The organism is Cohnella sp. SGD-V74 (assembly GCF_003001675.1).
In the GTDB taxonomy this organism is placed as follows: Bacteria; Bacillota; Bacilli; order Paenibacillales; family Paenibacillaceae; genus Cohnella.
The window spans coordinates 345,728-461,070 of sequence record NZ_PVYW01000003.1; the positions used below are offsets into that span (position 1 = coordinate 345,728).

The 115,343-nt window shown below is 58.4% G+C and carries 113 protein-coding genes, 2 tRNA genes and 1 pseudogene (2 of these 116 running past the window's edge); 4 read left to right on the plus strand and 112 right to left on the minus strand.

What is annotated here, in order from left to right:
• The 21 genes from B0G52_RS06425 to B0G52_RS06525 form a co-directional block, all read right to left on the minus strand.
• A protein-coding gene (locus B0G52_RS06425) for a 3-hydroxyacyl-CoA dehydrogenase family protein (RefSeq protein WP_094042705.1) crosses the window boundary here: on the minus strand, positions 1-482 show its 5' portion. It extends 391 nt beyond the left edge of the window; 482 of the gene's 873 nt are visible here — the first part of the coding sequence; the start codon lies at positions 480-482; its stop codon lies off the left edge, out of view.
• 138 nt (positions 483-620) lie between these two features.
• A complete protein-coding gene (locus B0G52_RS06430) occupies positions 621-1,829 on the minus strand; it encodes a hypothetical protein (RefSeq protein WP_094042706.1) in 1,209 nt (402 codons plus the stop codon).
• The gene (locus tag B0G52_RS06435; RefSeq protein ID WP_369827019.1) at positions 1,822-2,385 is read right to left on the minus strand and encodes an RNA polymerase sigma factor; all 564 of its coding nucleotides are present in this window, start codon (positions 2,383-2,385) and stop codon (positions 1,822-1,824) included. Before B0G52_RS06435 ends, B0G52_RS06430 begins: the two co-directional genes overlap by 8 nt.
• Before the next feature lie 202 nt (positions 2,386-2,587).
• Positions 2,588-4,087, minus strand: coding sequence for an AAA family ATPase (locus tag B0G52_RS06440; protein ID WP_233162422.1), 1,500 nt, complete (start codon positions 4,085-4,087; stop codon positions 2,588-2,590).
• Positions 4,080-4,616 (minus strand): hypothetical protein, encoded by a 537-nt coding sequence (locus tag B0G52_RS06445; protein ID WP_094042707.1) that lies wholly within the window; start codon positions 4,614-4,616, stop codon positions 4,080-4,082. Before B0G52_RS06445 ends, B0G52_RS06440 begins: the two co-directional genes overlap by 8 nt.
• A gap of 202 nt (positions 4,617-4,818) precedes the next feature.
• A complete protein-coding gene (locus B0G52_RS06450) occupies positions 4,819-5,343 on the minus strand; it encodes a cell wall elongation regulator TseB-like domain-containing protein (protein WP_094042708.1) in 525 nt (174 codons plus the stop codon).
• Positions 5,340-6,644, minus strand: a complete 1,305-nt coding sequence (locus B0G52_RS06455; RefSeq protein ID WP_094042709.1) for an amidohydrolase — start codon at positions 6,642-6,644, stop codon at positions 5,340-5,342. The genes B0G52_RS06450 and B0G52_RS06455 overlap by 4 nt, the downstream gene beginning before the upstream one ends.
• Positions 6,641-7,300 carry a redox-sensing transcriptional repressor Rex gene (locus tag B0G52_RS06460; protein WP_094042710.1) on the minus strand — a complete coding sequence of 220 codons (660 nt, stop codon included), beginning with the start codon at positions 7,298-7,300 and terminating at the stop codon, positions 6,641-6,643. The genes B0G52_RS06455 and B0G52_RS06460 overlap by 4 nt, the downstream gene beginning before the upstream one ends.
• A complete protein-coding gene (gene dinG / locus B0G52_RS06465; RefSeq protein ID WP_094042711.1) occupies positions 7,297-10,209 on the minus strand; it encodes an ATP-dependent DNA helicase DinG in 2,913 nt (970 codons plus the stop codon). Before dinG ends, B0G52_RS06460 begins: the two co-directional genes overlap by 4 nt.
• 17 nt (positions 10,210-10,226) lie before the next feature.
• Positions 10,227-10,871, minus strand: coding sequence for a hypothetical protein (locus tag B0G52_RS06470; protein ID WP_094042712.1), 645 nt, complete (start codon positions 10,869-10,871; stop codon positions 10,227-10,229).
• Between the two features lie 72 nt (positions 10,872-10,943).
• Positions 10,944-11,327, minus strand: coding sequence for an aspartate 1-decarboxylase (panD, locus tag B0G52_RS06475; protein WP_094042713.1), 384 nt, complete (start codon positions 11,325-11,327; stop codon positions 10,944-10,946).
• Positions 11,312-12,229: a pantoate--beta-alanine ligase gene (gene panC / locus B0G52_RS06480; RefSeq protein WP_094042714.1), complete on the minus strand. Its 918-nt coding sequence runs from the start codon at positions 12,227-12,229 to the stop codon at positions 11,312-11,314. The genes panD and panC overlap by 16 nt, the downstream gene beginning before the upstream one ends.
• A complete protein-coding gene (panB, locus tag B0G52_RS06485; protein WP_094042715.1) occupies positions 12,226-13,095 on the minus strand; it encodes a 3-methyl-2-oxobutanoate hydroxymethyltransferase in 870 nt (289 codons plus the stop codon). Before panB ends, panC begins: the two co-directional genes overlap by 4 nt.
• A 324-nt stretch (positions 13,096-13,419) precedes the next feature.
• Positions 13,420-14,397: a biotin--[acetyl-CoA-carboxylase] ligase gene (locus tag B0G52_RS06490; protein WP_094042716.1), complete on the minus strand. Its 978-nt coding sequence runs from the start codon at positions 14,395-14,397 to the stop codon at positions 13,420-13,422.
• Positions 14,394-15,722 carry a CCA tRNA nucleotidyltransferase gene (locus tag B0G52_RS06495; RefSeq protein ID WP_094042717.1) on the minus strand — a complete coding sequence of 443 codons (1,329 nt, stop codon included), beginning with the start codon at positions 15,720-15,722 and terminating at the stop codon, positions 14,394-14,396. The genes B0G52_RS06490 and B0G52_RS06495 overlap by 4 nt, the downstream gene beginning before the upstream one ends.
• 17 nt (positions 15,723-15,739) lie before the next feature.
• Positions 15,740-16,903 (minus strand): N-acetyl-alpha-D-glucosaminyl L-malate synthase BshA, encoded by a 1,164-nt coding sequence (gene bshA / locus B0G52_RS06500; RefSeq protein WP_094042873.1) that lies wholly within the window; start codon positions 16,901-16,903, stop codon positions 15,740-15,742.
• A 107-nt stretch (positions 16,904-17,010) separates the two neighbouring features.
• The gene (gene bshB1, locus B0G52_RS06505) at positions 17,011-17,721 is read right to left on the minus strand and encodes a bacillithiol biosynthesis deacetylase BshB1 (protein ID WP_094042718.1); all 711 of its coding nucleotides are present in this window, start codon (positions 17,719-17,721) and stop codon (positions 17,011-17,013) included.
• Between the two features lie 6 nt (positions 17,722-17,727).
• Complete coding sequence (locus B0G52_RS06510) at positions 17,728-18,150, minus strand: methylglyoxal synthase (RefSeq protein WP_094042719.1); 423 nt, start codon at positions 18,148-18,150, stop codon at positions 17,728-17,730.
• A gap of 50 nt (positions 18,151-18,200) precedes the next feature.
• Positions 18,201-19,004, minus strand: coding sequence for a 4-hydroxy-tetrahydrodipicolinate reductase (gene dapB, locus B0G52_RS06515; RefSeq protein ID WP_094042720.1), 804 nt, complete (start codon positions 19,002-19,004; stop codon positions 18,201-18,203).
• 5 nt (positions 19,005-19,009) lie between these two features.
• Complete coding sequence (locus B0G52_RS06520; protein WP_158223610.1) at positions 19,010-19,546, minus strand: tetratricopeptide repeat protein; 537 nt, start codon at positions 19,544-19,546, stop codon at positions 19,010-19,012.
• A 46-nt stretch (positions 19,547-19,592) separates the two neighbouring features.
• Positions 19,593-19,961, minus strand: a complete 369-nt coding sequence (locus B0G52_RS06525) for a nucleotide pyrophosphohydrolase (RefSeq protein WP_094042722.1) — start codon at positions 19,959-19,961, stop codon at positions 19,593-19,595.
• Between the two features lie 85 nt (positions 19,962-20,046).
• Here B0G52_RS06525 and B0G52_RS06530 point away from each other — a divergent pair, with 85 nt between their 5' ends.
• Positions 20,047-20,916: a YitT family protein gene (locus B0G52_RS06530; RefSeq protein WP_094042723.1), complete on the plus strand. Its 870-nt coding sequence runs from the start codon at positions 20,047-20,049 to the stop codon at positions 20,914-20,916.
• Positions 20,917-20,943: 27 nt separating this feature from the next.
• Here the strand turns inward: B0G52_RS06530 and B0G52_RS06535 are convergent, their stop codons facing one another.
• The 66 genes and pseudogenes from B0G52_RS06535 to B0G52_RS06855 form a co-directional block, all read right to left on the minus strand.
• Positions 20,944-21,882 (minus strand): sporulation protein YpjB, encoded by a 939-nt coding sequence (locus B0G52_RS06535; RefSeq protein ID WP_158223611.1) that lies wholly within the window; start codon positions 21,880-21,882, stop codon positions 20,944-20,946.
• Between the two features lie 44 nt (positions 21,883-21,926).
• Entirely contained in the window at positions 21,927-22,589 is a 663-nt protein-coding gene (locus tag B0G52_RS06540; protein WP_094042725.1) for a DUF1405 domain-containing protein, read from the minus strand.
• 73 nt (positions 22,590-22,662) lie between these two features.
• Positions 22,663-23,532: a menaquinol-cytochrome c reductase cytochrome b/c subunit gene (locus tag B0G52_RS06545; protein WP_094042726.1), complete on the minus strand. Its 870-nt coding sequence runs from the start codon at positions 23,530-23,532 to the stop codon at positions 22,663-22,665.
• A gap of 19 nt (positions 23,533-23,551) precedes the next feature.
• On the minus strand, positions 23,552-24,223 hold the full coding sequence (gene qcrB, locus B0G52_RS06550) for a menaquinol-cytochrome c reductase cytochrome b subunit (protein WP_094042727.1): 672 nt from the start codon (positions 24,221-24,223) through the stop codon (positions 23,552-23,554).
• A 19-nt stretch (positions 24,224-24,242) separates the two neighbouring features.
• Complete coding sequence (locus tag B0G52_RS06555; RefSeq protein ID WP_094042728.1) at positions 24,243-24,776, minus strand: Rieske (2Fe-2S) protein; 534 nt, start codon at positions 24,774-24,776, stop codon at positions 24,243-24,245.
• Between the two features lie 249 nt (positions 24,777-25,025).
• Positions 25,026-25,454, minus strand: coding sequence for a DUF2487 family protein (locus B0G52_RS06560; protein ID WP_094042729.1), 429 nt, complete (start codon positions 25,452-25,454; stop codon positions 25,026-25,028).
• A gap of 175 nt (positions 25,455-25,629) precedes the next feature.
• Positions 25,630-25,812, minus strand: a complete 183-nt coding sequence (locus B0G52_RS35880; RefSeq protein ID WP_094042874.1) for an IDEAL domain-containing protein — start codon at positions 25,810-25,812, stop codon at positions 25,630-25,632.
• Positions 25,813-25,835: 23 nt separating this feature from the next.
• Positions 25,836-25,929 (minus strand): annotated as a pseudogene (locus B0G52_RS35885) (gamma carbonic anhydrase family protein); the annotation flags it as partial.
• Positions 25,926-27,161 (minus strand): hypothetical protein, encoded by a 1,236-nt coding sequence (locus B0G52_RS06575; RefSeq protein ID WP_094042730.1) that lies wholly within the window; start codon positions 27,159-27,161, stop codon positions 25,926-25,928. The pseudogene B0G52_RS35885 and the gene B0G52_RS06575, both read right to left, overlap by 4 nt.
• A gap of 1,262 nt (positions 27,162-28,423) precedes the next feature.
• On the minus strand, positions 28,424-29,035 hold the full coding sequence (locus B0G52_RS06585) for a histidine phosphatase family protein (RefSeq protein WP_094042732.1): 612 nt from the start codon (positions 29,033-29,035) through the stop codon (positions 28,424-28,426).
• Entirely contained in the window at positions 29,032-29,631 is a 600-nt protein-coding gene (locus B0G52_RS06590; protein ID WP_094042733.1) for a hypothetical protein, read from the minus strand. The genes B0G52_RS06585 and B0G52_RS06590 overlap by 4 nt, the downstream gene beginning before the upstream one ends.
• A complete protein-coding gene (locus B0G52_RS06595; protein WP_094042875.1) occupies positions 29,628-30,224 on the minus strand; it encodes an RNA polymerase sigma factor in 597 nt (198 codons plus the stop codon). The genes B0G52_RS06590 and B0G52_RS06595 overlap by 4 nt, the downstream gene beginning before the upstream one ends.
• 504 nt (positions 30,225-30,728) lie before the next feature.
• Positions 30,729-31,109 carry a hypothetical protein gene (locus B0G52_RS06600; RefSeq protein WP_143762530.1) on the minus strand — a complete coding sequence of 127 codons (381 nt, stop codon included), beginning with the start codon at positions 31,107-31,109 and terminating at the stop codon, positions 30,729-30,731.
• Between the two features lie 112 nt (positions 31,110-31,221).
• Entirely contained in the window at positions 31,222-32,370 is a 1,149-nt protein-coding gene (locus B0G52_RS06605) for a prephenate dehydrogenase (RefSeq protein ID WP_094042735.1), read from the minus strand.
• Between the two features lie 4 nt (positions 32,371-32,374).
• Positions 32,375-33,472: a histidinol-phosphate transaminase gene (hisC, locus tag B0G52_RS06610; RefSeq protein ID WP_094042736.1), complete on the minus strand. Its 1,098-nt coding sequence runs from the start codon at positions 33,470-33,472 to the stop codon at positions 32,375-32,377.
• Between the two features lie 155 nt (positions 33,473-33,627).
• A complete protein-coding gene (gene trpA, locus B0G52_RS06615; RefSeq protein WP_094042737.1) occupies positions 33,628-34,461 on the minus strand; it encodes a tryptophan synthase subunit alpha in 834 nt (277 codons plus the stop codon).
• Positions 34,458-35,663 carry a tryptophan synthase subunit beta gene (trpB, locus tag B0G52_RS06620; protein WP_094042738.1) on the minus strand — a complete coding sequence of 402 codons (1,206 nt, stop codon included), beginning with the start codon at positions 35,661-35,663 and terminating at the stop codon, positions 34,458-34,460. Before trpB ends, trpA begins: the two co-directional genes overlap by 4 nt.
• Entirely contained in the window at positions 35,660-36,358 is a 699-nt protein-coding gene (locus tag B0G52_RS06625; protein ID WP_233162424.1) for a phosphoribosylanthranilate isomerase, read from the minus strand. Before B0G52_RS06625 ends, trpB begins: the two co-directional genes overlap by 4 nt.
• Positions 36,355-37,161 carry an indole-3-glycerol phosphate synthase TrpC gene (gene trpC, locus B0G52_RS06630; RefSeq protein ID WP_094042739.1) on the minus strand — a complete coding sequence of 269 codons (807 nt, stop codon included), beginning with the start codon at positions 37,159-37,161 and terminating at the stop codon, positions 36,355-36,357. The genes B0G52_RS06625 and trpC overlap by 4 nt, the downstream gene beginning before the upstream one ends.
• Positions 37,151-38,197 carry an anthranilate phosphoribosyltransferase gene (trpD, locus tag B0G52_RS06635; protein ID WP_094042740.1) on the minus strand — a complete coding sequence of 349 codons (1,047 nt, stop codon included), beginning with the start codon at positions 38,195-38,197 and terminating at the stop codon, positions 37,151-37,153. Before trpD ends, trpC begins: the two co-directional genes overlap by 11 nt.
• Before the next feature lie 22 nt (positions 38,198-38,219).
• Complete coding sequence (gene trpE, locus B0G52_RS06640) at positions 38,220-39,800, minus strand: anthranilate synthase component I (protein ID WP_094042877.1); 1,581 nt, start codon at positions 39,798-39,800, stop codon at positions 38,220-38,222.
• 1,454 nt (positions 39,801-41,254) lie between these two features.
• The gene (locus tag B0G52_RS06645; RefSeq protein WP_094042741.1) at positions 41,255-42,019 is read right to left on the minus strand and encodes a hypothetical protein; all 765 of its coding nucleotides are present in this window, start codon (positions 42,017-42,019) and stop codon (positions 41,255-41,257) included.
• A 588-nt stretch (positions 42,020-42,607) separates the two neighbouring features.
• Positions 42,608-42,976 carry a chorismate mutase gene (gene aroH / locus B0G52_RS06650; RefSeq protein WP_094042742.1) on the minus strand — a complete coding sequence of 123 codons (369 nt, stop codon included), beginning with the start codon at positions 42,974-42,976 and terminating at the stop codon, positions 42,608-42,610.
• 6 nt (positions 42,977-42,982) lie between these two features.
• Positions 42,983-44,089 (minus strand): 3-dehydroquinate synthase, encoded by a 1,107-nt coding sequence (gene aroB / locus B0G52_RS06655; RefSeq protein ID WP_094042743.1) that lies wholly within the window; start codon positions 44,087-44,089, stop codon positions 42,983-42,985.
• The gene (gene aroC / locus B0G52_RS06660; RefSeq protein WP_094042744.1) at positions 44,089-45,258 is read right to left on the minus strand and encodes a chorismate synthase; all 1,170 of its coding nucleotides are present in this window, start codon (positions 45,256-45,258) and stop codon (positions 44,089-44,091) included. Before aroC ends, aroB begins: the two co-directional genes overlap by 1 nt.
• A gap of 88 nt (positions 45,259-45,346) precedes the next feature.
• Positions 45,347-45,508 (minus strand): hypothetical protein, encoded by a 162-nt coding sequence (locus B0G52_RS35890; RefSeq protein ID WP_198960605.1) that lies wholly within the window; start codon positions 45,506-45,508, stop codon positions 45,347-45,349.
• A gap of 61 nt (positions 45,509-45,569) precedes the next feature.
• Positions 45,570-46,391, minus strand: coding sequence for a CheR family methyltransferase (locus B0G52_RS06665; protein WP_094042745.1), 822 nt, complete (start codon positions 46,389-46,391; stop codon positions 45,570-45,572).
• Positions 46,392-46,409: 18 nt separating this feature from the next.
• Positions 46,410-46,853 (minus strand): nucleoside-diphosphate kinase, encoded by a 444-nt coding sequence (gene ndk, locus B0G52_RS06670; RefSeq protein ID WP_094042746.1) that lies wholly within the window; start codon positions 46,851-46,853, stop codon positions 46,410-46,412.
• A 74-nt stretch (positions 46,854-46,927) separates the two neighbouring features.
• Positions 46,928-47,902: a heptaprenyl diphosphate synthase component II gene (hepT, locus tag B0G52_RS06675; protein ID WP_094042747.1), complete on the minus strand. Its 975-nt coding sequence runs from the start codon at positions 47,900-47,902 to the stop codon at positions 46,928-46,930.
• A gap of 4 nt (positions 47,903-47,906) precedes the next feature.
• Positions 47,907-48,782 (minus strand): menaquinone biosynthetic enzyme MqnA/MqnD family protein, encoded by an 876-nt coding sequence (locus B0G52_RS06680; protein WP_094042748.1) that lies wholly within the window; start codon positions 48,780-48,782, stop codon positions 47,907-47,909.
• Positions 48,775-49,404 carry a UbiX family flavin prenyltransferase gene (locus tag B0G52_RS06685; RefSeq protein ID WP_094042749.1) on the minus strand — a complete coding sequence of 210 codons (630 nt, stop codon included), beginning with the start codon at positions 49,402-49,404 and terminating at the stop codon, positions 48,775-48,777. Before B0G52_RS06685 ends, B0G52_RS06680 begins: the two co-directional genes overlap by 8 nt.
• Positions 49,398-50,273, minus strand: coding sequence for a UbiA-like polyprenyltransferase (locus B0G52_RS06690; protein WP_094042750.1), 876 nt, complete (start codon positions 50,271-50,273; stop codon positions 49,398-49,400). Before B0G52_RS06690 ends, B0G52_RS06685 begins: the two co-directional genes overlap by 7 nt.
• Positions 50,270-50,989, minus strand: coding sequence for a demethylmenaquinone methyltransferase (locus B0G52_RS06695; protein WP_094042878.1), 720 nt, complete (start codon positions 50,987-50,989; stop codon positions 50,270-50,272). The genes B0G52_RS06690 and B0G52_RS06695 overlap by 4 nt, the downstream gene beginning before the upstream one ends.
• Positions 50,990-50,997: 8 nt before the next feature.
• Positions 50,998-51,876 (minus strand): heptaprenyl diphosphate synthase component 1, encoded by an 879-nt coding sequence (locus tag B0G52_RS06700; protein WP_158223612.1) that lies wholly within the window; start codon positions 51,874-51,876, stop codon positions 50,998-51,000.
• Positions 51,877-51,976: 100 nt separating this feature from the next.
• A complete protein-coding gene (locus B0G52_RS06705) occupies positions 51,977-52,522 on the minus strand; it encodes a hypothetical protein (RefSeq protein ID WP_094042752.1) in 546 nt (181 codons plus the stop codon).
• A 136-nt stretch (positions 52,523-52,658) separates the two neighbouring features.
• Positions 52,659-52,877, minus strand: a complete 219-nt coding sequence (gene mtrB, locus B0G52_RS06710; RefSeq protein WP_094042753.1) for a trp RNA-binding attenuation protein MtrB — start codon at positions 52,875-52,877, stop codon at positions 52,659-52,661.
• Between the two features lie 109 nt (positions 52,878-52,986).
• Positions 52,987-53,063: transfer RNA gene (locus B0G52_RS06715), tRNA-Pro, on the minus strand.
• Positions 53,064-53,103: 40 nt separating this feature from the next.
• Positions 53,104-53,301, minus strand: coding sequence for a hypothetical protein (locus B0G52_RS06720; RefSeq protein ID WP_094042754.1), 198 nt, complete (start codon positions 53,299-53,301; stop codon positions 53,104-53,106).
• A 120-nt stretch (positions 53,302-53,421) separates the two neighbouring features.
• Positions 53,422-53,498 (minus strand) — tRNA-Pro (locus B0G52_RS06725).
• Between the two features lie 172 nt (positions 53,499-53,670).
• Complete coding sequence (locus B0G52_RS06730) at positions 53,671-53,943, minus strand: HU family DNA-binding protein (RefSeq protein ID WP_094042755.1); 273 nt, start codon at positions 53,941-53,943, stop codon at positions 53,671-53,673.
• Between the two features lie 112 nt (positions 53,944-54,055).
• Positions 54,056-55,048 (minus strand): ABC transporter permease, encoded by a 993-nt coding sequence (locus B0G52_RS06735; protein WP_094042756.1) that lies wholly within the window; start codon positions 55,046-55,048, stop codon positions 54,056-54,058.
• On the minus strand, positions 55,045-56,568 hold the full coding sequence (locus B0G52_RS06740; protein WP_233162426.1) for a sugar ABC transporter ATP-binding protein: 1,524 nt from the start codon (positions 56,566-56,568) through the stop codon (positions 55,045-55,047). Before B0G52_RS06740 ends, B0G52_RS06735 begins: the two co-directional genes overlap by 4 nt.
• Positions 56,569-56,673: 105 nt before the next feature.
• Positions 56,674-57,822 carry a sugar ABC transporter substrate-binding protein gene (locus B0G52_RS06745; RefSeq protein WP_094042757.1) on the minus strand — a complete coding sequence of 383 codons (1,149 nt, stop codon included), beginning with the start codon at positions 57,820-57,822 and terminating at the stop codon, positions 56,674-56,676.
• 312 nt (positions 57,823-58,134) lie between these two features.
• On the minus strand, positions 58,135-59,613 hold the full coding sequence (spoIVA, locus tag B0G52_RS06750; RefSeq protein WP_094042758.1) for a stage IV sporulation protein A: 1,479 nt from the start codon (positions 59,611-59,613) through the stop codon (positions 58,135-58,137).
• Positions 59,614-59,855: 242 nt separating this feature from the next.
• Positions 59,856-60,584 (minus strand): hypothetical protein, encoded by a 729-nt coding sequence (locus B0G52_RS06755; RefSeq protein ID WP_094042759.1) that lies wholly within the window; start codon positions 60,582-60,584, stop codon positions 59,856-59,858.
• A 22-nt stretch (positions 60,585-60,606) separates the two neighbouring features.
• Positions 60,607-60,966: a 2Fe-2S iron-sulfur cluster-binding protein gene (locus B0G52_RS06760; protein WP_094042760.1), complete on the minus strand. Its 360-nt coding sequence runs from the start codon at positions 60,964-60,966 to the stop codon at positions 60,607-60,609.
• Positions 60,963-61,562 carry a nucleotidyltransferase family protein gene (locus tag B0G52_RS06765; RefSeq protein WP_094042761.1) on the minus strand — a complete coding sequence of 200 codons (600 nt, stop codon included), beginning with the start codon at positions 61,560-61,562 and terminating at the stop codon, positions 60,963-60,965. The genes B0G52_RS06760 and B0G52_RS06765 overlap by 4 nt, the downstream gene beginning before the upstream one ends.
• A gap of 21 nt (positions 61,563-61,583) precedes the next feature.
• The gene (locus tag B0G52_RS06770) at positions 61,584-61,877 is read right to left on the minus strand and encodes a 2Fe-2S iron-sulfur cluster-binding protein (protein WP_094042762.1); all 294 of its coding nucleotides are present in this window, start codon (positions 61,875-61,877) and stop codon (positions 61,584-61,586) included.
• A gap of 29 nt (positions 61,878-61,906) precedes the next feature.
• Positions 61,907-62,125, minus strand: a complete 219-nt coding sequence (locus B0G52_RS06775) for a DUF2768 family protein (protein WP_233162428.1) — start codon at positions 62,123-62,125, stop codon at positions 61,907-61,909.
• A gap of 137 nt (positions 62,126-62,262) precedes the next feature.
• Positions 62,263-62,535 carry a stage VI sporulation protein F gene (locus B0G52_RS06780; protein ID WP_094042763.1) on the minus strand — a complete coding sequence of 91 codons (273 nt, stop codon included), beginning with the start codon at positions 62,533-62,535 and terminating at the stop codon, positions 62,263-62,265.
• 84 nt (positions 62,536-62,619) lie between these two features.
• The gene (locus B0G52_RS06785; protein WP_094042764.1) at positions 62,620-63,669 is read right to left on the minus strand and encodes an NAD(P)H-dependent glycerol-3-phosphate dehydrogenase; all 1,050 of its coding nucleotides are present in this window, start codon (positions 63,667-63,669) and stop codon (positions 62,620-62,622) included.
• Entirely contained in the window at positions 63,659-64,276 is a 618-nt protein-coding gene (plsY, locus tag B0G52_RS06790) for a glycerol-3-phosphate 1-O-acyltransferase PlsY (protein ID WP_094042765.1), read from the minus strand. The genes B0G52_RS06785 and plsY overlap by 11 nt, the downstream gene beginning before the upstream one ends.
• Positions 64,277-64,288: 12 nt before the next feature.
• A complete protein-coding gene (gene der / locus B0G52_RS06795; protein ID WP_094042766.1) occupies positions 64,289-65,611 on the minus strand; it encodes a ribosome biogenesis GTPase Der in 1,323 nt (440 codons plus the stop codon).
• A 124-nt stretch (positions 65,612-65,735) separates the two neighbouring features.
• Entirely contained in the window at positions 65,736-65,915 is a 180-nt protein-coding gene (locus B0G52_RS06800; protein WP_094042767.1) for a capping complex subunit for YIEGIA, read from the minus strand.
• Positions 65,908-66,828 carry a YIEGIA family protein gene (locus B0G52_RS06805; protein ID WP_094042881.1) on the minus strand — a complete coding sequence of 307 codons (921 nt, stop codon included), beginning with the start codon at positions 66,826-66,828 and terminating at the stop codon, positions 65,908-65,910. Before B0G52_RS06805 ends, B0G52_RS06800 begins: the two co-directional genes overlap by 8 nt.
• Positions 66,828-67,457 (minus strand): hypothetical protein, encoded by a 630-nt coding sequence (locus B0G52_RS06810; protein WP_094042768.1) that lies wholly within the window; start codon positions 67,455-67,457, stop codon positions 66,828-66,830. The genes B0G52_RS06805 and B0G52_RS06810 overlap by 1 nt, the downstream gene beginning before the upstream one ends.
• Positions 67,458-67,602: 145 nt before the next feature.
• The gene (rpsA, locus tag B0G52_RS06815; protein WP_094042769.1) at positions 67,603-68,826 is read right to left on the minus strand and encodes a 30S ribosomal protein S1; all 1,224 of its coding nucleotides are present in this window, start codon (positions 68,824-68,826) and stop codon (positions 67,603-67,605) included.
• 157 nt (positions 68,827-68,983) lie between these two features.
• Entirely contained in the window at positions 68,984-69,571 is a 588-nt protein-coding gene (locus tag B0G52_RS06820; RefSeq protein WP_094042770.1) for a lysophospholipid acyltransferase family protein, read from the minus strand.
• Between the two features lie 3 nt (positions 69,572-69,574).
• Positions 69,575-70,285, minus strand: coding sequence for a (d)CMP kinase (gene cmk / locus B0G52_RS06825; RefSeq protein WP_094042771.1), 711 nt, complete (start codon positions 70,283-70,285; stop codon positions 69,575-69,577).
• Positions 70,286-70,414: 129 nt separating this feature from the next.
• On the minus strand, positions 70,415-70,618 hold the full coding sequence (locus B0G52_RS06830; protein ID WP_094042772.1) for a hypothetical protein: 204 nt from the start codon (positions 70,616-70,618) through the stop codon (positions 70,415-70,417).
• Between the two features lie 46 nt (positions 70,619-70,664).
• Positions 70,665-71,315, minus strand: coding sequence for a flagellar brake protein (locus B0G52_RS06835; RefSeq protein WP_094042773.1), 651 nt, complete (start codon positions 71,313-71,315; stop codon positions 70,665-70,667).
• A gap of 324 nt (positions 71,316-71,639) precedes the next feature.
• Complete coding sequence (gene ypeB / locus B0G52_RS06840; protein WP_094042774.1) at positions 71,640-72,995, minus strand: germination protein YpeB; 1,356 nt, start codon at positions 72,993-72,995, stop codon at positions 71,640-71,642.
• 105 nt (positions 72,996-73,100) lie between these two features.
• Positions 73,101-73,277, minus strand: coding sequence for a hypothetical protein (locus B0G52_RS35535; RefSeq protein WP_158223613.1), 177 nt, complete (start codon positions 73,275-73,277; stop codon positions 73,101-73,103).
• A 35-nt stretch (positions 73,278-73,312) separates the two neighbouring features.
• On the minus strand, positions 73,313-74,008 hold the full coding sequence (gene prsW / locus B0G52_RS06845; RefSeq protein ID WP_094042775.1) for a glutamic-type intramembrane protease PrsW: 696 nt from the start codon (positions 74,006-74,008) through the stop codon (positions 73,313-73,315).
• A gap of 164 nt (positions 74,009-74,172) precedes the next feature.
• Entirely contained in the window at positions 74,173-74,772 is a 600-nt protein-coding gene (locus B0G52_RS06850) for a genetic competence negative regulator (protein WP_094042776.1), read from the minus strand.
• 191 nt (positions 74,773-74,963) lie between these two features.
• Positions 74,964-75,335, minus strand: coding sequence for a hypothetical protein (locus B0G52_RS06855; RefSeq protein WP_094042777.1), 372 nt, complete (start codon positions 75,333-75,335; stop codon positions 74,964-74,966).
• 167 nt (positions 75,336-75,502) lie between these two features.
• Here B0G52_RS06855 and B0G52_RS06860 point away from each other — a divergent pair, with 167 nt between their 5' ends.
• On the plus strand, positions 75,503-76,381 hold the full coding sequence (locus B0G52_RS06860; RefSeq protein WP_094042778.1) for a polysaccharide deacetylase family protein: 879 nt from the start codon (positions 75,503-75,505) through the stop codon (positions 76,379-76,381).
• Positions 76,382-76,386: 5 nt separating this feature from the next.
• Here B0G52_RS06860 and B0G52_RS06865 read toward each other — a convergent pair whose 3' ends face one another.
• Complete coding sequence (locus B0G52_RS06865) at positions 76,387-76,686, minus strand: hypothetical protein (protein WP_094042779.1); 300 nt, start codon at positions 76,684-76,686, stop codon at positions 76,387-76,389.
• Positions 76,683-77,279 carry a CPBP family intramembrane glutamic endopeptidase gene (locus tag B0G52_RS06870; RefSeq protein ID WP_094042780.1) on the minus strand — a complete coding sequence of 199 codons (597 nt, stop codon included), beginning with the start codon at positions 77,277-77,279 and terminating at the stop codon, positions 76,683-76,685. The genes B0G52_RS06865 and B0G52_RS06870 overlap by 4 nt, the downstream gene beginning before the upstream one ends.
• A gap of 100 nt (positions 77,280-77,379) precedes the next feature.
• Between B0G52_RS06870 and B0G52_RS06875 the strand changes: the two genes are divergently transcribed.
• Positions 77,380-78,303 (plus strand): hypothetical protein, encoded by a 924-nt coding sequence (locus tag B0G52_RS06875; RefSeq protein WP_094042781.1) that lies wholly within the window; start codon positions 77,380-77,382, stop codon positions 78,301-78,303.
• 225 nt (positions 78,304-78,528) lie between these two features.
• Positions 78,529-80,121, plus strand: a complete 1,593-nt coding sequence (serA, locus tag B0G52_RS06880; RefSeq protein WP_094042782.1) for a phosphoglycerate dehydrogenase — start codon at positions 78,529-78,531, stop codon at positions 80,119-80,121.
• Positions 80,122-80,246: 125 nt separating this feature from the next.
• Here serA and B0G52_RS06885 read toward each other — a convergent pair whose 3' ends face one another.
• The 23 genes from B0G52_RS06885 to ccsA all read right to left on the minus strand — a co-directional run.
• On the minus strand, positions 80,247-81,860 hold the full coding sequence (locus tag B0G52_RS06885; protein WP_094042783.1) for an extracellular solute-binding protein: 1,614 nt from the start codon (positions 81,858-81,860) through the stop codon (positions 80,247-80,249).
• Between the two features lie 61 nt (positions 81,861-81,921).
• Complete coding sequence (locus B0G52_RS06890) at positions 81,922-82,884, minus strand: carbohydrate ABC transporter permease (protein ID WP_233162430.1); 963 nt, start codon at positions 82,882-82,884, stop codon at positions 81,922-81,924.
• A 29-nt stretch (positions 82,885-82,913) separates the two neighbouring features.
• On the minus strand, positions 82,914-83,810 hold the full coding sequence (locus tag B0G52_RS06895; protein ID WP_094042784.1) for a carbohydrate ABC transporter permease: 897 nt from the start codon (positions 83,808-83,810) through the stop codon (positions 82,914-82,916).
• On the minus strand, positions 83,807-86,383 hold the full coding sequence (locus B0G52_RS06900; RefSeq protein WP_094042785.1) for a DUF5696 domain-containing protein: 2,577 nt from the start codon (positions 86,381-86,383) through the stop codon (positions 83,807-83,809). Before B0G52_RS06900 ends, B0G52_RS06895 begins: the two co-directional genes overlap by 4 nt.
• Positions 86,384-86,394: 11 nt before the next feature.
• Positions 86,395-88,488, minus strand: coding sequence for a YIP1 family protein (locus tag B0G52_RS06905; protein ID WP_233162432.1), 2,094 nt, complete (start codon positions 88,486-88,488; stop codon positions 86,395-86,397).
• 20 nt (positions 88,489-88,508) lie between these two features.
• Entirely contained in the window at positions 88,509-89,396 is an 888-nt protein-coding gene (locus B0G52_RS06910; protein WP_094042786.1) for a carbohydrate ABC transporter permease, read from the minus strand.
• A gap of 3 nt (positions 89,397-89,399) precedes the next feature.
• Complete coding sequence (locus B0G52_RS06915; RefSeq protein WP_094042787.1) at positions 89,400-90,386, minus strand: carbohydrate ABC transporter permease; 987 nt, start codon at positions 90,384-90,386, stop codon at positions 89,400-89,402.
• Between the two features lie 20 nt (positions 90,387-90,406).
• A complete protein-coding gene (locus tag B0G52_RS06920) occupies positions 90,407-93,328 on the minus strand; it encodes an extracellular solute-binding protein (protein WP_233162434.1) in 2,922 nt (973 codons plus the stop codon).
• Between the two features lie 85 nt (positions 93,329-93,413).
• Entirely contained in the window at positions 93,414-94,736 is a 1,323-nt protein-coding gene (locus B0G52_RS06925; protein WP_094042788.1) for an ABC transporter substrate-binding protein, read from the minus strand.
• A gap of 203 nt (positions 94,737-94,939) precedes the next feature.
• On the minus strand, positions 94,940-96,385 hold the full coding sequence (locus tag B0G52_RS06930) for a response regulator (RefSeq protein ID WP_094042789.1): 1,446 nt from the start codon (positions 96,383-96,385) through the stop codon (positions 94,940-94,942).
• On the minus strand, positions 96,375-98,171 hold the full coding sequence (locus tag B0G52_RS06935) for a sensor histidine kinase (RefSeq protein WP_094042790.1): 1,797 nt from the start codon (positions 98,169-98,171) through the stop codon (positions 96,375-96,377). Before B0G52_RS06935 ends, B0G52_RS06930 begins: the two co-directional genes overlap by 11 nt.
• Positions 98,172-98,230: 59 nt before the next feature.
• Positions 98,231-99,841 (minus strand): DUF4091 domain-containing protein, encoded by a 1,611-nt coding sequence (locus B0G52_RS06940; protein ID WP_094042791.1) that lies wholly within the window; start codon positions 99,839-99,841, stop codon positions 98,231-98,233.
• A gap of 265 nt (positions 99,842-100,106) precedes the next feature.
• Entirely contained in the window at positions 100,107-101,072 is a 966-nt protein-coding gene (locus B0G52_RS06945) for a metallophosphoesterase family protein (RefSeq protein ID WP_094042792.1), read from the minus strand.
• Between the two features lie 183 nt (positions 101,073-101,255).
• Entirely contained in the window at positions 101,256-102,806 is a 1,551-nt protein-coding gene (locus B0G52_RS06950) for an extracellular solute-binding protein (protein WP_094042793.1), read from the minus strand.
• Positions 102,807-102,860: 54 nt separating this feature from the next.
• Positions 102,861-103,775, minus strand: a complete 915-nt coding sequence (locus B0G52_RS06955; protein ID WP_094042794.1) for a carbohydrate ABC transporter permease — start codon at positions 103,773-103,775, stop codon at positions 102,861-102,863.
• A gap of 25 nt (positions 103,776-103,800) precedes the next feature.
• Positions 103,801-104,697 (minus strand): ABC transporter permease, encoded by an 897-nt coding sequence (locus tag B0G52_RS06960; protein ID WP_233162436.1) that lies wholly within the window; start codon positions 104,695-104,697, stop codon positions 103,801-103,803.
• A 119-nt stretch (positions 104,698-104,816) separates the two neighbouring features.
• Positions 104,817-106,313, minus strand: a complete 1,497-nt coding sequence (locus B0G52_RS36530; RefSeq protein WP_094042795.1) for a response regulator — start codon at positions 106,311-106,313, stop codon at positions 104,817-104,819.
• Complete coding sequence (locus B0G52_RS06970; protein ID WP_094042796.1) at positions 106,310-108,142, minus strand: cache domain-containing sensor histidine kinase; 1,833 nt, start codon at positions 108,140-108,142, stop codon at positions 106,310-106,312. Before B0G52_RS06970 ends, B0G52_RS36530 begins: the two co-directional genes overlap by 4 nt.
• A gap of 115 nt (positions 108,143-108,257) precedes the next feature.
• Positions 108,258-111,137, minus strand: a complete 2,880-nt coding sequence (locus B0G52_RS06975) for an ABC transporter permease (protein WP_094042797.1) — start codon at positions 111,135-111,137, stop codon at positions 108,258-108,260.
• A gap of 199 nt (positions 111,138-111,336) precedes the next feature.
• The gene (locus B0G52_RS06980) at positions 111,337-112,584 is read right to left on the minus strand and encodes an MFS transporter (protein ID WP_094042798.1); all 1,248 of its coding nucleotides are present in this window, start codon (positions 112,582-112,584) and stop codon (positions 111,337-111,339) included.
• Between the two features lie 14 nt (positions 112,585-112,598).
• Positions 112,599-114,065: a HAMP domain-containing sensor histidine kinase gene (locus tag B0G52_RS06985; RefSeq protein ID WP_094042799.1), complete on the minus strand. Its 1,467-nt coding sequence runs from the start codon at positions 114,063-114,065 to the stop codon at positions 112,599-112,601.
• Between the two features lie 3 nt (positions 114,066-114,068).
• Complete coding sequence (locus tag B0G52_RS06990) at positions 114,069-114,782, minus strand: response regulator transcription factor (protein WP_094042800.1); 714 nt, start codon at positions 114,780-114,782, stop codon at positions 114,069-114,071.
• A gap of 42 nt (positions 114,783-114,824) precedes the next feature.
• Positions 114,825-115,343, minus strand: partial view of a cytochrome c biogenesis protein CcsA gene (ccsA, locus tag B0G52_RS06995; protein WP_094042801.1) — the final stretch only. Its footprint extends 744 nt past the window's final position; 519 of the gene's 1,263 nt are visible here — the last part of the coding sequence; its start codon lies off the right edge, out of view — the gene reads right to left on this strand; its stop codon occupies positions 114,825-114,827.

A 115,343-nucleotide genomic window follows, 5' to 3' on the forward strand; every position in this document is an offset into this window, starting at 1 on the left:
TCGTCGGAAGTTTGCAGCCCCCGAATGATCTCGACGACATCGATCCGGAAAGCCGGATAGACGAAGTGCATGCCGATGACCCGTCCCGGATATTTACTGACCCCCGCAAGCTCGGTCAAGCTCAGCGTCGACGTATTGCTCGCCACGATCGCATCCGAAGCCAGAATGTCGTCGAGCTGTCGGATCACTTCTTTTTTGCTGTCCAGCTCTTCGCTGATCGTCTCGATGACAAGATCGCATTTCGCCAGATCGTGCAGCGAAGCTTCCATATGTATTCGGCTAAGCGTGAGCTTCTTCTCCGCCGCCGTAATGGCCCATCTCTCGAGCTGTCGATCCAGGCTGAGCTCCAGCATTTCCCTTGCCTGCTGAAGCTTCTCCGGCGTTTTCTCCACCAGATGCACGTCCAGCCCTTTTACCGAGAGCATCTCGGCAATGCTCTGCCCCATCGTTCCCGCGCCTACTACGCCAACGACTCTAAACATATGTCTGTTCCCTCCAACCCGATTGCTGCGATGAATTTCGCGCTCTATACAAGAATAAGATGATCGCACCCGTTCCGCATTGAAAAATCTCACATTGCGGAACATTTTATCGGGTACTCTCATCTTATCATATCACCATTATCGTGACGAATCAGCGAACCATTCTCGGAACCACTTTTTCCAGTTCTCCACGTATTGCTCCTGAGTCGCCCACTGCACCATCACGACCGATTCGTTCGCGGCGAGGTCGATCGTGACCGGGTTTCTCTCCGACTCGGGCAGCCTGTACGGCACGAGCTGAATCCGATCGTCCGAGACGATGACCGCGACGTCTTCGTCCTGGGAAGTGAAGGCGTCGACCGCGTCGGGTTCGATGCGCGTCACTTCGGACCAATCGAGCGCCAGAGGTTCGTCCTTGGCCACTTTCGTTTTCTCCAATCGAACGTCGACCGTCGGCCATCGCCGGATCTCCTCGGCGCCGTACACTCCGGAGACTTTAAGCGCTTCTTTCGCCACCCAGGCGTTGTTCTCCCGCACGACGGCCCAGCGATTGACCTGCGCGGCCGGATCTTCGCTGCCCAGCGCTTCGTTCAACGAGACGTTCTCCATGCTCAGCGCGTCGAGATTGGCGGCCCGATTGGCCGGTTTCAGCGTCTGCAGCAAGTTGACGACGACGTCGCTCTGCCCGACGGTGCGTCCTTCGGTGTCCACGTTCGTCGTCTGCAGAACCGAGACGTAACGATCTCCCGCATAGAGCAGTTTCTCCGTTCTTCTCAGCCTGGATGCGTCCTTCTCTCCCTTAACTTCGGCAGTAGTGGACGTCTTGACGCCCTTCAGGTGGGCAACCAGTTGCTGATCGCCTTTGCCCAGCGGATCGTCCACAACTTCGATCTGCCAGAAATCTTGTCCGTAAGGCATCCAGATGCCTTCTCCGCTGCCGATCTGCTGCAGGCGATCGTTCTCGGGAGCGACCACGATCGTCCGGTAGCTGCTCCGCATATCCGTCTCGTCCTTGCGCAATCCAATGACGACCGCCGAGTGCGGAAGCTTGTTCGTCTCGTCTGCCTCGTCGGAGGCGGCGGCGCTGGAAGCTTGCTCCGTCGGAAGCGCCAGCTCCTCGCCCTTCCGCTCGGCGCCGAAGCCGTCCCATCCCCAGAGCGCGACAGTGACGACGGCGATCAAGAGGAACGAGGCGCCGACGACGCTCAGTCTGAGAAACGACGGACGCTTGGCTCCCCGCCGTGGATTGTCCAGATTTTCGTTGATTTTCCTTCGCAGATTCTCGTCGAACCCGTTTCGGGAAAACGGACCGCTTCTTAGCTGCTCGAATAAATCTTTGTCATCCACCGCGGTTCGCCTCCTTCATTTTCGATAGTTTCTGACGGGCGTGGAACATGCGCGACTTCACGGTTCCTTCCGTCACGTCCAAAATTTGCGCGATCTCCTTCAAGGACATCTGATGATGAGCGTATAGAATAATAACCTCCCTGTATTTCTTGGGCAGTTCGAGCACCATCGCCCACATATCGTTCACGGCCGATTTCTCCATCACGTCCTGCTCCACCGAATGCCGCTGCCCGTAATCCTCGACGAAGTCGGACAGCGTCACCTTGCGGAAGAAAGCGGATCTCTGAAAATCGATCGCAGTATTGCGGGTAATGGTCAGCAGCCAAGTTTTGACCGAGGCGTCCCGACGAAACGCGTGCATGTTGCGGAATACTTTAATGAACACTTCCTGCGTGATGTCGTCGGCGAGGTCCCATTTGCGGGTAATGCTGTAGGCGTAATTCCAGACTTCCTTGCCATAGGCCGTCATCAGTTCGTTCAGCAATCCTTGGTTGTCGTCGCTCTCAACCATATATTTAAGGAAATCGAAATTGCGTTGGGACTCCAATCTTGCCACCTCTAATCCGTTAGACGATTCATAAACGCACTCGGTTCAATGCTATCACATTTTTTAACCGATTTCCTTCCCCCCGACGACAAATCAACCTAAAATTCCATTAAAAAACACGGCTCCGACAGTCGGCCTGATTGCAGCGGTCCTGCCGCTATGTAACGCGAAAAGACCGCCCGGCTCAATGCCGCAGCAGTCTTCTCGAACATCAAGCCGCTTGGTGGGACAGAATGTCCCGCAATTGCTTGCCGGACAGCGTCTCCTCGCTGATCAGATGGTTCAGCAGCAGCTTGAAAGACGCCTTGCGCCGGTCGAGCAGCTCTCTCGTCTTGTCCGTCAGTCCGCCAAGGATGGCGGCGTTCTCCGCCGACCACTGCTCTTGCGTCAGCGCCTGCGGGTGGACGATGCCGAGCTCGGACATGCCCGACTCGATCATCGTGCGGACGATCGACGTCGCCTGATCGAAGTCGCCCTTGGAGCCCGTGCTGCGGCCCCCGTAGAAAATCTCTTCCGCGACGGCGCCGCCGAGCGCGATCATGATCTGCTCCTCCAGCACCGTCTGCGTATACAGGTAGCTGTCTTGGCGGGGATGATGGCGCACGTATCCGAGCGCCTGCCCGCGCGGCGTAAGCGACACTTGCGCGACGCTGTTCGGACGCACCGTCTCGGCGACGATCGCATGGCCGAGCTCGTGGATCGCCACGCGCTCGCGCTCCTCGCGCGTCGTCTCGCGGTCCATCCGCTCGCCCATCATGACCTTGTCGATCGCCTGGGACAGATGCGCCATCGTAATCTTCTCCGCTTCTTCGCGCATCGCGTAGATCGCCGCTTCGTTCATGACGCTCTCCAGCTGCGCGCCGGAAAATCCGAACGTCTCCTCCGCCACCTTGACCAGCGAAGCGTCTTCGCCGAGCGGCTTGTTGCGGGCATGCAGCTTCAGAATGTGCTCCCGGCCCGTCTTGTCCGGCATATCGACCTGAATGTGGCGGTCGAACCGGCCCGGACGCAGCAGCGCCGGATCGAGCAGCTCTTTGCGGTTGGTCGCCGCGACCAGCAGCACGCGCACCGATTCGTCGCCTTGCACGCCGTCCATCTCCGTCAGCAATTGGTTCAACGTCTGGTCGTACTCGCGATGCTGGCCTCCGTCCCGTTTGCCCCCGATGCCGTCGATCTCGTCGATGAAAATAATGGCGCTGCTCCGTTTCAGCTTAACCGCCTGCTGCCGCGCCTCCTTGAACAGATCGCGGATTCTGCCGGCGCCGACGCCGACGTACATCTCCACGAATTCGCTGCCCGACGCCGCGATGAACGCGGAATGCGTATACTGCGCCGCCGCTTTCGCCAGCAGCGTCTTGCCGGTTCCCGGAGGTCCGGTCAGCAGGATGCCCTTAAGCGGGCGAATGCCGAGCTTCTGGATCTTGTCCTTGTGGACGAGGAAATCCAGCGCCTCCTTCAGCTCCCGCTTCGGCTGATCCTGTCCCCCGATGTCGTCGAAGGTAAGAAATTCCGGCTTGCGGACGATCGTCTTCTTGCCTCCGGCCGCTCCCATCGCCATCCCGCGCGAGCGGGAGAACAGATAGACCGCGGCGAACATAATGAGCCCCATCGCCAGAATGGCGGGAGGCAATCCGACGTACACTAGAAAAATAAGCGTCACGATAATGGCTCCGATCGCCATTTCTTTGCCGTATTCGCCGATTTTACGCATTCGGCCACACCCCCATCGTTGCAGGCTGGCGAGGAAGCACGACGAACTTCGCCGCGTCTCCGTCCCTCAAGGAGACATAGACGTTGTTCTCGTCGATGTCCGTCGTCGCCGTAACGCCCGGAAATTGCTCGGACAGCTTCTCCATCGCTTCCCGGACGCCCGAATATTTGCGGTTCTCCATCGCCTCGGCGACATCGAACAAGGAATAGCTCCAAGCCTTGTCCAGCAGCTCGCTGCCGCGGGCCGTCACCTTCAGCTCCAATTGCCGGCTGCCGATCTCTCCGGCTCCGTCCTGCTTGATCGTGCGGTACACGTCGCCCAGGTTGGCGCCCGGCGCAAGCTCGACGCTGATTCTTACAAGCGAGCCGGTCATGTCGATGTTCGCGGCTTCCACGCCGGGAACCGAGACCGCCACTTTGTCGAGCGGCTTCTCAATGCCGTAATGGCGGTAGGCGAACCATCCGCCGAACAAAATCGCGGCCGTCAACGCCGCCGTTATCGTAATCGGAATTAATTTAATTTTATTCATTCGCCGATCCCCCTCTATGAAGTAAACTAGGTTGTCTGCAGTGATCGGGACTGGTCAATTAAGGTCAAACGAGAAACTCGGCCCTGTCGAGTACAACTAACAGTATATCAGGAAATGATAGACGAATCGTTAGACGATGTCTGGCAATGCAAGCAAAAACGCCCTCGATTCCTTGGTGGCAGGAACGAGAGCGTTTCTATAATTATTGGGAAGACAGTACATAAGTCCGTATGCGCGAACCGTCCGCGAACGAGTAGAAGTCGAGCGATTGATGCTCCTGGCTGTTCTCGTTCCAGTAACGGATTTCCCACGCGGGCTGTCCGCTGAACCAGGCCGGCATGATGCGGATCGGCTCGCCGGGATGTTCCGCCGCGAACTTGGCCAGCATCTGCTCCTCGGTCATGTTTTCGCTCGTTTTGTGGCGCACGATTTCATTGGGAAGCTGGAACAGCGTCCACCGTTCGCCTTCGGCATCCTCGCCGGTCACGATCCACACCGTCTCCTGCCAGGTGTGGGGAACGGCTTCGTACACTTTGACCAATTCCCCCTGCTGCTTGGCGATCCGGATCGCCTCGTTCTCCGCGCGCCGGTAATCCGCGTCGGCCGAACGCACGTAGAGCACGAACGAGACGGCGACGAACACGACGAATCCGGCGATAATGACAAGCCACCGGCCGAGGGTAAGGGAAGGAAGCGCCCGCTTGCCTTCGCTCCGGCTCATGTTCATGCCCGCAGCCCCCGGTAACAGCGCTCCGCTTCGGCCATGATTTTCTCCTCGTCAAGCGTCGTCAGCTTGCCGTCCCGCAGCAGTTGCTTGCCGTCGACCCATACGTGGACGACGTCCGAGCCTCTGGCCGAATAGACGAGGTGCGACACGTAATCCGTGCGCGGCACGAAATGAGCCTGGGCGATGTTGACGGCGATGATATCCGCTTTAAGACCGGCTTTCAATTGGCCGGTAACGCCCTCGAGCCCCAGCGAGCGGACCCCGTACAGCGTTGCCATTCGCAGCGCCTCCGTTGCCGGAACGACCGTAGGATCGCCGCTGACGCCTTTATGCAGCAGCGCCGCTGTCGTCATCTCCTGGAACAGGTCGAGATTGTTGTTGCTGGCCGCGCCGTCCGTGCCCAGCGACACCGTTACGCCCGCCTTGAGCAGGTCGGGTACGCGGGCGACGCCGCTCGCCAGCTTCAGGTTGCTGATCGGGTTATGCGATACGGCGACCTTCCGTTCGGCCAGCAGAGCGATCTCCTCGTCGTTCAGATGCACCGCGTGAGCGACCAGCGTCGGTCTGCTGAACACGCCGAGACGATCGAGATGTTCGACAGGACGACAGCCGTAATCGCGCACGTTCTGCTCGACCTCCGCAAGCGTCTCGGACATATGCGTATGCATCGGCAAGTCCAGCTCGTGCGCCGCTTCCACGAACTTCACAATATAATCCGGGGGACAGGTGTACGGCGCGTGCGGCGAGATCATCACGTTGATCCGTCCGTTCGCCCGGCCGTGCCAATCGCGCGCGAAGCGGATCGCGTCCTCCAGCTTCGCCTTCTGCACATCCTCCGGACACAGGCCGATGACGCCGCGCGTCAGGCTGGCTCTCAGTCCGGACGTCTCCACCACTTCGGCGACGCGGTGCATCTGGTCGTACATATCAACGAACGTCGTCGTTCCGCTCTTGATCATTTCGGCCGCGGCCAGCGCCGAGCCCCAGTATACGTCGTCTTCCGTAAACTTCGCTTCGGTCGGCCACATATGGTTTTGCAGCCAATCCTGCAGAACGAGGTCGTCGGCCATACCGCGCAGCAGCGACATCGCCGCATGTCCGTGTGTATTGACGAGCCCCGGCATGAACAGCAGTCCCTTGCCGTCCAGCGTCTCGGTCGCCGAATCGATCTGCTCCCGCGGAGCTTCTCCTTCGCCAAGCGCGGCGATTTTGCCGTCCTCTACGGCAAGCCAGCCTTGAAATACCGGCAATTGTTCGTCGATCGTCACGAACGTGCCTTGTTTGATTAACAACCGGGTCATTGTTCCTCGTCCCCTTCCGACTCTTCCTCGTTTTGATCGTCCATGTAATAGGCCAAGCTGAGCAGCTCGGCGGTAAAATCGGCGTTGTGAATACGCACGCCGGGCGCGGCCTTCAGTACGACGGGGGCGAAATTAAGCAAGCCGCGAATGCCCGCCGCGACGAACCGGTCCGCCACATTCTGCGCTTCCCCCGCGGGAACCGTAATGATTCCGACCGCGATATCCAGATTGCGAACCGTCTCGTTCAAATCCTGCATCGGCTGCACCTTGAGGTGGTTGATCGAGGTGCCGGCCTTGCTCTTGTCGGCGTCGAACACGGCCACGATCTTCATATTGTCCTTGATATACATATTATAATTGCACAAAGCGCGCCCCAGGTTCCCCGTTCCGACCAAGGCGACGTTCATCGTTTTGTCCAATTTCAAAATTTGCCGGATCTTCTCGATCAGGTAATCGACGTTGTAGCCGACGCCTTTGCGGCCGAATTCTCCGAAATACGCCAGATCCTTGCGGATTTGCGCCGGATTAAGGTCCAGCTTCTCTCCCAAGTCCTGAGAGGATACGGTCTGTATGTTGCTGAGACTGAGTTCATTCAAATAACGCAAATAAATCGGCAGCCTCCTGACGACGGCTTCGGAAATTTTGATCGGCTTCATCGCATGTCCCCTCTCTCTTGCGTCGCGGCTAATCTGTCTTGTTCGCCCGCGTCCGGCTCCAGCCACTGCCGGATTCTGGACGTCATGCCGGCCAGCGGCAAATGCTCCATCTTCGGACCCGGCAGCGAATACAGAAAGTATTTGCCGTAATTCGTGTCGATCACTCTCGTATCGTACAAAATGACGATGCCCTTGTCGCTCGCCGTGCGGACGAGGCGGCCGAACCCCTGCTTGAACTTGATGACCGCCTGCGGCAGCGACAGCTTCATGAACGGATTCTGGTTCTCGGCCTGCAGCTTCTCCGACTTGGCTTCCGCCACCGGATGGTTCGGCGGCTGGAACGGCAATCTGACGATCGCCAGACACGTCAGCGCGTCGCCTGGCAAGTCGATGCCTTCCCAGAAGCTGCTCGTGCCGAGCAGCACCGAGGCGGGCTGCTTCATGAACTGCTGCGTCAGCCGGCTTCTGCTGCCGTCGTCCACCCCTTGGCCGAGCACCTGAATGCCGGCCTGCTCCAGACTGTCCTTGAGCGGGCCGTAGACGTGCCTCAGCATCCGGTAGGACGTGAACAGCACGAGCATTCTGCCGCCCACCGTCAGCGCCGTTTCGTGCAGCGAACCAATCAGCGCCTTGACGAAAGCCGCCTCTCCGTCCCTGCCCTTGATCGCCGGAAAATCCCGCGGAATCAGCACAAGCGCCTGCTCCCGATAACGGAACGGAGACGGCAGCATCGCCGTTTTGAGCCGGCCTTTCTTCTCCGCGTCGATCAAGCCGAGCTGATCGGTCACGTATTTGAACGACTTGTCGATGGTCAGCGTCGCCGACGTCATGACGACGCTGGCCTTTTTGTCGAACATGCCTTCCTTAAGCAGCTCGCTGACGTCCGCAGGAGCCCCGTAGACGCTGACGGAACGATTGCGGTATTGCGTATGCCCCTCCGCCCAATAGACGAACTCAGGGCGGCCCAGCGTCACGAACGACTGCGTGTCGGCGCGAATGTTGGACAGATCCTTCAGCACGCCCCCGAGGTCGGTAAGCAAGCCTTGCATGCCCAGCTCGTCCGACTCCTCGCGTATGTCGACCGTCAGCTTCTCCAGCGGGCGAATCAAGTCCGACAGCAGCTGGATGACGTTGTTGCCGTCTACGCCAAGCGCCTCCCATTGCGAAGGCAGGTCGGACGGCTTGATCCGCACCGTCAGATTACCGGTTTCGTCTGCCGCCGCATTGGAAGCGAGCATCGCGAACAGCGCTTCCATCCAGCGCTCCCAAGCTTCGCGGATTTCCTGCACTTTGGGCAGCAGCAGCTCCAGCTTTTCCGTCCATGCCCCCGCATAGTCCGAAGCCATCGCGGACACGGAACCCAGAAGCTGCGGCAGCAAGCCCGTGCGGGCATCCTTCCACAGCCGCTGAAGCGGAATGATCAAGGAGGAGTAGGACGTCTTCTGACCCAGATGGCTGCTCGCCACTTCCTCCAGATGGTGCGCCTCGTCTACGATCAGCCGGTCGTAAGCGGGAAGCAGGCGATGCTCGGCTCTCATATCGGTGAACAGCAGCGCGTGGTTCGTAATGATCAAATCCGCCTTGCCCGCTTCGTTCCTCGCCCGGTGATAGAAGCATCGCCTGAACCATGGACAGGCCCGGTTCAGACACGAAGCCGCGTCGCTGGCGACGGCCGCCCATTCCTCGCGGTTCCGGCCCCCGACGTTCAGCTCCTCCGACTCGCCGCTGGTCGTCTCTCCCAGCCAGACGGTCATGCCGGCCCTGGCGACGGCCTCGTCCTTGCCGAGCGCGTGCTCGGGAACTTGCTGGCGGCTCTCGAACTTGCGAAGGCACAAATAGTTGCTTCTGCCTTTGAATACCGACGCCTTGAACGACATCGGAAGCACCTGCTGAAGCAGCGGCAGATCCCTCTCCCGAAGCTGCTCCTGAAGCTGGATCGTATGGGTGCTGACGACGATTTTTTTGTCCTCTTTCCGCCCATAATAGAGAGCGGGAAGCAAATAACCGAGCGACTTGCCGGTGCCGGTTCCCGCTTCGACGAGCAGATGGGAGTCTTCCTGCAGCGCCTCGTTTACTTCGCGAAACATAATCTCCTGGCCTTCCCGCGATTCATAGCCGGGAAAAATCGTTTGCAAGTTGTTGCGAACCGCTTCCAGGTAGCCCTCGAAATCCATGTCCGGCCAACCGGCGGCAGCGGAAGCGTCCTCCTCGCGCGAAGAAGTCTGCTGCTCATCGCTCCAATCCCCGACGTTCATCGCGAACTGGCGAAAATGATGAATTCCGTCTTCCGCCAGCGGCGGCTGAGTTTCCCGCCAGGCGAGCGCGTCGGCGATCAGCCATCCGAGGTCGTGCCGATCGGAATCGAACATCGCCTGCAAGCGCTGAAGCGTAAACATCGGCAGCGTTCTCAGCTTGTCCCGGCACAGCAGGAACAGCTCCGCGGTGGCGACGGCGTCGCTGTCCGCTTGATGCGGACGATCGTGGGCAATGCCGAGCGCGTGCGTCAGCGACGTCAAGGAGAACGAGGATTGCGTCGGAAACGCGATGCGGGCCAGGTCGACCGTGTCGATCATGCGACCCGCGAACGGCAAATAGCCGCTCCGATCAAGGGCGGCTTGCAGGAAGTGGGCGTCGAAGCCCACGTTATGTCCGACGAGTACGACGTCTTGAAGCAAAGGTACGATGTCGCCCAGCATATCCTCCAGCTCGGGCGCGTCCGCCACGTCGGCGTCCGCAATGCCGGTAAGGCGGGTAATCTCCTGGGGGATCGGTTTGGAAGGCCGCACGAAGCTTGCATACGTGGAACAAACGGTACCCGCTTCGTCGATGAACGCGAGTCCCGTTTGGATAATTTCATCTTTATCGGACGACATGCCCGTCGTTTCAAAATCGAGCACGGCAAATTTCATTCCAGACTTCCTTTCCGTCACGCCTGCACGAGCGATTGCAGCTCCGCGCTGCCGAATTGCAATTGAATTTGATTGTTGCCTTGGACGACCGATTGCAGATTAAGCTTCGGATCGGCAAAGCCGGGATCGGCTTCCAGCGCCTTGTGAAAATACGACTGCGCCTTGTCGAGGTGAGCGTATATCGCCTGGATGCATCCGAGCGCGTTGTAGGCGATCGCCTGCAGTCTCTTCTCATCGGTAATCGCCGCGATCAACTGGAAGTGCCGCTGGGCTTCGCTCCAGTTCTTGAGATGCATGAGCGACATGGCCAGAAACAACCGGGCGCACAGAAAATCCGGATAAGAAACGATTGCCTGCTCCAGCTGCTCCGACGCTTGCTTGAACATCTGCAGCTTGAAGTAGCCCTGACCCTTGACGAACGAACCAAGCATTCTCTGCGGCTCCTCGGCGGCGACGAGCTCAGGCTGCTGCTGCTGGAGATCGCGGAAGCAGCCCATTTTATCCTCGAATTGAAGCCATAACTCAATAATATCATCACTTAGCGTTTTGAGCATGTCCCATTGTTGCCGACAAGCGATTTTTTCTTCGGCGGAGGCTTGCGGATAACGTAAGATGAGGTCGTCGAGCACGTCGTTCATCGTCGCGAACCATTGCTGGATCATGTTCGTTCCCCCTTGATCGCAAAGTGATACTGTACTGCTCATTCTGCGTTCCGAGGGGGTGTTTCATACGCGTTACAAAACGGTCGAATGCGGCTCCTCCGCCAACAATTTGACAACCCGGTTGCCTTCGTCCATAATGGCGACCCGCGGATGATGGCGGCGGGCTTCCTCGTCCGAGAACAGCCCGTAGTTGATGATGATGACCTGATCGCCCGGCTGGACGAGTCTGGCCGCCGCTCCGTTCAGGCAGATGACGCCCGAGCCGCGCGGCCCCGGAATGGCGTACGTCTCGAACCGCGCTCCGTTGTTGTTGTTAACGATCTGAACTTTCTCGTCGGGCAATATATCCACGAGCTCCATCAAATCCTGGTCGATGGTTACGCTGCCTACGTAATTCAGGTTGGCTTCCGTTACCGTCGCGCGATGGATTTTCGCTTTCATCATTTGGCGAAACATGCGTGAACACCTACTTCCTTGGGATTTAACAGCCGATTGTCGATCAGGCGGGTCGTTCCGAACCGGACGGCGAGCGCGACGAGCACCGAACCGTCGATGCTCCTTAGCGGCGTTCCCGGCTCCGGCGGCAGCAAGTCGGGATACGTCAGCGCTTCGGCGTATTCGACTTTCGCCAGCGGCGAGCGCCGGATTTCCCGTTTAAGCAGCTCGGACAGCTCCGGAGCGTCCACCCCTTCGCCGATCCATTCCGCCACTCTGGAGAGCGAACGCGACAGCGACAGCGCCTGCTCCCGCTCCTCCGCGTTCAAGTAGACGTTCCTGGAGCTGAGCGCCAATCCGTCTTCCTCCCTCACGGTCGGGCAAGGCACGATTTCGGTCGGAATATTCAAGTCCTGCGCCATTCGGGTGACAACGGCGACCTGCTGGGCGTCCTTCAATCCGAAGTACGCGCGGTCCGGCTGGACGATGTTCAGCAGCTTGGCGACGACCGTCGCCACTCCGTCGAAATGGCCCGGGCGGCTCGCTCCGCACAGTCCGTCCGTCACCTCGGCGACTGTGACGGTCGTCACGCGCCGCTGCGGGTACATCTCCTGCACGGTCGGGAGGAAGACGAGATCGACGCCGCAGGAAGCGGCAAGAGCGACATCCTTCTCCTCGTCGCGGGGATATTTGTCCAAATCCTCGTTCGGACCGAACTGGATCGGATTAACGAATATGCTGAGCACGGTCAAGCCATTGTCCTGAACCGAGCGGCGAAGCAAGCTGGCGTGGCCTTCGTGCAGGTAGCCCATCGTCGGCACGAAGCCGACGGCTGCCGCTTCGATCGGCCGGGAGCGGCGGAAGGAAGCGATCTCCTTCCTAAGCTCGGCAACGGTGCGAACGATCGTCGGCTTGGATGTCATTTGCGCTCTCCTCCGTACAGCTTGCCCGTTCCGCTCTGGGCGGGATCGGCGGACTGCTGCAATGTAAAAGCGTGCTTCTCTTCCGGGAAAGCTTTCGTTTTCACTTCGTCTACGTATTGCGCGATCGCGTCGCGGATCGTATCCCCGACGTTCGCGTAGCTTTTCACCATTTTTTTGTCGCGGATGCCCGAGCCGTAGCGAATCAGGTCATGATAGACGAGCACTTGCCCGTCGCATCCCCGTCCTGCCCCGATGCCGATCGTCGGAATGCCGACCGAATGCGTCACGGCCGCGGCCAATTCCTCCGGCACGAGCTCCAGCACGATGCCGAACGCTCCCGCATGCTCCAGCGCCTTGGCGTCCTGCAGCAGCTTCTCCGCCTCTTCGCTGCTCTTGCCCTGCACCTTGTAGCCCCCGATCTGGTGAACCGATTGCGGAGTCAGGCCGAGATGGCCCAGCACGGGAATGCCGGCCGACGTCAGCAGGCGAACTTCCGCGGCGAGCTCCGCTCCGCCTTCGAGCTTGACCGCCTGCGCGCCGCCCTCCTGCATGATTCTGGCGGCGTTGCGCAGCGTCGCTTCGGGACCGAGCCGGTAAGTGGCGAACGGCATATCGGTCACGATCATCGTCCCCGGCGCGCCCCTGACGACGGAACGGGTATGGTAGATCATATCTTCAAGCGTGACGGGAACGGTTGTCTCGTAGCCCAGCACCACGTTGCCCAGCGAGTCTCCGACAAGAATGAGATCGACTCCGGCTTCCTCCGACAGCATCGCCGACGGATAATCGTAAGCGGTCACCATCGCAATCGGTTTTCCTTGGTTTTTCATCGTCTTCAGGCGCGGTACGGTCAACGCTTGTTTCATGGGAGTTCCTCCTAGGAAGTCGGATGACAAACAGCAAAAAAACCCATTTTGCCCATGAGCAAAAAAGGGTTCCCATTCAACATAGAACGTCCTTCACGTCCTTCTGTCTCGGTCCTTTCGGCTCAGAGCAGAATCCGCCGCGAATCTGTGACGGTATGGAGTTACTGTTGCTGCATTCGATCCGTTTCATACTTCCGTTATTAGCAAGTGCGGTTCGCCGTCAATGCGATACCACCTCGCACAGCGATTATAACAGAATCCGCGCCTTACGTCTATGATCGTTCTCCCACAATTCGCCAATCGCCGGCTTCGGCAAAGCCGGCTTTAGCCGGAGGCGCCGACTTCTGCCGAATAAACCGTGTGCAGAGAGCCGTCCTCCAGTTCGACGCGAAGGCCGCCCATCTCGTCCAGTCCGAGCGGAACGCCGACGACCTTCCCTTGCGGCGTATACAGCTCGGTTCGCTTGCCCAGCGTCACCGAGCGCGCCTCCCACAACGTGCGAATCGGCGCGAAGCCCTGCTCGAGGTACAGCTTGTACAGCTGCTCGAACTGCTCCAGCACGGAGGCGATCAGCGCGCTTCGATTCACCGTCTCCCCGGAAGCCATCTTCAGCGAGACCGCTTTGTCCAGCAATTCTTCCGGATAATCTCCCGCTTCGAGATTCGCGGAGACGCCGAGTCCCACGACGACGTAATTCAACCGCTCGTCTTCCGCCGCCGACTCCAGCAAAATGCCGCTGATCTTCTTGCCGCCGACGAGCAGGTCGTTCGGCCATTTGATGCCGATGTCCAGCTCCGGAAGCTGCTGCGAGATCGCCCGGCTCAGAGCGACGGCCGCCAGCAGCGTCAGCTGCGGCGTCAGCGGCAGCGGAACCGGGGGCCGCAGCAGCAGGCTCATCCAGATGCCTTTGCCGAAAGGGGACACCCAGCTGCGCCCCATGCGACCCCGTCCGCTCGTCTGCTGCTCCGCGATGACCAGCGTGCCTTCCGCGGCTCCCTGCTCGGCCAGCTTCCGCAGCTCGTTCTGCGTCGAGTCGGTCACGTCCAGCAAAGTCAAGCGGCGGCCGAACGAAGTCGTCCGCAGCTTCGGGAGCAGCTCCTGAAGCGTCAGGCGAGACGGCTTGGCGGTCAGCCGGTAGCCGAGCCGGGGCACCGCTTCGATCCGGTAACCGTCCGCCTCCAGCTTGCGCACCTGCTTCCAGACGGCGGTGCGGCTTACGTTCAGCGCGCGGCTGATTTCTTCTCCGGAGACGTACTGGCCTTCCCGCTCCTCCAGCAGACTCAATAGATTTGCCTTGCTCATCCGCGTCCCTCCCGCTCTGGCGCTCTCGTCTGCTTGGCGGCGGACAAGAGCGCGAACTTCTCGTTGGGCAGCCGGCCCGAAGCCGTCTCCGCCAGCAGCTTGCGCAGCGTCTCGGCGATCCAGGGGCCGGGCGTCCGGCCCAAATAGGCCGCCAGCTCGTCCCCTTTCACGTCCAGCTCCGCCACGGTTGCGATCGGCATCGCTTCGAGCCACTCTCGCAGCTCTTCGCACGGCTCGCCGTTCGCTTCCCGGATCGCGAGCGCGTCCTCGGCGGCCGGACGTCCGCAAGCGAGCACCGCCTCGATCCAGACGCTCCTCAGCTCAGCCTCTTCGCAGCCGCCCAGCCGCTCGAACACCCCGGCAGCCGCTGCGATTCTGGCCGCTCTATGCCCGGCGATCCGCAGCGTGCGAAGCAGCGCGGACGCGTCCTCCGCGCCGACGTGCAGGCCGGCCAGCAGCGCCGCCCACCGTCTATCTCTCTCCAGCAGGGCAGGCAGCGCCAGCAGAGAGCCCAGCGTCGCTTCATCGGACGCCGACGCTCCCCAAGGATCCCATTCCCGTGGCGAGCCGTTCAGCCGGTATCGCTCTGCCGCTTGCGCGAACGCTTCGGGCAGCGGCTCCTTCACGCAGGCGAGCAAGCCGCTCTTGAACAGGTAATGCATCGCCTGCTCCGGACCGCTTCCGCCCATCATTTTGTCCCACTCCGCGCCGATGCGCTCGATGGCGACCTGCTTCAGCCGGCTCCGCTGCCCGACGATGCCGTCCCAGACGTCCGGCAAAATGTCGAACCCGAGCTCGGCGGCGAACCGGATCGCCCGCACCATGCGCAGCGCGTCCTCCCCGAAGCGCTCGGCCGCATCCCCGACGCAATCGACGACGCCGGCACGCAGCGCGTCCTGTCCGCCGTAAGGATCGATCAACTCACCTTCCGAAGAGAACGCCATCGCGTTAAACGTAAAGTCGCGCCGCGCGAGATCCTCGTTCAAGTCGTCGACGAACGCCACTTCGTCCGGCCTCCGGCCGTCCGAATAGCCGGACTCCCGGCGGAACGTCGTCACCTCGAACGGACGGCCGCCTTCCATCACCGTCACCGTTCCGTGCTGGAGTCCGGTCGGCAGCGTTCGCCCGAACAGCTCCATCACCGCCTCCGGTTTGGCCGAGGTGGCGATGTCGATATCGTTCAGCGGCCGTCCTAGCCATCTGTCCCTGACGCAGCCGCCGACCAAATACGCGCGATAGCCGGCGCTCTCCAGCGCGCGAACGATGGCGAGGCCGTCCTCCCACAGCTTGCGGTCATTCTCTTGCATATCCATCTCGGAATCCATATCGCTTCTCTTCTTTCTTATACTTTGCAGGCGGGAACCGGAACGTCGATCGGCATTCCTAGCACCCGGTAATAGATCTCCTCGTATTGCGCCGTGATCAGCTCGTTGCAGAACACGTGATGCGCCCGCTGAAGGCAGGCTTCCCGGAAATCCGCGTACAGCTTCTCGTCCGTCAGCAGCTTTAATGCGTTGGCGGACATCTCGTCCGTGTTCCCGATCGGGGACAGGAAGCCGGTGCGCCCGTGCTCCACCAGCTCCGGAATGCCTCCGGCGATCGAGCCGATCGTCGGCACGCCGCAAGCCATCGCCTCCAGCGCGACGAGGCCGAAGCTTTCCTTCTCCGAAGGGAGCAGCATCAGATCGGCGATGGAGATCACCTGCGCGACGTCGTCCTGCTTCCCCAAGAAATGAACGCGATGCGATAATCCCATCGCGTTGATTTTCGTCTGGATGCGCGGCAGATCCGGTCCTTCCCCGACGAGCACGAGCTTAGCCGGCGTAACGGCTTGCACCTTCGCGAAAATGTCGACGACGTCCGCCGTGCGCTTGACCGGCCGGAAGTTGGAGATGTGCATGAGCACCTTCTCGTGCGGCTCCGCGTAATCCCGGCGCAAATCTCTGCATTCGCGCGGATAATAGACTCTCTTGTCCACGAAATTGTAGGTCAGGTCGATCGGCTCGCGGATGTCCAGCAGCTCGCGCGTCTCGCGAATCAGATCGCGGCTGACCGCGGTGACGGCGTCGCTCTTGCGGATGCCGAGCCGGATAATATCCTTGAGCGACTCGTCCTGGGCCAGCACGGTAATGTCCGTCCCGTGCAGCGTCGTGACGACCTTCAGATCGTCTCCGGCCATTTGCTTGGCCAGAATGGCGCAGATCGCGTGCGGCACCGCGTAATGGACGTGGAGCAGGTCGAGCTTCTGCAGCCGGGCGACCTGGTTCATCTTGCTGGCGAGCGACAGGTCATAAGGGGGATACCGAAATACGTAATAATCCGACACTTCTACCTCATGATAGAAAATGTTGCGATGAAACTTGCCGAGACGAAACGGCATGCTGTGCGTAATAAAGTGAATTTCGTGCCCTTTCTCCGCCAGAAGCTTTCCGAGCTCCGTCGCTACGACTCCGGAGCCTCCGAGAGAAGGGTAGCAAGTGATTCCGATTTTGAGCGGTCGATTCATGTCGATCCTCATGCCTCCCAGTCCGAACGCCAATCGGCCGGTAGCGGATTCGGCGAGCCGAGCGCTACCGGTCGTCATTTTTTATACTATTCCCCTAACCTTCGCCGTTAGAAGCGCTCGAGCGCGATCGGTCCTTTGGCGATAAAGCCTTCCGCGTATTGCAGCTTGCGCGGCTGGCCGAGCAGCCTGTCCCGCGCGACGATATTGTCCAAGTAGGCGCCCGTAAGCGGCGTCTCCACCCAATCCGCCTCGCTGCCCTCGGGCGCGAATTGCGAACGGTAGGCGCGCAAGGCGGCCATCTTCGTCTCCTGAACGTCGCTGATGTCGATCAGCAGCTGCGGAACGTGCGCGTCGTTAATGAAGTAGAAATAAAGCTGTTCGACCGTCCACGCCGGCAGTTCCGGCGCAACCTTCCTCAGCTTGGCGTTGAATACCGCTTCCTCCGCCATCCGGCTGCAGGCGATATGATCGGGATGACGATCGATAAAATACGGCGCGAACACGATTCTCGGCCTGTATTTGCGAATGACGTCGACCATCGCGGCGATCTGCTCGGGATGTCCCGCCAGACCGCGGTCCGGCAAGCCCAGGTTTTCTCTCACAGCAAGGCCCAGCGTCTCGCTGGCCTGCTTCGCCTCGCGCTGGCGCGTCTCGACGTTCCCGTTGGACGACATCTCGGCGTACGTCAAGTCGACGATGCCGACGGCCAGCCCCGCCTGCGCGTGCTTGGCGATCGTGCCGCCCATGCCGATCTCCGCGTCGTCGGGATGAGCGGCGAAGACGAGCATGTCCAATGCATCGGGTAGTTCGCGACTCATGATCGGTTACCCTTCCAGTCCGGGTTTGTATTTATGTACGAGCTCGCGCCAAGCGAAATCCCCGCGCTCAAGCGCTTTGATCAACAGCTCGCCCGTCGCGACGTTGGTCGCCACCGGTATGCCCTGCACGTCGCACAGCCGCAGCAAGGCGATAATGTCCGGCTCATGGGGCTGCGCCATCAGCGGATCGCGGAAGAAGAGAATGAGATCCATCTTGTTCTCGGCGACGAGCGCCCCAATCTGCTGATCCCCGCCGAGGGGGCCGGACATGAACCGGTGCACGTTCAAGGACGTGTTCTCCATAATGCGGGTCCCCGTCGTTCCGGTCGCGTACAGTTTGTGAGGCTTAAGCACGTGTTCGTAGGCAATGGCGAAGTTGACCATTTCCTCTTTTTTGCGGTCATGCGCGATTAACGCGATATCGATCATTGACTTCTGTCTCCTCTCCTGAGGGGAATCGCTTTTCCGTATGCCTGTCGTTAATCCAAGAAATGCTCGAAGCCGTACACCATTCCGGTGACGTTCATGATCTTCTTGATCGCCGTGTTCACGCCCGGCATGTAGCCCGCGCGGTCGTAGGAATCGTGGCGGATCTTCAGCGTCTGGCCGAACGCCCCGAAGACGACTTCCTGCTGGGCGAACACGCCCGGAAGTCTTACGCTATGTATGCGGAACCCGTTGTAGTAGCCGCCTCTGGCCCCTTCGATCACTTCTTCCTCGTTCGGATTGCCCTGACGCAGCTCTTGACGCGCCTCGGAGATCCATTCGGCCGTCTTGATCGACGTTCCCGAAGGAGCGTCAAGCTTCTGATCGCCGTGGTACTCGATAATTTCCACATTGGGAAAATATTTGGCGGCCATCGCCGAAAACTTCATCATCAGAATGGCGCCGATCGAGAAGTTCGGAGCGATCAATCCGCCGATGCCTTTATCCTTGCATTGCTTGTCCAATTCGGCGATCTGCTCGGGGGTGAACCCCGTCGTTCCGACGACGGGACGAACTCCGTACGCCAGCGCCGTCTCGGTATTGGGCATCGCGGACTTCGGATTCGTGAAGTCCACGAGCACGTCCGGGCGGCTGGCGGCCAAGGCGTCCGCAAGGACGGCGGACACGACGACGCCGGTATCGGGCTTGCCGACGAGCGTACCGGCGTCAACGGGGCCGGCCGACGTGTCGATCGCGGCGACGAGTGTCAGCTCCGGATCTTCGAGCACCATTTTGACGACTTCGCGGCCCATCCGGCCGCCGGCTCCCGCTACGGCTACGGTAATTTTCTGCGACATAAGAATCACCTGTTCCTTTTCGAGTGATAATGTTTAAGAAGGCGGCGCCTCTCGGCGCGAGTCTCGCGGAGCAATCTTCTGGCCTCTTCGAGGCCAGGGTCGAGCTGCAGGGCGTCCCTCAGCGATTCGAGCGCTTGACGGTACTCTCCTTGAGCCCGATAGGCGATTCCGAGCAGCAGCCGCGCCTGAGCCAATAACGGATCAAGTTGCACGGCCTCCTGCAGAAGAACGACGCTGCGGCCGACGTCAGGCTCGGCTTGCGAGAGCAGCTGCCGCGCCTCCGCGAACCGCTCTCTTGCCTGCAGCATTTTCAGATGCAGCCGATAGGAGCGGTCATCGGGATTCAGCTCCACCGCTTTGTGCGCGTAGGCCATCGCCTGGTTGGCCTTGCCGCTTCTCGCGCAGGTGATCGAAGCCCGGAAATAGTATTCGGCGTTGTCCGGCTCAAGCTCGAGCGCTTGCCCGAACCAGTGGACGGCCGCCTCGAAATCGCCTTGAAAGATGGCGTCGTACGCCAAGCGGATACATGCATCCCCGTTCATGCCGACCATCCTCCTTCCGTTCCGAGGATAGTACAGCATATGAGAATCAGCCGTTATCCGTGTGCTTCTTCGTCCAACGGTCCGCGTCCCGCGTATTGAATTTCTCCATGACCTTGCGGTGCGCCTCCGTCATATCGATGCCGAGCGCGTTCGCGAAGCAGATGACGAGAAATAAAATGTCGCCCAGCTCAAGCTCGATGGAATTGTCGGCTTCGTCCCGTTTTTTCGGCTTTTCCCCGAAGCTGTGATTCACCTCTCGAGCCAGCTCTCCGACCTCCTCGGTCATGCGGGCCAGCATCGCGAGCGGCGAAAAGTAGCCTTCCTTGAATTGCGAAATGTAAGCGTCCACCTCGCGCTGCATATCCGCCAAGGTGCGCTCTTGCAGCGTTACGTCGACTATGCGGGATTCTCCCATCTCCGATTTCCTTTCATGATGGTTTCTATCCTATGTTATCGTAAGACGAATTCGAAAACAAATGCAATTTTGGAGGAATCGTCCGATGAATCGACCCGGTTTCTGGCATACGCTCAATACATGGGGGCTGCTGATCGCCGGAACGGCGCTGTACGCCTTCGGCCTGCAGTTCTTCATTATTCCGAATCTGCTGATGGAAGGCGGCGTAACCGGCGTTGCCGTGCTGCTCAACTATGCGCTTAACTGGCCCGTGTCGATTACGTCACTGGTGATCAATCTGCCTCTGTTCGCCTTGGGATGGCGGCAGCTCGGGAAAGGCGCGATGGTGTATACGTTCGCCGGAACGGTGCTGCTGTCGGTGTTTCTGTGGGTGATGGAGCGGCTCGTCGAACGGGGCTGGCTCGTGCCGTTCCGTTCCGAGCACGATTTCATTCTCGTCGTGCTCTACGCCGGGGTGACGCTGGGCATGGGGCTCGGTCTCGTCTTCCGCGCTGGAGGCACGACCGGTGGCGTCGACATCATCGCCCGCATCCTTCACCGGATGCGCGGCTGGAGCATGGGGCAGATCATTTTGTCGCTGGACGTCATCATTTTGGGCGTCTCGCTGCTGTTCATTCCGAAGGAGAAAGTGCTGTACACGATCGTCAGCGTGTTCATCGCCTCCAGAATTATCGATTATATTCAAGAGGGCGCCTACGCAGCCAAGGCGTTCACCATTTTGAGCAGCGACCCGGAGCAGCTCGCCCGGCGCATTACGCGCGTGCTGGATCGGGGCGTGACGCTGATGCCCGCTGTCGGAGCGTTCTCGGGGGAAAACAAGACGGTCATCTACTGCGTCGTCGGACGGTTCGAAATCGGCAAACTAAAAAGCCTCGTCCGTCAGCATGACCGGAGGGCTTTTATCGTCATAAGCGATGTGCACGACGTGCTCGGCGAAGGTTTCCGCAACGAATGAAGCCGGCGAAGTTCTTACGCGAACGCGCTACTTTTTCTTACGCCAGCTGCGAAGCAGCTTCTCCGCGGCGTCCTGCCGATCCTCTCTGCGGAAGGCGCTTGGATTGCCGCCGATCGCTTCCTCGTATTTGTACCTCTTCCAGCCCGCCCATGTCAGAATCGTTACGATGAACGTCCCCATCATCGCGGACCATCCCCAGGAAGGAGGCACGGCTCCGAGCGGAGGAACGATCGTCTCTGACGCTGCGGCTCCGACCGGGAACAGCTCCCCGAACGCATCCCGAATCGGCTGCAGCGTTCCCTGAACGAGCTCCGGCTTCGGAGAGTCCGCTTCGTAGACGCGGCCGGCGTAACGGAGCACGAAATCGATCCGTTCGATCTTCCACGGTTCCGCGCGCAGGAGCGCCGCCGTCCGAATGAGCCCGTAATGCTCCGTCAGCTGTCCGAAAGCGACGTGAACGGACGCATCGGGTTCGCCTTTCGGGCCGACGCCTTTATTCAACCCCGCAGCAAGCTTGTTGATGTCCTCTTGCAGAACGGTGCGGTAGCGGTGCCAGATCGGCTTGTCCGGATGGGCCAGCGCGTCCGCGGCCAATCTTAAAGAAGCCGCTCCGCTCTTCCACTTGGCCTCGTCCGGCTTAACGGCCGCGACGGTTCGCTTCAGCTCGGCCACGTCGTGAGCCAGCGCGCGAATGCCCTCCGCCGTAGCGATCGTCTGCATCGGCAAGCTTCTCAACTGCAGTTCGATATCGTTCAGCCGCTTGACGGCGGCTTCGAGATTGCCTCTGTTGATGGATTCATACAACCTCTCGGCCGAGGTCAGAAACTTCTCGTAAGCTTGTCCGGAGACAGAGGCGGCCGAAGATTGCGGAGCGTTCTCTTCTGCGGCGGCAGCGGCAGAGCTTCCGGCCGCGAACAGTCCGATGGCGACCGCGGCCGCCAAACAGATCGATCGAAATAAAAACACGGACATCCCCTCCTACCCCAATGGATATGAGAGGATGTCCGCGATTAGAACGACTTGTCCGCGGAAGGCGGACGGCGAAGGAACGCAAACTTGGCGACGCCGGCGGCAAGCACGCTGAGCGCCGTCAAAACGATCGTAAACGCGGCGACGTAAGGCACGTCGTCGTCCAGCTGCGAAGGCAAATACGGGTACACCCCGAACGTGTAATCCACCGTATCGTTCAGGAACGTCCACGCCGCGGCCGCCAGCAGCGCCATGCCGCCGAAGGTGAAGAACCGCGCGTACAGCAGCGCCATGATCGCCATCGCGGTATGGCCGATAATCAGCATCCAGTGATCCCAGTACAGGACGTCTCCCTGAGCCTGTCCCGCGAAAATGATCGCCGTCGCCCATATGCCGTATTTGACAGAGGTAACTACGCCCAGCGTCTCCACGATGCCGCGCACCCCGTTCACCCAGGAACGGGACGAACGCTCCGGCTTAAACCACAACCACAGCAGCGCCAGCGCGAAAAACAGAGAGGCCGTAGGGCTGTCCGGAACGAACGGAAGCTGCCAATGGGGATGCTCGTTCCAGGTTTCGATCAATTGACCTTTGTACCAATAATACCCGTAAATCGTGCCGGGAACGTAGATGATCATCGTTAGCCAGAAAATCGCGGGATGAAGGAGCACGTTCCGGGACAGCAGCCATCTCGCCCAAACCATCGGCGCACGCCCTTTCCGGATTCTGTTATAAAAAAACCTGACCGGTTAAGGTCAGGTTTGATGCGCGAGTCGATTACTCCGCTTTTTGTTGAGCGAGCCAAGTTGCGACTTGGTCGATCTGTTCGTCGGACAGGTCGCCTTGGAAGGCCGGCATAGCGCCGTTGCCTGCGCCGTTGGCGATGATGTCGACAAGCTCTTCCTTGCTCAGCACGTCGCCGATGCCGCGCAGCGCCGGTGCGCCGCCGCCTTCAAGCTCCGCGCCGTGGCAAGCGATACATTGCGCTTGCGTCATCACTTCAGTGAAGGCAGGATCGTCCGCGGCCACCATGGCCGGAATTTTCTCCTTGCCCGGCACCCAGCGTTCCTTGCCGGCGTTGACGGATTCCTCCGCCTTGATCTTGCGCTCGATATGCTCCGGAATTTGTCCGTTCGCTTCCAGCTCGTGCGTGTAGTGGTCCCAGGACACCCAAGTCAAGTATGCAACCGCAACCAGCGATACGATCATCAACGAAGATGCGATCGGACGGCGGTAGAAGCGACGCTCCTTGCCCGTGTCCAGGAACGGAGCGAGCAGCAGGGCGATGAACGGAATGCCGGACAGACCGAGAATTCCGAGCACGATGTAGTCGCCCGAAGCGTACGGGTATTTCAGCAATTGATACAGGAACAGGAAGTACCAGTCCGGCATCGGAATGAACGAGCTGTTCAACGGGTCCGCCGGATATCCGAGCGGAGCCGGGTGGGCAATGACGAGCGTCAGAAACCCGACGAGCACGACGACTCCGACCATCCATTCTTTCAATAGGAAGTTCGGGATGAAGGCCTCGGATTTGCCCGGATATGCCGTATAATCGGGTGGCTTTACGTTCGAATAATCCCGTTTCCGAATACGCGAATCCCCGATGAATACGACTTTCTCGTTTGGATCATGTTTATGTGCCATCGCTTGTCACTCCCCTCTCTTACAGCGGCCCGGAAATGCCCTGTTTTCGAATCATAAAGAAGTGTCCGGCAAGCAATGCGAGCAGCGCGCCAGGAAGGAAGAACACGTGGATCGCGAAGAATCGGGTCAGCGTCTGGGCGCCGACGATCGTTCCACCGTTCATGAGCTCCTTAATGTACTCCCCTAAGAAAGGCACCGATCCGGCGATTTCCAGACCAACCTTCGTCGCGTAGTAAGCTTTGTTATCCCACGGAAGCAGATAACCCGTGAAACCAAGGCCGAGCATGACGAAGAAAATCAACATTCCGACAACCCAGTTCATCTCGCGAGGCGCTTTGTAAGAGCCTGTGAAGAAAACGCGAAGAGTATGTAGGAACATCATTACGATAACAAGACTTGCTCCCCAGTGGTGCATCCCCCGCACGATCGCGCCGAAAGCGACTTGATGCTGCAGGTAGTCAACGCTGTAATACGCGTTAATGATGTCTGGGACGTAATACATCGTCAAGAACATCCCCGAGAGGATCTGGATGACGGTGATGAAGAACGTCAATCCGCCGAAGCAATAAACGAACGCGGAGAAGTGATGCGCCGGGTTGACGTGCTCAGGCACTTCGTGGTCGGCGATGTCTCTCCACATCGGCGTAATATCAAGACGCTCGTCGATCCAGTTGTACATGTTTTTGAACATGGGACGAAACGCCCTCCTTCTAAACGCGACTATTCGGTGCAATCGGTCCGAGATATACCCAGCCGTTTTCCGTTTTGACTTCGTATTCGTCGAGCGGCTTAGGCGCTACCTTCAGGTTTTTGCCGTCCTTCGTGTATTGCGCTCCGTGGCAGGGACAATGATACTCGTTCGGCGACTCACCGCTTCCCCAGCTCACCATGCATCCCAAGTGCTTGCACACCGGCGACAGCGCATAAATCGTGCCGTCTTCGCCTTTGGTAATCCATGCGGCCAGCTTAGGGTCGCTCTCGTACCAGCCGTCCACCTGGTGAATCTTGAACTTCACCTCGGTCGGTTCGTTCGTCACTTTGCTTTCTTCGATAACTTTGACGAATCCGCCGGATTCTTTCTTCTGTAATATAGGATCTACGGCAAAGCGGATCATTGGTAAAATGGCTCCGCCGGCCATGAAGGCTCCCGCTCCGCCAAGCGTGTACGACAGAAACTGACGTCTCGACATCTCTTTGCGCTTGACTGGTTTATGCGCGGTTTCTTGCTGCTTATTGTGGTCCATTCGTTCTACCCCCTTTGCCACACCAATCTCGCGTCCGATACGGACTTTCCATTTTGTTCACAAGGACATAACTATAATAGCCCACGCGCTATGGAGCGTCAAGAATAGTGGCGGGAGTTTCCCCGCGCAAGCGAGAGTTACGGAACCAAAATGTTCTCAATTTGTCACATTTCCTCGCGGGGGCGTGCCTGACTATTGTTTACCCTATGTTGCCAACCTATTCGTTTCTCCGTCGTTTTTCCGCGTGCGTCAGGTCGTCGCCTTCGTTCGTCCCTGCCACAAATCCGTCACGGATTTGACGATCGCCTCCGCGTCGGGCTCGTCCTCGCTGCCTGCCGGACGTATGTATAGATCCGCTTCGACTCCCGGCAGCTCCATCGGCTGCCCGCCGACCAGAACGACGTAACGGAAGCCTCCCTTTTTCCAAGCCGAGATCAGCTCGTTAATGTTCCGAACGAACTCCGTGCCCCCCGTTCCGTAATGGCAGGCCGGCATCGTCACCGTTCGGCCGCGGAACGCCTCCTCTACAGGCGACAGCCATTCTCCCGCCCGTGCGACTTTGTCCGTCGCTTCCGAAGGCGATTCCTCGCCGCTCAAACCGGACAAGGGCAGCACGCACGTGTCCAGATAAGGCTGCAGCTCCGGCCAGCTCCGCGGATCGATCTCGCTGAATTTCATCCGCTCCTTACGCTCCTCTCCATCTTGCTATCGTCTTCCATCGTACTCCAAAACGCCGGACAAAGGAAGTCCGGTTTCGCGCGGGACCCGACGCAAACGGCAAAAACCCGGCCGTCGCCGGGCCGGGTCGTCACGACTGTTCCGATTTTTTCGACGCCTCCCGCGAATGTCCGGGCTATCCTTGGATAGCCTTTAACTCGTCGGTCAAACGCCGAAACGATTCTACGTCACCTTGCGCAAGCGCGTCATCGATTGCGGTGTAGATTTTCTCCGTCCGGTAATTGCGCAGCGCTTCGTCCAGGACCATTTCTGCCGCCAATCCCAGCATCGTCTCATAGGCGACTTTCATGTTGTCCATTCGTTGCACCTCCGGTTGTTCGGCTACGAGCGCATCGGCTCCCACTAAAGCATATTCACCGATGTCTGCCCCGTTCAAGACGATAGCCCCCCTGCCGATCAATGTACCTTTGCCTACCTGTTCCATGGCTTGTTCGCGTCTTCTTCCAACTTCAGCGTATCCTCGAAAGCCAGCGGATGCCCGGATACGAGCGCTCTTCCTTGCGGCGTCGCCTTGACGACCTGGAGGCCGAGCTCGGTCTCGCCCCAACGCAGCACGCCGAGATGCATCAGCATTCGCAAAATCCGGCGTTCGAAAATATCCGCTGCCGTATCGTAATAGTAGGGACGGATAAGCGGCTGCAGCACTTCCCGCAGCGACTCGACCGTGACCCACTCCGCGGACAATCTTGCGATCCATTGCACCAACGAAGTCAAATTTGGGATCGGCCCTTTGTACAGCCTCATCCAGAAACGATACATTTTGGCCGGATCGGGCTTGACCAGCCCGCTGGCCGCGTCGATTCCTGCCGGCGTAAGCGTCAAGTGGCCGTCCCCGTTCTCCGAGACAAGCCCGTCGTAATAGACGAAGTCGTACAATAGAGAGAAACGATCGGGATAATCCCGGAAATGACGGCCGTATCCGAAGCGCCATCCCGCCTGCGTCGGCAGCGGCTCGACTACCGCGAGCTGATCCAGCGCTTGGGAAATCTGCCGCTTGTACATGACGCCCTCCGCCGTGATCGGCACGACGCTGTTTCTGACGAACCGCAGAAAATGCACGGCGTCTTCGGCGAGCAGGCTGCGTTCATCGCGATAGGCTGGCGGTTCCCCCGTATAGATGAGGCTTGTCTTGTAGCGCTTTTCCAGAACGTCGCACAGCCGGGACTTGATGTCCTCCGGCACTTGAAACAGAGAGCGCGTCTGCTGAGAGAAACCGTTGAACAGCCATCCGAAGCTTTTGAATCTCGAAATGGACAGCCTCGCGATTTCTTCCGGTCCCGGCGGCGGTGGCGGCGCGTTCTTCGCCTTGCGCGAGCGCGTCTTCTTCTGCTGCGGCGGTTCTGGCGCTGCGACGGGTTCGGATGCTACCGATGTCGATGTGGCCGCGGACTTGTCCAGCGCCCTTGCCTTGAGCTCTTCCAGACTGTAGGCGGTTCTGTTCTCGAACACGAGAGAGTTCAGGAAACGCAAATCGTTGCCCGAAATTTCCCGGATACGGGATTCGATCACATCTCTTCGCTGCACGGTCGCCAGGATCGTCTGAATCAGTTCGTTTTTCGAGTGGCTCGTGCTGGAGCATTCATAGGTATCGGCGATTTTCTTCAACTCGGCGATGTCCGCATAACAGAGCATGTCGGCCAAGTTCATTAGGCGTTCCCCCTTCTTGGAGGATTTATTGTTCAGTATAGTCGCGGGAACGCCGTCTTAAACGTACCGTCCTTCAAAGCGGGGCGGTCTCGTTCTTGGCGCAGTCGTCGCGAACATTCCGCCGGCGTGGATCAGCCGAGTCTGCGCTTACGAGACAGTCTGCTTTTCCGATAGGATGAAATTCCTGTAGGTGCTAAAAATGATCTTTGCACGCGGGGCAGGCTATATTCAGCGTCTTGTCCCCATTCTCTTCTTTTGTCGCTATCCCCGTCCGTCAGTCCATCTGCTTCTTTCCGTTCCACTTTCCGCTTCTTTTTGTCGCTATCCCCGTCCGTCAGTCCTCCCCAGCAGCTCACTTCCTTTTCATCCCTTTTACCGCTATCCCCTTCCCTCAGTTCAGGCCGTACCTCTCTTATCGCTTTTTTTGCTCCTTTTGCCGCTATCCCTTCCGATCAGTTCACGCCTCAACCATACTACCGCTTTTTCGTTCCTTTTGCCGCTATCCCTTTGAGTCAGTTGGGAGTCATGTACAGTTGCTCGCCGATTGCCTCCCATCTTCCACAATCACCTATCCTGAACTTACGAAGCTTAGGACTCGTTTCCCTTTCTGACCGACTGACTCGATCCTCGCAGCAAGCCTGCCTTAAACTTGGGTAATCCTCTCCTTTAGAACAGGCGGAATCAAACCCCTCATCCTCAAAAAACCTCTTCTTTTCAAAAGATAGTCTCAAACTGAGTCACTGGGATACCAAGCAAGCTGCTGAACGTTAATTCACAGCCGTGAGGATGATCAACTGAATGAACCGGTATGGCTTATCGCTAAACGCTGATAACCAGATTTCTGAGCTGTCGGGATACCGACAAATGGAGGATAGGATAGGTCATGGCCGATCCCGCAGGAAGCGTACGACCAACCTGACTGGATGGGATACCGACAAAAGAGCGGAAAAGGCGCTACATACGGCATTCAAATTGTGGTGCAGAAAAGCTGAGTGGATGGGATACCGGCAAAAGAGCGGAAAAGGCGCTACATACGGCATTCAAATTGTGGTGCAGAAAAGCTGAGTGGACGGGATACCGACAAATGAGGCAGAGAAACGATAAACCCCGGGCCTTATCTGCCCTCGTATCCAACAGTGGGCATGCCTAATCGCTCCGGCCAGTTCTCCTGAAATATCCCTTTAGTACGTTGCTTTCCACATACTTACTTCAAGAAAATTTACCGAAAAAGAGCCGTCCTCATGGACGACCCTGCGTTACTTCTATGGATGAATCGACGCTTCCTCTTCCCGCGTCAGATGCTTCGTGCAGTTGTGCAGCAGCGGCTGCCACTCGTCCTGCCGCCGTTCGAGCACCGTCAGCGACATGTTCAGCAGATGCGAATCGTTCAGTCCCTGGCAGAGCGCCTGCAGCATTCTCGCCAGGAAACTGCCGTGCGTCACGACGAGCCACGCTTCCCCCGCCTGTTTTTCCGCCAGCTCGCGAACGAACGCGAAGCCTCGTTCCCGCACGGAATCGTCGCTCTCCTGATCCGGTACGAGCTTTCTCCAATCCTCGCCCCATTTTTCCAGCCGCTCCGCCAACGTCGTGCCTTCCGCTTCCCCGAACGACCTTTCCCGCAGTCTGGAATCCCGAATCAGCGGAATCCCGAGACGCTCAGCCAATATTCCCCCTGTCTGAACGGCCCGCTGCAAATCGCTGCAGTAGACTCCGTTCCACCTTTGAGGCTCGCTGTGCAACCGATCGGCCAGCAGCCGCGCTTGCAGCAACCCTTCCTCGCTAAGCGGAATATCGGTTACGCCCTGAATGATGCCCCTCTTGTTCCACTCCGTAATGCCGTGACGGACCCAACCGATACGCGCAGCCTCGTTCATGAGCGCACCCGGGAAAACCAGTTAAGAATGAGAAGCGTCATGATCATGCCGACGATCGAGAACGCGATCCAGTATTCCGGCACCGCAGGAGACACGTTCAGAATGATCGGATCGCTCAGGCTGGCAACGGGAATGTCCAGCCGGATGTCGTTACCGTATTGATGGCTCACAGCGAACGCGTTAGCCGACTCTCTGCCTGCCGCCGCCTTCTCCCCGGTCATGCCGCTGCCGAACGCAGCGTACAGAAATCCGCAGACGAATAGCGCAAGCAGCGCAGCGAGAACGCCGGCTACCCGTTTCCTGAATAGGAATGAGAAGGCATACGTCCGCCTTGTCGCCGGCATGTACCAGCTTTGCTCCGTATAGATGCGGTCCATGACCTTCTTATTGATCTGCATAGGAGAGATCGGCACCGCGTCTTGTTCGTCGTCGAACGGCAGTTCGTGAATGAGAAGAGCGCTCTCTTCCCAAATCCGGAACTCCTCTTCGCACTCTTTGCAGCTTTGCACGTGCAAATCGACGGCGAGCTTATCGGCGGAATCCTCGGGCAAATCCCGGTACACCCCAAACCATTCCGCGGCTTCTTCGCATTTCATCGCAGCTTCATCTCCTCGTACTCCTTCATCATGGCCGGTTCTGCAAAGTAGGATTCCAATTGCGTCTTCACGCTGGCCCGGGCCCGGAATAGCAACGATTTGACGGAACTGACCGTCTGTCCGAGAATGTTGGCGATCTCTTGGTAATCCATTCCGTCGTATTCCCTGAGAATGAGCGCGGAGCGCTGCTTCTCGGGCAGACTGTTGATCGCGTCTCTTACCATGGAAACTTTCTCGTTGCGCAGCAATCGCTGCTCGGGCGCCTCTTCCGAAGGGGCGGCTGGTATGTATGTGGAGTCGTCCAGCGACAGATGCGCGGCCTTCTGCTTGCGCAATTCGCTAAGGACGGTGTTGCGTGCAATCGTATAGAGCCATGTCGAAAAAGACGCATCCACTTCCCGGAAGGAGTGTAAGCTTCGGTAGGCTTTGTAGAACGTTTCGGAACACAAATCTTCCGCCAGAATTTCCAGCTTGGCGCTCTTCAGCATATGGTAGACGAAAGAAAGGATCTTCTTCTGGTATCTCCCCATAAGCATTGAGTATAATTCGACGTTGCCGTCTTTGATTTCCCGTATCAACTGGGAATCGGTCATCATTCCCGCGACCCTCCCCCTGTTCAGGGTGAACGTTCGCAGCCGGCGTTCTATCTTAATTGTACCGGCCAAAAACGAAAAAGTTGCGCTCGAAAGCGCATTGAATGTTGGCGAGCCAGTATTTTACAAATACTATATGCTATTGTAACACAGGAAAACGGGTTATGCGCTTAAAAATTTCTCAAAAATTATCGTCGTTTTGCAATATTTTTTCGATCGCGACATTCGACCGCTCTACTGAATGTATGCTTAGGTTCGCCCAGACGTGAATCATTCCGCAACCGGCCCTCGTCAAGGTTCGCTCGGCGGAGGGGGCTCAATTTGTTCATCGTGTATCGCGCATTTATTATCGGAGTTTCCGTATTCGAATTTAATAATGGATCTAAAATAGACATAAAACGGATTCAAAAGAATTGAAACCGCTTCAAAATAAAATGAAAGCGCTTATTGACAAAATGTAAACGAATACATATAATAAAAGTACAGTATGGTTTCTCTCCACTCCTATCCAATCCTTTGCACTCTGTGCAGCCACCCTTCGGGGTGGATTTTTTTTGCCCGCAGCCCCCCATAAGCACGTCGCACGGCACTATTGCCGTCGCCCTTCGCAATCAGCTCACCATTGGCACGCCGCACGGTACTATTGCCGTCGTCCTCCACCATCAGCTCATCTTTGGCACGCCGCACGGTACTATTGCCGTCGTCCTCCACCATCAGCTCACCATTGGCACGCCGCACGGTACTATTGCCGTCGTCCTCCACCATCAGCTCATCATTGGCACGCCGCACGGTACTATTGCCGTCTTCCCTCGCAATCAGTTCTCGGTAACGCCACGCGACACTATTTTCCGCAAGTCTCCCGCGCACTCGAAATAAATCCGCCACACCCTCTATTTTCCCGACACAGCACAAAAAAGAAGCACGCCCCCTGCAACGAAGAACAAAGCTCGCGCTTCGCTCCCCGCAGCAGGGCGACATGCCCCCGGAACGCATATGATCACATATGGACTTCGTAATTCAGCGCTTTGAGCAAAGCCGTCGCCCGGTCCAGGTCCTCCGCCTGCTTAAACGACAGGCGCAAAATGCCGGGAACGTCTTCCCTGCTCTCGATAATCTGCAGGTTGCTCAGGTTGATCTTCGCCTGGCCGAGCTCGGTCGCAATTTTGCCGATGATGCCCGGATGGTCCGGCACGTTGTCGACATAGCATTCGAACAGCGACGTGATCATGCCCTTGCGCCGCTCCGGCAGCTGACGGCGGAATTCCCCGGCCGTATGGAACCGCTCCGCAATGCCGTCCCCGTCCTCTTGCTCCAGCAGAGAAGCGAAGCGATCCATCTCGCCCTGCCAGTCGCGCACGAGCTTCAGCATGACGTCGCGGTTGCTCAGCAGAATGTCCCGCCAGATGACCGGATCGCTTGAGGCGATGCGCGTAATGTCGCGGAACCCTCCCGCCGCAAGCCGCATGTACAGCTCGTTGGACTCGTTGTAGCCGGCAATCTGATTCACGAGAGCGACGGCGATCATGTGCGGTAAATGGCTGATCGCGCCGACGATGTCGTCGTGCTGCACCGCGTCCGTCTTAACGATGTGCGCGCGCGTATGCTTCAGCAGCCGCTCCAGCTTGCCCACGTGTTCGGGAGGCGTATTCGCCGTCGGAGTGAGCACATAGTAGGCATTCTCCAGCAAATACAGGCTGGCCGCTTCGACGCCGGAGCGCTCCGAGCCGGCCATCGGATGCCCGCCGATGAAGACCGCTCCCCGCAGGCTCAGCTTGTCTGCATGTCGCACAACAGACGCCTTCGTGCTTCCTACGTCGGAGATAATACAGCCGCGTTTGAGCGGCAGCTTCGAAAGCTCGTTCACGTATTCCTCCAGGCGACCGACCGGTACGCACAGAAAAATGAAGTCCGCATCCTTCGCCGCCTCCTCCAGAGAGGTCGTCGCCGAGTCCACAACGCCGAGCGCCACGTATTTCTCGGTCGAAGCCGGATTGATCGAATGGCCCACGACGTGCACGCCGGGCTTGCCCTTGAAACACAACGCCAGCGAGCCGCCGATCAGTCCGACGCCGAATACGGCGACGCGAATCGGATTCGCCTCGTCGAAATCTATAAAGTCCGTAAAGTCGCTAAACTCTCCGCTCATGCCGTCACACCTTTACCGCGATTTCTTGCAGCACCGCGGTCAGCGCGGCGATGACTTTCTCGTTCTGCTCCTGGTTGCCGACCGTAATCCGGATGCTTGTCGGGTAGCGATGATGCCCCGCGCGCACGATGATCCCTTTGCGCAGCAGCGCGTCGAACACTTCCTGGCCCGGCCTTTGCACGTCGACCATAATGAAGTTTCCGTAAGCCGGGAACGCCTTTAAGCCCAGTTCCTGGAATTTCCGATTAAAAAACGCAAGCCCCTTCTTGTTCTCCTCGCGGCAGAAAGCGATGAACTCCCCGTCCTGCAAGGAAGCGAGCGCCGCCGCCTGGCCGATGCGGGACGTGTTGAACGGCTCGCGCACCTGGTTGATGCTGCGGATCACGTCGGCGCGGCCGATGCCGTAACCGATGCGCAGGGAAGCAAGCCCGTAGATTTTCGAGAACGTTCTGAGCAAAATCAGGTTCGGGTACTTTTGCAGCAGCTTGAGTCCGTCCGGGAAAGACGGATCGTCGATGTACTCGCAGTAAGCTTCATCGAGCACGACCAGCACATGGCTCGGAACCTTGGACAGGAACCACTCGACCTCGTCCGCCGTATTGATCGTACCCGTCGGATTGTTCGGGTTGCAGATCCAGACGACTTTCGTTTTCTCGTTCACACGCTCCAGCATCGAATACAGGTCGTGCGTCCCTTCCTTAAGCGGCACCTCGATCGACTTGGCGTTCTCGATCGTCACGTTGTGCTTGTACTGAGGGAACGTCTGATCGGCCATCACCGTCTCGTCGCCCGGAAGCAGAAACGCGCGGCAAATCATCAATATGACTTCATCGGAGCCCGCTCCGAAAATAATCTGATCCGGGTTGACGCCATGGTGCTTGGCCAGGGCGTTCGTCAGTTCGACGGCGGCGCCGTCCGGGTAGATGCTGATGTTGTCGAGCTCGCGCACGATCGCGTCCTTCGCCTTCGGCGAGCAGCCGAACGGATTTTCGTTGGACGCCAGCTTGATCACTTCGGTCAAGCCCAGCTCTCTCTTTACGTCTTCTACCGGTTTGCCCGGCTGGTAGACCGGCAAGTGGACGATATTCGGTTTCGGTTGCATCTTTGTCCCTCCTGAGATACGGCAAACGGAGCGCTGCATGCTCCGCCGCGGCGGGGCACCAGTCGCTCCGTAAGATTATAGTGATTCTATTGTGACACACCAACGCGGTGCTGTACAGGTGCTGTTTGCGCTTTTTCCCCAAAAAATGAACGGAATCAGACCGCAGCGCGCGGCTTCAGCCCGGCGATAAAATCACGCACGGCTTGAAGGCCCCGCTCCCGATCGGACGATTGTCCGGAAGTCAGCAGCGGCAAAGCTTCCTCCACCTGGCGCACGATGGCGCTGCCGACGATAACGCCGTCGCACAAGCCTGCGAAGCGCTCCGCGTGCTCCCGCGACGAGATGCCGAAGCCGACGCAGATCGGCACGCTGGAAGCCCGGCGAACCGAATCCAGGAACGCGTCGATGCCTTCGTGGAACGAAGAGCGTACGCCAGTCACGCCGAGCGAGGAGACGCAGTAGACGAATCCTTGCGCGCGGGCGGCGATCCGCTCGACCCGGGCCTCGGAAGTCGGAGCGACGAGCGGAATCAGATGGATGCCGCTTGCCTCGGCCAAGGCGCGAACTTCGGAGTCTTCCTCAAGCGGCAAATCCGGAATGATCATGCCGCTGAAGCCATGCTCCTTGAGCAGATCGAAGTAGCGTTCAAGCCCGAGCTGCAGTACCGGATTAAAATAAGTAAATAAAATGAAGGGCATTGTCACCCCGCGCTCCCGGGCTTTGGAAGCGACGGCCATGCAGTCGAGCAGCCCGATCCGGTTGCGCAGCGCGCGCTCGGACGCGCGCTGGATGACCGGACCGTCCGCCAGAGGGTCCGAATACGGAACGCCCAGCTCAACCATATGCGCTCCCGCTTCCTCGGCCGCCTGCACGAGCGCGACGGACGTGTCCAAGTCGGGGTCCCCCATCGTAATGAACGGAATGAGAGCCGTCTCTCCGCTTGCTTTCAGCTTCGCAAAGACGGCGTCGATCGCATTCGTCGCGCTCATAACGGCTGTCCCTCCTCTTTCGCCAAGTAAGACATGATCGATTCCACGTCTTTGTCGCCGCGGCCCGACAGGCTGACGACGATGATTTCGTCCTTGCTCATCTTCGGCGCGATCTTCAGCACCTGCGCGATCGCGTGCGCCGACTCCAGCGCCGGAATAATGCCTTCCAAGCGGGACAGCGTCGTCAGCGCGTCGAGCGCTTCCTGGTCCGTAATCGGCACGTACTCCGCGCGCTCGGTGTCTTTCAGGTACGCATGCTCCGGACCGATGCCCGGATAGTCCAGCCCCGCGGAGATCGAGTGCGCCGGCAGCACCTGCCCGCCCTCGTCCTGCAGCACGTAGCTCATCGAGCCTTGGAATACGCCCGGACGGCCTTTGGTCATCGTCGCCGCATGCTCTTCGGTATCGACGCCGCGGCCGGCCGCTTCCACGCCGAGAAGACGAACGCTTGTATCTTCGATGAAGGGGTGGAACATGCCGATCGCGTTGCTGCCGCCTCCGACCGCCGCGACGACGACGTCGGGCAGACGGCCTTCCGCTTCCAGAATCTGCTCCCGCGACTCCAGGCCGATAATGCGCTGGAAGTCGCGAACCATCATCGGATAAGGATGCGGCCCGGTTACCGAGCCGAGAATATAATAAGTGTCGTCGACGTGGCTGACCCAATAGCGCAGCGTTTCGTTGCAGGCGTCCTTGAGCGTGCGGGTTCCGGACGTGACCGGGACAACCTCGGAGCCGAGCAGCTTCATGCGGAACACGTTAAGCTGCTGACGCTTCGTATCCTCCTCGCCCATGAACACCTTGCACTCGAGTCCCATCAGGGCGGCTACCGTCGCCGTGGCGACGCCGTGCTGGCCCGCGCCCGTCTCGGCGATGACCTTTTTCTTCCCCATCCGCTTCGCCAGCACCGCTTGACCGATCGTGTTGTTGATCTTGTGGGCGCCGGTATGGTTCAAATCCTCGCGCTTGAGATAGATTTTCGCGCCGCCGAGCTGCTCGGACAATCTCTCCGCGTAATACAGCGGCGTCGGTCTGCCGGAATATTGCTTCAGCAAATAGCGGACCTCTTCCAGAAACTCCGGGTCGTCCTTATATTTACGGTACGCGTCCTCCAGCTCGATCAAGGCGTTCATTAACGTTTCGGGAACGTATTTTCCGCCGAACGGACCGAAGCGTCCGTGCTGATCCGGTACTTGACTCATGCGTTGTTCACCCTTTCTACGAATGCGGCGATTTTGCCGTTGTCTTTCGCCCCGTCGGTCTCCACGCCGCTGGAGATGTCGACGCCTTCTGGCCGGTAGGCCGAGACGAGCTTGTCCGCGTTGTCCGGGGACAGCCCCCCCGCGACGAACAGCCTGAGTCCGCTGCTAACCGCCGCCCGCTGATATGCCGGAATGACGTCCCAGCGGAACGTCTGGCCCGTTCCTCCGCCCGCCGTATCCAGCAGCACGGTAGACACCGCTCCCGCGTAAGCCTGCAAGCGCGCCGCTCCGGCGGTGGAATCGTCCTCGTCCTTCACGGGCAAAGCCCGCCATACATCGACGTTCAGCCGCTCGCGGACTTGCCGCGCGAACTCCGGCGTCTCTTCGCCGTGCAGCTGTACGACGTCGAGCGGAACGACGCTCAGCGTCTGCTCCAACTGCTCCAGCGTCGGATTGACGAACACGCCGACCGTCAGCGGCGGCTTGCCTGCCGCCATCGCAACGCTGCGCGCCGCCGCTTGAAGCTGCGCGGCCCGCTCCGGCGTCACCTGCCTGCGGCTCTTCGCGAACACGAAGCCGATATAGTCGACCCGCAGCCCCGCCATTCCTTGCAATGTCGTTTCCTGTTTAATGCCGCATATTTTCACGAGCGCAGGCTTCCCCATCGGAGCCCGGCCATCCGTCACATCCGTCATCTTGCAGCGCCTTCTCTCTTCGCGGAACCGAGCAGCTCGTTCACCGCGTCCTCGACGCTCGGCTGGCGCATGAAGTGCTCGCCGATCAGAACCGCCTGCGCGCCCGCCTTGCGGACGTAGGCGACGTCGTCCGTCGTCGCGATTGCGCTCTCGCTCACCGCGACGACGCCGGACGGCATGAGGCCGATCAACTGCTCGGTTACGCTCAGGTCCGTGACGAACGTTTTCAAGTCGCGGTTGTTGACGCCGATCAGCGTCGCTTGTCCGAACTCCAGCACCGTCTCGAGCTCCGGACGGTTATGCACCTCGACAAGCACGTCAAGGCCGAGGTCGCGGCCGAGCTTATGGAAATCTGCCAGCTGCTTCGGCGTCAAGATCGCCGCGATCAGCAGGATCGCATCCGCGCCGATCAGTCTCGCTTCGTAAATCTGGCGTTCGTCGATCGTGAAATCTTTGCGCAGCAAAGGAACTTTAACCTGTTTGCGGATTTCCGTCAAGTAATCGTTGCTGCCCTGAAAATAATCGACGTCCGTCAGAACGGAAATGCAATCCGTTCCGGCCTGCTCGTAAGCCTGCGCCAGGCTGACGGGATGGAAGTCCGGACGGATCAATCCTTTGGACGGGCTCGCCTTCTTCACTTCCGCGATCAGCCCTACCGGCCGGTTGCGGCCGACCAGCGCCCGCTCGAAGCCCCGGCAGGCCGGCAGTTCGGCAATCCGCTTCTCCGCATCGGAGAGCGACAGCGTTTGTTTAAGCGACTCTACCTCTTGTAGCTTGGTAGCGACGATGCGATCAAGAAACATGGCTCAGCTCTCCTGTCGTAACAATCCATTGCTGTAACTTATCCGCGGCATGGCCCGAGGCGATCGTCTCCGCCGCCAGAGTTACCCCGTCTTTAAGCGAATCCGCACGTCCGGCGACGTAGATGCACGCTCCGGCGTTCGCCAGCACGATGTCGCGGTATGCGCTTTTCTCTCCGCCGAGCACGCGGCGGATAATATGTGCGTTCTCTGCCGCGTTGCCGCCTTGCACGGCTTTCAGGGAGACGGTCGCCAGGCCGAGCTCCTCCGGCGTAATGTCGTACGTGACGACTTCACCGTCCCGCAGTTCCGACACCTGGGTCGGGGCCGAAATGCTGATCTCGTCCAACCCGTCGTGGCTGCCGACGACCATCGCGCGATTCAGGCCGAGTCTGGACAGCACTTCCGCGACAGTCGAAGTGCGGGAACGGTCGTACAGGCCGATCATCTGGCGATCCGCTCTCGCCGGATTGGCCAGCGGTCCGAGCATATTGAAAATGGTGCGTACTCCCAGCTCTTTGCGAGGAGCCGCGGCGTACTTCAGAGCCGGATGGTAAAGCTGCGCGAACATGAAGCAGATGCCCGTCTGCTCCAGACATTCGGCGGCTTGCTCCGCCGTCAGGTTGATGTTGACGCCGAGCGCTTCCAGCACGTCCGCGCTGCCTGCCTTGCCGGACATCGCGCGGTTGCCGTGTTTGGCGACTCTCACTCCGGCCGCCGAAGCGATAATCGCCGACGCCGTCGAAATGTTGAACTTGTGGACGCCGGAGCCTCCCGTGCCGCATGTGTCCAGCAAGTCGCTGTTCTGCGTCGCGACCCGGTTGGAGAGTGCCCTCATCGCTTCCGCGAAGCCGAGAATTTCGTCCGTCGTCTCGCCCTTCATGCGAAGCGCGATGACCGTTCCGCCAATCTGCGCCGGAGTCGCCTCTCCTCTCATGATCGTCGTCATGACGCCGAATGCTTCATCCCTCGTCAGGTCGTCCCCGCTCATCAGCTTGGAGAGCGCCTGCGGCAGGCTAATCGCGATCGTCTCGCTCATGTTTACCGAATCCCCCTCTTGATTAATCGTAATCCAGATTCGTGCGCCGGTCTCCCGCCAGGACGGTCGAGAACTCGCTCGCGCTGCGCCTCGCTGCACCGACTGGCGGGAACGCCGCTTCCGCCGCGCGGATCGCCTTCAGCATCCCCTTGGCTTTGTTCTGCGTCTCCAGGTACTCGTTCTCCGGAACGGAATCCCAGACGATGCCGGCCCCTGCCTGCACGTAAGCTTTGCCATGCTTGAAAATGATCGTGCGGATCGTGATGCACGTATTCAAGTTGCCCGAAAATCCGAGATAACCGATCGCACCCGCGTACGCGCCGCGCGCTTCGTTTTCCAGCTCCGCGATAATCTCCATCGCCCGCAGCTTCGGCGCTCCGGAGACGGTTCCCGCAGGCAAGCAGGACAGGAAGGCGTCGTAGAAATCTTTGTCCGGTCGCAGCTCGCCCGTCACGTTCGAGACGATGTGCATGACGTGTGAGTAACGCTCGATCTCCATGTAGCTGTCGCATTTGACCGTGCCGAACGTGGACACCCGGCCGAGGTCGTTGCGGCCCAGATCGACGAGCATGACGTGCTCGGCGCGTTCTTTTTCATCCGCCAACAGTTCGCGTTCGAGCTGCAAATCCTCCTCAGGCGTTCTGCCTCTTGGCCGAGTGCCGGCGATCGGGCGTGTCTCCACTTTGCCGTTGTCGACTTTGACGAGCAGCTCCGGAGACGTTCCGACGATGACCTCCTCGTCCAGCTTCAGCACATACATGTACGGCGACGGGTTCATCGTTCTGAGCACGCGGTAGACGTGGAGGGGGTCGACCTCCGTCTCGATGTGGAATCGCTGCGAGAGCACCACTTGGAAAATGTCCCCGGCCCGAATGTACTCCTTAGCCTCGTTGACGTTGTCGATGAATTGCTGCTTCGTCAGGTTGGAGGCCACTTCTCCGAGATCGGGGTCCTGAGGCGGCGTGCTTCTCGACGGCTGCACCGGAATCGGCTGCTGGATTCGGCGAATCGTATCGTCGATGGCGTTCAGCGTCTCCAGATAAGACGATTCGATCGCCGCGTCGCTCGCTCCCTCCGGGATATGGACGTTGCCGATGACGAGCACATGCTGCTTGAAGTGGTCGAACACGATGACGAGATCGCAAAACATAAACTGCATGTCGTCCATGTTCAAGTCGTCTTTCTTATGCGGCGGCAGCTTGCGTTCATAATACTGCAGCAAGTCGTAGCCGAAAAATCCGATCGCCCCGCCCGTAAACGGAGGAAGCTCGGGCAGCGCCGGGCTGCGATAGGAGCGGAGCTTCTCTCTGAGCAGCTGCAGCGGCTCCGTCGTCGTATGCGACTCGACTTTGCCTTTTTCCTCCAACGTCAGCGCGTTATGCTTGAGCTTGAGCACAAGAAACGGATCCGTGCCGATATAGGAATATCTGGCCCATTTGACGCCGCCCTCCACGCTCTCCAGCAGAAACGCCCGTTTGTCCCTGCTCAGATGCTGGAACACCCGAATCGGCGTCTCCGTGTCGGCCAGCAGCTTGCGCACGACCGGAATGACGTTGTAGCGTCCTGCCATTGCTTTGATTTCCTGTAACTCCCGCTGATCCATCCTGATCTCTCCCCCGTCGGCCCGGGCCGCGCCCGCTTCGCCAAAAATCAAAAAAGCATCTCTGCATGCGCAGAGATGCGTTCATAGACAAGATTAGGTTGACCGACTCCCGCTATGCGCAAGGCAAATCCATGCTGCACGCCGGTACGGCAACTCCGCTCATCTGATCTCAACTCTGCTGGGCTCGCATCCGCGTAAGTTGTCGTCCCTATGGCCGACCGTTCCGCTCTGCGTAATATGCTACTTACTATACCATCCGCGACTCGGGGCGTCAATGTCGAATTTCGCAGCGTTGAGCGGTGTGGAGGGGAGCAAGCGTTGAGCGGTGTGGAGGAGGAGCAAGCGTTGAGCGGTGTGAAAAGAGAGCAGCAAAGAATATCGTGCGGAAGCACGAACGCAGTCGGGCTAGGTCCCCTGCACTCTAGCCCGACCTTGTCGGCTTGCAGGCACCTTCAGCGCGACTTCGCTGCTCTAACCCGACCCGGTCGGCTTGCGGGCACCTTCAGCGCGACTTTGCCGCTCTAGCCCGACCTGGTCGGCTTGCAGGCACCTCCGGCGCGGCTTTGCCGCTCTAGCCCGACCTGGTCGGCTTGCAGGCACCTTCGGCGCAAATTTGCCGCTCTTGCCCGACCTCGTCGGCTTACAGGCACCTCCGGCGCAAATTTGCCGCTCTAACCCGATCTGGTCGGCTTGCAGCCACCTTCGGCGCAAATTTGCCGCTCTTGCCCGACCTCGTCGGCTTACAGGCACCTCCGGCGCAAATTTGCCGCTCTAACCCGACCTGGTCGGCTTACAGGCACCTCCGGCGCAAATTTGCCGCTCTAACCCGACCTGGTCGGCTTACAGGCACCTTCGGTGCAAATTTGCTGCTCTAACCCGACCTAGTCGGCTTGCGAGCACCTTCGGCGCGACTTTGCCGCTCTAGCCCGACCTCGTCGGCTTGCAGGCACCTTCGGCGCGGCTTTGCCGCTCTTGCCCGACCTGGTCCGCTTGCAGCCACCTTCGGCGCAAATTTGCCGCTCTAACCCGACCTGGTCGGCTTGCAGGCACCTCCGGCGCAAATTTGCCGCTCTTGCCCGATCTGGTCGGCTTGCAGCCACCTTCGGCGCAAATTTGCCGCTCTTGCCCGATCTGGTCGGCTTGCGAGCACCTTCGGCGCGACTTTGCCGCTCTAGCCCGACCTCGTCGGCTTGCAGGCACCTTCGGCGCGGCTTTGCCGCTCTTGCCCGACCTGGTCCGCTTGCAGCCACCTTCGGCGCAAATTTGCCGCTCTTGCCCGACCTGATCGGCTTGCAGGCACCTTCGGCGCAGCTTTGCCGCTCTAACCCGACCTGGTCGGCTTGCAGGCACCTTCGGCGCAGCTTTGCCGCTCTAACCCGACCCCGTCGGCTTGCAGGCACCTTCGGCGCAGCTTTGCCGCTCTAGCCCGATCTGATCGGCTTGCAGCCACTCAACTAGATTTCGCCCCTTCCATCATCCCCACTTTCCTCCCTATGCACCACTTTTGCAGTAGCGGCATCCTGTTCCATACTTCTTGCCGAATACCAGATCGTCGAGCTGGCCTTCTCTTCAAGAACATAATAATAGTTTCTAGTTCGATTCAAATGCATCGGTCTGATCAACCTCTTCTTCAACAAAGAGCGGATTACTTTTCTACAAAAGTCTTCTCCCTTATTCGTACAAGCTTGAACATCCCGAATGCTAAACGGCTGACCTAGCCATAAAGCATATCTGACCACTTCGCGCTCGTACAATGTTAATTGTTCTTTAGAAAAATGGTCGGCTGGACTGCTAAAACTCCCGTAGATTTCGTAGAGCGCTCTCCGACAAATCTCCGGTCTCTTATCCATCTCATCGTAAGTAAATGGCGTATAATGAATCCCATAGGCCAACATTGAACGAATTCTATTTCTTTCGAAATCGAAGCGGGGACGAGTCACCCTCTCCGCGTGGACTACGAATCCTTCACTTTCCAAACCTAACCGGAATTTTTCGTCAAAAGCATCGATGTAGGCTTTAGCGCCAGTTAAAGTAACAATTTCTTTCTCCAATATTATACCTTCGAACGTTTTTCTAACCGGCCAAACGATCTCAACCATCAACTTGCGCTCTCCTTCACCCTGCTTCTGAAGCTGCTCCAACCTCATACCGGTTGCTTGCTTGATCTGCGTTTCCAACAGATTTCGATACTCAAGCTCTGCCATAGAATTAACAGACATCCCTGCTCACTCCTTATTCGGAAAATAAAAAAACGCCGTCCTCTCCCAAGAGAGAAACGGCGTGTGCTTCACGCATGTGCTCAATACCATTATTCCAGGTTATCCAATATTTTTCAAGCAATAGTTTGCAATTAACAATGAGCAATGTAGAGCCTGATGCTTTCTCCTGCAGCCCTCAAACCCGACTCAGTCCGGTTACAGCAACTCTACCTGCTCATACGTTGCTCCAACCCGACTCAGCACGGTTACAGCTACTCTGCCTGCTCAGACGCTGCTCCAACCCGACTCAGCACGGTTACAGCAACTCTACCGACTCAGCCAGCAGCTCCAACCCGACTCAGCACGGTTACAGCAACTCCACCGGCTCATACGTTGCTCCAACCCGACTCAGCGCGGTTACAGCTACTCTACCTGCTCATACGTTGCTCCAACCCGACTCAGCACGGTTACAGCTACTCTACCCGCTCATACGCTACTCCAACCCGACTCAGCACGGTTACAGCGACTCTACCGACTCAGCCAGCAGCTCCAACCCGACTCAGCGCGGTACAGCACATCCAGCGATCCCATCGCTGCCGGCGCAGTTCCCTACTTCGCCGCCAAATCCGGGCGAAGAACTTGCGCGCGATTCAGGTAGACGTGGCGGATGTCCTTCTGGGCGACGTCGGTGTTGACGAGCACCATCAGGCGGATGCACTTCTCCAGGCTGCCCTTGACCGGCACCTCGAGCGAGCACATGAGCGGCACGAGCTCCCACCCCGCCATCTGGCGAATCGCTCTCGCCGGGAACGTCGCGTCCAAATCCTGCGTGACGGTGACGAACACGCTGGCGATTTCCTCCGGCTCGAATTGATTGACTTCGACGATTCCGTTCAACAGCTCGACGGTCGCGTCCAAAATAAGCTGCTCCTCGTTATGCTCGACGGTGATGGCCCCGCGAATTCCCCTAACGCTCATGATCGTCTATTTCCCCTCTCTTAATCCGTTCACGATGTCCGTTACCCATGCGGAAGGAACGTCGCGGCGAATTTCCACGCTTCCGATGGCCGTAGGCACGACGAACACCATATTGCCTTCGGAAAATTTCTTGTCATGCAGCATCGCGCCCATGATCGCGTCGGTCGGGCAGCTGTCCGGAATGCGGACGGGAAGCCCGAATTTGCGGAAAATGCGCTCGGTCGTCTCCTCGATATCCGCGGAGTAGCCGAAGCGCCCCGCCAGCCTGGCCGAGCCGACCATGCCGATCGCGATCGCTTCGCCGTGCAGCAGTTCCCCGTAACCCGCGACCGCTTCCAGCGCATGGCCGATCGTGTGACCGAGGTTCAGAATGGCGCGCAAGTCGTTCTCCCGCTCGTCGCGCGAGACGACGATCGACTTCACCTTGCAGCCTTCGTACAGCGCGTAGCCTAGCGCATCGGGCTCCAGCGCCAGCAGCCGATCCGCGTTGTCGTCGCACCATGCGACGAAGTCCGCGTTCCAGATCAGCCCGTGCTTGATCACTTCGGACAAGCCGGCGCGCACTTCCCGAATCGGCAGGCTCGCCAGCGTATCCAGATCGTACAGCACGAATTCCGGCTGATGGAAGGCGCCGATAATGTTTTTCGCCAGCCGATGGTTAACCGCCACTTTGCCGCCGACGCTGCTGTCGTGCGCCAAGATCGTCGTCGGAATTTGCACGAACTTCACGCCGCGCATGTAGGAAGCCGCGACGAAGCCCGCCAAGTCGCCCACGACGCCGCCGCCAAGCGCGATGACCGTCGATTTGCGGTCCAATCCCGCCTGAAGCGCCTTCTCTACGAGAAGATCCAGCATCTCCAGAGACTTGGAAGATTCCCCGGACGGCACGACGGCGCGAACGACCGTATAGCCGCTCGCGCGCAGGCTCTCTTCGACCGCCGCCGCGTACAAGCCTTCGACAGCGCTGTCGGTGACGAGCAGAATCGGAGATTTCACAGGAAATCCCCGCTCGGCGAATTTCCGTCCCAATTCCGCGATCAATCCCGTGCCGATATAGATCGGATAGGAACGTTCCCCGAGATCTACCGTGAGTTCTCTCGTTCCGCCCGCCATTAGTAAGCCTCTACCTGTTTCAAGTAGTTGTCGAGATTCGCCTGGATTTCTTCGATCGAATCGCCGCCGAACTTCTCCAGGAACGCCTTGGCGACTTCCCAGGCGACGACGTGCTCCATGACGACGCTCGCCGCGGGAACGGCGCAAGCATCGGAACGCTCGACTTGTGCGGTGAACGCTTCCTTCGTATCGATGTCGACGCTCGCCAGCGGCTTGTACAGCGTCGGAATCGGCTTCATGACGCCGCGCACGACGATCGGCTCACCGGTCGTCATGCCGCCTTCGAATCCTCCGGCGCGGTTCGAGCCTCTGTAGAAGCCCTGCTCTTCCGAGTACAGAATCTCGTCATGCACCTGCGAGCCCGGAATACGGGCCGCTTCGAAGCCGATGCCGACTTCGACGCCTTTGAAGGCGTTGATCGAGACGACGGCTTGCGCGATGCGGCCGTCCAGCTTGCGGTCCCATTGAACGTGGCTGCCGAGACCGACGGGAAGCCCGCTGACGATGCACTCGACGACGCCGCCGATCGTATCGCCGTCCTTCTTCATCTGGTCGATCAGCTCGATCATTTTCTGCTCGGCGTCTTTGTCCGCGACCCGAACCGGCGATTCTTCCGTCACCGCGATCAACTCGTCGATCGGCAGATTCGGAGCGGCCGCTTCGATTCCGCCGATGGAGACGACATGCCCGGCTACCTTGATGCCGAATTGGCCGAGCAATTGGCGCGCGATCGCGCCTACGGCGACGCGGGCCGCCGTCTCACGCGCGCTGGAGCGCTCCAGCACGTTGCGCAAGTCGCGCAAATTATACTTCAAGCCTCCGTTCAAGTCGGCATGTCCCGGACGGGGACGGAAAACGCGGCGCTTCGTCTCGTCGCCGCCTTCGATCGGCTCGACGTTCATGACGGAGGTCCAATGTTTCCAGTCTTTATTTTCCACGATGACCGCCACCGGCGCTCCGGTCGTGCGGCCGTGCCTGACTCCGCCCACGATCTGAGCCGTATCGGTCTCGATCTGCATGCGGCGGCCGCGCCCGTGTCCTTTCTGACGGCGCTGCAATTGAAAATTCAACTGTTCGAAATCCAGCTCCAGGTTGCTTGGCAATCCTTCGATAATTGCGGTAAGCTGCGGGCCATGCGTCTCTCCCGCGGTCAAATAACGTAAACTCAACTCCGGTTCCTCCCTTTATCCACGCAAGCCGTGCCTATCTTTGATCATTATAGTACAGCGTTAAAGCGTTTGACAAGAAAAGAGCCCGTCACGTTCGGACGGACTGCTTCTTGCCGGCTTTCGTTCTCGGCGTTCCCGGGTCCCTCAAATGTCCGAGAAGCTCCACGTTATCCAGGCCCAATATTTGCGCGCATTCCTGTACGGATATCAATCCTCGCCGATAAGCCGCGATCACTTTGCGTTTGTCCATAGACACCCTCCGCGTTGGCCCGATTAGCCTTATTATCGGTTGGGAGCCTAGTTAACATACGTTAATTCACGCGTCTGTAGAAAAAAGTGTCCGCCGTCTCCAGCCCGTACTGGCCGGGCGAGAAAATCTGCTCTGTGCTGCCGACGAACAGCAGTCCGCCGGGCTTGAGCGCCTGCGCGAATTTGCCGTACAGGATGTGCTTGGCGTCCTCGGTAAAGTAGATCATAACGTTCCGGCAGACGATCAGGTCGAAGTGGCTCCCGAACGAATCGAGCAGCAGATTCTGCTTCTGAAACTTGATCGCCTTCTTCAGCCGGCCGTCGATACGGAAAGCGCCGTCCTCCGGAACGAAGTACTTCGACTTGAAGTCGGATGGCACATCCCGCAGCGAGCGCTCCAAGTAGATGCCTTCCCTGGCTTTCGCCAGCACGCCGTCGTCGATGTCGGTGGCGAGCACCGACGTTCTGTCGAGGGCCCCCAGCGAATCCATAATCATCGCCAGCGTATACGGTTCTTCCCCCGTCGAGCAAGCGGCGCTCCAGATGCTCAGCCGCGAGGACTGATTCAGCATCTGCGGCAGAAACTTCTCCCGAAGCACCTGCCACCGGTTCGGATTGCGCCAAAACTCGGAAACGTTGATCGTCATCCTGTCCAGAAATTCGTTGCGCAGCCTTGCTTCCGCAGTCAATGCCGCGAAATACTCATCGAACGTGCGAAATCCGTGTTTCATTCGCAGCGTCGTCAGCCGTCTTCGCATCTGATTTTCCTTGTACTGGGACAGATCTATCGAGGTCAATCTCTTGATATTCACGACAAACCGCGTAAAATCCTCATCCTCGGAAAAGCCCGAGCCCGCGCTCGGAATGGAACGAATGTCTCCCATGACGTTCTGTTCTCTCCCTTATATCCACACCTGAATGGCCTTATCGTAGGACACCAGTTCGTCTTCCGAGAAGAAAATAGCGATCTCCCGCTCGGCATTCGCCAGGGAGTCCGCGCCATGAATCAAATTGAAATTCGTATGTATCGCATAATCGCTGCGAATCGTGCCCGGAGCGGCTTCCAGCGCGTTCGTCTTGCCGATGAGCGCGCGGCACAGCGCAACCGCCTGGTCCCCTTCCCACACCATCGCGAACACCGGTCCAGACGTAATAAACTGGAGCAGCTTCTCGTAGAAATCTTTGCCCTTATGTTCCGCGTAATGGCGTTCGGCGCGCTCGACGGACACTTGCATCAGCTTCGCTCCGACCAGCTTCAACCCTTTGCGCTCGAACCGGCCGACGATCTCTCCGATCAGTCCCCGCTGGACGCCGTCGGGCTTTACCATCAAGTATGTTCTCTCCATGTTTCTCCCCCTTTCCAGAATCAACCTGCTTGCTTGTTCTCTATTTTACCATAAAAAACGCCCGTTCATAACTTCTAGTAGCTTCGTTTCGCCACAAAACGCGCAATATCCGTCAAATTCCGCTTCGCCGGAATGTCCGGCAGCGAATCGAGCGCCTGCAGCGCCTTGGCGATATAGCGGTCCGCCATCCGTTCCGCTTCCTTGATCCCTTTGCTCGAGCGTACGAGCTTCACCGCCGCGGTCGAATCCGAGCGCCCGTCGGCGACCTTGATCGCTTCGATCTCCCCGAGCAGACGATCGCGAATCGCGTCCTCCTGCAAGGCGTACAGCACCGGCAGCGTAATGTTCCCCTGGCGCAGATCGCTGCCCGGCGGCTTGCCGATCGCTTTCTCGGTTCCGCACAGGTCGAGCAGGTCGTCCATGATCTGAAAATTCATCCCCAGATTGTAGCCGAACCGGTACAGCGCGTTGCTGACTTTGGCCGGAGCTCCGGTCGCGATCGCGCCCAGCTGACAGCTGATCGCGATGAGGAGCGCCGTTTTCCGCCGGATTCTTCGCAAGTAATTGCGCACGCTCTGATCGACGTTGAAAAAATCGCGAATCTGCTCCATCTCTCCGATGCACACTTGCACGATCGTACCGGACAAAATTTGGTGAATGCGCGGCTTGTCCAGCTCGGTGACGACCGTCAGCGCCTTGGCGTAGATGTAATCCCCGGTAAACATGGCGATCCGGTTGTCCCACTTGGATTTGACCGTAAGCTGACCCCGACGGGTGTCCGCATCGTCGATGACGTCGTCGTGAACGAGCGTAGCCATATGGATCAGTTCGAGCGGCACCGCGACTTTCTTAAGCGTCTCGAGCGAATAGTCGCCGAATTTGCCCGCCAGCAGCACGAGCACGGGACGGATTCTTTTGCCGCCCGCCTTCAACAAATGAAGGGACGTCTCGCTCAAGATCGGCAGATCCGAGGTGACGGTAAGCGCCATCTGATCCTCGATCGCCTGCAATTCCGATTTCAACGATGCGTAGAGCTGCATTAATTTCATAAGTTCACCTGCGGTTGGATAGGTTATCTAGAAGATAGGGCAGCGGCAATTCCGCGATATCGGGCTCGCCTTCCATCAATCCGAGTTCCTTGGCGTATTGAAAATAAAGCTTGAGTCCCGACTTCTGCGCCTCGCCGAAATCGTGGCACAGATTGCCGAAGTAGCCGTTCCAGTACTCGACCGTTCCCCCGATCTGGCTGAGCGCCTTGTTCACGATCGGTTCGACGTTCCCGTAGGACTTGCTCTTGCTCGCAATCAAACCTTCATAGATTTCGCGGATCGCTTCGGGATAACGATGCGCCGTTTCCTTATGCACCGCCCAGAGCGCGTACGTCATCCATTGGCCGGTCCAGACGTTCCACACTTCCCCGAGATCCAGCACCCGGTAGCCGTGATCCTTCCAGGAAGCCCGGATGGCATGGTCTCCGATGAGCAGCGCGGCGTCCGCGTTCTCCAGCATCTGTTCCAGCGCCGGCTCGGCATCCTCGTAGGTCGGTTTGCCTCCGTAAAATTTCTCCATGATGATTTTCAGCAGATTGACCGACGTGGCCGAAGCGGTCGTTAACGCGATTTTGCCGTGCAGCACTTGCTCCAGCGGCGATTTGAGAAACAGCAGAATCGACTGCACTCTGCCGAACGCGCTGACCGACAGGTTGGGCAGCAGGTAATAGGAATCGGCGGAAATTCCGTATGCGTAAGAGGAGATCGCCGCCATATCGATATCGCCCGCTCTCAGCTTGCGGTTCAGCGCCGCGGGCAGTTCCGAATGGATCTCCGTCGGAAACCGCAGCTGCGCCGGGTCGAAATGATGAAACACCGGCCAAGCGTTCGTATAAGAGATGCGGCCGAGGCGAATCGGCCGCGAGTTCGTTTTATTCATTCGGGTCGCCCCATCTTCGATATAAGTTATGTTCGATGCCCATGCCGTCCATCGTCTTGCCGACGATGAAGTCGACGACGTCGTCCAGCGTCTGCGGTCCGTTGTAAAAAGCGGGCATCGCCGGAATAATCCGCACGCCGAGCCTCGACAGCTTGAGCATGTTTTCCAGGTGAATGGCGCTCAGCGGCGTCTCCCGAGGCACCAGAAGCAGCGGACGCCCTTCCTTCAGCATGACGTCGGCCGCTCGCGTCAACAAGTTCGTGGACGCGCCGCTCGCGATCGCGGACAGCGATCCCATCGAGCACGGCACGATCGCCATCCCTTCGCAGCGGAACGAACCGCTGGCGATGCTCGCCCCGATGTCGCCGAGCGGATGATACGTCATTCGTCCTTCCGCCGGCGCGGAATCAAACGCTTTATTCATACATTCTAACCGATTCGTGACGTTCCAACCTAGTTCTTCTTTCAGAACGCGCCATCCTGCTTCGGATACGACCAGATGCAGATGAAAACCGGCATTTAACAATTGCCGGCACAAAGTCACTCCATATATCGCCCCGCTGGCTCCGGTAATCCCGACAACCCACCTTTTGGCTGAACCGCTGTTGCCGCCGCTTACCACGATCGAACCACCACCAGGTCGATGAACGTAAAGACGAAAATAACGGCGCTTAGAATGCCATTCATCGTGAAGAAGGCCGCGTTCAGCTTGCTCAGATCGTTAGGCTTGACGAGCCTGTGCTCGTACAGCAGCAGCGCGGCGGCCACGATCATTCCGGCAAAATACCACCAGCTCAAATCCGTCAGCACGAGCAGCAAGGCGAACCCGGCGGCCGTGAGCGCATGGAAGCTGCGGGCGATTCCGAGCGCCTTGGCGATGCCGAAGCGGGCCGGAATCGAGTGCAGCCCTTCCTTGCGGTCGAATTCCACGTCCTGGCAGGCGTAGATCACGTCGAAGCCCGCCGTCCACAGCGCGACAGTCACGTACAGGACGATCGCTTCCCAAGTGATGCCGCCCGTCACCGCCACCCAGCCTCCGAGAGGCGCAAGCCCGATTGTCAGGCCCAGAACGAGATGGCAGGTCCAAGTGAACCTTTTCGTATAGGAATAGAACACAAGAAAGAACACGGCCAGCGGCAGCAGCTTGACGGCGAGGCTGTTTAATTGGGCGGACGCCCAGAACAGCAGCACGAACGATATGATCACGTACAGTATAACGTCCTTGGATTGCAGCAGCCCTGCCGGAATGGCCCGATTGGCCGTTCTCGGATTGCGGGCGTCGATCGCCTTGTCGATCAGCCTGTTCAACCCCATCGCCGCCGTGCGAGCCCCGATCATCGCCAGCAAGATCCAGCCGCATTCGCTCCATTCCGGCAGCCGCTTCTCCACCGTCACCGCCCCGAGAATGGCCCCTACGTAAGCGAAAGGAAGCGCGAACAGCGTATGTTCGAACTTGATCATTTCCAGAAAAACGCGCACCTTGGCGATCATACGATTTCATTCCCTTTCGTTCCCATATGCAGCGCGGCTACGCCTCCGAAAAACGGATAAGCCTTCACGTTGCGCATGCCGATTTCGCGGAACAGCTCGGCGAGAGCCTGAAGATCGGGAAAAGTCGCGAGCGATTCCGGAAGCCACCGGTATTGCTCGTAGCTTTTGACGAACCATTTTCCGAATAAGGGCATTACTTTCTCGAAATAAAAATAATAAATGCTCTTGAACGGCTGCCAGGTCGGCTTGGACATGTCCAAACAAACGATCTTGCCTCCGGGCTTGACGACGCGCTTCATTTCCTTCAGCGTCTTGACGACGTCCGGAACGTTGCGCAAGCCGAAGCCGATCGTCACGAAATCGAAGGAATTGTCTTCGAACGGCAGCTCCATCGCATTCCCTTGAACGAGCGTAATCTGTTGTCCATAGCCCAGCTTGTCCACCTTCGCCTGGCCGATGTCCAGCATGTTGCGGCTGAAGTCCAGCCCGACCGTCTTGCCGCCCTGGCTCTCCTTGGCCAGCGCGATCGTCCAATCGCACGTGCCGCAGCACAAATCCAAGGAAGATTGCCCCGGCTGAATGTCCATCTTGCGCATCGTAAACCGGCGCCAAGCTTTATGCCTTCTGAAGCTGATGATGTCATTCATCAAGTCGTATTTGGGAGCGATGCGCTCGAACACCTCGTGCACGTGCCGCTCTTTGGATTTCGCGTCCATCATTGTGTCTATCCCAGCTCCTTCAATGCGGTTGCCCTCTGCTGTCCGGTCGCGGCCAGGAATGGCTCGAGCAGCGGCTGCAGCTCCTTCGTCAATTTGTCCGACTGAAGCCGCTGAATGAGCGACTGCAATTGGGCGGTGGATTGCCGCAGCAGCGCGCCCAGCTTCTCGGCCACGTCGTATTTGTGAAGCAGCGTCTTGATCAGCCCGGCGTCTTCCTTGTCGTCGGCCAGCAAACGCCGATCCTCTTCCGAGCCTTCCTGCAAAATGTGCCAGACGCCCCAGCTGCCCGGCAGCGAAGACGTTCTCTCCACTTTGCCGAGCTCCTGCAGCAGCAGCTCGCAGCGGCTGAACCGGTTGACGATGTCCGGCCACAGCTTGGCATGCACTCCGTTCATAACGGCGGTAAAAGAAAGGAAAAGCCCTGACTTCAATTCGGCGCCGATATGGAGATATTCCTCCGCGTTCATTTTCATCTGTTTCGCTTTGCCGTAGAAGCTCATCTTGAGCCGGTTAATGTCGCAGACCGCTTCGCTCAGACGGCGAATCGTCTCGATCTGTCCGGCTTGCGACAGCAGGTGGTAAAAGCGGCTGCTGAAATAGTCGCCGGCGAGCACGCGCAGCTGCTGAGTCCGCATTCCCTGCGTCCCGACCGCGGCGGCCCCGGTCGCGTTCTCAACCATGTCGTGGGTATCCAGACCCATCTGCACGAGCGACGTGACGACCGACAGCAAATCCTTCTGCGAAGCCGCGAGCGGCTGATGGCTTAACACGGTGTATAGCAAAGAAATCCTGCCATTCGGAAAGTCAGGCAATTCCGTATGCAGGCTAATCATATCGTGGTTCATGTACTTGCCGGCCAATTGGTCAATACGTGATCTGCTCATTGCTTCCGCCTCCGAACTAGCTGCCAGGACACCGTTAACGACGTTTATCCTAACTAGTATAACATATCCTAGAAAAGCTCGCATAAGCCAAGGACTTTGTTCATGAATTTGCAAAATTTTCGAACCGGCCCTTGCCGGCCGCCGTAACCGTCCAACGAACGTTGGCGGAACGCCATGCGAGCTCCGCGTCCGGCTTCTCGGCCGCTAGCCTCAGCTTATCCAGTTCGTCTTCCGTCCAATCGGATTTTCGGGTTTCCGCCGCGAGCAGCAGCACCTTCCGCTCTCCGCGCGCTTCGAACACCCGCACGAGCACCTGCTTGACGTTGCGCATGTCCGAATACGCGAAATCCAGCAGCAGCGCGATATCGCGGCGGAGAACGCCCGGCTCGCGGTCCAGCAGATCGACCGCCAATATTCCATGATCCCAGCCGACCCGGATCGGCCGATTGCCGAGCTTAATCGCCGACAGCGCGTCCACGAGCCGATCGTCCGTCAGCCGTTTGGTCGTCTCGGGTTCGAAGACGGATACCGTCGAGAGGCGTTGGTTCAGGCTCCGCTCGGCTGCCGGAAGCTGACCGAGCAGCAGCACGACGGCGAATCCCGTCAACGCAAGCGCGACCCACGAGAGATAGCGGCGGATAGGCATAGCGATTACCCCCTTATGCGAGCGTTCCGAGAGTCCGCATTGGACTGTCGGAACGACCTCTTCCTGCGAGAGGCTCCTCCATACCCATTGTACATATAAAAAGGGCAGGCTATGCCTGCGCCCCGCCACCGCTTATTCAGGCATCCGTCTCCACGGTTCCGTGCTTCGTCAGGATCGTCGCCTTGCCCCTGATCTTCATCGCGGAAGTATGGTCGGTGAACTGGACGATCAGCACCTCTCCCTTGTCCAGCTTCTCCGTATGGTGAAACTTCGTATCCTGTCCTCTCGTCAGCCCGATGACCTGCACGCCGCTGTCCTTGGCCTTAATGACGATGTATTCCTGTTCCGTATCCATGTTCGCAGCCTCCTTATGGTTTCATGATGAAGGAAAAGACGGAGCAATGTCAAACAAAAACTGCCTTCCCCCGGAACGCTCGGGCAGAAAGCAGTGTGTCGTTATGTCATGGTCGGAACGGAGAGATTCGAACTCTCGACCTCACCCACCCCAAGGGTGCGCGCTACCAGGCTGCGCCACGTCCCGTTCTTATGTATGGTGCGATTGCGGCACGGAGGCCGTTCGCTTACAGCCTAGCTTGGAGCCTGGTCGTTCTGACGGACAGAATGTCGACGACCTTATCCTGCTCCTCTTGTTTCTCCCTCACCGCTCTAACTTCTCCCTCGAGCTTGGCAAGCCTGATGTCGATTCCGTCGATTTTGGCGATGAGCAGTTCCTGACCGGCCTTCAGAGCTTTAAGAATTTCCATTGCTTCTTCGTTCACGGATACTGCCCCCTTAGTTACGCCGGCAACGCGACAAGCTTGAATAAAAAAAGACTACTCCTCCCGGCTGCGGATGAAGAATCGTCTCTTCGGCAAGATGTTAGCGTTCTGGAGAAAACCTGGTCGGAACGGAGAGATTCGAACTCTCGACCTCACCCACCCCAAGGGTGCGCGCTACCAGGCTGCGCCACGTCCCGTTCTAGCAATCTTGCGACACAAAAGGAATTATAGCACAGGGCAATCGAGCCGCGCAATAAGAAAACGAAGACTATCTCCCGGAGCTTCCCGAAGGAAAGTCGCGAAAGATAGTCTCGGCGTTCTTATGGGCATATGAATGCCTCATCGGAAGGTCTGCGAGCCGCGAAGCTCTTACTTGATTCCATCTTTAAGGGCTTTGCCCGGCTTGAATGCGGGGATCTTCCCGGCCGGAATCTCGATTTCCACTCCGGTTTGCGGGTTACGGCCCTTGCGGGCGGAACGTTCGCGAACTTCGAAGTTGCCAAATCCGACGAGTTGGACTTTGTCTCCGCTTTGCAGCGCTTCGGAAATGACGTCGAACACGGCGTCTACCGCTTGCGTCGCGTCTTTCTTGGACAGGTCGGCCAATTCCGCCACTTTGGCAATCAATTCGGTTTTATTCAATGCATTCACCTCCCCGATTAGATACGATGGCATGTTATCTGTTTATCCGTTTCATCAGAAATTATACACTCCGCTATCGCGAAGTTTCAAGCGCGGCGCGTATTTCGGCCGCTTATCGGCCTGCTTTTCGACGATTGAGGTGGATGAAGGTGACGGCAAGCGCCAGGACGAGAACCGCCCCTTTGATGATGTCGTTCGTATAGTACTGCACGTTCATCATCGTCAAGCCGTTGACGAGAACCCCCATCAGCACCGCCCCGAAGAACGTTCCGACGATGTTCGGACGCCCTGCCGCGAACACCGAGTAGCCGACGAATACGGCGGCCACCGACTCCATCAGCATCGGAGCGCCGGCATCGATCTGACCGGAGCCGATCCGCGAAGCGAACAGGATGCCGCCGATCGCCGCGAAGACGCCCGAGGCGACGTAGGCCAGGGCGCGGACGCGCTTGACCTTCAGGCCGGAGAGGCGCGCCGCCTCCTCGTTGCCGCCGGTGATGATCATTTGCCGTCCCCAGCGCGTGTACTTGAAGAAGACGTGCGCGCCGATAACGGCAAGAAGCATCAGGATGACCGGGAACGGAACGCCCAGCAGCTTGCCTTGGCCGATCCACAGGAACGACTTGTCCATGACGCCGGGAGCGGTCGAGCCGTCCGGCAGCGGCATGTTGCTGTAGATCGAATACCCTTTCGTGTACGTCTTGTGAATGCCGTTGACGATGTACATGACCGCCAGCGTCGCCAGCAGATCCGGAATGCGGATCTTGACGATAAGCAAGGCGTTCAGCAGGCCGACGAGCGCGCCGACGAGCAGCGGAACGACCAGCACGACGACGAGCGGCATCTCATACCAGACCATCATCGTGGCCGTAATGACGGTCGACAGCGAGACGGTGGCCCCGACCGACAGGTCGAAGCCGTCGACGGTCAGAGAGATCGTCACCCCGATCGCCACGAACGTCACGATCGAGATCGAGCGCAAAATGTCGGTAATGTTGCTGTACGTGAAGAAATATTCGTTCGTCAACGAGAAAAACAGAATGACCAGTCCGATGAAAATAAGCGCGCCGTATTTGAACGTAAACGGCAGCAGGCGATTTTTCACGCTAATTCCTCCCGTCCCGCACTCGCATAGTACAAGAGATCTTCTTGCGTAGCTTCGCCGCGGTTGAATGATTTTACGATCGCCCCGTCGCACATGACGAGAATCCGGTCCGCCAGGCCGAGCGCTTCGGCGAATTCGCAAGTCAAGTACAGAATGCCCTTGCCTTCTTGCGCGAGCTTCCCGATAATCCGGAAAATATCGCTCTTGGCTCCGACGTCGACGCCTTTGGTCGGCTCGTCGAACAGATAGACGTCGGCCTCCGTTCCGATCCACTTGCCGATCGCGACCTTCTGCTGGTTGCCGCCGCTCAAGAAAGCCGTTATTTGCGAGACCGAAGGCGTCTTGATGCCCAGATCGGCAATCTGCTTGTCCGCATAGCCGCGCTCGGACTTCCGGGACAAGAAGCCGAGCCTGCTGATCGACTTGAGCAGCGGTACGCTCAAATTGTGCAGGACGGACTCGCGAACGAGAATGCCTTCCTTGCGCCGCTCCTCGGGCACGAGCGCGATGCCGGACCGGACCGCCTCCGCTGGCGAACGCAGATCGGCCGGCTTGCCGCCTACGGTCACGGCGCCCTTATCGGCTTGATCGGCGCCGAACAGGACGCGAGACAATTCCGTCTTCCCGGCCCCGACAAGGCCGACGACGGCTACGATTTCCCCGCGCCTTACGTCGAGGTCGACTCCTCGCACCCTGCGCCCCGATTTGAGTCCCCTCACCTGCAGCACCGGCTCTCCGAGCTTCGTCTCCAGCTTCGGATACTCTTCCTCGAAGCTTCTGCCGAGCATCGCCCTGACGACGCCTGCAGCGTCGATATTTTCCCTGTCTTCGGTCAGCACGCGTTCCCCGTCCCTCATGACGGTTATGCGATCGCAAATCCGGAACACTTCCGGCAACCGGTGCGAGATGAAAATAACGCCGATGCCCGCGGTTTTCAGACCTTGCATGATCCCGAACAGCTTCTCCGCCTCCTCGAGGCTGAGCGGCGCGGTCGGCTCGTCCAGGATGACGAATTTGGCGTTCTCGGCGAACAGCCTTGCGATCAGCACAAGCTGCTTCTCCGACAAAGTCAAATCGCGCACGAGCGTCCGCGGCGACAGCGTCAGCCCGACGCGCTCGAGCACCTTGCCCGCTTCCTCGTGAAGTTTGCCCCAGCGAAGCCAAGCTTCCGCGCCCGACGTTGCCAACCGGTCGAGAAAGATGTTCTCGGACACGCTGAGATGGGCGACCAGCGAAGTGTCAACCTCTTGATAAACGCAGTGGATGCCGGCCTTCTTCGATTCGGCGGGAGACCGGAATACGTGCGCGCCTCCTGCGACCTCGATCGCACCCTCGTCGGTCTCGTAAGCTCCCGACAATATTTTCATCAATGTGCTCTTGCCCGCGCCGTTGGCGCCCAGCAAAGCGTGAATCTCTCCGCCGCGAACGTTGAAGTCCACGTTCTTGAGCGCCTGAACGCCCGCGAACGACTTCGAGATGTTTTTCATGTTCAGCACGGAAGCTTGTTCGACCGCCGCCATCGGAACCCTGCCCCTTTCCCGAAGAGATGTGAATGTCGCATGGACAGCAGGAAACGGCGCGGAATGTTCCCGCGCCGTGCCTTGCGTAGCCTTCGTTTGCTTGAATTATTGCGCGCCTACGGCTTGCTCCAGCGCTGTCAAGTAATCTGTGTTGCCCAGATCGCTGCTTCCCCAGCCTTCGACGTACTGCGAAAGCTCGTCCGTCGTGATGACTTTATCCGTAGGAAGAGAGTCGCGGTGCACGAATACCGGCTCCAGCTGCACGACCGCGTCAGTCGTGTCGCCGTGGAACTTCTGGTACAAGTACCGCACTTGCACCGTGCCGATCGAAGTCGGATCGACCGCCGCGGAAGCAACCCATGGACTCGTCGGATCTTGAATGATTTTCAAGTCCTCGTCGCTAAGGTCGATGCCGTACACTTTGATCTCGTCGCGGCCGGCTTGCTTGATCGCGTTGGACGCGCCTTTGGCGAACTCGTCCCAAGACGCCCATACCGCGGTGATGTCGCCTTTGTTCGGGTATTGCTTCAGAACGGCTTCCATTCTGTTCTGCGTGTCGAGCTGCGGGTTGCTGGCATCGCCGAACGCGGCGATTTCTTTAATGTCCGGATATTTCTCGGTGAACGCTTTGTAGGAGATTTGACGGCTCTCCATCGGAGGGAAACCGGCTACCCATACTTTGACGATGTTGCCCTTGCCGCCGGCTTCTTCAGCCAGCTTCTCCAGCGTGTACTCGGCCAGCAGCTGGTCGTTCTGCGCCAGGTTCGTAATGCCTTCGAAGTCGTTCAGGCCGGAGTCGAAAGCGACGATCGGAATGCCTGCTTCCTTCGCCTTGTTCAGTCCGTTCGTCAGAGCCGCGGCGTCGCCGTGGTCGACCAGGATGCCGTCGAACTTCTGGTTAACGGCGGAATCCAGGTTAGCGGCCATCTTGGCCAGATCGTTCTCGGAAGCAAGGACGGTCACTTCGCCGCCGAACTTCGCAACTTGCTTCTTCACGCCGTCCACGTATTGAGCGGAGAACGTGCCGGTGTTGAAACGCATGACGAGCGCGATTCTCTTGCCTTTAAGCGCTTCGATGCTTGCGTCTTGGGACGGTTCGGCGGATGCCGATTCGGAAGCGGCTGCGGATGCCGAAGGCGATGCCGGCGAGGAGCTGCCCGCGTTGTTTTCTTCTTTTTTGCCGCAGGCCGCCAGCACCAATACGAGCGTCAGCGCGAGCGCGATCCAGGACAGTTTGGATTTACGTTGTTTCATCTCTCTGTGGCCTCCCATTTCATATCTTGCTATGGATGATAGAATTACTATAAACAGTTAATCCGAGTATGTCAATCGGTTTTTGCATAATAATGCAAGAAACCGTGCTCTCTCTATCTATCGTCTCTGCCGAATCCATCACACCATTCTAGGAGAATTCTCGCCAATTGACAATATCCGAGTTTATATCTTCTTTTAATTGACAATAGTTTTGCGCTTACATTTCCTATGATGGAACCCGGAGATAAAATAAAAACGCCGAACCGGCCACGAATGGCGATTCAGCGCTTTAGGCGAAGCGTATTAAGCAGCTTACAGAATGATGGCGATCAAGCCGCCCGAGCCTTCGTTGATGATGCGGCCGAGCGTCTCCTGCAGCTTGTAGCGGGCGTTGTCGGGCATCATCGCAATCTTGCCCTGGATGCCTTCGCGGACGATCGAATGCAGCGAGCGTCCGAAAATATCGGATTCCCAAATCTTGATCGGATCGTTCTCGAAATCCTGCATCAGGTAGCGCACGAGCTCCTCACTCTGCTTCTCCGTGCCGATGATCGGCGCGAATTCGGATTCGACGTCGACGCGGATCATGTGAATCGAAGGCGCGGTCGCCTTCAGCCGGACGCCGAAGCGCGAGCCTTGGCGGATGAGCTCCGGCTCGTCGAGCACCATCTCGGCAAGAGAAGGAGCGGCGATGCCGTAGCCGGTCGTCTTGACCATCTCGAGCGCTTCCGAGAACCGGTCGTATTCCCGCTTCGCGTGGGAGAACTCCTGCATGAGCTGCAGCAGGTGGTCCTTGCCGCGAATTTCCGTGCCGACGACTTCCATCAGGATTTTGTCGTACAGCTCGTCTGGAGCGTACAGGTCGATCTCGGCAACCCCTTGGCCCATGTTCATGCCGCTGAGGCCCGCTCTGGCGACGAAGTCGTACTCCATGAACTGGGAGACGACGCGCTCGACGTCCCGCAGGCGCCGGATGTCCTTGACCGTCTCCCGCACCGAGTTCTCGTAGGCAGAACGCAGCCAGTGGCCCTCATTCAGCACCATGACCCAGCTCGGCAGGTTGACGTTGACCTCGTGTACGGGGAACTCGTACAGCACTTCGCGCAGCACGCCCATGACGTCCTCTTCGCCCATCGTAGCGGCGCTGACCGTCATGACCGGAATATCGTATTTAGCCGCCAGCTCGCCGCGAAGCGCCTGCGCTTCTTCGCTCTTCGGCCGAGCGGAGTTGACGATCAGTACGAAAGGCTTGCCGACTTCCTTCAGCTCGTTGACGACCCGCTCTTCGGCGTCCACGTAAGCGCTGCGCGGAATTTCCGCGATCGTGCCGTCCGTTGTCACGACGACGCCCAGCGTCGAGTGCTCCTGAATGACCTTGCGCGTGCCGATCTCGGCCGCTTCCTGGAAAGGAATCGGATCTTCGAACCAAGGCGTCGTAATCATGCGCGGTCCGCCTTCGTCTTCGAAGCCTTTGGCTCCGTCGACCGTATAGCCGACGCAATCGACCAGGCGCACGTTCACTTCGAGCCCCTCGGCCACCTTAAGCTGCACCGCGTTGTTCGGCACGAACTTCGGCTCGGTCGTCATGATCGTGCGGCCCGCCGCGCTCTGCGGCAGCTCGTCGATCGCTCTGACCCGATCGGCCTCCGAGGCGATATTAGGTAAAACAACGGTTTCCATAAACCGTTTGATAAAGGTCGATTTGCCCGTGCGGACGGCACCCACGACCCCGAGGTAGATATCGCCGCCGGTGCGTTCGGCGATATCCTTGAAAATGTCCACTTTTTCCACTGAGATTCCCTCCCATCGTAATCGCGAAACTTTCGTGACCCGCCGTCAGGGCGGAACTCGTACACGAACTTGGACTGGTAACATTGTATGTGCGATTGCCACGAATATGACGCCGCCCGCACAAAATGTTTGCCGGCAAGCCCTCGCCTGCCGGGTACTCCTTTGTTTCCCTCATGAGCATATGAAAAAAGAGAGACACGTATGTCATCTCTCTTCATCTTTTTATCAAATTAAGATGTTCCTCACGGAACGATAGCTTGAGGATCTCCGTCGATCCAGCGGTATTCCGGAGCACGCACGGGCACGTAATAGGATTCTTCGATCAAGACGCGCCGGAGATCTTCGTTCGGAGCCGGTTCCGTCCCCGTCTTCTTCGCCGCCGTCGCAATGTCGATGCCGTAGTCCGCGTACACTTTCCCTTGTTCGTCCACGAGCCAGTTCAGCGTCTGATTCGAAAACATGCTGCGAACTCCCGGATCCTTCATGCCCAGCTTGGCAAAATCGACCGAGCGAAACCCGGGATACATCTCGTCTCCCGCGGCAAGGCGGTTGCCCTGCGACGAGCGATATTGATCCATCTTCTTCTGCACGCCGTCCACCGCCTGGAACGCGGTCACGTCGAGCAGCCTGACGAGAGGCTTCGTCTCCTCGTTGACGACCAGAAACTGATAATTGCCGCCGTTCTCGAAAGCCGCGGAAGGAATATGGCCGATAAAACCCATTCTCTTAAGCTTGCCGAGATCGACTTTGTATTTCTCGTAGAGCGGAACCGTCTCGTCCGCGTTCTGGATCGGCAGCACGCCGGTCTGTTCCCGATAGCGGTCAACGGCGTCCTGGACCGTCAGCACCGCCTCTCTGGCCGTCGCGTCGTTGCGCGGCGTCCGGTCCTCCGGATAGAGACACCCCGTCAGAGCGACGAGCAGCAGCGCCGCAAGCGCCAATCCGGATGTTTGCCAAAAACGAACTTTCATTTGTCAGCCCCCTGTATTCCCTCTAACTCCACCAATCGTCCTCCTGCTGCTGTTCCGCCAGCTTCTTGCGAATCGCCGCCTTAAGCGGGTCTTCGGGCACGGTTACGGTGACGTCTCCCTGCGCTCGCGCCTGGCACGACAGTCGAACGCCCTCGGACAGCAGCGAGCCCAGCTTGCGAATCTCGGCCTGCGTCGGCGGGCTCAGCGAAGCCGCCTGCTCGGCCGACACGTTCACCTTGCACATCAGACAGCCGGCCACTCCTCCGCAGCGCGTGCGAATCGAGACGCCGGCCCGGCGCGAAGCTTCCAGCAGCGTCGATCCGGGTCGGACGGATACGCTCCGCCCGTCAGGCTCGAACGCGACTTCATGCCGCCGGGTCACGGCCCTTCCTCCCCAGAAGCGGACGCTTCCGCGAGCCGAAGCGCCTGTTCGGCCACTTGCGGAGCCAGCCGGTTCCGTTCCAGAAGCGTCCGCAGCTTCGGCAGATGTCTGCCCGGTTCCGCAGCAATCAGCTTGCCCGCGAGCTCCGCCCGATCCGGCCGCTCCCGAAGCAAATTAAAGATCAGCTCGTGTCCGAGCGGAACGACCGGCAGAGCGACAGCGCCCATCTCGATTCGGTCGCATGCCGGGTACAGAATCTCTCTCACTTCCGTCATATACACCGATTCCTTCGCCGACACGCGAAATCCGCCGACCAGCTCGACCATCGCCCCCGCTATCCGGTAATGCGACAGCGTGGAACGGTATCGGTCCGTCACGCTGTTCTCCGGAACGTCCAATTCGTAAGCGGCAAGCAGACGATGGGCAAGCCCGACGTCCTGTTCGTCGACGTAAATGTCGAGATCCCGAGGCGGCCGTCCCAGGTCCGCCCCCCGGAGCGCCAGCCCCGTGCTGCCTCCGACCACGTAGCGGACTTCCCCGCTACCAAGCGCCGAGGCCAGCTCGGCCAAGGCGTCTATCGGAACATCGCTCTCCATAACGGCCACTTCCATTCTGACTTAGAAATACGTTTTGTTAACGGCTTTAATAACGCCTTCCCGTTCGACGATCGCCTGGCATCCGAGCCGGTAGCCGGCGTCCAGTTCATCCGGACCGAGCCGGTCCCACTCCGCGTCGCTCGACTCCGAGAGCAGCTCCGCCCCCTCCTGCACAATGCAGCGGCATCTCGCGCAAGTGCCCCTGGAGCAATTGAATTGCCAGTCTATGGACGATTCCTGGGCGATCTTGAGCAGGCTTTTGCCGATTTGCGTTTCGACGGATTTCGTGAGGGTTCGTCCCGTTAAAGTAATCATGCTAGCCGACCCCGTTTCAATAATAAGCGCTATATAATAGAAATTAGACCGCAGATCATGCCGTAGATCAGCACGACGACCGCGATGAGCGTAAGCACCAGGCGGACCCAGCCCTTCGTCTTGTTGCGGGCGTATGTAATAATAAGAGCCGCGATGACCATCAGTCCGATTCCGACGAACGACATCCACATCTTGCTCATCGGATCCAGCTTGGCCGCCGCATAGGCTTGAAGCATAAGAACCATCATTTGTCGCCTCCCTCTCCCAATCCGCTCAAATGCTTTATATTATACCATTCGACACGAAAGATGACAAAAGACGAGCCTCCGAAGTCGAAAGAAAACCCGCGCGCGCCAGCTTCGGCAAGCGGCGACACGCGGGCAAGTTACTTCTTGATCATCATTTTGACGAGCGACTCCAGGCTGTTCAGGTTCATCCCGCTTTTCTTCACGGTGCTGATGATCTCCTTGACCGTCTCGTCGGACACCGGAATGTTCGCCATCGCGGACACTTGCTTGATCAGCTGCTTCATCTGCGCGTCGCTCTGCATCGTGCCGGGCGTCACGCCGCCCGCGATTTTTTTGATCGATTTCTCGGAAATGTTTTTGCCGGCTTTCTTGTTGACCGCGCCAAGCAGATCCTTCGGAAATTTGTCCATGCTTCCCCTCCTCCGGGTATTTGCACTGCATCCTATGAGGAGAAAAACGGGAAGGTGTGGGCGATTCTCATTTCCTTGCGGACATTAACCCAACGTGCGGCCGCGGCGGACTTCCGAAGCGACCTCTTCGATCTCGTGCGTCTTCACGCGCCCCATCAGCGCCTCCACCGCCTGTCCCGGAGGCCGGCCTTCGAACAGCACGGCGTACAGCTGGTCCGTGATCGGCATTTCGACGCCGTGGCGACGGGCGAGCACGTGCGCCGATTTCGTCGTCCGGACGCCCTCGACGACCATCCCCATCCGCTCCAGCACTTCGTCCAGGGGCAATCCCTGAGCGAGCATGGAGCCCGCCCGCCAGTTGCGGCTGTGCTGACTCGTGCAGGTAACGATCAAGTCCCCGACGCCGGCGAGCCCCGCGAACGTAAGCGTATTGGCTCCCATCGCTTCGCCCAGCCTGGCGATCTCCGCCAAGCCGCGCGTAATCAGCGCCGCTTTGGCATTGTCGCCGTAGCCGAGTCCGTCCGACAGCCCCGCTCCCAGCGCGATGATGTTTTTGATCGCTCCGGCCGTCTCGACCCCGACGCTGTCCGGATTCGTATAGACGCGGAAATACGAGCTGTTCATGAACAAATCCTGGGCCGCCTCCGCACAGGCGATCTCCTTGGCCGCAACGACGATCGTCGTCGGGTGCCGCCGAATGACTTCCTCCGCGTGGCTTGGTCCCGACAGGACGACGATATGCTGCTCGGAACGGCCCAGCTCCTCCGACAGCACGGTGGACATCCGTTTTAAGCTGTCGGTTTCGAAGCCTTTGGTCGCATGGATAACAAGGGCGTCCTCACGTATGTAACCCGCCGCCTGCCGGGCGACGTCGCGCATCGCCGAAGACGGGGACACGAACAGAACCGCCTCCGCGTCTTGAACGGCTTCCGCCATATCGGTCGTCGCCGCGATGCCCTCCGGAATTTCCGCGCCGGGAAGAAACTTCTCGTTGCGGCGAAGCCGGTTGATTTCGTCGGCTTGCGCCGGATTGCGCGTCCAGAGCAGGACGCGATGTCCATTGTCCGCGAGTACGCGAGCGAGCGCCGTTCCCCAGCTTCCCGCCACGAGGACGGCCACTTTCTTAAGCGCCATGAGGTTCACCCTTTTTGCCGCTGCCGAGTTTATTTTCCGTGCCGTTGATCAGCTTCACGATATTTTTGCGGTGCCGGACGATCGCCAGCACGGCTACGACGAGCGCGCCCCACAGGAACGCCGGATCCTTGTCGAACACAAAAACGAAGATCGGAAGCAATACGGCGAAAACCATCGATCCGAGCGATACGTACCGGGTCAGCGCAATGACGAGAATGGCGGCGATGCCGGCGATCAGCGTCGGAAGGAACGCCCATACGACCAATGCGCCGATCGTCGTGGCGATCCCCTTGCCGCCCTTGAACCGGAAGTAGATCGGCCAGTTGTGGCCCCCGATCGCGGCCAAGCCGCATGCGACTTCCACGGCCGCATTCCCTTCCCCGAGCCACAGGCCGATGAGCACGCCCGCCGAGCCTTTGGCGATGTCCAGCAGGAAGACGGCGATGGCCGGCCCCTTGCCCAGCACGCGCAAGGTGTTCGTCGCTCCCGCGTTGCCGCTGCCGTGCTCCCGGATATCGATCTTCTTGAGCCAGCGGGCGGCAAGAATGCTGAATGAGATCGAGCCGAGCAAATAACTGACGATAATCGCGATAATCGTGTTTAACACGTACGGTCTCCCCTATTCTTGATCGGACTTCTTGCGGGTGAACAGCCTCAGCGGCGTGCCCTCGAACGCGAATGCCGCCCGAATCTTGTTCTCCAAATAACGCTCATAAGAGAAATGCATCAATTCGGGGTCGTTGACGAATATGAGCATCGTCGGCGGTTTGACGGCAATCTGCGTCGCGTAGTTGATGCGCAGCCTGCGTCCTTTGTCCGTCGGAGGAGGGTTGATCGCGATCGCGTCGCTCAAAATGTCGTTCAGCACGTTCGTCGGCACGCGAAGCGCATGCTGCTCGGCCACGTGATTGATGACAGGGAACAGCTTCGTCAGACGCTGCTTCGTGAGCGCGGACAGAAATACGACCGGGGCGTAAGTCATGAACAGAAACTGCTCGCGGATCGAGTTCGTAAAATGCTGCATCGTCTTGTCGTCCTTCTCGACGACATCCCACTTGTTCACGACGAAAATGGCGGCTTTGCCGTTCTCGTGCGCATAGCCTGCAATATGTTTGTCCTGCTCGATGATGCCTTCTTCCCCGTTGATGACGACCAGCACGACGTCCGCGCGCTCAATCGCCTGCATCGCCCGCATGACGCTGTATTTCTCCGTCGATTCGTACACTTTGCCGCGCTTGCGCATGCCGGCCGTATCGATCAGCACGTATTTCTGGCCGTCCTTCTCGAACGGGGTATCGATCGCGTCGCGCGTCGTGCCGGCGATGTTGCTGACGATGACGCGCTCTTCTCCGAGAATCGCGTTCACGAGCGACGACTTGCCGACGTTGGGCCGACCGATCAGCGCCACCTTGATGACGTCGTCGTTGTATTCCTGGTCTTCCTTAACGGGAAGCTTGCTCACCGCCGCGTCGAGCAAATCCCCGATTCCCGTCCCGTGCGAGCCGGACAGCGGCAGCGGATCTCCGAAGCCGAGCGAGTAGAACTCGTAAATATCGTCCATGCGCTGCAGGTTATCGACCTTGTTCACGCCGAGCACGATCGGCTTGCGCGACCGGAACAGCATCTGCGCCACTTCTTCGTCCGCGTTGGTGACACCGGCCTTGGCGTCGACCATGAATATAATGACGTCGGCTTCCTCGATGGCGAGCTCCGCCTGCATTCTCACGGAACGCAGCAAGCTGTCCTCGCCGTCGATCTCGATGCCTCCGGTGTCGATAATGTTGAAGGAACGCCCGTTCCATTCGCCCGTCCCATACAGACGGTCTCTCGTGACGCCCGGCTTGTCTTCGACGATCGCCAGTCTGTCGCCGATGATCCGGTTAAAAATCGTAGATTTGCCGACGTTAGGCCGCCCTACGATCGCAATAATCGGTCTTGCCATGTTGGTTTCCACTCCTCAATAGATCCGGCCGTCCTCTTGCATGGGCGTCGGTATCTGAAACAATCGCAAATTTCATCATACCAAAAATCGGGCGGCTTGGCTAACGGATATTGCCATTTTCGAGCTATTCCCGCTCTACGATAATGAACAAGTCTTCGTTGATCGTGTGGGCCGCGCAGTCCAAAATCTTCTCCAACAGATGAGCGACCTTCTGCAATCCTTCCCTGTCCGCCGCGTAGAAGATCGGAGCTCCGCCTCCGACCTCCTCGCGTCTGGTCGTCACGATGCCTACGATTCTAGCCATTGGATTCCGCCTCCTCCAAGCTCTTGCGGTTCGCCTTCGTCGGCTTGCGCACGGCCGCTTCCAGCAGCGGCACGCCGCTTACCGCCTCGTAGGCTTTGTCCGCGTCCTTCTCCCGGGGCAGCACGAGCAGTCCCAGCTGTCCCGTGCGCAAGCCGAGCTTGGCAATCGGGAGAAGTCCCGGATCGCCGTCGTCGCGGTACACGCCGAGCCGGGTCGACACGTCGTGCAGAATCGCCTGGCGCTGTCCGAGATTGGCGATCGTCACCCGGGCGTCGTCGCTCCTGGGCGTCAGGATGAAGCCCATTCCCTGCTCGCGGATAATGTCCCTGTTCTCGTCCAGGCCGACGTTCATCATGTAGATGTCGCCGACGTACAGGTTCGGTCCGTCCAGCTTGATCGGGGCTATCTCCACGCGGGCGATGTGGGAAATTCGCTTCCCTCTCATAAACAAGTGGGAGATCACAAGGGACAGGACGCCGGCGGTCAGCCCTGCCCACCAGACGATCCATTGGGCGAACAGACTGGTCAGCAGCGCGGTGACGATCGCCAAGTAGTTGCGCCCCTCGAACACAACCGCAATGCCTTCGATATAGGCGGCTCCCCGCGGGACAAGCTCCAGATCGTCGATCGCCGACAGCGTGTTGCGCTCCATGTTGCGAACTTCGCGGAACTGTTGGGCCGCAAGCGACAAAAACGTAATCGCCGTGTAATCCTTGTTGAACAAAGCGGGAACGGCGACCGCTCCGAGCGCGCCGGCGATCAGACCGAGCGCCAGATGAATGATTTTGCCGTGCGGATACGCCGGGTATTGCCGATAGTCGCTGCGCAGCATGGCGATCCGGGCGAGCATGCCGAAAGCCGTCCCCATCGCGACGGCGGTCAGCTCTTTATGTGAATGCAGCCAGTCCAGCATCATGATCTTTGTCCTCCTCTTCGCCCGCCCGATCTGACCGCCCATTTTCTTCCCTGCTCGCCCGCCGCCTTCGCGAACGTCGTCCACAGCCTGGCGCAGAGAATTGCGATCCACCACGCCTGCAGTCCCTCATCCGGGGCGCCGGCCGGAAGCGTATCCGCCTGAGCCCGCAGAAGTGCGTGAGCGACTTCATTCATGATCAGGCAGACCGACACCGCTACCGCCTGTTCAGACGCGGAGCGGAGCAGCAGACCGGCCAGCCAGCCGATCAGCGCGGCGATCGCCCAAGACGATCCGTCCGGCTCGAAGCCGGAAGGGATGAAAATCAATCTCCCGGCCAATATCGCGACCGATCCGATCAGCAGCCCCCCGGATGCGGACGTCCATCTTCTGGCCGCCGGCATCCGCGCGCCAGCCAGCACGGCGGAAAACAGCGTCCATACCCACGCCCCGTTCACCGATATGTCTTCGGTGATCGTTACTTTTCCAAGCCACGCCAAAGGCCATACCGCCAGGAACAAGCCTGCCGCCCAACCGGGCAAATCTTCGGTCGTCTCTTCCCTCCAGCCGCTCCACCACAAGATCGCAGCGACCAGCCACAGAAATGCGGCGCCGTACAGTGGCGACATCTCTCCACCTCCAGTCTGTAGTATGCGCCTTACGGACAGTAAAACATGCCCTCGACGACCCATTCGACTTCCGCGCCTTCCGAGCGCACAACGCAAAGAGGAGCCATCCCGCAATGGGACGGCTCCTCCGATAAAACGATGACGATTACTTGAATTTGCTCAGCTTGTCGCCAAAGCGCTCTCCGAGGTTAAAGCTCATGCTTTCCGCAGGAGGCAGGTTCGACTCTTCGCGCGGCGCGCGCGGTGCGCGAGCTTCGCGTTCCGGACGAGCCGGCGCTTCTTCCGTCTCCTTGATAGAGAGGGACACGCGCTTCTCGGCAGGGTTGAAGTCCAGCACTTTGGCTTGAACTTCTTGACCTTCCTTCAACACTTCGTAAGGCGTCGCGATATGGCGATGCGCGATTTGCGAAATGTGAACGAGACCTTCGACGCCCGGTGCGATCTCGACGAATGCGCCGAAGCTGACCAGACGCTTGACAACGCCGGTGACGATGTCGCCGATGTTGAATTGGCCAACGGCCGATTCCCACGGACCCGGTTGAGCGGCTTTGATGCTCAAGGAGATTTTGCCGATCGAAGGATCGACCTTCAGCACCTTCACCTTAACATCCTGGCCTTCGGATACGACATCGGCAGGATGAGCAACATGCTGCCATGCGATCTCGGATACGTGAACGAGACCGTCGATGCCGCCGATGTCCACGAACGCGCCGAACGGAGTCAGGCGCTGCACTTTGCCTTCCAGCACTTGGCCCGGCTCGAGGCTGCTCATGATTTGCTGCTTCTTCTCTTCGTATTCGGCTTCCAGCACGTCTTTGGCCGACAGAATGACCTTGTTGTTCTCGCGGTCGATTTCTTTGACCTTGACTTTGATCGTGCGGCCCTTGTACGAGCTGAAGTCTTCTACGAAATGACGCTCCACCATGGAAGCCGGAATAAATCCGCGTACGCCCACGTCGGCAACGAGGCCGCCTTTGACGACGTCGGTAATGACGACTTCGAAAGCTTCGCCGTTGTCGGACTTCGCTTGCAGCTCATCCCATGCGCGCGGAGCGTCCGCTTGGCGCTTGGACAGCACGAGCGATTCTTTGGCATCGTTGATGCTGACGATTTTCGCTTCGACCTCTTGGCCGATTTGCACCGCCTCGGCAGCATTGTCGATGTTCACGGAGGAAAGCTCGCGCAACGGAATAACGCCGTCGTATTTATATCCAAGGCTAACGTACGCTTGGTTGTCGTCGATTTTGACCACCGTACCTTTCACGGTGTCCCCTTTCTTCAAGGTTACGACATTTTCCAGTGCGTCCTGGCTGACGGTATCCGCCACCGGCTCTGCCGCAGTTTCCTGAACGTTGATTTCTTCAGACATGGAAATTACCTCCTCAGATCTACCCCAACTTTATTTAAACCCGCTGCAACCCGGCCTTCCGACTCGCGCTGCGCGGCGCTTAAATCTTGCTTACCCGAAAACATGAGAACCAAATAATGCCTTTAGTATGATGGTTTCCGACAAGAAACATGCATCCTCAGGATGCAGGCCGTCCCGTGCTCATCATTTCTCTGATTCGGGACATAATCAATTCGGTCGCTTCCTCCATGCTTTCGGTCGTGCCTTGCTCCGCGTAAGGCGTCAGATCGATCGGAGCGCCGTATACCGCAACCATTTTGCGGAAAATACGATACTGGCCGACCAGCGCAACCGGAACGACAATGGCTTTGGCGCGAACCGCCATCGTAACGGCGCCCCGCTTGCCCATGCCTACCGATTCGTTGCGTGTGCCTTCCGGGAAAATCCCCATCACATTGCCGCCTTGCAATAGCGTAATCGCCGTGCGGATCGCTTCCTTGCTCACGCCTCCGCGCTTGACCGGAAACGCGCCTACCGCTCGAATCAACGGTCCGAACAACGGAATGCGAAACAGCTCTTCCTTGGCCATATAGTGAACTTTGCGGGGCACCCATACCCCCAAAGTGATGGGATCTTGCAAGCTTCTGTGGTTGCTGCAGAGCACCACCGGACCTTCTCGGGGAATATTATCGATTCCCCTGGCCTCCAATCGATAGAGCAGCACGTACAGCGCTCGGAGAATAGCCCTTGCGATGCGGTATAACATAGTCTACTTCTCCTCCGCTAAAATGGTTCTTACTGCCGCAAGTCCCCATTGTACGATTTCTTCCGCCACCTCGTCCACCGTCTTGCCGGTAGAGTCGAGCAGACGGGCATCCGCTGCCTGGAGGAGAGGCGCGATCTCCCTCTCTCGATCGATTCGGTCGCGTTCTTCGATCTCGCGTTCCAATTGGTCGAGTGTAATCTCCGTTCCCGGCTCCAATTCGAGAAATCGCCGCTTGGCGCGCTCTCGCGGAGTCGCGGTCAGGAACACCTTCAATTCGGCATCGGGAAGAACATGGGTCCCGATGTCCCTGCCGTCCATGACGACGCCTTTGTCCAAGGCCATGCGGCGCTGGAGCTCGGCCATTCGCGAGCGAACGGTGGAGAGCCGTGCGACGTAAGAAACGTTGCGGTTGATTTCGAGCGACCTCAGCTTGGACGTGACGTCCTCGCCGTTCACCCGAACCTGCTGGGCGTCTCGCCCCGGAAGAAGAACGATGTCCAGTCCGTCCGCCAAGCGGCCTACGGCCGCGTCGTCATCGGTCGGCAATCCGGATTCGAGCACCTTCAACGTTACCGCCCGGTACATCGCGCCCGTATCTATGTAGACATATTGAAGGGCGCTTGCCACCTTGCGCGCAACCGTGCTCTTGCCGGCCCCTGCCGGTCCGTCGATCGCGATATTAATCCGATGAGTGTGAGATTGAGATACGTCCATAAGCGAACAACTAGCCTCCTACATGCCGACAACAAGAAACCTTGCGATCAAAAAATAAGGCAGGCTGAGCCTGCAAGGATCGAGAAAATTATACCACAGGGCCACACTCTATGCAAAAAAACAAGACGATCAGCGCGGCGAATTCCGATAAGGCACCCCTTCGGAATGATCCGCGGACGCCAGCCATTGCCGAATCCCCGGAAACTGCAAAGCCACTTGGGAGACGATGAGCAGCACGACGAGCGCCTTGATCCCCCTGACGATCCATTTCTCCATGCGATCCGACCATGCGACGAAATCGGCATGCCCGGACGCTCTTCTGCGTTCCGCCAAATCGCGACGTCCTCCCGGCTCCGCTTCAAGAAGCCGGACGCGCGGGTCAATCCCTCCGCAGATCCAGTTGGCGCTCGAAGCAGTAGCGAATAATTTTTTGCTGGTCGGATTCCGTAATGTCCGCGAAGCGCAGCATGACCAGATGCTTGTCCGGCTCGACGGGAAGCACTCTGACGACTTCCCCCTCGAATTTGGCGTGCGCGACCGATCCGCCCCTATAGCTTAATAATAACCAACAACCGATAACGACATTCGGCACGATCGGCCATTTTCGCTCGCACAGGAAAGACGCGCCTCCGCCTCCCAGATCTTCGGTAACGGCTACGAAACGCATCTTGTCGCCGATCTTGACGGCAATCTCCAGATTGGTCTCCACTCTCAGATAGCTGCGTCTTTGATCCTTCGTGATCTGCTCCGGGTCGGGCTTGCGAATGGCGACGAGGGAAACCGATTCCTTGCGGAATCCCTGCACGGAGCTCTCGAACAGATGCTTGACTCCGTCCTGGGTAAAATAGTAGATCTGCAGCCGCTCTCCGACGCTTGCCCGGTAGAGCCGGCGGTTCTTCTCATTCAGAGGAATCTCGATATAAATGTTATGATCGTCCGAGTCCGCTACGCGCGAACGAAGCGTCACGGGTTCCGAATCCTCCTCGGATTCGGTCTGTATGTACATCATCTGATTGATTTTCGGCAGCACCCATAACCCTCCACGTAGGCATGTTCGGAGCAAATTGATTGCGTACTGCCACATTATATCACGGGCGCGTGAATTCGGGAATGACAATGGAGCTGTTCCATAGGTCAGACAACAGAATATTATCGACTTAGAAATAGGGGTATGTATCTCCTGTAGAGCGAAGCGCCTGCCTCATACGATCATGAAATTACCCTGTCACGGGTTAATCAATTCCTAATTTCATGATCATATCAGCAGCGGAAGGAGATACATACCCCGTTCTTGTTCATCGATAATTCGAATTGTTGCTTCCTGACTTCCTATGGGACAGCTCCATGTGAGCGACTATCTGTAAAGAGACTTCTCGGCGTCCGCAATCTGCTCGATGCTTTCCTCCAGACCGGTCTCCGCGTTCAAGTAGATCCGATAGCGGTGATCGTTGACTTTGCCCACGAACTCGTGGCACAGAGTCGGCTCCCTCATGTCGTTCTCGATGACGGACAAGGAATGGTTCTCGACGCGGAAGTCGGGGTTCAGCCCTTTCTGCGCCTGCTCCTTGGTCAGCTTCGGCTTGCCCGGGGTGAGCAGCTTCTTCGCGAAGACATGGTCTCTGGCCTGCAGGCCGACGACTTCCCCGTTGTCCAGCGCGACCCGCACCGTCACTTTGTCCGGATAGATCTTCACGCCGTCAATCGTGTGGGCGTAAGTGAAGACGGCGACATGGTCGTATTCGTCGTAAGCGATCGGCGTCATGCTCTTGTAGCCGTGCCGGACGAGAAACTGCGAGCCTTTGTTGCGGGCCGTATCGAAGTTGATTTTGCGCGACTTGACGTCTCTGGGATTCATGAACCAGAGAAGATGCCCGCCCTTGCGCGTGTAGTCGAGCTGAATAGGCGAGCCGCTCTTGCCTTTGACCGATACGGTATACGCCGGCATATCCGTCTTGCTGCCGTCCTCGCTGACGCTGACCTCTCCGCCGCGCGCCTGCGCCCCCAGAAACGCGAGAGCTTTGCTCTTGATTTCTTCCGCGGACATCTGCTTGCCTTCCAAGCCCGCAGAGCTCATCTTGCGGTCGGAGGACATGGCGGAAGGTCCCCAATCGGATTCCGGGTAAGCGCCCATCTGCTTGTCCATCGCCTTGAAGCCGTCGATAATCGTATTGTCGTGGGGGCCGCCCTCGCTGGCCATCGCGACTTCGACGTCCATCCAGCGCAGCCGGTCCTTGAGGACCGCGTCCTGGACTTTGCTCAGCTCCTGGTTAACCGTATCGGAAGCCTGATACAGCGATTTCATCATTTTCACTTCCGCCGGAGTGAGCGGCTGCTTCGTCAAATCGCGCACGGCCGTCCGGTAAGCGAAGTTGGATATTCTCGAGAGGAACTGCTCGGCCTTGTTGAACGGAAGCATCGCCAGCGGAAGCTGGTTGATCTCGTTTTGCGCCTGGCTGGTCAGCCTCCAGACGTTAACGAGCCCTTTGCGCTGCATGCCGTGCGACGCCGAAGATACCGCCAGCGTCTCGCCGAGCTGGTCGTGCAGCCGTCCCATATGGTGGCTCAAATCGTGAAACGCGCGCTGGTATTGGTTTTCGGCCTTGATCAATATTGAATTTTTCTCTTGGTGCTCCTGGTACCCCCAGACGATGGCTCCGACGAACAGAAGCGCAGCGATCGGGAACATAATGGAACTTAGACGAGCGTACATGAAAAGCCGACCCCTTTCATTCCCACAAGGTGATGCCGTTATTGTGGGAAGAAGGCCCGGACATTATGCGCCATTCTTAGAAACGAAGAAGAGGAAGCCGCCCCGTTAACCGAGCGCTTCCTCTACGATTTCGAAATCTTCCGCGTTGCTGCACAAGCACATTTTGAAGCCCGTATCTACTTTGCCTCGCTCCTTGCGCCCGCGCAGAACGAATTTCTCGTTGCAACGATTGCACCGGATCGTCACTTTCAGCCGCTGCGACAACGACATCCTCTCCTTCATACCGGATATTCCCACCCCCAGTATGGACGGATTGCCTAAAATTTAATCTCTTCCTCGCGTTTGAGAAAGCGGAAAGGCGATACCGCGTTGGCGCTGTTGACCATGCGCATTCCGATGAACCAGAGCAGGAACATGAACGGCACGGCCATCCAGAGCCACGTCGGAGGGAATGTGAGCAGCATGAAGTCGTAAAACCCGTGCCAGATGATCGGCACGAGCAAGGCGAGCCGCAAATGCAGCTTGACGCTCTTGCCGACGGAGAACTTCGCCTTGCCGAGCGAGTAGCCCATCAAAACTCCGAACAGGGCATGTCCCGAAACCGGAAGCAGCGCCCGGAGAAACAGCGTGCCGAAGGTGGCCGGCTGCAAAAAGGCGTACAGGACGTTCTCCAGGGTGGCGAAGCCGAGCGAGACGGCGACGGCGTATACGATGCCGTCGTAAGGCTCGTCGAATTCCGTATGATTATAAATGATATGATACAGCACGAACCATTTGAAAAACTCCTCGACGCCCGATGAGATGATGAAGGAATAGACGAAGGGCGACTCCCCCAGCCAGAGAACGAGGCTTCGCTGCACGATCATGATCGGGAGAACGATCAGAACGCCGAACATGAACATCTTCAGCACCATCGAGATCGGCTCTGTGTCGTAGCGGTCTTTCCAGTAAAAGTACGCCAACAACGCAAAACCCGGCACGACGGCGGCCGCCAGCACGGACACGAGCAGCATTCTGTCGTCCCCCCTTCCCTAACCTCCATTATAACAGCAAAAAGAACGCGAGAAAAAAAGAACATTTAGTGAATCTGGTTATTTTTTTCTGAATGACGCGACAAAAGGAGTCGCCCCGCAATCGCAGGCGACTCCTCATGAATCGAACGTCGAAACCGGCGGGCTCAATTCGCGAAATGCTCCGCCAACACTCTGATCGCATTGGAACCGATAACCAGCTTCCCGTACTCTTCCAGCACTGCGGGCGTAATCGAGGTCGCTTCCCCGTATTCGGCGAGCACCGCGATCAACGCATGATAGCTCGAGCTCTCCAAACCGGCGGGATCGAACACCAACACCCACTGATTCTGGTAGCGGTACATTCTTCCCTCGTCCGTCAAACGGCCGGCAAGCGTCTTCGCCGCGCCGATCGCGTCCTCGATGTCCTTGAAGCGATATATGATGGCTTCGCTCTGTTCAAGCGTCACTTCTAGTTCGTATACTTCTTCTTCGTCCTCGACGGCGGATTCGGCATCCCGTTCCAGCTTGCCGCGAGTCACGATCACGACCATTCCTTGCGCCGGCATGGCGAACACTTCGACCGCAAGCGGGCCGGAAGCGTCGAATCCAAGCTCGTTATACGCCTGATCCATCATCTCGCTGAACAGTTCGTGCACTTTCGGAATTTCGCGCCACATGTCTTCTTTCTGGATCCCGCGCTCCGTCAAATCGTCGAACGTGAGGAAAATCCGAATTTTGTCTTGGCTAAGCCGCTCCATCCTCATGACAGGATCCTCCTTCTGCCGGTGATAACAGCTTATGATTAAGCATATAATGCGTGAATGAAACTTTGCTTGAGATCATGTTATCATTTCTCCGGCCGAAATGCACTAGGGAAAACCCTCGAATGACAAAAAAACGGCACCGTTCTCCCCGGCAGGGAAGAACGATGCCGCCGTCAATCGACAGGCTTGCCTTAATTATGAGGATGTCCGTTCTGCCCGAGAATCGCGTCGACTTCCTTGCCGACTTCCGGGTCTTGCGCGATCAGCTTGCGAATTTGGTCCATTCCGCCTTCTTCGCTCGAATGCGAAGAAGAATGATGAGAAGAATGCGAAGCGTGATGCCCGTGATCTTCGTCGCGGCTTTCGGCGCCGAAGCGGCGAAAGCTGCTCGCGAACTTCATGTTCATCGCCTTCTCGATGGCATCGTCCTTCATGCCCATTACGCGCTCCTTGACATTGTGTCCCATGGCCGCAGCCGCCGCGGACATTCTCTGATTGCGCTGAATCCACACGGCGATCGCCGCTCCGGCCAATCCTCCCATCACGAAAGCCCCTATTTTCACAATTGCCACCTCCTTATTGCTCTTATTGTGGCTCCTTGCGCTCCGGACATGCTCATCAAATTAAGGAAGCCGCTCCTGTCGAAGCCTAGGGCGTGTCTGCATACACGCCTTAGTCGATTATGGTACAATCGAACATGTTTACGAACGACAAACGGAGGAACTTCAACATGAATCGTCGACTGATCTCGATCTGCACATCCCTGATGCTGCTCGGCGCCCTGGTTACGGCCTGCGCCGGCGCGCAAACGCCGGACGGCGGCGGCTCGTCCGCTCCCGAAGCTTCCGCATCGACGCCCGCGGCGACCGTTCCCGCTTCCCCGTCCCTTTCGCCGGAACCGTCCGCTTCGGAATCGCCCGCAGAAACCCCGGCGAGCCAGGAGCCGGAAGCAGGCCCGGTGGAGAAAACGTACCGAATGAACAAAAATTACTTCATCGTCCCGATCGACAAGGAGAAGACCGACGGCAAAGTCGTGCTGCTCACTTTCGACGACGGGCCGAAAGCGCCGGAGACGCTCGATCCTCTGCTCGATACGCTGGACAAGCACCAAGCGAAGGCGATCTTCTTCGTGAACGGCTACCGCGTCAAGGCGAATCCCGACCTGCTCAAGAAAATCGACGAGCGCGGCCAAACGATCGGCAACCATTCCTGGGACCACATCGAGCTCAAGAAGGAACAGGCTCCGAAAATCAAGGAACAGATCGAGAGCGTGCAGGAGATCGTCAAGGACATTACGGGCAAAGCCCCCGTTTTCTTCCGTCCGCCCCACGGCTCGTCGAACGACTCCGTCCGCCAGATCGCCAAGGACAACGACCTGCTGTTCATGACCTGGTCGAACGGTTCGCTGGACTGGGACATGGGCAAGATCTCCGAGGACAAGCGCCCGCAAGCGGTCATCGACAACGTCCTGGAGCAATTGCACTCGGGCAGCAACATTCTGATGCATGAGCTGCCTTGGACGGCCAAAGCGCTGGACGAGCTGCTGACGCAGCTGGAGGACAAGGGCTACTCCTTCGTCGATCCCGACGCGATCGATACCGAGCTGTAAGACCGCTACGGAGAAATCTGCTGCTCCCGTCCCCACCAGAACAAGCCTGCGACCAGCAGCGCGAACAGCACGACCAACGTCAAATAAAACCATTTCGACAGCTGGCTTCTCCTGACGGGATGAACTTCAGCGCGAGGGGGCATGCCGGTTTCCGGTATGCCCGCGCTCGCGGCGGCTTGAGCGATCGCCTCCTCCAACTGCTCCAGCGACAGGGGCTCATTGGCATTATCCGCGCCGAACGCGGCCTTCTTGGCCGATACGTACCGCTCCCACGCGGTCAAGGAGGACTCTCGGTCTTCCTTCATTTCTCTTCCCTCCGAAAACGAATAATGCATCCCATGATGAAGTCCACCAGAAAGTGCGCCAAGATCGGCGTCCATAACGTTCCCGTGTATTCCATAATCCAGCCCAGACCGTAGCTGATCGAGAACACCATTCCCGTCGGAATCCAATGACGCAAGTACCGGACGTGGATAGCCGCGAACAAGATGCTGGTCCAGTACGGTCCGAACGCATGCTGAACGGCTCCCCGGAACAGAATCTCTTCGCACACCGCAACGACGAAGGAGATGACCGCGATGTGCCACACGGGCCTGGCCCGGAATATTCTCTCGTTCACGCCTCCGTCGTCCGCCGCTTCTTCGGGAACGAACCTGGAGATCGACAGATCGAACAGCAGGACGAGCAGCGCCAATCCGGCGCCCCAAATCGCGAATTCGTAGGTCGTCGGAAAAATAAGCAGCTCCAGCGGATTTCTGCGCTGAAATAATAACCATACGATACCGATAATAAGAGTAAGCGCCTGAGTGACGTACAGGTTCGCAAGCAGCATCCTGTCGCTTAATTGATCGACCGTAACCTTGCGAACTTTAATATTGCGAATGTCGAATTTTCTCATGATTCCTCGATTTTTGCATTTTTTTGTATGTTCAAGAAGTGCGTTTTTTTCTATACTAGGACTACAAAATACTCAAAAGACCGTTTAAAAGGAGCAACCGATGGAAAAGCGTCTGAACCGTTCTGATCTTATGTTCTCCCTAGCGTTCCTGCTCATGCTTGTAATCGCAATTGGCGCTTTTTTCTACGGGGTCAAGGTGGGTACCGATCGCGCCGAGGCCGGCCGCGCTTCGGAGGAAGCCGTGGAAGCGGCGGCCGCTACTCCCGAGCCGAACGCCTACCAGCAGCAAGATTTGGTTTCCTTCTATCATACCGTATTTTTGTCGTATCGTGAATTTCAAAACGACTGGCTCGACGCGCAGAACAAGTGGCTGAGCGATTCGACGGCCGACCGCTCCGCGGCGCTCAAGCAGCTTGCCAAGACGGCCCGGAACAAATACGACGCGATCAAAGGGGTTTATGTTGCACCGGTCTCGCCGCAGCTTAAATCCGCTCAAACGAACTACATGAAAAGCCTGAAACTGTTCGAAGAAGGCTTCTCCGGGCTCGCGGCGAGCGCGAACGAAGGCTCCGCCCAGACCGCGCTCGATAAAGTCGAAGCCGATTCTTACTATAAAGAAGGGCTGAAATTCGCGCTGACCGGGCAGAAGGAATATTTCGGCTCGATGCTGAAGTGGGCCGAAGCGGTCAACGCGGACATTCCCGCCGACGTCGACGGTCTGAACGTTATTTCGATCGCGGACTGGAAGGACTTGCCGCTGGTCGTCAAACTTAAAGCGTCGTCCGACTTCATGACCGAGCAAGCCGCGCTTACCGACTATCTGCCGCACGACCTGGCCGCCAAAGTCGACCAGTTCATCGCCTCCGGCCAGGCCGAGAAGCGGAAGATCAAGAGCTTTAACGCCATCGCCGACTTGCTGATCAGCACCGAAGCGGTGACGAGCGGTTACTTCAACGAAGTCAAGTCGAGGTTTTACGCGAGCGAACAGCTCCCCCAGCTGCCGTTTTTTTCGTCAGGAAAATAGTTTTTTAGCCCTTTAACGCTATACAGCGTCAATTGTCTCACATTCGCCATTGCAATTGTCCGCCCTATTGCTATAAAATAGGAAAGGCAATCGGAATCAAGCTCGTGCGTAAGACGATACTTAAAGTAGTGACCTTGCGGAGTCACCCTCTACGCACCGTTAATCCGCCCTGAGCGGAGGATCGGCGGTTGAGGGTGTTTTCTATATTTCGAAGGAGGGTTCCACATGTACAAAGTACTCGTATCGGATCCGATCAGCGATTTGGGCATCTCGCTCCTGGTCGAAGCTTCCGACATCACCATCGACAAGAAACCAGGCCTCAGCGAGGACGAGCTGGTCGCCATCATCGGCGAATACGACGCCCTGCTCGTACGCAGCCAGACGCGCGTCACCGAGCGCATCATGAACGCGGCCAAGCAGCTCAAGGTGATCGGACGCGCGGGCGTCGGCGTCGACAACATCGATCTCGAAGCCGCCACGAAACGCGGCATTATCGTCATTAACGCTCCGGACGGCAACACGATCACCACTTGCGAGCACACCTTCGCCATGATGATGGCCGTTGCCCGCCATATTCCGCAAGCTTACTTGAAGACGGTCGGCGGCGTATGGGACCGCAAATCGTTCGTCGGCGTCGAGCTCCGCAACAAGACGCTCGGCGTGCTCGGCATGGGCCGCATCGGCAGCGAAGTCGCCGCTCGCGCCAAGGCGTTCGGCATGAACGTGCTCGGCTACGATCCGTTCCTGACGGAAGAACGCGCGGACAAGATCGGCGTGCGCAAAGCGTCCGTGGATGAAATCATTGCGGAAGCGGACTTCATCACGGTTCACACTCCGCTTACCCCGGAAACCCGCCACATGATCGGCAAAGAGCAATTCGCCAGAATCAAGCCGGGCGTACGCATCGTTAACTGCGCTCGCGGCGGCATCATCGACGAGCTGGCGCTCGTGGAAGCGATCGATGCCGGCACGGTAGCGGGCGCGGCGTTCGACGTATTCGAGGAAGAGCCGCCTGCTGCGGATCACCCGTTCCTGAAGCATCCGAAGATTATCGTGACGCCTCACCTCGGCGCTTCCACGATAGAAGCGCAGGAGAACGTGGCGATCGACGTATCCGAGCAGCTGCTGCACATTCTGCGCAACGAGCCGTTCAAGAACGCCGTCAACATGCCTCCTGTCGCGGCTGACGTGCTCAGCAAGCTCGAGCCGTACTTCCAGCTCGGCAAGAAGCTCGGCAGCTTCTCGGCGCAGATCGCCGCCGGCGCGGTCAAGGAAATCGCCGTCTCTTACGCAGGGGAGCTGGCTGACGTCGATACGCAGCCGCTGACGCGCAGAGTCGTCGAAGGCGTGCTCGCCCATCACCTCGGCTCCGACCAGGTCAACGTCGTCAACGCGATGCACTTGGCCAAAAACCGCGGCGTCAACATCGTCGTCACGAAGTCTCACGCGACCAAGGGCTTCACGAACCAAGTCAGCGTCACGCTGCGCACGGACAAGGAAGAGCGTCTCGTCGCCGGCACGCTGCTGAACGGCTTCGGCCCGCGCATTACGCAGGTCGACAAGTTCCCGGTCGACGTCGAGCCGCAAGGACACATTCTGCTTATCTCGCATCACGACAAACCGGGTCTCATCGGCCGCGTCGGCACGCTGCTCGGCACGAAGGACATCAACATCGCCACGATGCAGGTCGGACGCAAAATCGTCGGCGGCGAAGCCGTCATGGTGCTGGGCGTCGACAAAGGCGTCACGAAGCAGGTGCTGAGCGAAATCTCCGCCCTTCCGGATTTGAACAACGCTAAAGAAGTTCACTTGTACTAAGAACGTCAAAAAGAGCTGTCCCATGGAATCAGAGCGCAACACTTAGAATCATCGATGCATATGTACCGGGGGTATGTATCTCGATGATCCAAGTTGCCTGATTTTCGGGGCAGCTTTTTTTGTTCCTAATTGCGGTCGCGAAGACTTAAAGCCAGGTTAACCTCCTGGATCGCCTCGCCCAGTCCGAGCTCACGGTATTGGCGCACATGGTCGTGCCACATCGCGACCGGGTCTTCGCCGCTGATGACGACTTTGATCAGATCCTCGAGCGGATTGATCATTGCGCTCAGCTTGTCCTTGGCCGGCGTGGACAAGGAATTGATCTTGTGGTACGCGGGCGTGGCCACCGCGTTGTTGATCAGCCACTCCATCTCGGACAAACTCTTCTGAATGTTCGCCTCTCCGTAGCTGATCTTGTTCAGCTCGTTCAGCCGGAACTCGGTCTCCTTGCCCCAGGATGCCAGCGACCGGAAAATCGGAATGGACGGATAGACGCTGGAGATGGCATCCGGTTGGCCGTTATGTTCGTCGATTGGCCGGATCATGACCGGGTTGCCGTCCTCCAGCCGATAATCGACGCCTTCCAGGCCGTAGCTGGTCAGCCTCTGTCCTTCCGGCGAGAGCAAATAGTCGTACAGCTTCAGCACCCTGCTCATCTTCTCGTCGCTGATGTTCGCATTGAAGAACGTCTCGGACCAATAAGTCTGCGCGACGTAATAGTAGCGATAGCCCTCCTCCGATAACCACATGCGCAGGATGTCGACCGAATCGTGGAAATCCTTGTTCGGCTGATAGTCGTTCCACAGCTCTTCCAATCCGCTCAGGCTGCTCGGAGTCGCGCGGTAGACGAGCGCGCCCGCCTGGCCCTGCGCGAACTTGGTCAAGGCGTCTTCTTCCTTCATATAGTAGAAATCCCGATCCAGCGCGCCGTTCTCGTACAGCTTTCGCAGCTGCACGACGACCTCGTCCATTTTGCGGGACGCGTAGTACGGAATCCACACGTTATCTTCGAACACCCACTGACCCGCCGCGAACTGGGGAAAAGTCGAGCTGAACGCCCAGGCCAAACCGTTCATCCCCGCTGCGGTCAGCCCGACGGGAGGCTGCTCCGAGCCGGAGTTCACCCTCCGGTTCGTGAACGTCGCGAGCATGTTGGAGAAGTCTTCGAAGTCGGCGATTTCCCGGATCAAAGCGTCTTTCATCCAATCCTTTCGGACGAACACGACCCTCTCCAGCATCCACAGCCGATTGGTCGGGTAACCGATTCGCGGCAGCATGTACAGCCGGTTGTCTTTTCTGAGCAGGCGGATATCGGGAATTTGCGCAATTTGATCGACGTAGGGGTACGGGGTCAGATCTTCCGGCAGAGGCTTGATCAGCCCGTGCTTGATCCATTCGTTGTAGATGCCGGGGGAATCGCTGGCGATGGAATGGGCGAACACGTCCGGCAGCTTGTCAGAAGTGGCCCACATTTGCAGCTTCTGATGGTAGTCGGACATCGTAATCTGGACCGGCTCGAACGTCACATTAAAGTCCTTCTCGATCTTCCGCAAGACAGGATCCTTGCCCTTGAAAGCGGTTGCGATATCCCAGAAGGCAATGGACAGATTCAGATGTTCGCCCATCGGCCGATCGCTTGCGGGAGTCGAAGTCAACGAACGCTCTACCGCGCTGAAGCTGACCGTGAATACGATCAGCAGGACGAGCAGTACGAACACGAGCTTTCTGGAGCGCTTCAATGCCTTCCCCCCTCGCAAGTCGGCCAACCGTCATCGGAACCTTTCGCTTCTATTATACCAATTATCCGATCAGTCCGCTGCGTTCTACGCTCTCTACGAAATACCGCTGCGCGAACATGTACAGCAGGATGATCGGCGCGATGAACAGCAGCTCTCCGGCGTTTTTGACAAGATAGGCGTACAACGGATCGGTCAGAGAGAAGGATGCCCACATGACCGGCAGCTTCGTCGACAGCACGTCCGTGGACGTCAGGAACAACGATACGAAATAATTGTCGTTCCATTGCCAGACGAACGAAAATAAAACGACCGTGACGATCGCCGGAATCGCGTTCGGCAGCATGATGCGGTAGAACGATTGGAACACGGTGCACCCGTCGATATACGACGCTTCCTCCAGTTCCGTCGGGATGCCTCTGAAAAATTGGCGAAAGATGAAAATAAACAAGCCGCTCTTGATGCCCATGCCGGTAATCGACTGTAAAATAAACGGCCAGTAGCTGTCCAGCAGATTAATGCCCCGCTGTCCGGTGAATAGCTCGATTAGACCAAAAACGTCGAAATAACGGTAATTGAGATATGTCGTGATCATAATCGTCTGCACCGGCACGATGATCGTGAAGATGACGCCGGCGAACAGCAGACCGCTTCCCTTGAATTGCAGCCGCGCGAAAGCGAAAGCCGCCAAGGAGCAGGACACCACCTGCATCGCCGTCGATACGCCGGCAATCGCAAAGGAGTTCCAGGCGGTCTTCGGGTAGCTGAGCGCCTGAAAAGCGATTCGGATCGTATCCAGCGTGAAGTTCTTCGGAATCCACAATACCGTCGTGTCGTAGATGTCCATCCGATCCTTGAAGGAGACGGACAATTTGAAAAACAGCGGATACAAAATAACGAAACAAAAACCGATGACCAGTATGGCTCGGACGGCCACCCAGCTCCAATGCTTCGCCCAGTAAATCGGATGGATCCGCTTGACCTGCTCGATCCACGCTTCCGCGCGGGGACGGACTGCTGGCTTCAAGGCGCCGCACCTCCTTAGTCATAAAACGGTTAATCGTAATAGAACACCTTGCGCGATATGAGCGTCGTCGTAAGGAGCAAAATAGTCGCAACTACGAGAAAATACACCCAGGCCATCGCCGCGCTCAAGCTGAAGTTAAGCGACTGGAACGCCGTATCGGTAATCATCTGGCTGAGCGCGTTGCGGCTGTAAGCGTCCACGATCGTGTACACCACGTTCGTCAGAAGGATCGGGCTGATCATCGGGAACGTAATTTTCCAGAAAGCTTCGTAACCGGTCGTGCCCTCGATCTTCGCCGCCTCGTAGAGCGAAGGCGAGATCGATTGGAGCGCCGCGAGGAAAATCAGAATTTGCACGCCCGAAGAGCTGATAATTTCATAGATTCGGTCTACCGAATCCGTAATGTAGCTAATAATGCCCTGCCCCGCCCCCGCTTCGAGCAGCATGCGCTGCAGCTCGAAGCTCGTAAAGAGAAAGCCGCCTTCGCCGGAAGTTCCGGTAATGGAAGAGGCGATGGCGTTCATCTGCGTGCTGTTCTCCAGCGATAAGACGGGAGCGGCCAATAGAACAGGCAGGAAGAAGATGGCGCGGGCGAATACCCGGCCGCGAAACTTCTGGTTAATCAGCGTCGCCACGAACAGGCTGAAGATCGTGATCGACGGCACGTTGATGACGATGTCCGTGATCGCCTCCGTCAGCACGCGGTTGAAGGTCGGATGCGTGCGGAACAACTCCCGGTAGTAGGCGAACCCTTCGTAGCTCGTATCGAATCCCCCTTTGCCGAGCGTCAGCGAATTCAGGCTGTACAGGAACGATTCGTACAGCGGAACGACAAACAGGAACAGAAATCCGAGCAGCCAGGGCGACACGAAGAGCATCCCCAGCGCAGCCTTCCGTCTTCTTAGCGTCATACGTGCGCGCTTCATCCTCCTTCACCGCCGATCACGCGGTAGCCCCGGGCTTCGATCGCCGTTCCTTGGGCCGTCACCGCGGCTTTATTGTAATTCACGATAATTTTCAAGCCTTTCTCGTAAGTCGTTTCGTAGACGCCGTCCGCCAGCTTGCGATGGCCGGCGATCGTCTGACCCTGTACCTGGCTCAGCACGGCGTTCGCTTCCTTGTAGAGCCCGACGGCCTCTTCCAGCCAATTGCCGTAATGCGACGAGTACAAATGATTCAGCCTCGTATCCCGAATGACCGTCGGCTGCTCGTAGAACCATTGGTAGAACGCGAACGAGCCCGTCTCGAGCATCTTCAGCAGGGCCGATCTCGGGTCCTGGTCTCTGCCATGGTTAATCGGCGCTCCCGCCAGATCCGCGTAGCCGCGCAGCACGATCGAGTAGAACGGAACTTCTTCGGAAGCGATGTTGAATTTGCTGCTCTCCAGCGGCGCGTTCGCGATCGTTCCGGCGTACGGAATCGCGTAGGCGTTGCCGCCATTGACCAGAATCCGTCCGACGCTGTCCTCGATCTCTCGCAGGACGTCGGTTACGATGCCGACGGCTTCCTGACGATTCAACGTATCCCGCGGCGTCACGTCGCTGTTCAGATCCTCTCCGAGATCTCTCAGCGACACCCCGCCGGCCCGAAACGGCGCATAGTCGTCCAGGAACCCGGAGACGACGTCCGTCAGCTTGCGCGGCGACAGCAAATAATGGCTGCTCGAGTCCGGGTTGGTCGTCACGATGTCGCGGCTGTAGCTTCGGGCCGACTTGCGGTTCAGAAACCGCGCCGCGTCGCGCGATGCGCGGAAACCTTTGCCGTTCACGTACACTCTCTGGAACGCCGCGTCGGGATACAGCTCGATGTTGCGCTCGCGCACGTAAGCGATCAGATCGGCGAAGCCTTTCCGTCCGCCAAGGGCGGAATCCGGCTTTACCGTGTCGGGCAGCGAGTGGTAATAGCCCTTGTTGAACCACCCGGAATATTTCAAGCGGATTTGATAGATTCCGCGCGCTTGCAGCGCGTCCAGCAGGTCCATCGCCTGCCCGAACGTCGTAACGGGCTCCACCGCCTTGTAAGGAATGCCGAGAAACGTTTGGCGAACGGGAATGGAACCGATCAGTTCCAGCACGAACGGCGTATCGCTCGTCTTCTGCACCCGCGTCAAGCCGTACCGCTCGACCAGATAGTTCCGGTAATAATGCGCCATGCCGACGTAATCGGCCGACTCCCCGGCCAGAAAGCCGTACCGCACCGCAATCCCGCCGTCGTACGTCTGCGAATACTTCGGAATTTGCCGCGTTACGGAACCGGCCCTGAATTCCACGGGCTCCATATTTTTGATCCGGAACGAGGCGCCTACCCGGTTGTAGCCGTTCAGCTTGCCGCTCGTATCGGCCAAGATACTCGCCATCGCGTCCCCCTGCTCGATAATGGCGAACATCGCATGGTCGCCCTGCTTCATCCCGAAGACGGGAAGCCTGGACAGCTGCGTATATTGCGCCTGAACCAGCTCGCTGGCCAGAGGCGTCTGATCCTCTCCGTACAGCGGCGCCTCGTATGCCCGGGCTCCCTTGTTCGTGTCGTTCAGCGCGATCAGCGCACCTGAGCCGTCCGGAACGAACATATAGCCCTCCTCCCGCATGCCGGCCGCTCCGAAGAAGGGCAGCAGCTGTAATTTGTGCAGCGGGAACGCTTCCGTGTCTTCGAGCAGGGCGGTGTCGATTCGGACGACCAGATTTCCCCCCTCAAGCTCGTAGTCGATCGGGACGACGAAGCGCGGCGCCAAATTTCCTCTCTCCTCCGCAGCCCCCGCGGATTCGTTATCCAGCTTCGCCTCCTCGGGCGTGTAGCCGATCGACTCGAGGATGGCGACCACGTCCTTCACGATGTAATCCTGCATCTCCTTGCGCTCGTATTGGTTTTTGGCCTCATTGAAGAAAAATCGGGAGCGCAAGCGGCTTCGTACCGAGTCGTCCTCGATTTGTCCCAAAATCCGTTCCTCGAACCTCGTCTTGCCGACCGCCTTCGGGATTGCGCCGAGCCCTTTGTCCGAGCTGCCGATCTCATATACGACGCGAACGCCGTTAGCGGTCGGGACGATCTCGAACTGTCCTTTCGCGACACTCTCGGAAACGTTGTTGATGAACGATTCGTGCCCGCGGTCGTTATAGTAGGACACAATCAACTGGGAGGCCAGCTCCGCTTTGTTGACCGACGCGGCGATAGGGTCCTCTTCCCGGTCCGGCGGATTGGAAGACCAGAGTCGACCGCTGCGCTTCTCTCTCACGGCCACTTCCGTCGTCTTATCGTTGAGCAGAAGCTCCAGTTCCCCGTTGGCCGCGATCATCCGCATGCCTGCGGGCGTCGCCGCGGCCGACGAGGAGATCGTCACTTCGCGCCTCGCCGTCTCTGCTGCCGCCCCCTTTTCGACGATGACGTTCGCCTCCTCGCGCCCTCCCGCTTCCGTCTGCGCCTGAAGGACGACTCCGTTCGCAATGACGGCCGCCGCAAGGCAGCAGCAGGTCAAGACTGCCCACTTCCTTCTAATGCTCATGTTCGCACCTCCTAGAGCCTTGCCCGAATCTCTGTCGCGACGGAAATGATAAACGCGGTCATCTGCTGCAGCAAGCTGAAGATGAGAATGCCCAGAAACACGACGAACGCCATCACGACCAACGTAAGCAGCAGAGTAAGCGCCGTTTTGAAAATCGAATACTGATGCACTGTCATCAGCCCGACAAACAGCAGCCAGAGAAACCAGATCGCGGCAATCGTCTCGATCAAGTAGTAGAACGGCGCCTCGTCCAGCGTAATCATGTTGCTGAACGCAATTTGCGGCGCATACACCAGGACGAGCGGAAGCATCGCATAGCCGACCGTCATGACGATCTCGCGGAACTTGCCCTCCCCGTCCATCAGCGTCGTCAGCGACCAGTTGGAGACGCAGAACAGGAGGAAAGGCATGACGATATAGATGAGTTCGTCCATGCTGTTCAGTTCGTCCGGCTTGTTGAAGTTGACGACGAAACCGGCATACTGCCGTTTCAAGATCATCGTCACGATAAGCGCCAGCACGATGAACAGAGCGATCTTGACGCGGCCTTTGCCTTCGTACTTCAGCTCCCAGAAGCCGCTGAACGGCCTGAACAGCGTATAGAAGGGAGCCCTCGCCACGCCCGCGTCGACAAAATAAAGCTGCGGTCGCCGCCTTGCCCAGTAGACGCGGCCCGCGATCGCAAGCGCAGCCGCGCCCAGCCCAACCATCATGATCGTCCCGAAATGGTTCCAGACGACTTCGCTGCGATAGCGTTTGAACGCCTCCGAATAATACTTCCGATTGTTGCCGTTCTCGAAATAGCTCATCGCCAGCTTGTTCTCGTTTTGCTTCAGATGAGCTTTGCCCATCCCGATGTAAGCAATGTCGAAGTTGGCGTTCAGGCGCAGCACTTCTTCCCAAGCGGCCGCCGCCTCCTCCGCCCGGCCGTTGAAGTTCGCCTTGATCGCTTCGCGGATCAGCGCTCCGTATCTTGTGGGAGCGAATATCGTCAGACGGTTCATCTCATTGTCCAGCACCGCCATTCGATCTCCGAGCATGGCGATGGCGATCGGTTTCTGAAAATAATTTTCATGCGTGCCGACGCCGCCGAATTGATACAGCAAATTGCCGTCGCGGTCATAGGTGAAAATACGGTTTCTCTTCGAGTCGAGCCCGCTGTACATGCCGCCTTCGTCGGTGACGATGTCAATGAACCGGGAGCTTCCTTCGTTCCGAAGCGCCGGGGCATCGGTCTGCGAAGCATCCAGCGGGATGACAGACACGTCGCCCCTCGGGTCGAAATAACCTTCGCGGCGCAAAATATCTTCCCCCGCCGGATTAAACCGCTTGATCGGCGTACTGGCGTTGATCTCGGAGGAAACCGCGTAGATGAACCCCCGTTCGTCCAGGTCGAGGTTGCTGAATTCGACCGGAAGGAACAGCTCCATCTGCTCCGTCTGCTCCCGGGTCGATATTCTTTTCCACAGCAGGTCGGCCGGACTGAATCTCACTTTGTTCGTTCCGACGTATCCCTTGAAGCTGCCGCCGGCGTCAAGCTCCATAATGCCTTCGTAGGCGCCCTGAGCCACGACGTAAATCCGGTTCGTCCGGTCCACGTTGAGCTTAAGCGGAAAGTATTGAAAATCCTGCGGGATAATATTGGACTCCGGAGGTCCGAAGGCGGCGATAAACGTTCCCTCGTTGCTCAGCTTGACGATTCTGCCGTTGAAGGTGTCCGCCACGTAAATATCGTTTCTCGCATCGACGTAGACGCCGTAAGGCTTGTTGAAGCCGTCGCTTCTCCCCCCGTAATCGAAGCCGTCGATCACGCGGATCAGATGGCCCGATTCGTCCAGGCACACGATCCGGTTGTTGCCCGTATCCGCAATGTAGATACGCCTGTCCCCCGCCGCGAATACGTCCTGCGGAACGTTGAAATGGCCGATGCCCAGACTCGTCCCGGTAATCTTCTTCTCGGCCAAATACGGATACGGAGCGGGCTCCGCTTCCCCCCAGTAGGAATAATTGTAGCCGTGATCGGGCAGCGCGTAAGCCGGGGCGCAGAAGCCGAACAGGAAGCAGATCAGCCCTATAATCCTCGCTATGCTCCTTGCGGAAGCCAAGCGCTCACCCCCTCTCTGAGTTAATCTTTCAGCCCCGAAGTCGACATCGTCTGGATAACGCTTCGCTGGGTCAAGATGAAGATCGCGACCGGCACGAGCATCATAATGAGCGCCGCGGCGGCCATCGGTCCCGAGCGTATAAAGCCTCCGGACAAAATTTGGCTGAAGGCGTAATCCATCGTTTTCAACTGCTCGCTATAGACGAACGACGCCCCCTGCGCTCCGCTGCCCGTTCCCCACAAGCCTTTGAAGGAGAAAATAATCAGCGTCAGCCACGCCGGCCTGACCATCGGCATGATGATCGTCCAGAAAATCCGGTATTCGCTCGCCCCGTCGATTTTGGCCGCTTCGATCAAGGCGTCCGGAATTTGCTCCATGAACTGCTTCATCAGGAACAAGCCGAGCGAAGTGGCCAGCGCGGGGAAAATCAACGCCCAGTAGGAATCCAGCAGGCCAAGCCACGTCACGGTCAAGTAGTTCGGAATGGAGGTAACCTGGGACGCGAACATGAGCGACAGGATGACGACCGCGAACAGAAAGCCGCCGCCCGGCAGCCTGAGCTTCGCCAGCGGGTAGGCCGCCATGGACGCCAGAATGACATGTCCCGCCGTTCCCGCGAAGGCGACAAAAATCGTGTTGAATACGTAGCGCGACAGCGGAACCCACGAATTGGCGAAAATAAGCGTCAAGTCATAGAAGTTGTCCAGCGTCGGCGAGCGCACGATAAACGTGGGCGGGAACAGAAACATCTCGTCCAGCGGCTTAAGCGCCGTGCTGACCATAAACACGAACGGAACGGCCATGAACGCGCCCGCGCCCGAGAGCAGCACAAACAAGGCGATATCGACCGGCCAAGAGCGGTTGAGCTTCTTCTGCCGCCTTAATCGAATTCCGAATCCGAGCCTCATCGGTCAGCCCCCCACTTTCCGCAGCAATTTCTGCACGACCAGGTTCGTTCCCAGCATCAAGGCGAACAGGAAGGTCGCGACCGCGCTGGCGTACCCCATCTCGAACCGGATCGTTCCGAAGTCGTTCAAGTGGGTCACGATCGTATGCCCCGCATATTGGGGACTCGGGAAGCCGACCAGGCTGGTGGCGACTTCGGCGACCGCGAAAGACGCCGTAATCTGCATGACCGCGCCGAACATCAGCATCGGGCGCAAGGACGGCAGCGTGATGAACCACAGCTCCTGCCAGCGATTGCGGATGCCGTCGATCGCCCCCGCTTCGATCAGCGTCATGTCCAGGCCTTGCAAGCCGGCGATAAAGGCGAGGAACGCGGTGCCCAGGCTGAGCCACAGCTGAACGACCATAATGATGGCCAGCATGTACTTCGGGTCCTGGAGCCACTGGATCGGCTCCAGAATAAACCCCCATTTCATCAAAAACGCGTTGGCATAACCGAAGGAATCGCCGGAAAAGGCCACCTGCCAGATCAGGAATACGTTCCCCGAGATGGACGGCGCATAGAAGAGCAGCGTGACGAAGGAGCGAATTCCCGGAGACAGCTCGTTGATCAGCCAGGCCAGGAAGAAACAGGCGACATAGCTGAGCGGTCCGGTAATCGCCGCGAACAGCAGCGTATTCTTGAGCGCGATAAGAAACACTTCGTCCTTCACGAACAGATTGGCATAATTGTCCCATCCGACCCAAGTCGGCGGCTCCAGCACGTTAAAGTTCGTAAAGCTGAGGCCGAACGCCATCAGCACCGGAAAGGCGGTGAACAGAAAGAACAAAATAAAATACGGGGCAAGCAGCACGTAGCCCTGCCGTTTGATTCTGATTTCGCCGATCAGGCGATTCAGCCTCCCCCGCCCGGCGCCGGGCCGACGCGCCGTCGTTCCGGCTTGGCCGCGCCATTCAACGCCCGCGCCGCTTCTGTCGGATGCTGCCGGCATCGCGCTTCGCCTCCCTTCCTCTAATTCGGCAAGCCGAACTCGGTCCGTTTTTTGATCATTTCTTCGTTAATGTGCCGCGTGTACAGATCGATCGCTTCCCGCGGATCTTCGTTGGAGATGACGACGCTGCGAAAGGCGTTGTCCAGATGCCGCCCCGTAAAGTAGCCTCCGGCGACTTCCGGAATGCCCTGCGCCCATTGCCATTGCTCCATCAGCGTGTTGTAGTCCTTCACTTGCCACGGAATGCGGGCAACGGCTTCCAGGTTGGCCGTCGGATAGCGTCCGCCGGGTCCGAAGATGCCTTCCATCTCCAGACTGTATTGGGCCTGAACGTCCGCGCCGGTCCACCAATCGAGGAAGGCCCATGCCTCGTCCTGCCGCTTGCTGTCCTTCAGGATGACCGCCGTCGATCCGTTGGCGGCAACGTCCCTGCGGATCGATCCGTCGGGCTGGCGAACGCCCGGCACGAGCGTGAACTCCCATAGCCCGTTCAGCTCCGGCGCGGCGACGCTGATAATGTTGAACCTCGTATAATCGGCGATCGCGATCGGCATCTCGCCGCTGCGGAACCGGTTGACGAAATCGGTCGTAAGCGGCAGCTTGTAGGTCGTGTACAGCTCCGTCCAATCCAGGAACGTCTTGACCGCCACTTCCGTATCAAGCGCGCTGGCTTTGCCGCCTTCGCGATACAGCTCGCCTCCGTTCTGGTAGAGCATCATGCCGTAAGTGGCATTGACGGGAAGCGCCGCGCTCTCCTGCACATTGGAGCCCAAGCGGACGAGTACCTGAATCGGAAAACCGAACAGCAAATTTTGCTTCTGCAACTCGGGAATCAGTTCGAACACGTCATCCCACGTCTGCGGAATCTGCACGTTCAGCTCATCCATAATGTCCTTGCGGTAAAACAGGACGGGGAAGCTTTGCTCCATCGGCAAACCGTATACGCCTTCGTTGAACGTATAGGGAACGAACGCGCTGTCGTGGAAGCGGCTCTTCACCCGATCGAACCCGGGAAATCGGGACATATCGGCGACGGCGCTGCGCAGAGCGTAGTTGACCGGCTTGTCGTCCGTCAGCGAGAACGACACATCCGGGCCGCGCCCCGCCAGCATCGCCTGCAGCAGCACGCCTTCCGTCACCACCTGGATATCGACGGCTATGCCGGTGTCGGGAGTGAACGATTCGTCGATCAGCCTTTTGACGATTTTGGCCTGATCCAGCCCCTGCGTCATCCACAGGGTGATCTTCTTCGTCCCTTCGTTGGAAGCTCCCAGCTGATTAAAATCCGTAAAGAAGGAATGCAGGAACGCGTTCGTCTGATGCTTCACCTTGCCCAGAAAATTCGCCTCCGCGGCCGGCAGCTTCCGATCCGGCGAAGCGACGACCAGATAGTCCACCGACAGCGGCATATAGTTGACGGAATAGATCCAATCCCCCAGCGAGCTTGTATTGGATTTGAACGTCTCCAGCCGGCGCGCGATCGTCTCCGGCTTCTCGGCCATGTCTCTCAGCTGGTAGACGAGACGCTTCAAAGCCGCGGTGCGGTCGCTGCTGCCTCCGGCAATCTGTTCCGCGCGACGCGCGACGGACTCGAGAATGTCGGCCTGCCCGGCGAGGACGTCGAGCAGCTCGGGAATTTTCAACTCCAACTGGTAATCCCTGAATTCGTCAGGAACGGTGCCCGTCACCATAATGATGCGGCGATAGATTCGGTTGAGCTCAAGAACGCTCGATTCGACGGTTCGCAGCAGCAAGGCCATGTCTCCGAGCGTTACTTCCATCTTGATCTCGTGCTTGCCCTTCGTCAGGTAGAAGGAATACGGCGTCTTCCCGTCCCCGAGCCGGTTCATTTGCCAATTCGTCGAGAACGGAAAGCCGATGCCGGCCATCTCCCGGAACGGCAGCTTTCCGTCGATATACAGCTTCCGGTAGGAAGTCACGCCGCGCTGATAGCTTTGCTTGTACTTGACGCCGATATGGTAAAGCCCGTCCTCCGGGACATCGATTTCCCAGGTGATCCAATCGCCGGCTTCCGACCAGTTGTAGCCGCCGATCGTGTTCAGTCTGATCCGGGACACATGATACGGCTCCGTAGCCGGACTGCTGCGATCCATCATCGGGTACAGCACCTGGCTCGATTTCAGCTCGGCTTGTTCGCCCTGCACTTTGATCAGCGCATCCGCGGCGTCCTTGTAGCCTTGCGCCTCGTACCGGGAAGCGACGCTCGCGTAGCTCTCCGCTTCTTCCGGCTGCGCGATTCTCAAGTAATCGACGAGCATTTTTTCCTTGGCGGATACCAAAGTAATCGTATGGCTTCCTCGCGACAGGTAAAACAAGTAGGGATCGGTGTGGCGTCCGTCAGAGCTTTGCACGAATACGTCCTGCCACATCGGGCGCTCCGCCTGCCTGGCGTGCATGTCGTTGTCCCGCTCGTCGCGGGTCGTCTCTCCCGAGCTGGCCCACACTCTGCGAAACACCAGATTTCTGCTCTCGGCGAACGGCAGCTCTCCGTCGATCCGCAGTTCGCGGTCGATGTCGGCCCCCTTCCCTTCCACCGGGTAGTAGCGGATCGCGATGCCGTACAATCCGTCTTCCGGCACCTCGACCTGCCACGTGACGCTGCCCGACTCGCCGGTCTCCACCGCGTTGACGGGCCGATCTTCCAGCCGGCGCACGAGCTTCGGCTCCATCTCTTCCGCGCTCGCGTAGCTTCCTCCCGGAACGATCAGCTCGACGTCCGGTCTCGGCGCGTCCCGATATTGCGCCAAATACCGGTCGTAGCCGCCTTCCGCCTTATTGCCCAGATCGCTCTCCGACCAATCGCTCGCGGGCGCCGCCTCGACGGCGAACAGCCCGCGATAGGGCTGGGGCAGCAGGAGCATGACCGCCAACGTCGCGAACAGGACGACTCTGGCTGTCTCGTATTTTCTCGTCTGAACCATGCGGACTCTCCTTCCCGCTTAAGAGAGACACCCCAACAGTGTTAAACCGATTGGGGTGTCCGCGGCTTTGGGTATGAAACGGCGCCTACTTCTTCAACGTGACGTCGATCGCGGCTTGCGTCAGCGGTTTGATGCGCGCCAGCTCGCTTGACGGCGTTCCTTTGCCCGCCATAATATTGTTGATCGCCTCGCTGAAATAGTTGCTGAAGCCCTCGTACGCATAGAATTGAAGTACGGTGCCGTTGCCCAGCATTTTCCGCAGCGTGTTAAGCCCCTCCTGATTCCGGAAGTTCGCTTCCTCGGCGCGAATGACGCCGTCGAAGCCCTTCTCGATATCCCTCTCGTAGAGCTCCTTCCACACCGCCATCACTTCGCGCGGATTTTCCGCGTCGGCCATCAGATGCCACATATTGATCGTCGTCGGCACGACGTAGTTGTCCGCCCGCGGTCCTTTCGGGAAGAAGACGTAGCCCCAATCGTCGGCCATGCTGCCGTTGAAGTCGTACGCCGCCCAGCGGTAACCGGGATAAAACAATACCGTGCCTTCGGTCCATGCTCCTCCGACGACTTTATGAACGTTGTACAGATCGGATACGAACTGGATCGCTTCGAGCGCTTCCGGCGCGTCGTACGTAATCTGGTCGTCCTTGGTCACGAATGCGTTGTTGGAGTAAATAAACGGAATCGCGAGGCTCGAAGGCGAGTCGTATTGCGATACGCCGAACACGCCGTCCTTCGTCACCGCTTTGGCCATCTCGAGGAATTTGTCCCACGTCCACTCGCCGCGCTCCTGCAGCTCGTAAGGATCCTCGAGTCCGTTGCGCTGAACCAGCGTTTTGTTGTAGTAGAAGCCGTGGCCGTTGTTGTCCTTGTCGGTGAAGCTGTATTGCTTGCCGTTGTATTTGCCGTAGTTGAGCATAATGGAGTTCCAGTTCGGATCCGCCATGTCGACCAGGTCGTCAATGTTGCGAATGTAGCCTTCGCTGACCATCTTCGGAATCGACCACTCGAGCGGAATCATGATGATGTCGGCGAACGGCTGTCCCGCTACCGAAGTCGTAATGATGCGCGATTGAATTTCCCCGAACGGAACGGTGACGTACTCGATTTTGACGTTAAACTTCTCTTCGGCTTTCTTCTGTCTCTCGATCTCTTCCTCGGAGAGATAGTTTTCCATGCCCCACCATTGTCCGATCCGGATCGTCCTGCCTTTCAGATCGATCGGACCGTCCGAAGGCGCAACCTCGGGCTCTTCGGCAACGGCGGAAGGCGAGCTCGCCTCGGCGTCCGTCGCCGAAGCGGACGGCGACGCCTGCTCGGAAGGCTCGTTCGTCGAACCGCCCCCCGAGCACGCCGCCAGCGCCAGCATGACCGCTACCAGCATCGTCGAAAGCCATCTTATCCTCATTCTTCGTCCCCCTACTGGAATAGTGTAGAAGCCGTTTCGAAAGCGGTTTCATTTGCTTCCGGTTTTATTGTATCGGATAAGCGCGGGCGAAGAGTATTTAGCGGAATGCATACTTTTCGTACATACAGCCTCGTGCGCGGCAGGGACGAAGCCGAAATAGGCAGGGGAGTTAACCGGAAGATCTAAAAAATGTACATACTCGCCTATTTCATCTCCGCGCGGTATTGCGACGGCGTTTTGCCGACGATTCTTTTAAATATTTTCGTAAAGTAGAAGTAATCGGGATATCCCGCCTTCTCCGCGATTTCGCCGACCATCAGATCGGTGTCCGTGAGCAGTTCGCAGGCGTAGGTAATGCGCAGCCGGGCGATGTAGGAGGTGAACGTATCGCCGACTTCTTTTTTGAACAACTGGCAAATATAGCTGGGGTTCGTATAAAATTTGGCGGACAGGCTTTGGATGGAGACGTCCTGGAGATAGTTGTGGTTGACGAATTGCAAAATGGCGCGGAACGTCTCGTTGCCGGACTCCTGCGAATCGAATTCGGGAGACTCCAGCATATAGCGGCTGACGAACTGGCGCAAATAATGAAGCATCTCCGTCAGCGAGACGAAGCCGGTCAGCAGCAGCTCATGGCTGTACAGCATGCGGTCGGACATGTCCGACCGGAAGCGGTGGTACATGAGGGAATGCACCATATTGTACAAATGCAGCGCGTGCTTGACCGCCAGGCCGCCTTCGCGGAACACCCCGGCGATCCCGTCGAACGCACGGTTCGCCGCGGCGAGATCGCCCTCGCGGATGGCGTCTCCGAGCCGCTTCATCGCGTCGTGGAACGCTTCCTTGTCCGGCTGCGCGTCATGGAATATTCCCGGCGCGCCGGCAATGAAGTATCGATCGGCCGCCGCGTTGGCCGCATCGACCGCTTCTGGCAGCTTGCCGATATCCGTCACCTTCCCGCTAACCCCGACGCCTCGCAGATCGCCCGCCAGCTCTCGTTCGATCTCCTTGGCGGCATTGTCCAGCCGATTCCAGGGGGCGACGAACAGCTGCTTGTATTTGCCGATCTTGACGTTCAGCATGCCGAGCGAAGCGCGCCCGGTCGCCGGCACGCCCAAGGCGCAGACGATCGCGCAGATTCCGTCGTCCGGCTGCGCGGACAAACCGTAAGCGTTCAATTCCTCCAGCAGATCCTCCCGATAGTCGTCGTGCGGCGTTTCCAGGAACGCTTGCAGCGCCCTTCCTCTCTCGAGCGGTCCGGCCGTTCTCGCGTCTTTCTCTCGTTTGATCTTCTTCAGAATCGAGACGATCTCGTTCTCGTCGAACGGCTTCAGACAGTACGCCAGCGCGCCGTACGTCAGCGCCTTCTGCGCGTAGGCGAACTCCGCGTAGCCGCTCACCACGATGTAGTGCGCCCGATGATTGGGCAGCTCGCTGCCTTTCTTGATCAGGTCCAGGCCGCTCATGCCCGGCATGCGGATATCCGTAAACACCGCGTCGGGCCGGATGGCGTCGATCATGGACAGCGCTTCGCTTCCGCTCAGCGCCGTTCCCGCCACCTCGAAGCCGTGCCGATGCCAATCGACGCTCGCCTTCAAGCTTTCGATCACCCAAGCTTCGTCGTCAACAAGCAAAATTTTATATCGCATGAAGCATTTCTCCTTTCGTCGACAGCTTCACCCGGACGGTCGTGCCGCCCCCCTCCTTGCTTGCGATCCTTAGTCCGTATGCCGGACCGCAGATCATCTTGATTCTGGCGTTCACGTTGGCGAAGCCGATGCTGTGTCCCCCTTCGCCCCCAAGCCGCGCGCGATAATCCTCGTCCGACAACGCCGTCCGCAGCCGTCCGAGCCGCTCTTCGTTCATCCCGACCCCGTCGTCCTCGACAACGACGATCAAGTCGCTGCGGTCGTCCAAGTACGACTTGATTCGGAGAACGCCGCGGTCCTCCTTCGGCTCCAGGCCGTGATATACGGCATTTTCGACGATTGGCTGCAAAATCATTTTCGGCACCGGGCATTCAAGACAATGCGCGTCGACCTCCAACTCGACGCTGAACCGCGAACCGAAGCGCAGCCGCTGAATGTGGAGGTAGGATTCCACGACGGCCAGTTCCGTCTGGAGCGGCACGATGCCTTCCCCTTTAATGCTGTAGCGGAATATGCTGCCGAGCGAAGCGGCGGCTTCCCGGATCTCCTGCGCTCCCTTGACGGCGGCCATGCCTTTGATCATTTCCAGCGTATTGTACAGGAAGTGCGGATGGATCTGGCTGCGCAAATACGCCAGCTCGGCCTTTTTCTTCTCCAGTTCCACGCCGTACAGAGTCGCGTGCGTATCGAGCAGTTCCCGTGTCAAGGAGTCGATTTTATTCAGCATGTTGTTGAACTCGGTGGCCATCAGGTTGATCTCCACGTAGCCGTCCAGATCGATTCTGCTCTTCAGCTTGGCCAGATCTCCCCGCTTCACGGTGCTCATGAAGTTGATCAGCTTCTTCAACGGAAGCAGAATATTGCCGGTAATCGCCTTGAACAGCATCGTCATCACGACGCCGCCGATCAGGAACATGACGATGAAGAAGATGCGTATCGCATTCATGTCGCGCATGACCGCGTCTTTGGGAATCATGCTGACGATCGCGCTCTTCATGTCGGGCAAATACTCCGAGTGGGCGATATAGGTTTCTCCCTCCCACTTCACCTCGCGTTTGATCGAACCGTCGCGCCCGGCTCCCAGCAGCTCCAGATCGTCGATCATGCGCAGCGATTCGTTGCCGGAGACGACCTTCCTCTGCCAATCGACGAAGAAGGACATCGTGTTCATTTCCGTAGACAGATCGCTGATCTCGCCCAGCAGCGCCTGCGGGGAAACGACGAAAAACAGCGTTCCAATCGTGTCGTTAAACCTTTCTCCCGGCTGCGAATATTTGATTTTCGACCCGATCAGGAACACGTTCTCCATCTCGTAATGGCGTCCGAAGTTTTGCAAGCCGTAATAGTGAAAGAACTTCCCTTCCGTAATGGCGCCTTGGTAGGCTTTCGTCAGTCCCCTCCCCCCGGCGATATCGATCCAACGCCCGTCTTCCCCATGAATGACAATATCGAGGATGCCCTCCTTCAGCGTCCTCGAATTGATAAACAAGCTGTCTACCCGTTTGGAGAGCATAAAGCTCTGCGCCTTGTCCGGTTCGATCAGAAAGTTCTGCACGTCCATATTAAAGGCGATGTTCATCATCAGACGCTCCAGAACGTCCTTGTTGGAGTGAACCGTCTGCCGCATCTGCAAAATCAGGTCTCCGGTCAGCTTCTCGTTGTTGGAGCCGATGATTCTGGCCATCTGCAAGTAGCTGGCCGACAGAATCGCCATCACGACCAGGGCGATCAGGCAAGCAATAATGGAGATTTGGGAACGAATCGTCAACTTCCGCAGCAAGTTCACATCGATCACTCCATTCCGGTTGCCGGGATCGGCTCAGGCTGCCTTGCCTGGCCGCCGCTTCAGCTTCCCGCTTCGCCGGCCGAAGCCGCCTCCAGCAGCTTGCGTCGTACGGCTCGAAAATGCACCGGGTCGGTATTCGCCTCGGCGAAGCCCGTCATGCAGCTTCGCACGATCCCGTCGGCCAAGCCCGAATCGGACCGCGCCGCGATCCGCAGCAGCTCGAAATCCTCCGCTCCCGCTCTCATCGCCTCCAGTCTCATGCTGAGCCACGGCCCGTCATCCCCCGGATAGACGATATGCGTATCGCCCGCGGGCACCCTCTTGCCGTGCACGCCGGGAGCCAGCATCGGATTGTTCGACTCGAACGGATCTTGATCGCGCAAATAGTAGTTAAAGCCCCAATGAAGATAGCCCTCCAGACCGTACAGAAAGTTGCCCCAATGCAGCAGCCTCGTCTTGAGCAGCGGCAAGTCCATGAATCGGTTCAAGTAATAACCGCCCGGATTCCAGCACGTATAGAACCACAGCTTGTCGCCTCCGGCGCGAATTCGCTCGTAGTCCGCCAGATTGCGCTCGAAATCCCGGTTGGTCGGCACCCAGATGTCCAACGCGCCGTCCAATCCGGTATCGACTACGGCGTCGACGAGCGGAACGCCCGGCATATGCTTCCGGACGATGCCGGACAACACTCTGTAATCCTGCGCGGATTGCGCGATCGGCTCGTCGGCGATATGCTGATCGACGAGATCCAGCCAGCCCTTGTCCGCAAGGAACCTCCGCCATGCGTCCAAGTATTGCGACAGGAAGGCATAGCCCTCCGGACTCGTCGCTTCGACGCTCCGGTCGTACGCCAGGACGAACCGCGGGTCTTCCCAGCCATCCCGAGTCGCGACATGCCCGCCTTCAATGCGCGAGAACCCCAGCTCCAGAAACAGCAAGATCAGGCGCTCCGCCCGGGAGAAGTCGAAAGCGTATGCGCCTTCGCCGGATTCGCGAATCTCGACCAGCTCGGAATCGACGATAAAATGAGTCTGCCTCGTCCGGCGCATCGCCTCGCCGTAGCGGCGCACCATGGCCCAGAACTGCTCCGACCACTTCTCCAGCCCGTGCCGGCCGGCGATGTTGCCGAGCGAATACCAGTTCGTCAGCGACAGCGTCTCCCGCTTCGGGACGACGGCGGCGAATACTTCCAGCTTCACGTGAACCGCTGCGCGGCGCCCGCCGATCTCGAATCTCAGCTCGCCGGCGTAGCTCTGCGGCGGCAAAGCTTCATCGACGCGAAAGCAGACGTAGAGCGCCGCCCTGGCCCCGTCGACGCGGAAAGCGTTCCCGACCGGACGCAGCGCGTCGTACACTCTGAACGGCGCAAGCCGCGACGCATAATCGGCAGGAGTGCCTACCGGCACGGTGGAGTAATCGGGACCGGTATTCTCGCTGACCTTCGCGTCGAGCAGCCGGTACATCTCGACCGCTTCAAGGAGCGGGGAAGCGGCCGATTCGGGAATCCACTCCCAAGCCATCTCCCCGCCCGGCTCCAGCCCGTCCCACAGAAGCTGGCAGCCGATGTACGTTCCCCGCGCCGCTTCCAGCGCGATATCTCGCGCTCCGTCCGCCGCAATCTCCGTATCCGGATACAGCCACTCGTTCGCATCGTACGTCTGCCATTTCATAGACTCATCCTCCCGCGTTCCTGTTATAGCTCTAGGGCGTGTATGCATACTCCGAGGATAGCAGATGTTGCCGAATTTTCGTTCCATGCAAGAAACTTTTGTGAAGGCGTACTGGAGGTACGTCAAGCAAAAGTGACGAAGCAGGGGGCGAAAAGGCGGTGATAGATGCCTCTGAGCGGGTTTGCATACACGCCCTAGCATAGCTTCAATCCGGGGCGGAGGGTATGTGCGGTCTGCAGTCATTTTCGTACATACCCTCCATGTGTCACGCTCCGCCCTTCGGGAGATGAACGGGCAGCTCGGCGAGGCTCCCGTCGTTCTGGCGAATCCAGGTGTCGAAGCTTCGCTCTCCGGCCTTCAGACGGATGACGCGGGCCCCCGTCTTGAAGCGATCCCGCCGCGCTCCGTCGATGTAGCTCACATACCGCGTCGACCGGCCGTAGCAGAGACGGATGCCGTGCAGCTCGCCGCTGTAATCGTTGGCATGGTCGTGGCCGACGAACGCGCCCATGACGTCGCCCATCTCCAGCATGGCGGCGAACAGACCCGAATTCACCCGGGGAGAGCTGATCCCTTCGAAGCAGTGGCCTTCGCAAGTCCGCGTCTCCCATACTTCGCGATACTCGGGCAGCGGGATGTGGAAGAAAGCCAGCGAAGGCAGCGGAACTCCGCCGTTGGCCGCGGTCCGTCTGCCGGACTCCGCCGCGTACCATTCGATCTGGTCTCTGCGAACCCAATCGTAGCCGCCGACGGACGGAACCGCGCTGTAGTCCCCGCTGTCCAGGAAGATCAGGGCCGCTGCCGGAGATCCGCCGGAGTCTGCAAGCGTAATGCTGTAATTGCCCGCTCCGCTTAGATGGGGCGGGTCCTCCGAGGCGACGCAATGCCTGTGCGCCAATTGCTCTTCGTGCATTCGCCGGCGGGAGATCGCCCCTTCCGAATCGTGATTGCCGAACACGGCGGCCCACGGAATGTCTCTCTCTTCGGCGGGAGCGACAGCTTGCCGGAATGACGCCAGCGGATCTTGCCCTCTTGCGCTGGCCGTCACGTCTCCGGCGAATACGATCAGATCCGGCCGCTCGGCGGCAATGACCGTCTCCATCGTCTTCCTCGTCTCCGCATTGATATCCGGCGTATCCGGATCGTAATCTCCGTCGGCAATAAACTCCACGTCGGAGAACTGTACGATGACGAACGTTCCGTCGGCGCGAAACTTCATCGTTCGGCTCATGGCATATTCATCTCCTCTCTCTAGGGCGTGTATGCATACTCCGAAGATAGCAGATGTTGCCGAATTTTCGTTCCATGCAAGGAACTTTTGTGAAGGCGTACCGGAGGTACGTCAAGCAAAAGTGACGCAGCAGGGGGCGAAAAGGCGGTGATAGATGCCTCCGAGCGGGTTTGCATACACGCCCTAGTACCCTGCCGCCTTCGCCTCTTGATCGAGCAGTTCGAGGAATTTCGTCCCCGCCATGCTCATCCACTCTTCGCGATAACGGTCCCAATCCTCGTCGTAGTTCTGCGACTGAATGACGAGCATCGTAATCGCCTGGCCGGTATAGTCGAACAGTTGCTTATACAGGTCCAGCGCTTCGAAGCTGAGATCCAGAAACCGCAGCGGATCCGGGCTCGGGTCCCCGTAACTCTCGAATCCCGCCTGAAGGTCGCGCTTGTACAGTTCGTCCTCCTCCATCGAAGGCACGTAGGAAGTGGCGATTCCGCGCAGCGCGGCGCCCGGGTCCGCGTCGCCGAGCTTCTGGCCTTCCGGCAGCAGGCTGACGATCGCGTCTCCCTCCTGCTTGTAATGAACGTCTTCGACGCCGTAGGAAACCAGCTTCATCCCTTCCTCGCTGAGCAGGAAGTCGAGCAGCTTAAGCGCCTTGTCCCGCTTCTCCGCGCTGGACTGCGCATTGATCGAATACGCTCCCCACCAGTTCGGATTGCCGTCGATTCTTGTGAAGCCGTTCTTGCCTTCGAGCAGATGCGGAATATAGGTAAACATCGTTGCCGGATCGCGGTCCGGATAAGCTTTCTTGAATCCTTCGTATACGTTGTTGTAGGAAGCCGCATGAATGATGCCCGTCTTGCCGGAGACGAATCTCTCAATCTTCTGCTCTTGATTGATCAGCATGAACTCCGGGTCCATAATGCGCTCGGTATATAACTGGCGCAGGTAGCGCAGCGCTTCCTTCATCTCGTCGGAGACCACCTCGAGCGTCCAGCTCCCGTCTGCCTTCCTCGCCCGCAGCAAGCTGGTATTAAACGGATTGATGATCGGATACAAATCCTGAAGATTCTCTCCCGCTCCGATGCCGAACGTGTCGGCGCTGCCGTTGCCGTCCGGATCGTTCAGCGTGAACTCCTTGGCCACGTTGTAGAGGTCGTCCATCGTTTTCGGCATGGGCAGCCCGAGCTTGTTCAGCCAATCCGTGCGGATGAGCATCGCTCTACCGTTGGACGTTTTGTTGGCGGAATTCAGCAAGTAGAGCGAATAGTGCTTGCCGCCGCTCGCCTTCTTCTCGTCCTCGAACGGCTCCAGCCACTTCGCCAGATTCGGATAGCCGTCCGTATGATCGCTGATCGGCAGCAGGATTCCTTCCTGAATCCAGCGCTTGTACACGCCCATATACTCGCCCATGAACATCCCCAGACTGTAGTTGAAAAACAGATCCGGCAGCTCGCCCGAAGCGATCATCATGTTCAGCTTCTGGTCGTAGTCGTTCCAGCCGGAGGAAATAATCTTCAAGTCGACGTTCAGTTTCTGCCGAATCTCCTTATAGATGGGAGAATTCCCGCTCAGCTCAAGCGAGCCCGGCATCAGAATGGTCAGTTCGACGGGAGCTTGCCCCTCTTCCTGCCGCGCCGTTTCCTCTTTCTTGCTGCAGCCCGCCAGCACCGTCACCGCCGCTATAACCGCCGCCAGAGCGTATAACCCCGCCGATATCCACCTTTTTTTCTTCCCCATGCGACTCGCACCCCTTTGTCATTCACAGATTGGATTTGGTCCGAACGTCCGCGCTCAGCTCTTGATCGCGCCGATCATCACGCCTTTGGCAAAGTGCTTCTGGATAAAGGGATAGACCAGCATGATCGGCACGATGGACACGATAATGACCGCGTTCTTGATCGTCTTGTCGAGCGTCATCCGTTCGACTTGAACGGTGGCGTTCAGCAGAAACTTGTTATCCTCCACCAAAATGTCGCGCAGCACCATCGCCAGCGGCCATAGCGACTTGTCCTGAAGATACATCATGGGCGTCATCCAGTTGTTCCATTGCCCGACCGCCACGAACAGCCCTACAGTCGCGAGCACCGGCCCCGACAGCGGCAAAATTACGCGCAGCCATATTTTCGCATACCCCGCTCCGTCGATCAGGGCGGACTCTTCCAGCTCCTTCGGCAGCGATTGAATAAACGTCTTCATCACGATCAGATTAAATACGCTTATTCCGGAAGGGATGATCATAACGAGCAGATTGTTCATCAGATTCAAGCTCTTGATCAGCAAATAGGTCGGAATCAGGCCTCCGCTGGCGAACATCGTCAGGATAAAAAAGAGGAAGATCGCGTTGCGCAGCGGCAAATCCCGCTTCGTCAAAGAATAGGCGGCGGCCGAGGTAATGAGCAATTGGTAGACGACCGCCCCGATCGTCACGACGATCGCTATTAGGAAGCCGTTCATAATGAATTTCGACCCGAAGACGAAACGGTAAGCGTCCAGCGTCACTTTCTTCGGATACAGATTAAAGCTGCTGCGAATCGCCTCGTCGTACGGAAGCAGCGATCCGACCATCACGTACCAGAGCGGATACAGCGTTACGATCGCAAGCACGATCAGAAAAATCGCATTCGCGGCATCGAACGCCGAAGCTCCGACATTCGCCGTTCGCACGCGCGCTTGCGCCGTACGGCCGGCTCTAACGAAATTGTTCATCGCGGTTCGCTTCCTTCGCAAGAAATCAATAAATGTTGTTGCCGCTCGTCTTCTGCGCAATCTTGTTCGCCGTCACAAGCATGATGAGATTGATGAGGTTGAGGAACAACCCGACCGTCGTCGCCATGCTGTAGCGGCCTTCCGTCAATCCGATCCGGAAAATATACGTATCGATAATGTCGCCGCTCTCGTACACCATCGGATTGTACAGGTTGAACACTTGATCGAAGCCGCCTCCGCTCATCAAGCTGCCAACGCTGAGAATGAGCAGCATCGTCGTGACGGGCGCGATCGACGGCAGCGTAATGTGCAGCATCTGCTTGAACCGGTTCGCGCCGTCGACGCGCGCCGCTTCGTACAGCTCGGGAGAGACGCCGGCGATGGCCGCCAAAAAAATAATCGTCCCCCAGCCGACCTCCTTCCAGAGCGCCGACAAGATCAGCAGCGGCCGGAACATCTCGTTGTTGGACAGGAATTGAATCTTCGCCGAGCCAAACGCGTGCAGCAGATTGTTGACCAATCCGTCGTTGGACAGCAGCACGAACAAAATGCCCGAGATCGTCACCCACGAGATGAAATGGGGCAAGTAGACGATCGTTTGAATCGTTCGCTTGAACAGCGCTTGCCTGACCTCGTTCAGCAGCAGCGCCAGAATGATCGGCGCGGGAAATCCGAACAGCAGGCGCAGCATGCTGATCTCCACCGTATTGCGCATAACCTGCCAAAACTTCTTGAGTCCGAACACCGTTTCGAAGTTGGCCAGGCCGACCCAAGGGCTTCCCATAATGCCTTTCGTAATCCAAAATTCCTTGAACGCGATTACGATGCCGTACATCGGAACGTAGCTAAAGACGAATATCGTCACGATCGCCGGCAGCAGCATGACATACAGCATTCCGTACTTTCTCATTGCGACGCTCATGCGACTTGGGTACCTCCTTCCCCGCGAAGTGTGAAAGCCCTTACAGATTCTATTGTAAGAGCCCCCGTCTCCGGGCGACATGTCGCCAGATTAGGGAAGGATGTAGTTATGTTAGGCCCTTACCGCATCTTCCTCAGATCCGCGGGCGAAATTCCTCGGTACTTCTTGAACAGCTTGCTGAAATGGAAATAGTCGTCATAGCCGACTTCGCCGCTGATCTCCTGCAGCGTCATCCCGCTGTCTTGGAGCAGCTCGGCGGCTTTGGCCATCCTCGTTTCCACGAGGTGCTGCTTAAACGAACGCCCCGTCTTCTGCTTGAACAGCTGGCTCAAGTAATTGGCGTTGATATAGTGCTTCGCCGCGATGCTCGTCAATGACAGCCGGCGATTGTAATTCCGTTCGATCTCCCGAAGCACCTCGGCTACGATTCGGCTGTCGTTCTCCCCGTCTTGCCCGGCCGGCTTGCGAACCGCGGCGATCAGCTCCTCGAACAGCTTGTCCGGATTCGGATACAGCGCAAGCAGCTCCTCGACCGAGCATTCCTCGACCTCTTGCTCCTTAAGCCAGCCGTCCAGGCGCGCGGATTGCCGGATCGTCTCGTTATAGATTGCGGCGATCGTATCCGGGTCCGCCCCTTCCTTCACGCAGCGGGATGCGACGCTGCCGAGCAGGGCTCCGAGCTCGGCGTAATGCGACGTCATGCGAATCCGATCCACGAAATCGAGCAGAGCGCCGCCGCTCCGGCCGGCGCGATAGATGTACATGCCGGCGCGACCGGTCATCCATCTCATCCTCGCCATTCGTTCCGCTTCCCGGTAATGAAGCTTGATCCGATCCAGCCCGGTGAAGGCGCTGCTGACGCCGAGCGCGATCCCTTCCTCTTCGAACTGCCGTCTCATGCTTCTCCATGAGCTAAGCCGGATGCGGCTTGCGCGGTCGGAGCGGCCGATCAGCGCGAACCACTTGCCTGCGCCAGACTGACCGATCATCAACGAGACAGCGGGATCGTCGTCCGTCAGACGGTCGGCCAGCAGCGCCAGCCGCTCCTGAAGCCGCTCGCTCGAATGCGGATTGTCCGCGTGCGCGATCGCGAGCCGGTACGGTCCTCCCGCCGGTCGGAACAACGCCTCCTTCGCCAATCTCCCCGCCGCGGCGCGATGCGGCAAACCGCCGTCCAGCAGCTCCAGCATAAGCAGCGTATTGCGCAGCGCCGCCGCCTTGGCCCGCTCCCGGTTGCGCTCGGACAGCGCCGATGTGACCCGGTCCAGCGCAGCCTCCAGCATCCCCGTCCCAACTGGCTTGATCAAGTAGTCGAAGGCGCCCAGTTGCACCGCCCTGACCGCATAGCTGAATTCGCTGTATGCGCTCATAAACAGGAATACGACGCCCGGGTGCCGCCGCTTCAAGCGCTCCATCAGCTCCAGCCCGCTCATACCGGGCATGCGGATGTCGCAGAGGATCAGATCCGGAGCCTGCTTGCCGGCAAGAAACTCCGCCTCAGTCGCATCCGAAGAGACGGCGGCGATCGAGAACCCCCGCGCCTCCCAATCCAGCATCGCGACCAGATCCTTCACGATCCACGGTTCGTCGTCAATGATCATCACTTTGTACGTCATGCCTGCTCCCTCCTGCTCGCGGCGGCATACTCCCCTGCGCGAAGCGGCAATTTCAAGACGACGACCGTCCCCCGATTGTGCCAGCTTTTCACGGTCAGACCGTACTCGGCTCCGCAATACAGCTGAATTCTTTTCTGAACGTTGCGAAGCCCGATGCCGCTTCCGTCGCTCGCCGCCGCAGCGGCTCCGCCGTACAGCGCATGCCTCAGGGCAAGCAGCCGTTCCTTCGGCATGCCCGATCCGTTGTCGCCCACTCTGATGCGCAGCTCGCCCTCATGCGCTTCCGCGACAAGAAAGATGCGCCCCCGTTCGCGCGTTCGTTCCAGCCCGTGGAAAATCGCGTTTTCGATCATCGGCTGGAGCGTCATTTTCAAAATCGGCGCATGCTCCAGCTCCTCCGGCACGCGATCGCGGAAGGAGATCTGCCGGCCGTAACGCAGCCGAACCATGTCCACGTATCCCCTTATGAACGAAAGCTCCTCCCGCAAAGGCACGAATTCCTCGTCCTTGGTGACGTAGCGGAAGTAATCGGCCAACCGCTCGATCAGCCGGTGAATGCGGTCCCTCTCCTCGTTAACCGCCATCCCCCGAATCGCCTGCAGCGTGTTGTACAGAAAGTGCGCGTTGATCTGCGATCTTAACCCGCTCAGCTGAAACTGCTTTTTCTCCAGCTCCATCTCGTACACTTGCTGCTGCGTGTTCAGCAGATGGCTCGTCAATCTCTCGACCTCGCTGGTCATATGGTTGAAGTGATCCTGGACGGCCGTAATCTCGTTGCTGTATGTAAATCTCAGACGCGCGTTGAAATCGCCGGCGGCAACGCGGTGCAGCGCGTCGGTAATCTTCTTGATCGGCAGCGTCATTTTCAGATTAAAGCCCAGGGCGGCGACGACGACCGCCGCGATGATCAAAGCGACCAGAACGGGAACGGCCCATTTGATGAACTGCTCCTCCCGGTACAGATGCTCCTGATCGATGTAGAGGACCAGTTGCCAATCGACCTTGCTTACCGGGCTGGTCTTAATCAAATAGGGAATGCCGTTCACGCGCCTTACGTCTCCGTCCAGCGGTTCGGATGCCGCGTCTTGGTCATGAAGCGCGAATGGCTCGTTCGTCGATGTGACGACGCGGCCTTCCCGGTCGATGATCTGCATGACGGAGCGATCGTTCAGCCCGATATCGGCGGCGATCTCGTTAATTCGTCCCCGGTCGAGCACGAGAACGCCCAGGAACATCTCGTTCAAATACGAACGCCCTTCCTCAATCGCCCTTACGCGCCTGACGGCCAAGTATTCGTTCATCGTTTCCCCGTTCGATACGAAAGCCCCGGAGAAAATCAGGCGCCCCGACGCCAGCTCCCGGCGATCCATCCCCTGCAAAAAATCGTACATCGCGGGCTTGAGCGCATATGCTCCCGTGCTGTAGCTTCTTACCAAGGGCATTCCCGCGCTTAAATCGAGAAGATGAATGTCTTTCACGGAGGCGTTCATATGCAGAAAGGGGTAGATTCTCTCTTTCATCGCCATGAACTGGTCCCAGTCGTACGCCGACTTGTTCGCCCCTTCCAGATAGGTGCGCTGCAGCGAATGGTTAAAGAAGGCGATGCGGGACAGATCGTCGATCGAATCGAAATATTCCTCCAATCGCCCGCTCACCTGACTGAACAATAGATCGACCGACTCGTCGACGCGCTTTTTCACGTTGTCCATGTAGTAGAAATAAAAGGCCGAAACGGCGAGCAGAAACGGCACGACGGCAATCAACGTGTTGATCAGGATCATCTCGTAGCGCAGCTTGTACTTTCCCTTGTAGAACGGCAGGCGCGGCATCGTTTCGTCCACCTCTTCGGCGTATCTTGGGTATAACTTGTATAGTAGACCTGATCGTATTATAGAACGCGTGCCGGGATTTGCCCATCGAATGCCGCACGGTTTTGCAAACTCTTTAATCGTCCCCCAGCTTCAGCGCTTGGTGGACCCGCAGACGGGACAGCAGGAAAATCAAGACGATAAGCCCGATCGTCAGCGTCACGCCTACGGCCGCATAGATTCTCAGCTGATCGGCCGCTTCGAAGCGCACCGCGAACGGCAGAGCAAGACTGCTTGGAGCAAACGCCGTGCGAAAATTCGGAACGTACAGCATGCCGGCGGTATGGCCGACGATGACGCCGAACAATACGGCAATACCGGACGTGAGCAGCTGCTCTATCGCCAGCATGGCGGTCAGGTTGGTCAGCGACATGCCGATCGCCCGCATAATGCCGTTCTGCTGCGCGCGCCCCTTCAAGGACAGAATCCAATAGAGCAGAAAACCGGCAAAGCTGACGCCGACCGATAATACGAATCCCAGCGTCAATACGCCGTTGAGGGCAAGAAGGAACGGATCGTTCTTGGCTCTGACGAGTTCTTCCCGCGTATTGACAATTCCGGTTACGGACAGCCCGCCCTCCTGAATACCGTCATACACGTCCCCTGCCGCGGCGCGATCGTCCAGCTTCAACCATACCTCGTACGGCTCCAAGGCAAGCCGGGACTGAATGCGCGGCAGATGACCGACAATCAGCATCGGGGCATGATCGGCCTGCTTGTCGCCGACATCCACCGATCCCGCGGGAGGAATCGGATTAAACGTCGGGAAGTAGTCGATCACGCCGTACACCCTGAACGACTGACGCTCCGCCTCCGGCCAGCCGATCCATATCGCATCTCCGGGCTTCGCCCCTTTCTGCTCCGCCAACGTGGCGGAGACGAGAACGGCCGACGAATCGGCGGCGATCAAATTCAAATACTCGTTTAACGAATAGGGCAGCAGCGAATCCCGGAACCACGCCGTCATGCCGAATTCGTCCGTGTCGATGCCGATCAGCGCCGCGCTTCCGGACTGTCCGTTCACGGCAAACTCAGCCTTCGGCTTCGTGAATACTTTGGCGGCATGCTCCACCCCCGCCAGATTGCGGAACGGCTCGAACGCAGGCTCCGAATAATGAATCCGCTTCGGTTCTGTGGACTCGGTCCCTGGAGCTCCCCTCGCGGCTCCATCCGGCGGGGGCGCGTCGTTGACCCAATGAACGGTCAGCACGAGATCCGCGCCGTTGGCGTACCGAATCCGATCTTCGGTATTGGCGTTAACCGTTCTTGCCGCGGAAGCGCTGAAGACGCCGGCGGCAATCGTCAGGATGAAGAAGATCATCATAAATTGATATTGGCTGCTCGACCTTCCCGTCTGAATCAACGCCGCATAGACGGATGGGGGCCACCACCTCCGGCCGAGCCGATAGATCGCTCTCAACAACCACGGATACAAGCGCAGCAGCAGAAGCCCCGCTCCTACCATGAACAGGGCCGGTACGATAAATTGCAGCGGATCGATGTTCAGGTCGTCCGCGTTTAACCCGAGCTGCTGCATATCCTTCAGCCGGCGTCGGAAAGCGAACAAGCCGTATATCGCTATCCCGAGCGCGATAATATCGAGAAAAGCCGCGTGCCAGAGCGGCGTTCGGTCAAGTCTGGCCGCTTGCCGCTTGTGCTGGACGATCGTCGCCCGCGCCGCCACAATCGCCGGAATCATCGTCGCGACCAGACATATTCCGGCGGAGATGGCCGCGTAGCGGTAGGCCTCCTCCGTTATGCGAATCGGCAAGCTTGCCCGCTGCACGAATTCCAGGAAGCCGTTCGAAGCGCCCAATACTCCTGTCATCCCTGCGCCGAGCAGCGGTCCCAAAGCCGCGGCTGCGGCGCATAACAGCAGCCCTTCCGCAAGATAGGATACGATGATTTGCCATCTGGCCGCTCCCCGGCTGCGCAGAACGGCAATTTCGTTTTTTTGCCGGCCGACAATCAGATTGGCGACCATGAACATGTAGAAGAGCAGCATCGTCAAAATCGGAACGTTAAGCGACCACATCAGCGTGCGCAATTGCGCGGCCCGCTCCAGATAAAGGACAATCGTATCGAGCGCCCTCGCGTCGGTCCCCATCTGGAACAGCGCCGCGTACTTGAGCAGCGTCTGGCGAATGCTCTCGTGCGTCTCCAGGAAAGACTGCACCGAACGGAGCTCCATCTTCGAATAATCGAAGACGATGAACCAGCCCGAACCGCTTGCCGGCATCCGGTATTCCTCGACAATATGCCGCTTCGCCAGCTCGAACGGCAGGATGAAGGCGCCGTTCATATCGCCGAGCGCGCCCGAGCGGAAATACGGATCGTCATCCGCCTTCTTGCGGAATACGCCGACAGGCTTCAGCCGGATCGGCTCTGCCGCCCTGCCGTCTTCGGCGACGAACTCCGCGCCCAGCACCGTCTTGTAGTGGGCTAATCCTCTCTCCGTCAGCAGCGCCTCGTATACGCCGTCCACCGGAGACGGAGCGGGCATCCGGCCGTCGGTCAACTCGATGTGCGCCTCCAGCCCGGAGAACGCTTTGATCGTGACCCACTGCATGTTCCGGTCGCTCAGCGGATTCGGATCGTTCGCCGGTTTCATCTTCATCGACGCCGTCGAGAGGTCTGCCACCAGCTCCCGAATCGGTAATCGGAGCCCCGGCGCCCCTTCCGTGTGGATGAACCGGTCGATCCGCTCGTACTTGGCCCGAACCTGCTCCGGGGTTTCCGACGAGAACTGAATATAGGAATAATGCGCGCCGGGATACTCGTGCGTATCCTGCTGCAATCTCTGCAAATCTTTCAGAAGCATGCGCGACAGCACCGCCTCCGTATATATCGGCATGCTGCTGACAAGGGCAACGGATAGAAGAATACCAGCGAACAGGCTGGCTACGAGCCATTTGTTTTGCAGCATTCTGCGCATCAACATCACGATAAGCGCCATGCGTCGCCCCCTTCCCGGGTTCAGGTCGCCGCGGATCCGGACAGGCCTCTTCCATCATCGATTCCATTCATTGTAGCGCTCGGCATCCGCCCGCCATATAGCGCATTATTGTGAAATCGTGTCCATACCCAAACACAAAGAGAACCGCCCCCATCGGAGCGGCCCTGTCATCGCTATTGAATTCGATAGATTTACCGGCTCAACGGCCGTTCCGATCGGACGGTCTGTCCCGCACGAACAAAGCAATCGCCGCAAGCGTGACCGAAGTCGCGACAACGATGGCCGGCAGCATCGGGGAATCGGCGTCTTCGACGAACAGGACAAGCGCCAGAATGGACAGCACCCGCCCCGCGTTCAAGAACAGCTCGCGAATGACGACCGATTCGATCCGGAACAGTCCCTTCAGCGGAAGATGGTCCATCAACGAATAGTAGTACGTCGTCAGCATGTTGACGATAAACGGAGCCATGACCGAGTAGACGGACATAAACAGGATAACGGTCCACAGCTTGATGTCGATGAACAAAACCGCCGCTCCGACGATGATGCCGAAGGAGGCCGCCGCCAGCTCCCGACGGATGCGAACGGGTCGTTTTCTGCGGGAGATCGCGTACCCTGTCGCAATTGTCAGCAAGGCGAAGAATACGGTCAAATAGCCGACCTGATCCTCTCTCCCCACCGTCTGGAACATGAGGATGTTGGGCAGAAACAGCATGAGACCCTGCGACAATCCGAGTACGAGAAAAGCGCCGAGCGACGCCAGCCACAGCCGGCTTCGCTTCATCATCGGCACGGCGAATTTCAAGTAATAGCTGCGATGGTGCGAATGGATCGCCCGAATCTTCAGGCTGAAGAACGACGCGATGCCGAACAGCGCCGACGCCGCTGCAAAAATCAGCAAGTAGCCTTTAAGCCCGTCGAACAAACCGATCAGGAAACCTGATAAAGCCGGACCGGCCAGGCCCGCGGAATTGAAGACGATCATGTTGACGCCCATGAACCTCGAACGGTTGCGGATCGTCGTCACGTCGTACATCAGCACGATATAGCCGGTCCAATAGAGGCCGAGAGCGAATCCGTTAAACACCGCGAACAGCGGATAATAGGAGACAACGTTCTCCTGGGCATAGATGACGACAAGAAAAAAGACCGTGATCGACGCAATGCCGAGGCGATACGTGACCATTCGATCCTTCTTCTTCGCGATCCATCCGCCGACCGCGAACGCGATCGGAGTAACGCCGTATACGATAAGGTTAAAAATGCCGTTAATCGCCAAATTCTCGGTCAGCCGCCACAGGTACAAATTCAGAAACAGCCCCGACATCGAAGCTCCGAATTGAAAACAACCGTGGATAAACAAAGCAATCCGGGCCTCCGCGGAAAGCCGAGTGTCCGGATCGCCTTGCGCCGAACGGCGGAACAACCGTCCGAATCGTAAGCTCATGATGTTTCCCCTCTTCAATGCCGCGCGGCTTCCCCGTCCGCTTTCCGTCCGGTCGCCACCGGAAGCAAAATCGTAAACGTCGTTCCCGCGCCCGGTTCGCTCGATACGCTGATCGTTCCCCCATGAGCCACGATCAGATTTTTGGCGATGGCCAGCCCGAGTCCGGTGCCGCCGCCGGTCGTCTCGCGCTTGCGCGCCTTGTCCGCCTTGTAGAACCGTTCGAATACGTAAGGCAAATCTTCGTAAGGAATGCCGTGCCCCTGATCGTTCACTTTAAGCTCCAGCCATTCGCCCTTCAGCGCGGAAACCCGGCCGGCCTCAAGCGCGATCGAAGCTCCCGCGGGCGTATGCCGCAGCGCGTTGTCCATCAGGTTCGTCAGCACTTGCTCCAGCCGATCGGCGTCGCCCGCCTCGAGCGTAAGGGCCGGATCGTCGGGTGATCTCGTCAGCTTGATCTGCCGCTCCTTCGCCAGCGCGGCGAACTTCCGATAGACGCGCGATACGAGCGCGTTGACGTCGACCGGTTGAAAATTCATTTCCAAATACCCGGCTTCCATCCTCGCCAGATCGAGCAAATCTTTGACCAGCCGCCCCATGCGCAGCGACTCGTCATGGATGACCTGCACGAGCTCCCTGCGCTCCTCGGGCGTCGACGCGATGTCGTCCATCAGCGCCTCGCTGTAGCCCTGCACCATCGACAGCGGCGTCCGGATCTCGTGCGAGACGTTGGCGACGAAATCCTTCCTCATCTTGTCGACGCGGAACTCCTCCGTCACGTCCCGCAGCACCGCAACGGCTCCGCGGACGGAATCGGTGGAGACGAGCGGCGTCATGACGACCGACCAGACCCCGCTTTTGACGTGAATCTTGACGGTCAGCTCCTTGCCGCCCGCAATGACGTTGCGGAACGTCTCCCGCAGCGGGCCGGGAACGCGAATGTCCCTCTCGCGCGCTTCTTCGTCCTCGTCGGCATCCGTCCAGTCTACCGTCTGCCATTCCTCCAGCAGATGCTGACCCTGCGGATTCGTCAAGATGACTTCGCCTTCGGAATCGAACGAGATGACGGAATCCGTCATACTGCGAAGCACGCTGCTCAAGTGATCGCGTTCGTGCTGAATGTCCCGAATCAGCGTGTGCAGCTCGGAGGCCATCTGGTTAAACGTGTTCGCCAGCTCTCCGATCTCGTCGCTGGACCGAATCGCGACCCGCGTCGTGTAATCCCCTTGCGCGACCCGGTTGGCCGCGTCCTTCATTTCACGCAGCGGATTCGTAATCTTCGTCAGCAGGAAAAAAGCGAAGAAGGTCGTCAGCAGAAAGCCGACGATCCCCGAGTAGATGAACAGATGCTTGACTTTGACCGGGTCCGCGAATGTCAAATCGATATATTCGAGCAGGAAAAAACCGATCGTAATAATGACGACGCCAACCAGTCCCATAATCGTCAGCCACATTTTGCCGACGACGGTTCTTAAGATGGCCATGCGCTACTTCGTCGCCTCCAGCTTGTAGCCTACGCCCCACACCGTCGTAATCATCGCCGCGGCTTCCGCGGATACGCGGTTAAGCTTCTCGCGCAGCCGCTTGACATGCGTGTCCACCGTCCGCAAATCTCCGAAGAAATCGTAGTTCCAGACATCCTTCAGCAGCTCCTCGCGGGAGAACACCTTGTCCGGCGTGCTGGCCAAATAGTGCAGCAATTCGTATTCCTTCGGCGTCAGGTTCACTTCCTGACCGCTTGCGGTCACACGATGCGCGTCGTGCTCGATGACGAGATGAGGGAACACGATGTTGTTGCTCGTATTCAATTCCTTCGACAAGAACGCCGTAGCCGACGAACGCCGCAAAATCGCCTTGATCCGGAAAATGACCTCGCGCGGGCTGAACGGCTTGACGACGTAATCGTCGGCCCCGACCTCGAATCCCTGCACGCGGTTGACTTCCTCGCCTTTGGCCGTCAGCATGAGCACCGGAGTCGCCTTCTGCTGGCGCAGGCGGGCGCACACTTCGATGCCGTCGATCCCCGGAAGCATCAGGTCGAGCACGATCAAGTCGAAGTCCTCTTCCTGCGCTTTGCGAAGCGCCGTTTCCCCGTCCTCCGCCTCTTCGATCTCGTAGCCCTCTTTTTCCAGATACATCTTCAGCAAACGGCGAATGCGTTCCTCGTCGTCCACGACCAAAATCCGACTTCCCGTATTCATGCGTCAACGCTCCTCTCGGCTCTTAAACCTCTATGTGCCCCATTATACCCCGGCATACGAATGCAATCCAGCTATGACGAGATTGACGCCGACCAGCGTGAACATGACGACGAGGAAGCCGATAACGGCAAGCCAGGCCGACCTCGTTCCCTGCCAGCCTCTCGACAGGCGAAGATGCAAATAAGCGCTGTAGAACAGCCAAGTAATGAGCGCCCATACTTCCTTCGGATCCCATCCCCAGAATCTGGACCAGGCGATCTCCGCCCAGATCATCGCGAAGATCAACGCTCCGAGCGTAAACACCGGGAAGCCGATCGCGATGGCGCGGTAGCTGATTTCCTCCAGATCGTCGGGATCGATGTCCGACAGATGCGGGTTGATGGCCGCCGTCAGCTTCTTGCGCGCGATCAGCCGCAGGAGGCCGTACAGCAGCGATCCGGCGATGACCGACCAGACGACCGTATTAAGCTTGCGTCCCGCGTTCACTCCGTTCATCCAGGACGGAGCTTCGACCAGAGGTTTCTTGATGCCCAAGAAAGATTGGAACGATTCCGTCTCGCT

Coding starts and splice junctions, on each gene's coding strand:
- B0G52_RS06440 (WP_233162422.1), bottom strand. CDS start 4,087: ATGCGTAAAATCGGCGAATACGGCAAAGAAATGGCGATCGGAGCCATT.
- B0G52_RS06445 (WP_094042707.1), bottom strand. CDS start 4,616: ATGAATAAAATTAAATTAATTCCGATTACGATAACGGCGGCGTTGACG.
- B0G52_RS06450 (WP_094042708.1), bottom strand. CDS start 5,343: ATGAACATGAGCCGGAGCGAAGGCAAGCGGGCGCTTCCTTCCCTTACC.
- B0G52_RS06455 (WP_094042709.1), bottom strand. CDS start 6,644: ATGACCCGGTTGTTAATCAAACAAGGCACGTTCGTGACGATCGACGAA.
- B0G52_RS06460 (WP_094042710.1), bottom strand. CDS start 7,300: ATGAAGCCGATCAAAATTTCCGAAGCCGTCGTCAGGAGGCTGCCGATT.
- dinG (WP_094042711.1), bottom strand. CDS start 10,209: ATGAAATTTGCCGTGCTCGATTTTGAAACGACGGGCATGTCGTCCGAT.
- B0G52_RS06470 (WP_094042712.1), bottom strand. CDS start 10,871: ATGATCCAGCAATGGTTCGCGACGATGAACGACGTGCTCGACGACCTC.
- panD (WP_094042713.1), bottom strand. CDS start 11,327: ATGTTTCGCCAAATGATGAAAGCGAAAATCCATCGCGCGACGGTAACG.
- panC (WP_094042714.1), bottom strand. CDS start 12,229: ATGACATCCAAGCCGACGATCGTTCGCACCGTTGCCGAGCTTAGGAAG.
- panB (WP_094042715.1), bottom strand. CDS start 13,095: ATGAAACAAGCGTTGACCGTACCGCGCCTGAAGACGATGAAAAACCAA.
- B0G52_RS06490 (WP_094042716.1), bottom strand. CDS start 14,397: ATGAGCAAGGCAAATCTATTGAGTCTGCTGGAGGAGCGGGAAGGCCAG.
- B0G52_RS06495 (WP_094042717.1), bottom strand. CDS start 15,722: ATGGATTCCGAGATGGATATGCAAGAGAATGACCGCAAGCTGTGGGAG.
- bshA (WP_094042873.1), bottom strand. CDS start 16,903: ATGAATCGACCGCTCAAAATCGGAATCACTTGCTACCCTTCTCTCGGA.
- bshB1 (WP_094042718.1), bottom strand. CDS start 17,721: ATGAGTCGCGAACTACCCGATGCATTGGACATGCTCGTCTTCGCCGCT.
- B0G52_RS06510 (WP_094042719.1), bottom strand. CDS start 18,150: ATGATCGATATCGCGTTAATCGCGCATGACCGCAAAAAAGAGGAAATG.
- dapB (WP_094042720.1), bottom strand. CDS start 19,004: ATGTCGCAGAAAATTACCGTAGCCGTAGCGGGAGCCGGCGGCCGGATG.
- B0G52_RS06520 (WP_158223610.1), bottom strand. CDS start 19,546: ATGAACGGGGATGCATGTATCCGCTTGGCGTACGACGCCATCTTTCAA.
- B0G52_RS06525 (WP_094042722.1), bottom strand. CDS start 19,961: ATGGGAGAATCCCGCATAGTCGACGTAACGCTGCAAGAGCGCACCTTG.
- B0G52_RS06530 (WP_094042723.1), top strand. CDS start 20,047: ATGAATCGACCCGGTTTCTGGCATACGCTCAATACATGGGGGCTGCTG.
- B0G52_RS06540 (WP_094042725.1), bottom strand. CDS start 22,589: ATGGTTTGGGCGAGATGGCTGCTGTCCCGGAACGTGCTCCTTCATCCC.
- B0G52_RS06545 (WP_094042726.1), bottom strand. CDS start 23,532: ATGGCACATAAACATGATCCAAACGAGAAAGTCGTATTCATCGGGGAT.
- qcrB (WP_094042727.1), bottom strand. CDS start 24,223: ATGTTCAAAAACATGTACAACTGGATCGACGAGCGTCTTGATATTACG.
- B0G52_RS06555 (WP_094042728.1), bottom strand. CDS start 24,776: ATGGACCACAATAAGCAGCAAGAAACCGCGCATAAACCAGTCAAGCGC.
- B0G52_RS06560 (WP_094042729.1), bottom strand. CDS start 25,454: ATGAAATTCAGCGAGATCGATCCGCGGAGCTGGCCGGAGCTGCAGCCT.
- B0G52_RS35880 (WP_094042874.1), bottom strand. CDS start 25,812: ATGGACAACATGAAAGTCGCCTATGAGACGATGCTGGGATTGGCGGCA.
- B0G52_RS06575 (WP_094042730.1), bottom strand. CDS start 27,161: ATGAACTTGGCCGACATGCTCTGTTATGCGGACATCGCCGAGTTGAAG.
- B0G52_RS06585 (WP_094042732.1), bottom strand. CDS start 29,035: ATGAACGAGGCTGCGCGTATCGGTTGGGTCCGTCACGGCATTACGGAG.
- B0G52_RS06590 (WP_094042733.1), bottom strand. CDS start 29,631: ATGAAATGCGAAGAAGCCGCGGAATGGTTTGGGGTGTACCGGGATTTG.
- B0G52_RS06595 (WP_094042875.1), bottom strand. CDS start 30,224: ATGACCGATTCCCAGTTGATACGGGAAATCAAAGACGGCAACGTCGAA.
- B0G52_RS06605 (WP_094042735.1), bottom strand. CDS start 32,370: ATGAGCGGAGAGTTTAGCGACTTTACGGACTTTATAGATTTCGACGAG.
- hisC (WP_094042736.1), bottom strand. CDS start 33,472: ATGCAACCGAAACCGAATATCGTCCACTTGCCGGTCTACCAGCCGGGC.
- trpA (WP_094042737.1), bottom strand. CDS start 34,461: ATGAGCGCGACGAATGCGATCGACGCCGTCTTTGCGAAGCTGAAAGCA.
- trpB (WP_094042738.1), bottom strand. CDS start 35,663: ATGAGTCAAGTACCGGATCAGCACGGACGCTTCGGTCCGTTCGGCGGA.
- B0G52_RS06625 (WP_233162424.1), bottom strand. CDS start 36,358: ATGACGGATGTGACGGATGGCCGGGCTCCGATGGGGAAGCCTGCGCTC.
- trpC (WP_094042739.1), bottom strand. CDS start 37,161: ATGTTTCTTGATCGCATCGTCGCTACCAAGCTACAAGAGGTAGAGTCG.
- trpD (WP_094042740.1), bottom strand. CDS start 38,197: ATGAGCGAGACGATCGCGATTAGCCTGCCGCAGGCGCTCTCCAAGCTG.
- trpE (WP_094042877.1), bottom strand. CDS start 39,800: ATGGATCAGCGGGAGTTACAGGAAATCAAAGCAATGGCAGGACGCTAC.
- B0G52_RS06645 (WP_094042741.1), bottom strand. CDS start 42,019: ATGTCTGTTAATTCTATGGCAGAGCTTGAGTATCGAAATCTGTTGGAA.
- aroH (WP_094042742.1), bottom strand. CDS start 42,976: ATGAGCGTTAGGGGAATTCGCGGGGCCATCACCGTCGAGCATAACGAG.
- aroB (WP_094042743.1), bottom strand. CDS start 44,089: ATGGCGGGCGGAACGAGAGAACTCACGGTAGATCTCGGGGAACGTTCC.
- B0G52_RS35890 (WP_198960605.1), bottom strand. CDS start 45,508: ATGGACAAACGCAAAGTGATCGCGGCTTATCGGCGAGGATTGATATCC.
- B0G52_RS06665 (WP_094042745.1), bottom strand. CDS start 46,391: ATGGGAGACATTCGTTCCATTCCGAGCGCGGGCTCGGGCTTTTCCGAG.
- ndk (WP_094042746.1), bottom strand. CDS start 46,853: ATGGAGAGAACATACTTGATGGTAAAGCCCGACGGCGTCCAGCGGGGA.
- hepT (WP_094042747.1), bottom strand. CDS start 47,902: ATGAAATTAATGCAGCTCTACGCATCGTTGAAATCGGAATTGCAGGCG.
- B0G52_RS06680 (WP_094042748.1), bottom strand. CDS start 48,782: ATGAATAAAACGAACTCGCGGCCGATTCGCCTCGGCCGCATCTCTTAT.
- B0G52_RS06690 (WP_094042750.1), bottom strand. CDS start 50,273: ATGATCGCCAAGGTGCGCGTTTTTCTGGAAATGATCAAGTTCGAACAT.
- B0G52_RS06695 (WP_094042878.1), bottom strand. CDS start 50,989: ATGGACGCGAAATCCAAAGAGCGGCACGTGCACGAGGTGTTCGAGCGC.
- B0G52_RS06700 (WP_158223612.1), bottom strand. CDS start 51,876: ATGAGCAGATCACGTATTGACCAATTGGCCGGCAAGTACATGAACCAC.
- B0G52_RS06705 (WP_094042752.1), bottom strand. CDS start 52,522: ATGCCTATCCGCCGCTATCTCTCGTGGGTCGCGCTTGCGTTGACGGGA.
- mtrB (WP_094042753.1), bottom strand. CDS start 52,877: ATGGATACGGAACAGGAATACATCGTCATTAAGGCCAAGGACAGCGGC.
- B0G52_RS06740 (WP_233162426.1), bottom strand. CDS start 56,568: ATGGCGGCGGTCGAACAAGCTTCCGTGCTGAACATGAAAAACATCTCG.
- B0G52_RS06745 (WP_094042757.1), bottom strand. CDS start 57,822: ATGAAACAACGTAAATCCAAACTGTCCTGGATCGCGCTCGCGCTGACG.
- B0G52_RS06755 (WP_094042759.1), bottom strand. CDS start 60,584: ATGAAAGTTCGTTTTTGGCAAACATCCGGATTGGCGCTTGCGGCGCTG.
- B0G52_RS06765 (WP_094042761.1), bottom strand. CDS start 61,562: ATGGAGAGCGATGTTCCGATAGACGCCTTGGCCGAGCTGGCCTCGGCG.
- B0G52_RS06770 (WP_094042762.1), bottom strand. CDS start 61,877: ATGATTACTTTAACGGGACGAACCCTCACGAAATCCGTCGAAACGCAA.
- B0G52_RS06775 (WP_233162428.1), bottom strand. CDS start 62,125: ATGATGGTTCTTATGCTTCAAGCCTATGCGGCGGCCAAGCTGGATCCG.
- B0G52_RS06780 (WP_094042763.1), bottom strand. CDS start 62,535: ATGGACAAATTTCCGAAGGATCTGCTTGGCGCGGTCAACAAGAAAGCC.
- B0G52_RS06785 (WP_094042764.1), bottom strand. CDS start 63,669: ATGGCGCTTAAGAAAGTGGCCGTCCTCGTGGCGGGAAGCTGGGGAACG.
- der (WP_094042766.1), bottom strand. CDS start 65,611: ATGGCAAGACCGATTATTGCGATCGTAGGGCGGCCTAACGTCGGCAAA.
- B0G52_RS06800 (WP_094042767.1), bottom strand. CDS start 65,915: ATGGCTAGAATCGTAGGCATCGTGACGACCAGACGCGAGGAGGTCGGA.
- B0G52_RS06805 (WP_094042881.1), bottom strand. CDS start 66,828: ATGCTGGACTGGCTGCATTCACATAAAGAGCTGACCGCCGTCGCGATG.
- B0G52_RS06810 (WP_094042768.1), bottom strand. CDS start 67,457: ATGTCGCCACTGTACGGCGCCGCATTTCTGTGGCTGGTCGCTGCGATC.
- rpsA (WP_094042769.1), bottom strand. CDS start 68,826: ATGTCTGAAGAAATCAACGTTCAGGAAACTGCGGCAGAGCCGGTGGCG.
- B0G52_RS06820 (WP_094042770.1), bottom strand. CDS start 69,571: ATGTTATACCGCATCGCAAGGGCTATTCTCCGAGCGCTGTACGTGCTG.
- cmk (WP_094042771.1), bottom strand. CDS start 70,285: ATGGACGTATCTCAATCTCACACTCATCGGATTAATATCGCGATCGAC.
- ypeB (WP_094042774.1), bottom strand. CDS start 72,995: ATGTACGCTCGTCTAAGTTCCATTATGTTCCCGATCGCTGCGCTTCTG.
- B0G52_RS35535 (WP_158223613.1), bottom strand. CDS start 73,277: ATGAAGGAGAGGATGTCGTTGTCGCAGCGGCTGAAAGTGACGATCCGG.
- prsW (WP_094042775.1), bottom strand. CDS start 74,008: ATGCTGCTCGTGTCCGTGCTGGCGGCCGCCGTCGTGCCGGGTTTTGCG.
- B0G52_RS06850 (WP_094042776.1), bottom strand. CDS start 74,772: ATGAGGATGGAGCGGCTTAGCCAAGACAAAATTCGGATTTTCCTCACG.
- B0G52_RS06860 (WP_094042778.1), top strand. CDS start 75,503: ATGAATCGTCGACTGATCTCGATCTGCACATCCCTGATGCTGCTCGGC.
- B0G52_RS06865 (WP_094042779.1), bottom strand. CDS start 76,686: ATGAAGGAAGACCGAGAGTCCTCCTTGACCGCGTGGGAGCGGTACGTA.
- B0G52_RS06870 (WP_094042780.1), bottom strand. CDS start 77,279: ATGAGAAAATTCGACATTCGCAATATTAAAGTTCGCAAGGTTACGGTC.
- B0G52_RS06875 (WP_094042781.1), top strand. CDS start 77,380: ATGGAAAAGCGTCTGAACCGTTCTGATCTTATGTTCTCCCTAGCGTTC.
- serA (WP_094042782.1), top strand. CDS start 78,529: ATGTACAAAGTACTCGTATCGGATCCGATCAGCGATTTGGGCATCTCG.
- B0G52_RS06895 (WP_094042784.1), bottom strand. CDS start 83,810: ATGAAGCGCGCACGTATGACGCTAAGAAGACGGAAGGCTGCGCTGGGG.
- B0G52_RS06900 (WP_094042785.1), bottom strand. CDS start 86,383: ATGAGCATTAGAAGGAAGTGGGCAGTCTTGACCTGCTGCTGCCTTGCG.
- B0G52_RS06910 (WP_094042786.1), bottom strand. CDS start 89,396: ATGAGGCTCGGATTCGGAATTCGATTAAGGCGGCAGAAGAAGCTCAAC.
- B0G52_RS06915 (WP_094042787.1), bottom strand. CDS start 90,386: ATGCCGGCAGCATCCGACAGAAGCGGCGCGGGCGTTGAATGGCGCGGC.
- B0G52_RS06920 (WP_233162434.1), bottom strand. CDS start 93,328: ATGGTTCAGACGAGAAAATACGAGACAGCCAGAGTCGTCCTGTTCGCG.
- B0G52_RS06925 (WP_094042788.1), bottom strand. CDS start 94,736: ATGAGGATAAGATGGCTTTCGACGATGCTGGTAGCGGTCATGCTGGCG.
- B0G52_RS06930 (WP_094042789.1), bottom strand. CDS start 96,385: ATGCGATATAAAATTTTGCTTGTTGACGACGAAGCTTGGGTGATCGAA.
- B0G52_RS06940 (WP_094042791.1), bottom strand. CDS start 99,841: ATGAAATGGCAGACGTACGATGCGAACGAGTGGCTGTATCCGGATACG.
- B0G52_RS06945 (WP_094042792.1), bottom strand. CDS start 101,072: ATGAGCCGAACGATGAAGTTTCGCGCCGACGGAACGTTCGTCATCGTA.
- B0G52_RS06950 (WP_094042793.1), bottom strand. CDS start 102,806: ATGGGGAAGAAAAAAAGGTGGATATCGGCGGGGTTATACGCTCTGGCG.
- B0G52_RS06955 (WP_094042794.1), bottom strand. CDS start 103,775: ATGAACAATTTCGTTAGAGCCGGCCGTACGGCGCAAGCGCGCGTGCGA.
- B0G52_RS06960 (WP_233162436.1), bottom strand. CDS start 104,697: ATGAGCGTCGCAATGAGAAAGTACGGAATGCTGTATGTCATGCTGCTG.
- B0G52_RS36530 (WP_094042795.1), bottom strand. CDS start 106,313: ATGACGTACAAAGTGATGATCATTGACGACGAACCGTGGATCGTGAAG.
- B0G52_RS06970 (WP_094042796.1), bottom strand. CDS start 108,142: ATGCCGCGCCTGCCGTTCTACAAGGGAAAGTACAAGCTGCGCTACGAG.
- B0G52_RS06975 (WP_094042797.1), bottom strand. CDS start 111,137: ATGGCGCTTATCGTGATGTTGATGCGCAGAATGCTGCAAAACAAATGG.
- B0G52_RS06980 (WP_094042798.1), bottom strand. CDS start 112,584: ATGAGCTTACGATTCGGACGGTTGTTCCGCCGTTCGGCGCAAGGCGAT.
- B0G52_RS06985 (WP_094042799.1), bottom strand. CDS start 114,065: ATGGCCATCTTAAGAACCGTCGTCGGCAAAATGTGGCTGACGATTATG.
- B0G52_RS06990 (WP_094042800.1), bottom strand. CDS start 114,782: ATGAATACGGGAAGTCGGATTTTGGTCGTGGACGACGAGGAACGCATT.